The following is a 110,786-nucleotide window of genomic DNA, read 5'->3' on the forward strand; positions in this document are numbered from 1 at the left end:
GTCGATGATCGCGCCATCCGCGTTCCACAGTTTGAGCCGGCCCTTCTTTTCGGTGATCAGCGCCTGGCCGGTGCCCGGAATGAAGGTCATCGCCCATGGTTCGTCGAACTTGGCGATCTCCTGCACGGTGAACGGATTGCCAGTTGCCGTCTGGGTCGGGGCGCTGCTGTTGCCGCTGGCGACGCCCTCGGACGGACTGCAGCCGCTCGCGAGCAACAAGGGAAGCGTGGCGAGGAGGAGAGGGCGCATGGGCAGGGGCTCCGCTGTCGGGTTTCGTAAGCGAACCTTTCAGCCTCTGCGGAGTTGCGTCAATAGTCAGGGGCCCTCTGTGCGGAGCTGGTATGAGTCGGAAGCATGGCCCTCCGGTGGCGCTGCTCTCGCTGGCGACGGCGGTGCCGCCGACGATCCTCACCCAGCCCGAGGCCAAGGCGCTGGCGCGGAGCCTGTTCGGCGCGCGGATGCGCCTGTTCGAGCAGATGGAGCCGGTGTTCGACAATGCCGGCATCGCGCAGCGCCACGTCGTCCGGCCCGAGCCCTGGTATCATGGCGATCATGGCTGGAAGGCGCGCAACGCCGTCTATCTCGAGGCGGCGGAAGCGCTCTATACCGAAGCGGCGGAAACGGCGCTCGACCGGGCCGGCCTCTCGCCCGACGCCATCGACACGCTCGTCACCGTCTCCACCACCGGCATCGCCACGCCGAGCCTCGAGGCGCGGGTCGCCGGGCGGATGGGTTTCCGCGCCAATGTCGAACGGGTGCCGGTGTTCGGCCTGGGCTGCGCCGGCGGCGTCAGCGGGCTGGCCCTCGCCGCGCGGCTGGCGGCGGGCGGCCGGACGGTGCTGTTTGTGACGGTCGAACTGTGCTCCACCTCGATCCGGCTCGATAAGCTGTCCAAGGCCAATGTCGTCGCCACCGCCTTGTTCGGCGACGGCGCAGCCGCCGCCGTGGTGCGCGGCGGCGACGGCGGCATCGCCCGGATCGAGGGCGGCGGGGAGATACTCTGGCCGGACACGCTCGGCATCATGGGCTGGGACGTCGAGGATCCGGGGCTCGGCGTGATCTTCGACCGGGCGATCCCGCCCTTCATCGAGGAGAATATGGCGGCGGGCGTGACGCAGATCCTGGATGATGCCGGGCTTGAACGCGACGAGGTCGATCGCTTCACCTGCCATCCCGGCGGCGCCAAGGTGATCGCCGCGCTCGAGCTCAGCCTGCACCTCGACCAGGGATCGCTCGATCACGAGCGCGCGGTGCTGCGCGATTATGGCAACATGTCCGCGCCGACCGTCCTGTTCGTCCTCGATCGCCTGCTCGCAGCCGGCATGCCCGAGCGGACGATGCTGCTTGCGCTCGGGCCGGGCTTCACGACCAGCGGTCTCTCGCTCGCCCGCGCATGAATGCGGCGGTCGCGATCCTCGCTCTGGTCACGGCGCAGCGCCTCGCCGAACTGGCCGTGTCGCGTCGCCACACGCGCGGCCTGCTCGCGCGCGGCGCCTACGAGGTCGGCGCTCGCCATTATCCGCTGATCGTCGCGATCCACGCCGCCTGGCTCGCCGCCTTGTGGTGGCTGGCGCCCGGCCGGCCGGTGCTCTGGCCGTTGATCGGCCTGTTCGTGCTGCTGCAGGGCGCGCGATTGTGGGTGCTGGCCACATTGGGCGAGCGCTGGACCACGCGCATCATCGTCCTGCCCGGCGCGCCCTTGATCGCACGCGGGCCGTTCCGCTTCGTCCGCCATCCCAATTACCTGGTCGTCGTCGCCGAGATCGCGTTGCTGCCGCTCGCCTTCGGCCTGTGGCCAGTCGCGCTGCTTTTCTCCCTGCTCAATGCGGCGGTGCTGACGGTCCGGATTCGGGCCGAGGAAAAGGCGCTCGAAAGTGCCGCCGGACCGCGCTAACCCTCGTCCATGAACAGGATTCTGCCGCTCTTCGCCCTGCTGGCGCTCTCCGCCTGCGCCACCACAAGCGGCGGCGACGCTGATGCGGACGCCTTCTTCGCCAATCTCCAGAGCCTGTGCGGCAAGGCCTATGAGGGCCGGCTGGTCAGCAGCGACGCGCAGGACCAGGATATGGCCGGCCAGCAGCTCGTCATGCACGTCCGCGAATGCTCGGCCGACACGGTGCGCATTCCCTTCCATGTCGGCGCCGATCGTTCGCGCACCTGGGTCATCACCCGCACCGATGCCGGCCTGCGGCTGAAGCACGACCACCGCCACGAGGACGGCAGCGAGGACGATCTCACCCAATATGGCGGCGACGGCAGCGGCGGCACGGCGACGCGCCAGCACTTCCCGACCGATGCCTTCACCAAGAAGCTCTTCCGCCACGCCGGCATAACCGCCTCGCTCGACAATGTTTGGGCGGTCGAAGCGAATCCCGGCCGCGCCTTCGCCTACGAGCTGCGCCGCCCGAACCGCTTCTTCCGCGTCGAGTTCGATCTCTCCAGGCCGGTCACCCCGCCGCCGGCGCCATGGGGCGGCGACTGATGCCGTGACGAATCGCGCCGGGCTTCGCGGGAAGATCGGCGCTGCGCTCGTCACCATTCCCGATCGCGCCGCGCTTCGGCGTGCGCTGGCCGAACTGGCGTGGTCGCTGCCGCTGATCGTCGCCCTCGGCTATGCCGGCGGCCTGATGGAATGGGGCTGGGCCGAGGATTCGGCCTTGCTCGCGCGGCTTGCGCTCGTCGCGCTGGTCGCCCCCGCCTTCGGCGAGGAGCTGCTGTTCCGCGTGATAGCGCTGCCGACCCCCGGCCAACCCGCTCCCGCCTGGCGCTACATCCTGCCAGTCCTGCTGTTCGTCGCATGGCATCCGCCGCAGGCGCTGCTGTTCGGGCCCAGCTGGGGCGAGGTGGTATTGAACCCCTGGTTTCTCGCATGCGTGGCGGTTTTCGGCACCGCGGCGAGCCGGCTGTATCTAGCGACGGGCTCGATATGGCCTTCCGTCGCGCTGCATTGGCTGGTCGTCGTCGGCTGGAAAGCCTGGTTCGGCGCGCCCTCGCCGTGGATGGCCAGCTAATCTCTTGCTCACGCGACTAGACCGGCTTATATAGCTGCTGACTTTCTCGACATCGGTAACTTTGTTGAGGCTGGTCCCCCCGGGGGCCGGCGCGGCTGGCCTTTATCTTTTTTGGCCTTTATCTTTTTGGAGCGTGCATGGCGGACATCGCCGAACTGACCCGGCTGATCGAGCCCCAGGCGAAGGCCGAGGGGCTGGAGCTGGTGCGCGTGAAGATGACCGGCGGCACGTCCGATCCGACCTTGCAGGTCATGGCCGAGCGCCCCGACACGCGCCAGCTCACACTCGAGGATTGCGCCCGACTGTCGCGGCGGCTCTCGGAGCTGCTCGACGAGACGGACCCGATCGAGCATGCCTACCGGCTCGAAGTGAGCTCGCCGGGCATCGACCGGCCGCTGACCCGCCTCAAGGATTTCGACGACTGGAAGGGCCACGAGGCCCGCTTGGTCCTCGCCGAGAAGCTGGACGGCCGCAAAGTGTTTGCGGGCGACCTGATCGGCTCCGACGGCGACCAAATCGTGGTCGACGTTCAGGGCCTCGGCGAGACCCGGCTGCCGTTCGCGGCGCTCCAGTCCGCCAAGCTCGTCATGACCGACAGACTCATTGAAGCGACCGCTCCGCTCGACGCGGAAGGCGCGGACTCCATCCAGGTAGAAGGACAGGACTGAACCTATGGCCACCGCCGTTTCCGCCAATAAGGCCGAGCTGCTCGCCATCGCCGACGCTGTCGCGCGCGAGAAGCTGATCGACAAGGCGATCGTGATCGAGGCGATGGAGGACGCGATCCAGCGCGCCGCCCGTGCCCGCTACGGCGCCGAGAACGACATCCGCGCCAAGCTCGATCCCGTCTCGGGCGACCTGCGCCTGTGGCGCGTCGTCGAGGTGACCGAGGAGGTCGACGATTACTTCAAGCAGGTCAGCCTCGCCGACGCGCAGAAGCTGCAGCCGGGCGCCGAGATCGGCGACTTCATCGTCGATCCGCTGCCGCCGATCGAATTCGGCCGCATTGCCGCCCAGGCCGCCAAGCAGGTCATCTTCCAGAAGGTGCGCGACGCCGAGCGCGAGCGCCAGTTCGAGGAATTCAAGGACCGCGCCGGCGAGATCATCACCGGCGTCGTCAAGCGCGTCGAATTCGGCCACGTCGTCGTCGATCTCGGCCGCGCCGAGGGCGTCATCCGCCGCGACCAGCAGATCCCGCGCGAAGTCGTTCGCGTCGGCGACCGCGTCCGCTCGCTGATCCTCAACGTCCGTCGCGAGAATCGCGGGCCGCAGATCTTCCTGTCGCGCGCGCACCCCGATTTCATGAAAAAGCTGTTCGCGCAGGAAGTCCCCGAAATCTACGACGGCATCATCGAGATCAAGGCCGCCGCCCGCGATCCGGGCTCGCGCGCCAAGATCGGCGTGATCAGCCATGACAGCTCGATCGATCCGGTCGGCGCCTGCGTCGGCATGAAGGGCTCGCGCGTCCAGGCCGTGGTCCAGGAGATGCAGGGCGAGAAGATCGACATCATCCCGTGGTCCGAGGACCTCGCCACATTCGTCGTCAACGCGCTGCAGCCGGCGACCGTCGCCCGCGTCGTGATCGACGAGGAAGAGAGCCGCATCGAGGTGGTCGTCCCCGACGATCAGCTCAGCCTTGCGATCGGCCGCCGCGGCCAAAACGTGCGGCTCGCGTCGCAGCTCACCGGCTCGGCGATCGACATCATGACCGAGGCGGATTCGAGCGAGAAGCGCCAGCGCGAGTTCATCGAGCGCTCGGAGATGTTCCAGACCGAGCTCGACGTCGACGAGACGCTGGCCCAGTTGCTCGTCGCCGAAGGCTTCGGCGCGCTCGAGGAAGTGGCCTATGTCGAGGTCGACGAGATCGCCTCAATCGAAGGTTTCGACGAGGAGCTCGCCGCCGAGCTGCAGAGCCGCGCCCAGGAAGCGCTCGATCGCCGCGAGGAGGCCTCGCGCCAGGAGCGCCGCGCGCTCGGCGTGGAGGATGCGCTGGCCGAGATGCCCTACCTCAACGAGGCGATGCTGGTCACGCTCGGCAAGGCCGGCATCAAGACGCTCGACGACCTCGCCGATCTCGCGACCGACGAACTGGTCCAGAAGAAGCGTCCGGAGCAGCGCCGCCAGCGCGAGAGCAACCGCACCGAGGACAAGGGCGGCATTCTCGCCGAATATGGCCTGAGCGACGATCAGGGCAACGAGATCATCATGGCCGCGCGCGCCCACTGGTTCGAGGATGAAGGGGAGGACGCTGTTGCGGCAGACTCCCAATGAGACCCTAAGCGAAGCCAGTGACGTAGGGGGGCGCAAGCCCTCCCACACGCCGGAACGCAAGTGCATCCTGAGCGGCGAGCATGCCGCGCGGGATGCGCTCGTGCGCCTTGCCATCGGCCCCGACGGAACGGTGCTGCCCGACGTTCGCGCCAAGGCGCCCGGCCGCGGCGCCTGGATCGGCGTGGATCGCGCGACACTCGAAGCGGCCCAGGCCAAGGGCCGGCTGCGGGGCGCCTTGCTGCGCTCCTTCAAGGGCGCGGACCTGAAGATTCCCGAGGATCTGGGCGCGCGCATCGCGGACGCGCTGCGTCAGGCCGCGCTCGACCGGCTCGGCCTCGAGGCGCGATCGGGCACCCTGCTGACCGGCAGCGAAAAGATCGAAACCGCGGCCCGCCGGGGCGATGTGCATCTGCTGATCCACGCCGCCGACGCCAGCGAGGACGGCAACCGCAAGCTCGACCAGGCCTGGCGGGTCGGCGGCGGCGGCGAGGAAACGGGTGGCCAAGGACTGGTTTTTCCAGCGGAAAGGTCCATATTGTCGTTAGCGCTTGGTCGCCAGAATGTGGTACATGTCGCATTGATCGACCGAGCCGCCGCAGCGCGTGTGAGTCACGCGCTCGCCCGGTGGCGCGCTTTTATCGGAGTTGAAGGTCAGCTAAACCCCTGCGGAGATGACGCAGCGGCGCGGTCGGCATTGAGTGAGAACGAAGGGTTTAAATGAGCGACACGACAGACAAGCCGAAACTGGGAGCGCGCGCACCGCTGGGTCTCAAGCGGACCGTGGAGACCGGCAAGGTGAAGCAGAGCTTCAGCCATGGCCGCTCGAACACGGTCGTGGTCGAGGTCAAGAAGCGCCGCATCCTCGGCAAGCCGGGTGAGGCAGAGGCGCCGCGCGTCGAGGAAGCCGCACCCGCGCCGGCCCCGGCCGCTCCGGCCCCCGCCGCCAAGGCTCCCGCGCCGCAGCCCGCTCCGCAGCGCCCAGCGCCGCAGCGGCCGATGGACGCCGCCGCCCGCCGCGAACTGCAGGAGCGTCTGCTGCGCGAAGCCGAGGAAGCGCGCCTGACGACGCTCGAGGAAGCGCGCCGCCGCGAGGACCGCCAAGCCCAGCAGGCGACCGAGGAAGAGAAGCGCCGCGCCGAAGACAACCGCAAGGCCGAGGAAGCCGCCGTTGCAGAACGTGCGCGCGAGGCAGAGGAAACCGCCAAGCGCGCCGCCGAGGAGCCCGAGCAGGCCGCCCAGCAGCCTGCCGCTCCGGCCGCCGCCGAGGAAGAGGAGCGCCGTCCGGCGCACCCGCGCCCGAAGGGCTTCGTCAACGTCGCCAAGCGGCCCGAGCCGGCGCGTCCGGCGCGCGGCGCCCGCGGCGGCGACGACCGCCGCCAGTCCGGCAAGCTCACCGTCACCCGTGCCCTCAATGATGGCGACGGCGGTGCCCGCGCCCGCTCGCTGGCCGCGCTGAAGCGCGCCCGCGAGAAGGAAAAGCGCCATCATCAGATGGGTGGCCCGCAGGCCAAGCAGATCCGCGACGTCGTCGTGCCCGACACCATCACGGTCGGCGAGCTCGCCAACCGCATGGCCGAGAAGGGCGCCGACCTCGTCAAGTCGCTCTTCAAGATGGGCATGGTCGTCACCGTCAACCAGGCGATCGACCAGGACACGGCCGAGCTGCTCGTCACGGAATTCGGCCATAACATCAAGCGCGTCAGCGACGCGGACGTCGAGATCGGCGTCGGCGGCGAGGAAGATGCGCCCGAGACGCTGAAGCCGCGTTCGCCGGTCGTGACCATCATGGGCCACGTCGATCACGGCAAGACGTCCTTGCTCGATGCGATCCGCGGCGGCGACGTCGTGTCCGGCGAGGCCGGCGGCATCACCCAGCATATCGGCGCCTACCAGGTGGCGATGCCGGACAAGTCGAAGATCACCTTCCTCGACACGCCGGGCCACGAGGCCTTCACGGAGATGCGCCAGCGCGGCGCCAACGTCACCGACATCGTCATCCTGGTGGTGGCGGCGGACGACGGCCTGCGCCCGCAGACGATCGAGGCGATCAACCACACCAAGGCGGCCGGCGTGCCGATGATCGTGGCGATCAACAAGATCGACAAGCACGAGGCCAATCCGCAGAAGGTCCGCGAGGAACTGCTGCAGCACGAGATCGTCGTCGAGGCGATGTCCGGCGACGTCCAGGACGTCGAGGTGTCGGCACTGAAGAAGACCAACCTCGACAAATTGCTCGAGGCGATCCAGCTCCAGGCCGAACTGCTCGAACTGAAGGCCAATCCCGATCGCCCGGCCGAGGCCGCGGTGATCGAGGCCAAGCTCGACAAGGGCCGCGGCCCGCTCGCGACCGTGCTCGTCCAGCGCGGCACGCTGCGCGTGGGCGACACGTTCGTGGTCGGCGCCGCCAGCGGCAAGGTCCGCGCGATGATCGACGACAAGGGTCGCCAGGTGAAGGAAGCCGGACCCTCGGTCCCGGTCGAAGTGCTCGGCCTCTCCGCCGTCCCGTCGGCGGGCGATCCCTTCTCGGTGGTCGAGAACGACGCTCGCGCCCGCGAAGTCGCCGCTTATCGCCAGGGCTTGCTCGATCGCAAGCGGACCACCTCCGCGCCGGTCAGCCTTGAGAACATGTTCGTCTCCAAGGCGAACATGGCCATCGAATTCCCGATGGTCATCAAGGCCGACGTGCAGGGCTCGGTCGAGGCGATCGTCAACGCCGTCAACCGCATCTCGACCGACGAGATCCGCGTCCGCGTGCTCCATTCGGGCGTCGGCGCGATCACCGAGAGCGACGTGACCCTGGCCAGTGCCTCGAACGCGCCGATCATCGGCTTCAACGTCCGTCCGAACGCCAAGGCGCGCGAGATCGGCGAGCGCAACAAGGTCGAGTTCCGCTATTACGACGTCATCTACCACCTCACCGACTGGGTGAAGCAGGCGATGGCCGGCGAGCTCGGACCCGAGATCGTCGAGACCGTCGTCGGCCGCGCCGAGGTCAAGGAGGTCTTCCCGGCCGGCAAGAAGGACAAGGCGGCCGGCTTGCTCGTGCTCGAAGGCGTCATCCGCAAGGGCCTACATGCGCGCCTCACCCGCTCCGACGTCATCGTCTCCAAGACGACGATCGCTTCGCTGCGGCGCTTCAAGGACGACGTTGCCGAAGTGCGCGCCGGCCTCGAATGCGGCGTGCTCCTCGCCGACACGAACGACATCAAGGCGGGCGACCACCTGGAGGTCTTCGAGGTCGAGGAACGGGCACGGACGCTCTAAGCATTTCCCTCCCCCGTTCGCGGGGGAGGGGATGGAGCTGTTGATCTATGCGTCACAATGAATCCCAGGAAGGGCGCTCGGTCCGCCTGTTGCGCGTCGGCGAGCAGGTGCGCCATGCGCTGAGCGACGTGCTGGCCCGCGGCGACGTGCATGACGACGTGCTGGCGAGCCATCCGGTCTCGGTCACGGAGGTGCGGATGTCGCCGGACCTGCGCCATGCCACCGTCTTCGTGAAGCCGCTGCTCGGCGCCGACGAGGCGCAGGTGATCGCGGCGTTGAAGAAGAACGTGCGCTATCTGCGCGGCGAGGTGTCGCGGCGGGTGAATACCAAATATGCGGCGATGCTGAAGTTCCTGCCCGACGAGAGCTTCGACGAGGGCAGCCACATCGACAAGATCCTGCGCTCGCCCAAGGTTGCGGCGGACCTCGGCGGCGACGAGGAAGAGTGAGCCTCGGCGCGCCGATGGCGGACGGCGCGCTCCGCCTCGAACCGCTGGCCGAGCCGCACCGCGACGCGCTGCGCGAGGCCTGCGCCGAGGACCGCGAGATCTGGGCGATCTACGCCATTCCCTATGGGCCCGAACATTTCGATGCGAGCTTCGACGCCCTCGTCGCGCGGCCCAACGGCTGCGCCTTCGCGATCTTGCTGGACGAACGCGTGGTCGGCATGAGCGCCTATATTGGCATCGAGCCGGAACGCGGCGTGCTCGAGATCGGCAATACCTATTATGTGCCCACGCTGCGCGGCAGCGGCATCAACCGCCGGGTCAAGGATCTGATGATCGCGCGGGCGATCGCGTGCGGCTTCCGCCGCATCGAGTTCCGCGTAGATGCCCGCAACAAGCGGTCCCAGGCGGCGATGGCGAAGCTCGGCAGCGTGCGCGAAGGCGTGATCCGGCAGGAACGGATCACGTGGACCGGCCATGTCCGCGACACAATCCTCTTCTCGATCCTGGCGGACGAATGGCCCTCCACGGCTGGCTGATCGTCGACAAGCCGCTCGGGCCCGGCTCGACCCAGATCGTGTCGGCGGTGAAGCGCGCGCTGAAGGCGGGCGGCTATCCCAAGATGAAGGTCGGCCATGGCGGCACGCTCGATCCGCTGGCGAGTGGCGTGCTGCCGGTCGCGCTCGGCGAGGCGACCAAGCTGTCGGGCCGCATGCTCGACGCCGACAAGATCTACGAATTCACGATCGGCTTCGGCGCCGAGACTTCGACGCTCGACGGGGAAGGGGAGGTGGTCGCCACCTCCGACGTTCGCCCCACTCTGGCGGCGCTGGAGGCGGCGCTGCCGCTCTTCACCGGCCCGATCGAGCAGGTGCCGCCGGCTTATTCGGCGCTGATGGTCGACGGCAAACGCGCCTACGACCGCGCCCGCGCCGGCGAGCAGGTCGAAATGAAGACCCGCGCGGTGACGGTGCACGAACTATCTCTCCGTCATCCCCGCGAAAGCGGGGATGACGGAGAGGAGCTGGACTCCGTCACGCTCATCGCACGTGTCTCCAAGGGCACCTACATCCGCTCGCTCGCCCGCGACATCGCCCGCGCGGTCGGAACGCTCGGTTCGGTGACCATGCTGCGGCGGACGAAGGCCGGCCCGTTCACTCTGGAGGGAGCGATTTCGCTGGACAAATTGGCCGATCTCGGCCATGCGCGCCAGCTAGAACAGGCACTCTTGCCGTTGACGGCAGGGCTGGACGACATCCCGGCTCTACCCGTCGCCCCCGATCAGGCAAGGCTGCTCCGCCAGGGGCAGAAAGTGATCGGGATTGCCGCACAGCCAGGGCACTACCTTGCGACCGACCAGTCTGTTCCGGTTGCGCTGGTGGAGCTTTCCGAGGGCGAACTTCGGGTGGTGCGCGGCTTCAACCTCTAGTTTGAAAGGAAGACGATGTCGGTTAGCATCGAGCGCAAGCAGGAAATCATCAACGACAACGCCCGCAAGTCGGGCGACACCGGATCCCCCGAGGTCCAGGTCGCGATCCTCACGGAGCGCATCACCAATCTCACCGAGCACTTCAAGACCCACGCCAAGGACAATCATAGCCGGCGCGGTCTGCTGATGCTGGTCAACAAGCGCCGCTCGCTTCTGGATTATCTCCGGAAGACCGATGGGGAGCGCTACCTCGCGCTCATCGGGAAGCTCGGCCTTCGCAAATAATACGGGACGGCCCCCTCGCGGGGCCGTTTCTCATTTTCGGGGACCGCAATCCGGCGATCCCTGGAATGGACCGTTCGGGTCCACCAAGGCGGGCCAAACTGCCCGCACGCAGGCCACCGGCCGCATCTGGCCGCCGGTGATGTAAGGAAAAACAGATGTTTGACATGAAGAAAGTGGAAATCGAGTGGGGCGGCAAGACGCTCACCCTCGAAACGGGCCGCGTGGCCCGTCAGGCGGACGGCGCTGTGCTGGCCACCCTGGGCGAAACCGTCGTCCTTTGCGCCGTCACCGCGGCCAAGAATGTGAAGCCGGGGCAGGATTTCTTCCCGCTGACCGTCCACTATCAGGAAAAGTTCTCGGCCGCCGGCCGCATCCCGGGCGGCTTCTTCAAGCGCGAGCGCGGCGCCACCGAAAAGGAAACGCTGACCAGCCGCCTGATCGACCGTCCGATCCGTCCGCTCTTCCCGGAAGGCTTCTACAACGAAGTCCTCGTGATCGCGCAGGTTCTCTCCTATGACGGCGAGAACGAGCCCGATGTCGTCGCGATGGTCGCGGCCTCGGCGGCGCTCACCCTTTCGGGCATCCCGTTCATGGGCCCGATCGCCGGCGCCCGCATCGGCTATGTCGACGGCGAGTATGTCCTCAACCCGACCAGCGAGCAGATCAAGCAGGGCGATCTCGACCTCGTCATGGCCGGCACCTACGACGCCGTGCTGATGGTCGAATCGGAGGCCAAGGAGCTCTCCGAGGAGGTCATGCTCGGCGCCGTCATGTACGGCCACAAGCAGAGCCAGAAGGTCATCGAGGCGATCATCAAGCTCGCCGAGCAGGCCGCTAAGGAGCCTTGGGAGCTCGCCGAGGCCGCCGACACGTCCGAGGTCAAGCAGAAGCTGCGCGACCTGGTCGGCGCCGACATCGCCGCCGCCTACAAGACGACGCAGAAGTCCGAGCGTTCGGCCATGCTCAACGCCGCCCGCGACAAGGCCAAGGCGGCATTCGCCGAAGCCGAGCCGCAGGCCCAGCTCGCCGCCGCCAAGCTCGTCAAGAAGCTCGAGGCGGAAATCGTCCGCGGCGCGATCCTGAAGGACGGCCGCCGCATCGACGGCCGCGACACGAAGACGGTCCGCCCGATCGAGTCGATGGTCGGCTTCCTGCCGCGCACCCACGGTTCGGCGCTGTTCACCCGCGGCGAGACGCAGGCGATCTGCACCACCACGCTCGGCACCAAGGACGCCGAGCAGATGATCGACGGCCTGGAGGGTCTCTCCTACCAGCGCTTCATGCTGCACTATAACTTCCCGCCTTATTCGGTCGGCGAAGTCGGCCGCTTCGGCGCCCCGGGCCGTCGCGAAGTCGGCCACGGCAAGCTCGCCTGGCGCGCGCTGCACCCGGTGCTGCCGAGCACGGAGGAGTTCCCGTACACGATCCGCGTCCTTTCCGACATCACCGAGTCGAACGGCTCGTCGTCGATGGCGACGGTGTGCGGCGGCAGCCTCGCGATGATGGATGCGGGCGTTCCGCTGAAGCGTCCGGTCTCGGGCATCGCCATGGGCCTCATCCTGGAAGGCAAGGACTTCGCGGTCCTTTCCGACATCCTGGGTGACGAGGACCATCTCGGCGACATGGACTTCAAGGTCGCCGGCACGTCCGAGGGCATCACCTCGCTGCAGATGGACATCAAGATCGCCGGTATCACCGAGGAGATCATGAAGGTCGCGCTCGAGCAGGCGAATGCCGGTCGCGCCCACATCCTGAACGAGATGGCCAAGGCGCTGGGCGAAGTCCGCACCGAGCTTTCGGCGCACGCTCCGCGTATCGAGACGATGCAGATCGACAAGGCGAAGATCCGCGAAGTCATCGGCACCGGCGGCAAGGTGATCCGCGAGATCGTTGCCGAGACCGGCGCCAAGGTCGACATTGACGACGAGGGCGTGATCAAGATCAGCTCGTCCGACGTCAACCAGATCGAAGCGGCCCGTAAGTGGATCCTCGGCATCGTCGAGGAGGCTGAGGTCGGCAAGGTCTACAGCGGCAAGGTCGTCAACATCGTCGATTTCGGCGCCTTCGTGAACTTCATGGGCGGCAAGGACGGTCTCGTCCACGTCTCCGAGATGAGGAACGAGCGCGTCGAGAAGCCGACCGACGTCGTTTCCGAGGGCCAGGAAGTGAAGGTCAAGGTTCTCGAGGTCGATCCGCGCGGCAAGGTTCGCCTGTCGATGCGCGTCGTCGACCAGGAAACCGGCGCCGAGCTGGAGGATACCCGTCCGCCGCGCGAAGCGCGCGAGCGTGGTGAGCGCAGCGACCGCGGTGACCGCGGCGGCCGTGATCGCGGTCCCCGTCGCGACGGCGAAGGCCGCGGCGACCGTGGCGGCCGGGGCCGTGGCGGCGAGCGCGGCGAAGGCCGTGGCGACCGTGGTCCCCGCCGTGAAGGCGGCGAGCCCGCCCCGCGCGAGGAAGGCGGCGAGCCCGAATTCGCCCCCGCATTCCTGACCCGCGACGACGACTGAGGTCTCCAACCTCGGTTCTGACAGGAAGGGCCCCGCGAGCGATCGCGGGGCCTTTTCTCTGGGAGGCCGACGATGCGTACGAAGCTGAGCGTCTGCCTGAGGAAGGCGAGTTACGCCTCCAGGGACGAGGCGCGCCGCGCTGCCGCCTGCGCTGATCTCCCGCTGCGCCCCTATCGCTGCGACCGCTGCCGCCTTTTCCACCTGACGAGCCGGACCAAGGGCAAGTGGCAGCCGCGCCTTGCCGATTGAACCGGGCAAGGGACCTGACGGTTAGAAACTGCTAGAAGAGCGCCGGAACGGGAGCATCGCCATGTCGCTGGACGACGAGATTATCGAGACGCCGGATGGGCCCATGACCTGGGCCCAGTGGAAGAAGAAGAACCCGGTCCAGATTCCGTCGCGCCGCACCAAGGGCAAGGATCTGCCCGTCAAGGTGAAGCGCTTCACGGAAAAATAGGGCGCAGCGCCCTGGCTCCGTCCGGGCCGCTCCGGCTCAGGCCGTCTGTAGGATCGCGCGGAAAGTGGGATCCTCGAGCGCGCGGCCGGTGCCTATCGCCACGCAGGTCAGAGGGTCGTCGGCGACGGTCACGGGCAGGCCGGTCGCCTCGCTAAGCCGCTCGTCCATGCGCTGGAGGAGCGCGCCGCCGCCGGTCAGCATGATGCCCTGATCGACGATGTCGGCGGCCAGTTCCGGCGCGGTATTCTCGAGCGCGATCCGCACGGCCTCGACGATCGCGGCGACCGGGTCGGCCAGCGCGTCGGCGATCTGCGCCTGGGTCATGACGATCTGCTTGGGCACGCCGTTGACGAGGTCGCGGCCGCTGACGTGAACTTTGGAGCCTATGCCGTCGGCCGGAATCTTGGCGGTGCCCACTTCGTGCTTGATTCGCTCCGCCGTAGCTTCGCCGATCAGCAAACTGTGGTGGCGGCGGACGTAGGAGGTGATCGCTTCGTCCATCTTGTCGCCGCCGACGCGCACCGACGTGGTATAGGCAAGGCCGCGCAGCGAGAGGATGGCGACTTCGGTGGTGCCTCCGCCGATGTCGACGACCATCGAACCGATCGGCTCGGTCACCGGCATGCCGGCGCCGATCGCGGCCGCCATCGGCTCGTCGATCAGCCAGACCTGCGAGGCGCCTGCGTTGGAGGCGGCGTCGCGGATTGCGCGGCGTTCGACGGAGGTGGAACCGGACGGCACGCAGATCACGATCTCCGGCCAGCGCGGCAGGCGGCTGTTGCCGTGCACCTTGGTGATGAAATGCTTGATCATCTGCTCGGCGACGTCGACGTCGGCGATGACGCCGTCGCGCATCGGGCGGATGGCTTGAATCTGGTCGGGGGTCTTGCCCATCATCAGCTTGGCGTCGTTGCCGATCGCCCTGACGCGGCGGACGCCGTGGATCGTCTCGATCGCCACCACCGACGGCTCGTTGAGCACGATGCCGCGGCCGGGCACGTACACGACCGTGTTGGCGGTGCCGAGATCGACCGCCATGTCGAATGATTTGTAGTTGAACCAGCGTGTCAGAAACATCGATCCGCGCGTCTTTCCCCTGTGAGCGGTGTCGGCCGCATCCGATGGGACTGCGGCCGGCGGATCGATCAGGCCTGCCTTTCGGCTTTCAACTCGGCCCGCTCAAGGGCTTTCTCGGCGATGAGCTTGGTGCGCATCTTCTCGCCGCGCTCGCTGCGGGCGGCCATTTCGGTCCAGGTCGCTTCGGAGCGTAGCCAGCGGTCGCGCACATTGTCGAGCGTCGCCGCACCGGCGCCGGCGCGAGCCTCGGCCGCGCGTTCCAGGTAGAATTCGTGCTGTGCAGACATGCCGTGACCTCCGATTTGCAAGAAAGGGGCGGGTGCCGAGGCACCCGCCCGCTCATTCATCCCCCGCCGGAGCGGGGGCGGCAGCTCAGACCGCCTGCAGGTTGACTGCGCTGGTCTTGCCGCGCTTGTCGTTCTCGAGGTCGTAGGAAATGCGCTGCTCCTTCTCGAGCGTGCGCATGCCGGCCGCCTCGACGGCGGTCATGTGGACGAACGCGTCGTTGCCGCCGGCTTCGTTGGTGATGAAGCCGTAGCCCTTGGCGTTGTCGAAAAATTTCACGGTGCCGATCGGCATAACTAATTCCTTCTTGATAAAGAGACCGGAAGTCGGTCCCCTGGCGCTTGAAAGAGGCGAGAGAGAAGGAAAAAGGAGCCGCAAAAGCACCGAAGACCGTCAATTTTGCGACTGAAGCCTCTCCTATATAGGCGCTCCCGCGCGAAATGTTAGGCCTAATCGGTTTCCCGCCCGGCGCCGGTCCGATATTTCGGACGGGTCACCTCGGAGACGCCCGGAATCCCGCAGCTCATTTTGCCTGTTAGTCGCCATCGATCCGCCGGCAGCGCGCGTCAGGAACCCATTTCACCGGGCGGCATCAAATGGGCAGCGGCGGGCTATCGGCCGGCGCAGTGTCGGCGCGGGGGGATGGAGACGATGATGAATATCGAACAGGAAGCGTGTCCGCCCGAGCAGTCGTCCGGCGTGGTCACCCGGCGGCGACTGGTCGAGATTGCCGGGGTGACGCTCGTCGGCACCGCCTTTCTCGGCACCACCGGCTGCGCGTCGGCCCTCGCGCGCTCGGGCGCGGCGCAATTCCCGCACGTCGGTCCGGGTCCGCTCGCTCCGGAGAGTGTCGCCGGCGTGCAGGTCGGAACGCTCGGCGGCGGTACCAAGCCGATCTACGTCACCCGGCCCGGCAGCATGGACCCGGTCGAGCATTCGGTCGCCGACACCTTGTTCTGGGGCGACATCATGATGGAGCATGCGATGTTCTTCGCCATGCTCATGCCCGGCCCCGAAAACGCGAAGCCCCGCGCCGAGGCGGAGCAGTTCCAGCGCCGCTTCGGCGATCATCTCTCGCGCCTGCGCAAGAGCCGGCTGACCCGGTCCGACCTGCCGGGCTTCAACCGCTCGACGGTCGACCTCGCGCGCTCGTTCGGTGGCTACAAGACGGCGATGCAGCGCGCACAGGAGACCGGCCAGTACCGGACCTTGGTCTGGCCGAGTTTCTTCGATCACACGCGCAAGGAGGCGGACCGCTTCGTCCGCCGCATTGAGCAGATCGGTCGCGGCGACGTCTCCTATGCGCGCGCCGAGGTCGTGCCCTTCTGGGCGGACAAGATGGAGGAGCATTCGCAGTTCATCGCCCAGTTGCTCGATCCCGACGAACAGGCGCTCATCCGGACGGCCGACGCGGCGAGCGACACGTTTGGCAAGCTCGAGGCTGATCCCGGCGCCGGCGGCTCCCCCGACCCGGCGATGAAGGCGGTGGAATCGATCATCGATTTCAAGACGGCGGCGGAGAAAGGCATCCGGACGAGCCAGATCCAGAGCATCATCCACCCGGCGCTGGCCGACCATGTCCGGCGCGAGGCGGTGCGGTTCAGGGACGAGCTCCAGCGCGCGGCCTGACCGAAAGTCGATCCGGCATGGCGGGATGCTCTCCCGTCCCGTCATGCTAGGGCCGGCCGACGCCATCGCGATATCGCCCAAACCGTCGCGACATAAGGCCGTGCCTCTAATCGATTTTCCTGTTCGTCTTGATAAGCTTTAGTCGTTTCTTGTCGACGCGAAGCCGTGCCTAACTCTCGTCTCCCTGCTGACGAGGAGAGTCGGTACGATGGACGCGAAGACTGGCGGCAGCCCGCTCGATTGCCCGGCGAAGGAACCGGCCGCGCTGCGGGCGCTGCTCGGGCGGACCAACCGCGACTGGTGGCCGAACCAATTGTCGCTCGAAATCCTCCACCAGAATGGCGCGATCGCCAATCCGTTGGGCGAGGCATTCGATTATGCCAAGGAATTCGAGGCGCTCGATTACGCCGCGATGAAGCGCGACCTCACCGCTTTGATGACCGACAGCCAGCCCTGGTGGCCGGCCGATTACGGCCATTACGGCCCGTTCTTCATCCGCATGGCCTGGCACAGCGCCGGCACCTACCGCACCGGCGACGGCCGCGGCGGCTCGTCCTCGGGCGGCCAGCGTTTCGCGCCGCTCAACAGCTGGCCCGACAATGCAAATCTCGACAAGGCGCGGCGCTTGCTGTGGCCGATCAAGAAGAAATACGGGCGGCAATTGTCGTGGGCCGATCTCATGATCCTGGCTGGCAACGTCGCGATCGAATCGATGGGCGGGCCGACCTTCGGCTTCGGCGGCGGCCGCGAGGACGTCTGGGAGCCGCAGAAGGACATCTATTGGGGCACCGAGGAGGAATGGCTGGGCGAGACCCGCATCCATCCCGAGCAGGAGAAGGTGCTGGAGAGCCCGCTCGCCGCGATCCAGATGGGCCTCATCTACGTCAATCCGGAAGGGCCGGGCGGCAATCCCGATCCGCTGCAGTCAGCGCGCGACATCCGCGAGACCTTCGCCCGGATGGCGATGAACGACGAGGAGACGCTCGCGCTCACCGCTGGCGGCCACACGTTCGGAAAGTGCCACGGCGCCGGCGACGCCTCGAAGGTCGGCGCTGAGCCGGAAGGCTCCGACATCGCCCAGCAGGGCCTCGGCTGGCAGAGCGGGCACGAGAGCGGCATCGGCGACCATACCATTACCAGCGGCCTCGAGGGCGCGTGGACGCCGACGCCCATCCAGTGGGACATGAGCTTTTTTCACATGCTGCTCGATTACGAGTATGAGCTGGTGCGCAGCCCCGCCGGCGCCAAGCAGTGGCAGCCGGTCAGCCCGCGGCCCGAGGACATGGCGCCGGGCGCGCACAGCCCGCACCGGCGCCTGCCGACGATGATGACCACCGCCGACATGGCGTTCAAGGCGGACCCCAAATATCGCGCGATCGCCGAGCGTTTCCGCAACGATCCCGACGCCTTCGCCGACGCCTTCGCCCGCGCCTGGTTCAAGCTCACTCATCGCGACATGGGGCCCAAGGTCCGCTATCTCGGTCCGGAAGTGCCGGGCGAGGATCTGATCTGGCAGGACCCCATCCCGGCCGGGCGGACGCTCGACGACGCCGACGTGGCGATCCTCAAGGGCAAGATCGTCGCTTCCGGGCTCACCGTCGCCCAGCTGGTGAAGACCGCCTGGGCCTCGGCCTCGACCTTCCGCGGCTCCGATAAGAGGGGCGGCGTCAATGGCGCGCGCATCCGGCTCGCGCCGCAGCGTGACTGGGAGGTCAACGAGCCCGCCGAGCTGGCCAGGGTCCTCGGCGTCTATGAGGGGATCAAGGCCGATTTCGGGGGCAGCGTCTCGATCGCCGACCTGATCGTGCTCGGCGGCAATGTCGGCATCGAGCAGGCGGCGCGGGCTGCGGGGTACGACGTGGCGGTTCCGTTCACTTCGGGCCGCGGCGACGCGACCGAGGCGCAGACCGACGTGGAGAGTTTCGAGCCGCTCGAGCCGAAGGCGGACGGCTTCCGCAACTATCTGCAGGTCTCGTTCAACGTGCCGACCGAGGAATTGCTGATCGACCGCTCGCAACTGCTCGGCCTCAGCGCGCCGCAGATGACGGTGCTGGTCGGCGGGCTGCGCGTGCTCGGCGCCAATCATGGCGGGTCGAAGCACGGCGTCTTCACCGACCGGCCGGGCCAGCTCACCAACGACTATTTCGTCAACCTCCTCGACATGGGCACCGCCTGGAAACAGGTCGACGACAGCGCGGACGAGGTGTTCGTCGGCACCTGCCGCCGGACGGACGAAGAGAAATGGACGGCGACGCGCACCGACCTGGTGTTCGGCGCCAACGCGCAGTTGCGCGCCTTGTGCGAAGTCTATGCGGCCGACGATGGCGGGCAGAAGTTCGTCGACGACTTCGTGCACGCCTGGACCAAAGTCATGGATGCCGATCGTTTCGATCTGCGCCGGTCCTAGCGACGCGAAGCGGGCATGAAAAAGGGCTGACGGCGCGGTGCCGGCAGCCCTTCATGATTCGAGCGCCTCTTACTGGGCGTTTTCCTCGATCGCGTCGGCCCGGTTCTCGCCGGCCTCGCGGGTCGCGTCGGCCTGGTTTTCGAGCGCATTGGCCTGGTTCTCGAGGCTGTTCTCGGCGGCGCCCGTCGTGTTGTCGGCCATCTCGGTCAGATTGTCCGCCTGCATCTCAAGCGCGTCGGCCTGGTTCTCGGCAGCCGCCTCGACATTCTCGGCCGCTTCGTTGCCGCCGCAGGCGGCGAGCATGGCGAACGCCGACAGGGCGATCGCTTTGGACAGAATCTTCATAGTCACTCCCCTTGTAAGAGAGCCGTAATAATCCCCGGTTCCGCCTTCGGGTTCCAGAGGGATTCGACGAACCGAGTGGGACGGCGCGCGCCGACACCGGGAAATCGTGACCAACTATCTGGAAAATGGGGAGCTTCTCTCGTCCGGCGCTCCGCCTTTCGGAATAGGTCCGGGAGGTTCTGTTGCCCGGCCCTCCCGGAGGCCGCTGGTTTCCACTTCTGTTGCCCGGCGTGGTCCCTGCCGCGCTTAAGCTTTGTAACTTTTCCCGTGAGGGATCAGTTACGCAGCGATCGCGAGTGCTTCGTTATCGTTGGCACTTGTGGTTTTGAGCCTTTAACGGCTTACTCAGGCCGGGCGAAAGCACCGCTTTTCAACACACGTCGATCCTAGTTCAGCCCCGTCAGAAGCCGCCTTATCGGCGGATTTTGGTGGAGCTGCCGGGTACCGCCCCCGGGTCCGCTGCGTCTATTGTACGACACGATTTATCGCCATAGCCGGGCGAACCCGGCAATTCCCATATAGGCGCTTCGCGGCGGGATGTGAAGGGGCGGGGCTCAGCCGCGCTTGCGAAGCTCGTCGCGTATCTCGCGCAGCAGCAGCTGGACCTCGGCCGGATCGGCGGGCGCTTCCTCCTCCTTGCTGCGCGTCATCCGGTTGGCGGAGCGGATGATCAGGAAGATGATAAACGCCAAGATCAGGAAGTCGATCAGTTCGGTGATGAACTGACCGTAGGCCAGCACCGGCGCGCCGGCCGCCCTGAGCGCCGCATAATCAGCGGGCGATCCGGCATAGCCCTCGGGGATCGGGCCCAGCAGCAGAAAATAGCTGGAGAAATCGAGCCCGCCGAACAGCGCACCGACGACCGGCATGATGATATCTTCGGTGAGCGACGCGGTGATCGTGGCGAAGGCGGCGCCGATGATGACCGCCACCGCGAGGTCGAGCACGTTCCCGCGCGCGATGAAGTCGCGAAACTCGTGGAGCATGATGCCGACCCTCCCCGATTGAATAGACGCCCGTTCTTATCTACCTAGTCCGCACGCTATCTTAAAAGGGAAGGATGCCCATGCTCCGCGGAAGAACCTCGCTGGCCCTGTTGGCGCCGCTTGCGGCCGTTTCGCTCGCCGGCTGCGGCATCAATTCGATCCCGACGGCCGAGGAAGAGGCCAAGGCGCGCTGGGCTGACGTCCAGAACCAATATCAGCGCCGCGCCGATTTGATCCCGAACCTCGTCGCGAGCGTGCAGGGCGCCGCCGCCCAGGAGCGCAACGTGCTGCGCGAGGTGACCGAGGCGCGCGCCAACGCGACGCGGATCCAGGTCAGTCCCGAGCAGTTGAGCGACCCGGCAGCGATGCGCGCATTCAGCGAGGCCCAGGCGCGCCTCTCGACCGCGATCATTCCGCTGCAGCGGCTGCAGGAGGCCTATCCGGACCTAAAGTCCAACCAGAACTTCCTAGCGCTGCAATCGCAGCTCGAGGGTACCGAGAACCGCATCGCGATCGCGCGCACCGACTACAACCAGGCGGTGCAGGCCTATAACACCCGCATTCGCACCTTCCCCGATGTGATCGGCGCCAAGGTCTTCTACGGCGCTGAGCCAATGGTGCCGTTCCAGGCGACCACGCCGGGCGCGGAGACGGCGCCTGAGGTGAAATTCGACACCAACACCAGTCGCTAGACGGGATCGTGAAGGCACTTTTCCTAGGGTTCCTGCTGCTCTTCGCAGCGCCCGTCGCGGCGCAGGATTTTCCGAAGCTCAGCGGGCGCGTCGTCGACGCCGCCAATCTGCTGTCGCCGCAGGACGAAGCGGAGTTGACGCAGAAACTGGAAGGACTCGAAACCGCGAGCTCGCGCCAGCTCGTCATCGCGACAGTGCCCGATCTGCAGGGCAATGCGATCGAGGATTACGGTTACAAGCTGGGCCGCGCCTGGGGCATCGGCCAGGACGAGGCCAATAACGGCACGATTCTGCTGGTCGCCCCGGCCGAGCGCAAGGTTCGGATCGAGGTCGGCTACGGGCTCGAGCCGATCCTCACCGACGCCCTGTCGGCGCTGATCATCCACAACCAGATCCTGCCACGCTTTCGCGAGAACGACTATCCGGGCGGGATCAAGGCGGGCGCTGACGCGATCATCCAGCAATTGCAGGCGCCGCCCGAGCAGGCCGAGCAGCGCGCGCTCGCGGCGCAGCAGCAGCAGGCGACCGCCTCTGACGGGGGCGGCTCGATCTTTCCGCTGATTTTCTGGGGGATCGTTCTGCTCTTCATCATCCTGCCGATGCTGCGCGGCGGCAAGCGCGGCCGGCGCCATCGCCGCGGCCGCGGCGGCGTGTTCATCTGGGGCCCCGGCATGGGCGGCTTCGGCGGCGGCAGCAGCGGCTGGGGCGGCGGCGGCTTTGGCGGAGGCGGCGGCGGGTTCGGCGGCTTCTCGGGCGGCGGCGGCTCTTTCGGCGGCGGAGGCGCTTCGGGCGGATGGTAAGGTTCAGCCCGGAAGACCATGAGTTGGTCACGCGCGCCGTCGCCGAGGCCGAGTGCAAGAGCGATGGCGAGATCGTCACCGTCGTCGCCGCCAAGTCCGACGCTTATCACGATGTCGGCCTCCATTATGCGGTGCTGGCGATGCTCCTCGTGCCGGCGTTGATCGCCTTCGCGCCGCAAGGGGCGATCGATCGGCTAATGGCGTTATTCTTCGGTTGGAATGCCGGGCTGACGCGCGGCATGCTGATGCTGTTCCTTTTCGCCGCGCTGGCTGCCTTCTTCCTGATCGTCCGCTTCGCGTTGGCCTATATGCCGCTGCGCATGGCACTGACCCCGGCGCGCACGAAGACGCGCCGCGTGCGCCGCCGTGCGATCGAGCTGTTCCGGATCGGCGCCGAGCACCGCACAGCCGGGCGCACCGGAATCCTGCTCTATCTTTCGCTGGCCGAGCATCGCGCCGAGATCGTCGCCGACGAGGCGATCCATTCGAAGGTCGAGCCGGACGTTTGGGGCGATGCGATGGCGGTCCTGGTCGAGCATGTGAAGGCCGATCGCCCCGGCGAGGGCATGACCGCAGCGGTCGAAAAGATCGGCGAGGTGCTGGCCGGCTGCCTGCCCGCGCGCCACGAAAATCCCAATGAGCTGCCCGACCGTCTGATCGAATTATGAGCGAGCCAATCGAGACCGTCTGGGAAGGCCGCTTCATTGCCGCCAAGCGGATGGGGAAATGGGAGTTCGTCTCGCGCACGCGCGGCGTCTCCGCGGCGGTGATGATCGCCATCGACGAGGGACATATCCTCCTCGTCGAGCAATGGCGGGCGCCGCTCCAGGCGAAATGCCTCGAGCTGCCGGCCGGGTTGGTCGGCGACGAGCAGGAGGGCGAGAGCGTCGAAGCCGCGGCCATCCGCGAACTGGAGGAAGAGACCGGCTACCGCGCCGCGCGGATGGTGGATCTGGGGCGCTTCCATGCCTCGCCGGGGATGTCGTCGGAAGGCTTCACCCTGCTGCGCGCAGAGGGGCTGACCAAGGTCGGCGAGGGCGGCGGCGTCGACGGCGAGGACATCGTCGTCCACCGCGTGCCGCTGGCGGACGTGCCCGATTTCATCGCGCGCAAGCGGGCCGAAGGCCTCGCCATAGACGCGAAGCTTTTACTGCTGCTTGGGCCGGTCCTTCTTCAGCCATTCGGCGTCGCGGGCCATTGATTCGACCGTCGCCGGCTCGTCCGCGCCGCCGGTCATGCTGTGGCGCCAGCTGCGCACGCTGAGCTCCGAATCGAGGCAGCGATATTCGGTGATGAGGTGGCCATCGCCGTCGGACCGCACCATGTGGATGCGGACGTCCCCGACGCTGATCGCATAGGGGCCCCGGACCGCGACATAGTCATCGCCGCGCGCCTTGGCGACGCGCTGCTCGAGGTACATCCGGCACGCGCCGGCGTCGGCGAAGCGGTCGCCCTGGGGCTCGAACTTCGCCTCCTGCGCCAGCGCCGGCGCAGCGGCGAGGAGCAAAAAGGCGAAGGCGGGTTTCACCGGAAATTGTCGGCGTAGGATTGCAGCTTGAGCTTGCGCACGGTCGCCGGGATGATGTGATAGGACACGCCCTCGCGCTCGGCATAGGCCTTGGCCTCGTCGAGCGTGTCGAAGGTGAGCTGCACCTGAGTCTGGGTGTCGCTGCCGCCGGACCAGCCGGTCAGCGGGTCGGGCCGGCGCGGCGTCGTCGATTCGAAGGCGAGGACCCAGCGTCCCTCGCGGGCCTTGCCCGATTGCATCGCGTTCTTGGTTTCCTGGAAGATGCGGGCTGCCATTCTATTCCCTTGAAAATCGGATCCTTTGACGGGTCCTATATCGCTCACCCCGAACGGGCGGAAGCCTTCTTGGTGCGCAGCGTCGGATCGGCCGCAGCGGGATCGTCGGGCCAGGGGTGGCGGGGGTAGCGGCCGCGCATCTCCTTGGCGACGGCGGCCCAACTCCCGGCCCAGAATCCGGGCAGGTCGCGCGTGGTCTGGATCGGCCGCCCGGCCGGGGAGGTCAGCGAGAGGACGAGCGGGATGCGCCCGCCGGCGATGCTCGGATGCTCCGACAGGCCGAAAAAAGCCTGCGGGCGGGCCGTCACGGTCGGCCCGGCCTCGGCCTCATAGTCGATCGCATGGCTGCTTCCGGCCGGCGTCGTGAAGGCGTGCGGCGCGAGCCGGTCGACCGCCTTGCGGCCTTCCCAGCCCAAAGCCGTATCGAGCACGCCGCTCAATGCGCTCGGATCGATCTCGCTCAGTCGCCTCTTGCCCGCGACGAGCATCGGCAGCCATTCGTCGAGCGAGGCGAGCAGGGCGGCGTCGGACAGGTCGGGCAGCGATGGATCGTGGGCGGTGGCGGCAAAGGCGACGCGCCGGCGCAGCGACTGCGCCGCCTCGCTCCACGGCAGGAGGTGCAGCCCTTGGCTGCGCACGCCCTCGACCAGAGCGGCGGCGACAGCCTCGGGATCGGGGCGGCTGTCCTGGCCGCCCGAAAGCTGGATCGCGCCGAGCCGGCGGCCATGGGTGGCGCGGACGCCGCCGGTCGCCGCGTCGAACGTGACATGGCTGCCGCTCCCGATACGGTCGGCGAACAGGGATTCGATCGTCGCTTCCTCGATCGGCGCGGCGGAGAGGATGCGGGCGCCGGCCGCGCTGCCGCCGACTTCGGCCACCGCCAGCCAGGCTTCGCGCGCGAGCGGCGAGGCGGGATCGAGCCGGAAGCCGCGCCCGCCCGCCGAAATCCAGTGCTCGCCCGACGCGTCGCGCCGCTTCGACACGCGATCGGGAAAGGCGAGGGCGATGCAGGCGCCGACGTTCCCCGGCGGAAGCCGGGGCCCAGCGGAGAGGTCGTCCTGGACCCCGGCTTTCGGCGGGGAGTTTTCGCGAACGAGCCTGCGCCACCTTGTCGCGAGGCCCTTGGCGGCTTCGGCGCGCTGGCCCCTTTCGCTGCGCCAGCGGCGGAGGCGGAGCTCGAGGTCGGCGTCGCTGCCGCCCAGGCCGCGCTCGGAGAGCAAAACGGCCACCTCGGCCGCCGTCGCGCCCCAGCCGCGCGCATCGGCCTCCAGCATCATGTGGGCGAGACGCGGCGGCAGCGGCAGGGCGGCGATCGCTTTGCCATGCGCCGTCGGGCGGCCGTCTTCATCGAGCGCGCCGAGCGAGCGCAGCCGCTTGCGTGCCTCGTCGACCGCGGCTGCGGGCGGGGGGTCGATCCATTTGAGGTCGCGCGGATCGGCCGCGCCCCAGATGGCGCAATCGAGCAGGAGCGCGCTCAGATCCGCCTCCAATATCTCGGGCGGGTCGAAGCGCGGGAGGGCTGCGGTCGCAGCTTCCTCCCACAGGCGATAGACCGTGCCGGGCCCCTGGCGGCCGGCGCGGCCGGCGCGCTGGGTGACCGCGGCCTGGCTCGCCCGTTCGGTGACGAGCCTGGTGATGCCGGCACCGCGATCGGAGCGGGCGCGGCGCGCGAGGCCGGAATCGACGACGATGCGGACTCCGTCCAGGGTCAGGCTGGTCTCGGCGATCGAGGTGGCGAGCACGATCTTGCGCCGACCGGCGGGCCCGGCGGCGATGGCGGCGCGCTGGTCGCGCGGGTCGAGCGAGCCGTGCAGCCTGTGCACGTCCACGCCGGCCGGAAGGTTCTCGAGCCGCTCGGCGGTGCGCTCGATCTCGGCCACGCCGGGGAGGAAGGCGAGCAGGCTCCCTTCCGCTTCGGCCAGCGCACGGCGGATCGTGGCCGCCATCTCGTCCTCGATCCGCTTCTCGGCCGCGCGGCCGACATGGCGCAGGGCGATCGGATTGGAGCGGCCCTCGCTCTCGATCAAGGGCGCGCCGCCCATCAGTTCGGCGAAGCGGGTGCCGTCGAGCGTCGCCGACATGGCGACGAGGCGAAGGTCGGGCCGTAAGGCCGCCTGGGCGTCGAGCGCCAATGCGAGGCCGAAATCGCTGTCGAGGCTGCGCTCGTGGACCTCGTCGAACAGGACCGCCGAGACGCCGGCCAGTTCGGGATCGGCCTGGATGCGGTTGCGGAAAATGCCCTCGGTGATGACGAGAATGCGCGTCCGCGCCGACCGCTTGGCGTCGAGCCGGGTCGCGTAGCCGATCGTCTGGCCGACCGGTTCGCCGGCCAGTTCGGCCATGCGTTCGGCGGCGGCGCGGGCAGCGAGCCGGCGCGGCGACAGCAGCAGAATCTCGCCGCTGCACCAGGACTGATCGAGGAGGGCCGGGGCCACGGCGGTAGTCTTGCCCGCTCCGGGCGGCGCCACGAGGACGGCGCTGGACCCGGCGCGCAAGGCGGCGAGCAGGTCCGGGAGGACGGCATGGATGGGAAGCACCCCCCTCCCGCTTGCGGGAGGGGCCGGGGGAGGGGATGTCGCTTCACTGTGGGGCACGGTGTCTCTTGTCACCGACCGGCCCTCCCCTCAATCCCCTCCCGCTTGCGGGAGGGGAGGCTCAGTATGCGCGCGAGATCGCGAACTCGACGGCCTCGACCAAGGCCGATTTGGCCTTGCCGGCGGGGAAGGGGCCGAGCGCGTCGATCGCGCGCTGGCCGTAATGGCGGGCGCGGGCGATCGTGTCCTCGATCGCATTGTGCTTGCGCAGCAAGGTGATCGCGTAGGCCAGATCCTCGTCGGACGCGCGCCGGCCCTCGATCGCGTCGCGCCAGAAGGTGCGCTCCGCGTCGCTGCCGCGGGCATAAGCGAGGATCACCGGCAGGGTCACCTTGCCGTCGCGGAAATCGTCGCCGACGCCCTTGCCCATCGTCTCGGCGCTCGAGGCATAGTCGATCGCGTCGTCGATCAGCTGGAAGGCAATGCCGAGGTAGCGGCCGTAGGCGTCGAGCCCCTGCTCGACGGTCTCGTCGCGTTCGGCGACCATCGCCGCCACTTGGCAGGCCGCGGCGAACAGGACCGCCGTCTTGGCAGTGATGATGCCGAGATAATGGTCTTCGCTGGTCTCGATCCGGCGCTGCGCGGTGAGTTGGTCGACTTCGCCCTCGGCCATCACGGCGGAGACGTGCGAGAGCAGGCGCAGGACCTTGAGGCTGCCGTCCTCGACCATCAATTCGAAGCTGCGCGCGAACAGGAAGTCGCCCACAAGCACGCTCGCCGGATTGCCCCAGATGATGTTGGCGGTGCGCTTGCCGCGGCGCATGCCGGAGCCGTCGACGACATCGTCGTGCAGCAGGGTGGCGGTGTGAATGAACTCGACCGCGGCGGCGAGCTTGTGGTGGCGGGCGCCGCCATAATCGAGCAACTGCGCGCAGGCCAAGGTCAGCATCGGCCGCATGCGCTTGCCGCCGCTGGCGATCAGATGGCCGGCCAGTTCGGGGATTAGCGGGATCTGGCTCTGCATCCGATCGAGGATGACCGTGTTGACGTGGTTGAGGTCGCCGGCCACGAGCTGCAGCATCGCGTCGAGCGAAGGGGCGCGCGCGCCGCCGATCTGGTGGATGGTCGCGGTCATCGGCCGCAGCCTCTGCGCGCTGGAGCCGCCAAAGGCAAGACCGTGCAACCCACTATGGCGCCAGCGGCAGCTTGAGCCGGGCGAGCAGGCCGCCCAGATCCTCGCTTTCCTCCAGCGCCACTGAGCCTTCGTATATTTCCGCGACGTCGCGGACGATGGCGAGGCCGAGGCCGGTGCCGGGCTTCTCCAGATCGAGCCGGGCGCCGCGGTCGAAGGTGCTGGCGCGCTGCGCCTCGGGAATGCCGGGGCCGTCATCCTCGACCTCGATCTCGGCGCATTCGGGCGTGCGCCGGACGGTCACGAACACGCGGCCGCCGCCATATTTGGCGGCATTTTCGATGAGATTGCCGACCAATTCGTCCAAATCCTGGCGCTCGACCCGGACGGCCACGTCCTTGTCGCCGGCAAGGTCGATCGTGACATTTTCGTAGAGTCGGCTGACCGCGCGCTCGACCGCTTCCAGCGCCGGCCACACGTCGGCGCGCGCCTGGGCGCTTGACCGGCGGCCGATGGCGCGGGCGCGGGCGAGGTGGTGGTCGACCTGGCGGCGCATCGTCGTCACCTCGCGGCAGACCGTCTCGTCGAGGTCCGGGCTGTTCGCGGTGGCGGCGTTGGTGAGCACGGTGAGCGGGGTTTTGAGCGCATGGGCGAGGTTGCCGGCATGGCGCCGCGCTTCCTCGGCCTGCACCTCGTTATGGACGAGCAGGTCGTTGAGCTCCTGCGTCAGCGGCTCGATCTCGCGCGGGAATTTTTCCTCGATCCTCGCCTTCTCGCCCGAGCGGATCTGGGCGATGGCGCGGCGCACGCGGCGCAGCGGCCACAGGCCGTAAAAGGCCTGGATGGCCGCCATGATCAGCAGCCCGAGGCCGAGGACCCCGAACGAGCGCACCATCGTCTTGCGCAGGACGTTGATCTGTTCTTCCAGCCCCTCGCGGCTTTGCGCGACCTGAAAGCGCCAGCGGACGTCCGATCCGGGCAGCATCACGTCGCGCTCCAGCACGCGCAGCGGTTCGTCCCGAAATTCGCTGCTGTCGTAATCGTGCAGCTGGAAATCATTGTGCGACGTGTTGACGCGCAGCGCCCGGTCCCAGAGCGAGCGCGAGGCGAAACGCTCCACGCCCTTGCCGCTGATCTGGAAATAGAGGCCCGAATAGGGTTCGAGGAAGCGCTGGTCGGCGGGCGGCCGGTTGAAATAGACCTCGCCGTCCGGCCCGATCTCCGACGAGGCGATCAAGGCGGTCAGCACATAATCGAGCTGCGCATCGAAATTGCGCGTGATCGCCGAGGCGAGGACGCGGTCGAGCGCATAGCCGCCGACGCCGAGCAGCAAGGCGATCCAGAGCGTCGCGACGCCGATCATGCGCCACGCCAGCGAGCCCGTGGAGCCTCGCTGGCCGGTTTTGCGGCGGCGCGGGAAGGGAAGGCGGAAGGCGGACTTCATGGGCCGGTCCGCGGGGCGATCAAGCGCGCGGATCCTCCAGCGAGTAACCGAGGCCGCGGATGGTGGTGATCACGTCGGGGCCGAGCTTCTTGCGGATGCGCGTGACGAACACCTCGATCGTGTTCGAATCCCGATCGAAATCCTGGTCGTAAATGTGCTCGATCAGCTCGGTGCGCGAGACGACCTTGCCCTTGTGGTGCATCAGGTAGGAGAGGAGCTTATACTCCTGCGCGGTGAGCTTCACCGGCTCGCCGTCCAGCGTGACCTTGCCCGAGCGCGTGTCGAGGCGGACGTCGCCGGCAGTGAGCTCGGTCGAAGCATTGCCCGAGGCGCGGCGGATGAGCGCGCGCAGGCGGGCGATCAATTCCTCGGTCTGGAAGGGCTTGGCGAGATAATCGTCGGCGCCGGCATCGAGCCCGGCGACCTTGTCCGACCAGCTGTCGCGCGCCGTCAGCACCAGCACCGGGACCTTGATCCCTTCCTTGCGCCAGCGGTCGAGCACGGTGAGGCCGTCCACCTCGGGAAGGCCGAGGTCGAGGATGATCGCATCGTAGCTTTCGGTCGAGCCGAGATAATGGCCGTCCTCGCCGTCCGTGGCGAGATCGACGGCGTAGCCGGCGCCCTCGAGCGTCGCACGGAGCTGGCGCCCCAAATTGGGCTCGTCCTCGACGATGAGAACCCGCATCTTTATCCCCTCTGACTGGTCAATGGCACATAGTGTAGCCGCCCAACCAGTCCAAGGGCCAATGGTTTCACGCGCGGAAGGATGAAGTGTGCGGCTTAGTGGCCGGAGCGACCGAGGATCTGGCCGGTGCGCGCATCGACGTCGATCCAGATGACGCGGCCGCCGCGCATGAACTTCAGGCGGTAGACGCCGGCGCCGGGATCGAGCTCGGGACCGAGATAGTCGGCGCCGCCCATGCGCGGCACAACGCGCGATTCGATGGCGCGGAGCGGCAGGAAATGGCCGTCCCGCGTGCCCTTGTACGCCGCCTCCTGCTCGCGCTCGCGCGGGCGCGCATCGGCCGCCGGCGCCAGCGCCGAGGTGCCGATCACGAGCCCGAGGGCGGCGGCAATAAAGGTGGAACGCAGGACCATTTGAAATTCGCTTCTAGCTTGGTTTCAATGCCGGGATAGAGGCGCGGCATTGAATAAGCCATGAATGCTTCGGAAGGGTGACCTTAATGTTGCAGCCCTGCGCCGGACAAACCTTTGGATGCAAAGGCAAAGCAGCCGACCTGCCGCCGCCCGCCCAGGCCGGCGCGAGCCGGCGGTGCGCACCGGGGTGACGATCCCGATCGAAGCCCCTATGTCGCCCCCATGGCTGCACCAGTACTCGCTTATGAAAATCTCGGTCTCGTCCAGGGATCGGGCTGGCTCTTCCGCGGGCTCGACCTGTTCGTCGGGCCGCGCGACCGGCTGGCGCTGATCGGCCGCAACGGCGCCGGCAAGACCACTTTGCTCAAATGCCTCGCCGGGACGATCGAAACGGACGAGGGCCGGCGCACGATCCAGCCTGGCACCCGGGTCGTGCTGCTGGAGCAGGATCCGGACCTCACCAAGTTCGAGACTTTGCGCGATTACGCTTTGTCCGAGCCCGAAGCGCCGGCTCCGCACGCCGTCGACGCGATCGCCAGCCAGATCGGCATCGACCTCGATCGGCCGGCTTCAACCGCTTCGGGCGGCGAGCGCCGCCGCGCCGCCATCGCCCGCGCGCTCGCGCAGGAGCCCGACGTGCTGCTGCTCGACGAGCCGACCAACCATCTCGACCTCGCCGCGATCGAATGGCTCGAGGACTGGCTCGGCCGATTCAGCGGCGCCTTCGTCGCGATCAGCCACGACCGCACCTTCCTGAAGCGCCTCACCCGCTCCAGTCTGTGGCTTGACCGCGGCACGATCCGCCGCGCCGAGATCGGCTTCGGCGGCTTCGACGCCTGGACCGAGCAGGTCTATGCCGAGGAGGCGCGCAACGCCGAGCGGCTCGACGCCAAGCTCCGGCTCGAGGAGCATTGGCTGCTGCGCGGCGTCACCGCCCGGCGCAAGCGCAACCAGGGCCGGCTGGCCAAATTGCACGAGATGCGCGCCACCCGCGCCGCGATGCTCGGCCCGGCAGGCACCGCCAAGCTGGGCCTCGCCAATGACGACGTGAAGACCAAGGTCGTGATCGACGCCGAGAAGGTCGCCAAGCGCTTCGACGACCGAGTCATCATCAAGGACTTTACCTTCCGCGTGACGCGCGGCGACCGGATCGGCCTGGTCGGCGCCAACGGCACCGGCAAGACGACCCTCTTGAAGCTACTAACCGGCGAGATCGAGCCCGACGAAGGCAGGGTCAAGCGCGCCAAGACGCTCGACGGCGTGATCATCGACCAGCAGCGCAAGCTGATGGACCCGGCCAAGAATGTGCGCGACGTGCTCGCCGACGGCGGCGACTGGATCGACGTGCGCGGCACGCGCAAGCACATCCAGGGCTATCTCAAGGAATTCCTGTTCGCGCCCGAACTGGTCGACGCCAAGATCGGAACCCTGTCGGGCGGCGAGCGCTCGCGGCTCCTGCTGGCGCGCGAGTTCGCACGGCGCTCCAATCTGCTCGTGCTCGACGAGCCGACCAACGACCTTGACCTCGAGACGCTCGACCTCCTTCAGGAGGTAATCGCCGACTATGACGGCACTGTCCTGATCGTCAGCCACGACCGCGACTTCCTCGACCGCACGGTGACCGTGACGCTCGGCCTCGACGGGTCGGGCAAGGTCGACGTCGTTGCCGGAGGCTATGAGGACTGGGCCCGCAAAAGGGCGCCGCAGAAGGAGACGTCCAAGGCCGCGTCCCCATCCAAGGCGGCACCGCCGCCGCCGCGGCAGCAGACCAAGCTCAGCTACAAGGACCAGCGCGACTACGATCTGCTGCCCAAGCGGATCGAGGAGATCGAAGCGGCGATCGCGCGCGACGAGGAGACGCTGCACGATCCCGATCTCTATGCGAAGCACCCCGAGCGGTTCGCCGCGCTCACCGCCGCGATCGAGAAGGCGCGAGCCGAGCGCGACGCCGCCGAGGAGCGCTGGCTCGACCTGGCCGAGCAGGTCGAGGCGCTGGCGGGCTGAAGCCCGTCATTGCGAGCACAGCGAAGCAATCCAGGTCCGCGCGGTAGGATTGCTTCGTCGCTACGCTCCTCGCAATGACGGTGGGCGCTAGTAGCCGAAGCCGGCGACGGCGTGGCCGCCGAGGACATGGTCGCGCAATTCCCGTGCGCTCCAGGTGCGCTCGACGCCGGCTTCGGCCTGCTTGACCAGGGTGACGATGGCGGCATTCACCGGCGCCTTGCGGCTGAGCCGCTGGGCGAGCCGGACTACTTCGCCGTTCAGATAGTCGATCTCGGTCTGGCGCCCGGCGGCGAAGTCGTCCGACATCGACGAACGCGCCTTGGGATCGATCTTCTGGATGCGCAGGAAGAGGTTGCGGAACAGGAAGTCGGGCGATCCGATGACGTGCGGCAGCAGCTTCGGCGCAACCTGGCCGATCTTGGCCGGCACGATCCCGGCGGCGTCGAGCAGTTCCAGCGTCTCGACGATCGCGGCCGCCATGACGCGCCGGTAGTCGCGCTGGCCGAGCTCCTCGAGGATGGTCGTGCCCGACAAGGCGTTGATCGCATTGTTCAGGTTGAAGAGAAGCTTGCCCCAGAGCACCGAGCCCATGTCGTTTGACAGGAGCAGGCGGCCCGGACGGTCGCCGACCTTCGCCGCCAGCGCCGCGGTCACATCGGTGCGGGCGGCGGTGAGCTCGCCCCAGGTCGCGCGGTGCCAGCGGCCCGGCCCGAGCCGGACGACATTATAGGGCACCATGCCCTGCACGACCTCGTGCCTGGGGAGCAAAGCCCTCAGCGTGTCAGCATTGCTGATCCCGTTCTGGAAGCTGATCACCGTCGCGCCGGCCGGCACATGCCTGGCGATGTCCTTGGCTGCCGCCTCTGTGCCGATGCTCTTGACGCACAAGGCGACGATGTCGGCCTTCTTCAGCGCCGCGGGCTTGGCGGCAAAATCGATCAGATCGGGGGCGAGGTGGATGCGCCAGCCCTGCTGGTCGCTGAGGCCGACACCATGCTCGGCGATCTCGGCGCGGACGCGCTCCCGGCCGACGAAGGAGACCTGGCACCCCGCCGCCAGCCAGGCGCCGCCGACGAAGCAGCCGACCGAGCCGGCACCGAGAATAACGATGCGCGGCCCCCCTGCCATCGCTCAGCCGCGGCCGCGATAGGTCGGCACGTCCTGCCCTGGCACCCACAGGCCGGCCGGCGGCTCGCCCGATTGCCAGAAGACGTCGATCGGGATGCCGCCGCGCGGATACCAATAGCCGCCGATGCGCAGCCAGTGCGGCTTCATCTCGTCGAACAGGCGCTGGGCAATGCCGACCGTGCAATCCTCATGGAAGGCGGCGTGGTTGCGGAAGCTGCTGAGGAACAGCTTCAGCGACTTCGATTCGACGATCGTCTCGGCCGGCGCATAGTCTATCACGAGATGGGCGAAATCGGGCTGGCCGGTGACTGGGCACAGCGAGGTGAATTCGGGGGCGGTGAAGCGCACCAGATAGGGTTTGCCGGGCCGCGGATTGGGCACGTAGTCGAGTTCGGCTTCCTCCGGCGAAGCCGGAAGGGCGCTGCTCTGGCCGAGATGCTTTGGAGTCATGGCGCCTCCCTAAAGCCTTGCGGCGGCGCTGTCATTCCCCGGGGAAGTGCGGTCAGAAGCCGGCGCAGGTGGCCGAAGTCACATCGACGTCGAGTGGGGCGGCGCTGTCCGGGAAGCGGTAGCTCAGCCGGTAGGTGACGCCGAGATTGTCGAGATCCTCGCGAATGTCGCTGTCGCTGCAGGCGAAGGCGCGGACATAGGCGCGCACCATGTCGTCGCTGCCGGTACGCTGGGTGACCTGATGGTGCATCGTCAGGATGCGGCCGTCGGCGGTGACGCCGGTGCGGGTGGTGATCGCATCGACCTGCTGCGGCATCAGCGCGTTCAGCACCGCGGCCGTCGCCTTCACCTGGTCGGCGACCGGATCGGCGGTCGCCGAGGCCGGGGTGGGCACTGGTGCGGGCGGCCGCGACGTTCCGTCTTGCGCCGGCGAGCCGTTGCTGCCCGTCTGGCTCGCGGGCCCGGGGGAAGGGGCGGGGGCTGGCCGCGGCGCGGGAACGGGGTCGGGACCATTGCTCATGCCGCTCAGGAAAATGGCGGCCCCGGTCACCGAAGTGACCAATGCCGCGAGGCCGGTCAGCACGCCGGGGATGCTCGTCCAGAACCCGCCCTGATGTCCTTCGGCCATGGCTTCCTCCGCCGCGGCCGCAGGATAACCCAAAGCGGGTGCCGAGACCAGTTGCCGGCGGTCCGACCCCTGCGGGTCGACCGGCCTTCCGCTGGGCCTGCGCGCGTGCCATAGAATCGGCAAAAAACAGGAGATGGAACGCCCATGAAGTCGATTGTCCGTTATGCGTCGGTTGCGCTCGCCCTCGCGCTGAGCGCGGCGCCCGCCGCGGCGCAAAAGGCTGAGGACAAGGACGCCGCCGCCAAGGAGGCGCCGGCCGTCAAGGCGCCGACCGTCTCGGTCACGCGCCACAGCGGCACGTTCGGCGGCCAGCGCATCGCCTACACGGCCACCGCCGGCGAGACCTATTTGAAGGCCGAGGACGGCACGCCGCGCGCGGCGATCTTCTCCACCTCCTACGTGAAGGAGGGCAGGGACCACAACCGCCCGGTCACCTTCCTCTACAATGGCGGCCCCGGCTCCGGCTCGGTGTGGCTGCACATGGGCGCGTTCGGCCCCAAGCGGGTCGCGATCCCTTCCGACGGCACCGACGACGGCGCGCCGCCCTACCCGATCGTCGACAATGCGGATTCGCTGCTCGACGTGACCGACCTCGTGTTCATCGATCCGGTCGGCACCGGCTTCAGCCACGCGCTCGGCAAGACCGATCCCAAGGAATTCTGGGGCGTCACCAAGGATGCGGAATCGATCGCCCAGTTCATCCGGCTGTGGCTCAACGCCAACGGCCGCTGGAACGCGCCCAAATATATCGGCGGTGAGAGCTACGGCACGACCCGCTCGGCGGCGCTCGTGAACCAGCTCGAGGGCGCCTATAACGACGTCTCGCTCAATGGCATCATCCTCATCTCGACCGTGCTCGATTTCGGCGCCGGCGCCGACACGCCCGGCAACGAGATGACCCACATCCTCAACCTGCCGTCGATGGCCGCGACCGCGCTGTATCACGGCAAGGCGCAGGCGGGTTCGGTCGAGGGCTTCATTGAGGAAGCGCGGCAATTCGCCTCCGGGCCCTATGCCGCCGCTTTGCTCAAAGGGCAGAAGCTGGGCGCCGACGAGCGCGCGTCGGTGCGCCGCGAGCTGGCGCGCTTCACCGGGCTTTCCGAAACCTACCTCGACCAGGCCGATCTGCGCGTCGAGCCGGGCCGTTTCTATAAGGAGCTGCTGCGCGACCGCGGGCTCACCGTGGGCCGGCTCGACAGCCGCTATACCGGCCGCGACTTCGACAATGCCGGCGAGACGCCCGACAACGATCCCAGCTTTTATGGCATCGACGCCGGCTACACCGCGGCCGTGAACGCCCATCTGCGCGAGACTTTGAAGTTCCCGTCCGATCGCTCCTACGTGACGATCGGGCCGGTCGGGCCGTGGGACTGGCGCCTCGGCGGCGGCCGCGACAACGACGTCTACGTCAACGTCGCGCCCTATATCGGCAAGGCGCTGCGCGAGAATAAGGGCCTCAAGGTATTCGTCGGCCAGGGCTATTACGACTTCGCGACGCCCTTCTACGCGGCCGAATATTCGCTCAGCCGCACCGGCATGCCGCAGGACCGAATCCATTACGAATATTATGGATCGGGCCACATGATGTATGTCCGCGACGAGGACCGCGTGAAGCTCAGCCGCGACGTGCGGAATTTCATCCGCTCGCGTTAGGCGGGCAACGGGGAGGAATGGCTTATGGACGCGCTGGTATCGACCGAGTGGCTGGCCGCAGAGCTCGGCGCGCCGGATCTCAGGATCATCGACGCGTCCTATTTCCTCCCCGACGCGGGCCGCGACGCCCGCGCCGAATATGAGGCGGAGCATATTCCGGGCGCCGTCTTCTTCGACCTCGACGAAGTGTCGGACACGGGCAGCCCGCTGCCGCACATGCTGCCGTCCGAGCATAAGTTCGCCAGCCGCATGCAGTCGCTCGGCCTCGGCGACGGCAACCGTTTCGTCGTCTACGACAATTCGCCGCTGCACAGCGCCGCCCGCGCCTGGTGGATGCTGAAAGCCTTCGGCGCCCACTATGTCGCGATCCTCGATGGTGGCCTGCAGAAGTGGAAGGCCGAAGGGCGTCCGCTCGAAAGCGGCCGGCCGCATCCGCGCCACGCCCATTTCACCGCTTTTCTCGATCGCGACGCGGTGGCCGACAAGGCGTTCGTCCGCGCGGCGCTGGACGATGGCGCCTGCCAGATCGTCGACGCCCGGCCGGCCTCGCGCTTCGCCGGCGAGGATGCCGAGCCGCGCCCCGGAATGGCCGTCGGCCACATCCCGGGATCGCGCAACGCGCCCCAGAGCGCCTTCTTCAACGCGGACAATAGCTGGAAGCAGGGCGAGGCGCTGCGCGCCGAATTCGATCTGGCCGGCGTCGATCTCGACCGGCCGATGGTGACGACATGCGGGTCGGGCGTGACCGCGGCAGTGATTCTGTTCGGCGCGCATCTGCTCGGCAAGCAGGACGTGCGGCTCTATGACGGCAGCTGGTCCGAATGGGGCGCCGACCCAGACACACCCAAAGCGACAGGAAACGCGTGAGCGAAGGCATAGACACACGGATCGTCCAGGGCGGGCGGCGCAAGGATTATACCGGCAAGCTGGTCAACGTCCCGATCCATCGCGCGTCGACCATATTGTTCGACGACGTCGCCGACATGCGCGCCGCAAAGCCGGTCGACGGCACGCTCCAATATGGCCGCAACGGCACGCCGACCCAATGGTCGCTGGCCGAGGCGCTGACCGAGCTCGAGCCCGGCGCCGCCGGCACCAAGCTGTTCCCGTCGGGCGCTGCGGCGGTGGCCATGGCGCTGATGTCGGTGCTGCGGCCCGGCGACGAATTGCTGATGGTCGACAGCGTCTACGGCCCGACCCGCGCCTTCTGCGACGAAGTGCTGAAGCGGATGGGGATCACGACCCATTATTACGATCCCCTGGTCGGCACCGGCTTCGCCGATCTGATCGGACCCAAGACGCGGGCGGTCTTCATGGAGAGCCCCGGCTCGCTCACCTTCGAGGTGCAGGACGTGCCCGGCATCTGCACGGTGGCGAAGGAGAAGGGGCTCGTCACCCTGCTCGACAATACCTGGTCGACGCCGGTCTTCTTCCCGGCGATCGCGGCGGGCGTCGATATCAGCATCCTCGCCGCGACCAAATATGTGGTCGGCCATTCGGACGCGATGCTGGGCACGGTGACCGCGACCGAGCCCTGGTTCATGCGGCTGCACGAGACGAGCCGCGCCTTCGGCCAGCATGTCGGGCCGGACGATTCCTATCTTGCCGCGCGCGGGCTGCGGACGCTGGGCGTGCGGCTGCGGCAGCACCAGGAAAGTGCGCTCAAGGTCGCGCGCTGGCTCGCCGAGCAGCCGCAGGTGGACGCGGTCCTGCACCCGGCTTTCCCGCAATGCCCAGGACACGAATATTGGACGCGCGATTTCCGTGGCGCGTCGGGCCTCTTCTCATTCGTGCTGAAGGACGGCGACGATGCGGCGCGCACGCGGCTGGTCGACGGGCTCGAGCATTTCGGGATCGGCTACAGCTGGGGCGGCTTTGAAAGCCTGGCGCTGCCGATCGATCCGCATCTGCTGCGCACCGCCACGGAGACGCCGCGGGCCGGACCGATGGTCCGGCTTCATATCGGGCTCGAGGATCCGGACGATCTGATCGCAGACCTTGCCGCCGGCCTCACCCGCTACGGCGAGGCGGGATGACGCGCTGGATCGGGGAGATGGGGCTGGCCGTGCCCAGCTATCCCCATCTGGTCTCCGCCGCCGCGGCCCTGCTGATCTGTTTCGGCGCCTGGGCTCTGGCCTTGTTGGTCGCGCGCAAAGCGGGGCCTTTGCTTTCCGAACTCACCGCGCGGATCGCGGGCGCGCGCAACCAGAGCATCGCCGCGCGCATGTGCGACCTGACGCGCTACGCGACTGCGGCCGCGGTCCTTGCCATCGCGCTCCAGGCCGAGCCGTGGCCGAATCTTCCCGAGTTCATCCTCGGCTTCGCGCTGGCCACAGCCGCCGCCCTGCTGGTGCGCGGCATCATTCGCGGGCTGATGCTGCCGCGCTGGGTGGCATGGCTGCTGGCGATCGTGACTTGGGTCGCGGTCCTGGCCGACGCCATCGACGGTCTGGAGCCGGTCACCGACGTGCTCGACGCGGTCGGCTTCACGCTTGGCGATACGCGTTTCTCATTGCTGACCCTGCTGCAGATCGCGGTGGCTTTGCTCATCCTGCTGGCGGCGCTGCGGCTGGCCAGCCGGGTCATCAACCAGTCGATCGCGCGCTCGCCCGGCTTCGATCCAACCCAGCGGCTGCTGGCGCAGAAGCTCGCCGGAGTGGCCTTGCTGGTCGCGGCCTTCTTCGTCGGCATCGACATCGTCGGCATCGATCTTACCGCGCTGGCGGTCTTTTCGGGCGCGTTCGGCCTCGCCGTCGGCTTCGGCCTGCAGAAGACGTTCGGCAACCTGATCGCCGGGATCATCCTGCTGATGGACCGCTCGATCAAACCGGGCGACGTGATTGCGGTCGGCGAGACGTTCGGCTGGGTGAACAAGATCGGCGTGCGCGCCGTCTCCGTCGTCACGCGCGACGGCAAGGAGCATCTGATCCCGAACGAGATCCTGATGACCCAGGAGGTCGTCAACTGGTCCTATTCGAGCCCGGACGTCCGCATCCACATCCCGATCGGCGTCGCTTATGGCTGCGATCTGCCACTGGCGCAGAAGCTGATGATGGAGGCGGTGACGACGTCGCCGCGCATCCTCAACCAGCCCGAGCCCAAGGTGCTGCTGCGCGAATTCGGCGATCGCTGGATCGAGCACGACGTCCGCGTCTGGATCGCCGACCCGGCCGAGGGGGTAGGCAATATCCGTTCCGAAATCCTCAACCGGATCTGGGTGCTGTTCCGCGAAAACGGGATCGAGATTCCGGTACCGCAGCGCGATATCCGCATCCGCGAATGGCCGGGGCCGCCGCCGCAAGCCTAGAGGCGTAGCACCCGGCCGATATCGCGCAGGGCGCGGGCCAGTTCGTCGGCGAGCGCGGCAGCGGCTCCTTGCGACTGGCGATCGGGGCTGTTGGCGGCCAGCAACGCCTCGACGCCCGCCGCCGCCCAAAGCGCCGTCTCGGCAACCAACGCATCGAAGCGACGCTGCACGATCGGCACCGCATCGTCATAGGCGCCGCTGATCCGCGCGCTCTCGTCGAGCGCTGCGTCGCCGCCTTGGTCCCGGTCGGTCCGGCCCGCAATCAGCTCGACCAGGGTCAGCACGTGCCGGAGCTGCGCGACCTGGCGGCCGGCATCGTTCATGACCGGCATGGCAAAGGCGGGGGACTGGTGCGTCATGGCGCTTTTCTCTACCGCCCGGGCGCTAAGGAAGGGCTAACGCAGTGGCTGCGGCACGCCGCCGCCCCTAGGCATCGGCCCGGGTTCAACACGAGGATAAAGAATGAAATTGCTGTACGTGCTGCCGGTTCTGGCGGCATTGGCGTCCGCGCCCGCCGCCGCCCAATTGTCGGGCGGTGTGACGGTCAGCGGCGAAGCGAACCTGCTGTCCGATTATCGCTTTCGCGGCGTCTCGCGCTCGGACGAAGATCCGGCGCTGCAGGGCGCGCTGACGGTGCAGACCGACAGCGGCTTCTATGTCGGCGGTCGCGGGACGACGCTGAAGGGCGTCGATCGCGTCACCGCGGGCGATTTCGGCGATGTCGAGCTGGACCTCTACGCCGGTTACGGCATGGACCTGGGCCTTGGCACCTCGCTCGATGCCGGCATGATGGTCTACGTGTTCCCGGACGGGGAGGGGAAAACCGACTATTTCGAGCCCTACGCCTCGGTTTCGCACCAACTCGGGCCGGTGCTGGCGACGGCCGGCGCCAAATATGCCTGGGACCAGGCCGCGCTGGGCGGCGAGGACATGCTCTATCTGTTCGGCGAGGTCGAGGCGGGCATCCCGTTCACGCCGCTGACCTTCACTGCCTCGGCCGGCCGCCAGGATGCGGGCGCGTTCGGCGATTACTGGAACTGGTCGCTGGGCGCGCGCGCGGTCTTCGGGCCTGTGCAGGCGGGCCTGCGCTACGTCGACACCGATTTGCCGTCGCTGCCGAACCAAGACGCCGGCCTGGTCTTCTCGCTCGGCCTGCGCTTCTAGAACGTCGTCCCGGCGGAGGCCGGGACCCCGAGACGAGACCGCATACAGCTTTCCTGAGACCCCGGCCTGCGCCGGGGTGACGGCAGGATTACTGCGGCGTCGAGACGCTGGCTTCCTGGCCGTCGCCCTCGGGCACGGCGAGAATGGTCTGGGTGGTCTGGCCCTTGTCGACCACGACCGTGCCCGGATCGCCGGCGACCGAGCGCGCGCCCGGGGCAGCGCGGTCGGCCTCGGCCGCGCGGAGCATCGTCGTCTCGGCGGCGCTGCGCGGGGCGGGGCCGCCGAACAGGGCCTCGACGGCCTGGGTGCGGCTGTCGGTCGAGGCTGCGGCCGGTGCTCCGGCGGCGGGCGGGGTCAGCGCGAAATCGGGCGGAACCACCAAAGGCGCGGCGCGGGTCACGGCGAATTCGTCGGGGCGGACGCGGTTGCCGCCGAACAGGCCGCCGGTTGCGCCGCACGCGCTCAACATCAACGATGCGGCCGAAACCGCCAGAACGAGCTTCATGGTACGCATCGTCACTTTTCCTTCCGAGGGGCCTTGCCGTCGCGCGTCAGCAGCGCCCGGACAAGCAATAGCAATACACCGATGGTAATCGCTGCGTCGCCGACATTGAAGATCAAAAAGGGCCGCCACTCGCCGAAATGCAGGTCGGCGAAGTCGGCGACATAGCCGTAGCGGGCGCGATCGACGATATTGCCGAGCGCGCCGCCGAGCACCAGCGACAGCGCGATCGCGTCGGCCCGGTTCTTCTCGCGCCACAACCATACCGCTACCGCGGAGGCGATCGCAGCCGTCATCGCGACCAGCAGCCAGCGGCCGGTGTCGGAGCTGGCGGTGAGGAAGCCCATCGAGACGCCGTGATTCTCGACCCAGCGCAGGTCGAAGAAGGGCAGCAGGTCGACCACGCCCCGCTGCGGCAGCCGCAGCAGGTCTATCACGATCCACTTGGTGATCTGGTCGAGCGCGAAGACGAACGCGGCGATGACGAGCGCGAGCACGCGCTGGTTGCGCTCGGGCTTCGCCAGGCTGGGGGACACGCTAGCCATTCACAACTTCCTCGCAGCGGGTGCAGAGCGCGCCTTCTTCCGATACTTCCGGCAGGTGGCGCCAGCAGCGGCCGCATTTCTCATAGTCGGTGCGCGAGATCGCGACCTGGTCGGATTCGCCGGCAGTCGCATCGAGCTCGGAGACGATGCAGATCTCGTCGAAATCGACCGAGCGCACCGCCGCGGCAGCCACCGGGTCGCCGAGGCTCAAATCGACCTGCGCCTCGAGGCTCGAGCGCACGATCTTGTCGCGGCGGAGCGGCTCGATCGCTTCGGTGACGGTGGTGCGGACGGCGCGGATCGTCGCCCATTTGGCGCCCAGTTCCTCGTCGCGCCAGTGCGGGTCGATCTCGGGCCAGGTTTCGAGGTGGATCGATTCCCCGTCCGGATAACGGCTCGCCCATACTTCCTCGGCGGTGAACACGAGGATCGGCGAGATCCAGCGGATCAGGGCGTGGAAGACGTGATCGAGCACGGTCCGGTAGGCGCGCCGCTTCATCGACGACGGCGCGTCGCAATAGAGGCTGTCCTTGCGGATATCGAAGAACAAAGCCGACAAATCGTCGTTGGCGAAGGTGGTGAGCAGGCGCGAATAGCGATTGAACTCGTAGCCCTCGGCCGCTGCCTTCAGCTCGATGTCGAGTTCGGCGAGACGGTGCAGCACCCAGCGTTCGAGCTCGGGCATGCCGGCGGGCGGGACGCGCTCGCTCTCTTCGAAGTCGCTCAGCGCGCCGAGCAGGTAGCGGAAGGTGTTGCGGAGCTTGCGATAGGCGTCCGAGGTGCCCGCGAGCACTTCCTTGCCGATGCGGACGTCCTCGAAATAGTCGGTCGAGGCGACCCACAGGCGGAGGATGTCCGCGCCCGATTCGTCGATCACCTTCAGCGGATCGACCGTGTTGCCGACCGACTTGGACATCTTGCGGCCGTTCTGGTCGAGCGCGAAGCCGTGGGTGAGCACGCCTTCATAGGGCGCCCGCCCGCGCGTCCCCGCGCTTTCCAGCAAGGACGACTGGAACCAGCCGCGATGCTGGTCCGAACCCTCGATATAGAGGTCGGCGCGGACGCCTTCGCCATAGCGCGCTTCGATCACATAAGTGTGGGTCGATCCGGAATCGAACCACACGTCGAGGATGTCCATCTGCGGCTCGTAATCGTCGAGCCGGTAGCCGTTGCCCAGCAGGGCCTGGTGGTCGGCGGTGAACCAGGCGTCGGCGCCGCCGGCCTTGAACGCCTCGAGGATGCGGGCGTTGACGGCCTCGTCGCGCAGATAGTCGCCGCTCTCGCGGTGGACGTAGAGCGCGATCGGCACGCCCCAGGCGCGCTGGCGGCTGATCACCCAGTCGGGGCGGCCTTCGACCATCGAGCGGATGCGGTTCTTCGAGCGCGCCGGGACCCAGCGCGTCTGCTCGATCGCGTCCAGCGCCACATCGCGCAGGCTGGCGTCACCCTGATCCATCGGGATGAACCATTGCGGCGTGGCGCGGAAGATGACCTTCGCCTTGGAGCGCCAGCTGTGCGGATAGGAGTGCGCGAAGTCCGCCGAGGCGGCGAGCAGGGCGCCGGCCTCGCGTAGGTCCGAGCAGATCGGCCCGTCGGGCGCGTTGAACTTGGCGTTGATCACCGAGCCCTGGCCGCCGAGCCAGGCCCAGTCGGCGCGGTAGCGGCCGTCGCCCTCGACCGCGAACACGGTGTCGATGCCGTTCGCCTTGCAGAGCAGGAAATCGTCCTCGCCGTGGTCGGGCGCCATGTGGACGAGGCCGGTGCCGGCGTCGGTCGTGACGAACTCGCCGGGGAGGAACGGGCGCGGCTTGGCGAAGAAGCCGCCGTGCGCGTGCATCGGGTGGCGCGCGATCGTGAAGGCGAGCTCGCTGCCCTTGCCGCGCCACAGGATCGTCTCGAGCGGCAGGCCGGTGCGCTGGCGAACCGCCGGAAGCAGTTGCTCCGCGACCAGCAATTTCCGCTCGCCGCCGTCGGCGAGGACGTAGTCGATGTCCTCCCCGTAGGCGAGCGCCTGGTTGACCGGGATCGTCCAGGGCGTGGTCGTCCAGATGGCGGCATGAGCGCCGACCAGCGCGTCGATCGGGCTCTCGACGATCTCGAACGCGACGTCGATCTGGGTGGACGTGATGTCCTCATATTCGACCTCGGCCTCGGCCAGCGCGGTCTTCTCGACCGGCGACCACATGACCGGCTTGGCGCCGCGATAGAGCTGCCCGGACATCGCGAACTTCATCAGCTCGCCGACGATCGCGGCCTCACTCTCATATTTCATGGTGAGATAGGGATCGTCCCACTCGCCCATCACGCCGAGCCGCTTGAACTGCTCGCGCTGCACCTCGACCCATTTCTCGGCGTAAGCGCGGCATTCGGCGCGGAACTGCGCGGTCGGCACCTCGTCCTTGTCGAGCTTCTTCTTGCGATATTGCTCCTCGACCTTCCATTCGATCGGCAGGCCGTGGCAGTCCCAGCCCGGAATGTAGGGCGCGTCGAACCCGCGCAGGCTCGCCGAGCGGACGACGATGTCCTTCAGGATCTTGTTCATCGCGTGGCCCATATGGATATCGCCATTGGCGTAAGGCGGGCCGTCGTGGAGGATGAAGCGCTTCTGGCCTGCGCGGGCCTTGCGCAGGCGCTCGTAGAGCCCGGTCTCCGCCCAGCGGGCGAGGATGGCAGGCTCCTTGGCGGCGAGGCCGGCCTTCATCGGGAAATCGGTCTTCGGCAGGAAGACCGTGTCTTTATAATCGGTTTTCTCGGACATCGCGCGCGGCTTTAGCAGGAGGAAGGGGATTGGGAACAGCCTCTTTGCCGCGGCGACGGGACGCGCGCGTCGGGATCGCCCGAAACCGGGCCGGCGCGCCGCGGGGGGCGTGGGAGAAAAGCCTGGCTTGGCCGGCTGCTGCCGCCCACGCTCGCCTAAAGCGAGCTTCGGCCCGAGCCCGCTATGTCGTTCGCATGTTCGTAGCGTATGTCGGCTCCGCATTTCCCGCACCAGCCGTCGTTCAGCCGCAGCACGCGCGCCAGCGAATGGGAGGTGCGATGTCCGCTGGAGCAGACCAGATCGATCCGTTCATCGCTGTTCGCGGCCGGAAGCGGGATTCGCGCAACCGCTTTCACAGCGTGCCGGCCGTTCGCAGCTGCCATTGAAGCCCGGGCAGCTTGATCATGTCGACGCCGCAGGCGGTGCATCGGCTGACGAATCGGCCCTGGTCCCAGCGGCTGGCCTTCACGTCGGCCGTGTGCCTTCCGAACAAAGAGTGCAGGCTCATGATCGCTCGCCCGCGCCCGGAGCGTTCCGCGCCGTCGGGGCGTCTTCGCCGTCCTCCCATTCCGCGCTCGCGGCAGCCTGGCGCGCTTCGAAACTGTCATCGAGGCGCTGGATCAGCTCCGCGCGGCTCGTCCAGCTCGACGCGCTGGATTCGAGGCGCCGCCGGCCATTCGCAGTGTCCATGAGCGACGCCCGGGCAAGATCGGCCGCGGCGAGTTCGCGGCAGCCGACCGCCGTATCTTGGACCGCCTTCTGCGTCCGGCTGGGGATCTGCGAAAAGGTTCTGGCTGCGCGCTTCATCGATAGGACACCTGGCAGGGCAAGCGGGAGCACATAGTCTCTCTGTCACGGGATGCTTGCGGGAAGATCAGGTGATGATGGTCATATAGGGGTTCCCAGCCCCTAATGCGAGGAGCGGCCTGGAAACACCGCGGTGGGGGGCGATCGCCTGTTCGGCATTAGCGCTGCAGGGCGCGCCCGACGTTGTACATGTCCTCGACCCAGAGGTAGCCGCGATAGGCACGCGGCACGTCGGCGAGCTGCTCGGGGCGCTCGATTCCGGCGCCGATGCTGTCCTTGTAATCGCCCATCAGGATCACACGGCTGTTGGCTTCAGCCATGCGGGCGAGGAAGCGGTTGGGCCAGCCCCAGATCGCCCATTGGTAATTGAGCGGCACGAACACGGTGGTGTCGCGGCAGCTCTCGGGCATGAAGCCGGTCCAGCCGAGCTTCGCATAGTCGATGAGGCAGGCCTTGGCGCCTTCCTTGGTGAAGGTCCACGCGTCCGGCACGTGCTGCTTCATCCGCGCGACGACGGCCGGGTGGCCGTAGAAGGAATGGCGCTGATCGGGCTTCACGCCGGCGCGCGCGAACGCGGCGAGCAGCAAGTCCGCCTCTTTCGGGTCGCGGCTCTTGAAGTTGAACATAATCGGCGTGCGGCCCATTCCCTGCAGCACGTCCTCGACGGCGGGCATGGCCCCGACCCCGCGGCCGCGCAGCGGGAAGGTGCGGCCGCCGTCGGCGGTGTAGCCGTAGCCGATGTCGAGCTTCTTCAGGTCGGCGAGCGTCTGGTCGCGCACTTCCCCTTTGCCGTCGGTGCGGCAATCAAGCGTCCAGTCGTGAAACACGACCATCTGCCCGTCGGCGGTGGGCGCGACATCGAGCTCGATCACGTCGGCGCCGAGGCGGACCGCGTGCCGCATCGAGAAAAGCGTGTTCTCGATGAAATTATGCTCGGGCGGGCGGATCCGCGTAGCCGTGCAGGTCTGGTTGTCGATGCCGGTGCGGTCGAACTGCTGGGCGATGCCGCGATGGGCGACGAGGATCAGCTTGCCGCTCGGCGTCGGCGCGATCCACGAGGCGTTGAGCAGGGAGACGATCACCGCGAAGGCCGCAAGGGCGATGGCGGCGATCTTCCACCTGCTCACGCTTTCAGCCGCCGTTTCGCCTCGGCGCAATCCAGCTTCATGCGCGCGATCAGGTCGTCGATGATCTCGAACCTCGCCTCGGGGCGGATGAAGCTGATCAGCTCGACCTCTATGGTCTGGCCGTACAGATCTTCGCTGAAACTGAAGAAGTGGGGCTCGAGCAATTCCTTGGGCGGGGTGAAGCTCGGCCGGACGCCGATATTGGCGGCGCCGTCGAGCATGCGGCCGTCGGCCAGCCGGCCGCGCACCGCATAGATGCCGTAGCGCGGGCGGAGATAGTTGCCGATGTTGAGATTGGCGGTCGGGTAGCCGATCGCGCGGCCGCGCTTGTCGCCATGCTCGACCACGCCCTCGATCGCGAACGGCCGCGTCAGCAGCCGCGCCGCCGTCTCGCAGTCGCCCGCCTGCAGCGCCTCGCGGATGCGGCTGGAGGAGACCAGTTCATCGCCGGTGCGTACAAGCGCGACCGCATCGACCGACAGTCCGTGCTCGGCGCCGAGGCGGCGGAGCACCTCCGTGTTGCCGCCGCGGCCCTTGCCGAAGGTGAAGTCTTCGCCGGTCACGACGCCGGCCGCGCCGATGCGGCTGACCAGCCGGTCGGCGACGAAATCCTCGGCCGAGGTGGAGGCGAGTTCCGCGTCGAAATGGAAGACCAGCATCGCGTCGGCGCCGGCCGCGCCGAACAGGCGCTCGCGCTGGTCGAGCGTGGTCAGGCGAAAGGGCGGGACGTCGGGCTTGAAGAAGCGGACCGGATGCGGATCGAAGGTGGCGACGAGCGCCGGCCGTCCTTCGGCACGGGCGCGTTCGATCGCCCGGCCCACCACCGCCTGGTGGCCCGCGTGAAATCCGTCGAAATTGCCGAGCGCGACGATGCCGCCACGCAGATGGGCCGGAACCGCCGAGCCGCCGTCGAGCCGCTCCATCGGGCCTCTATAGAAAGGCGCCGGGGGCGTGCCTAGCCGCCATGCCGCTCCAGCCGGACGAAGCTGTAACCGGGGCGGCCATCCTCGGCCGGATGCGCCTCGCGGGAGACTTCGCGCCACAAGGCGGCGTCGGGCGGCGGAAGGCTTGTGTCGCCCGCGGCGTCGCAATGCACCTCGGTCAGCTCGAATGCGGTCGCGCGGGGCTGGAAAAGCGCGATGATCTCGGCGCCGCCGATCACGGTCACCGCGTCCGCGCCGGCCAGTGCCAGCGCTTCCTCCGCCGTGTGCGCCACCTCCGCGCCCTTCGCGGTCCAGGCCCGGTCGCGCGTCACCACGATGTGGCGGCGGCCGGGCAGCAGGCCGGGCAGGCTGTCGAAGGTCTTGCGGCCCATGATCATGGCCGAGCCGCTCGTCACCGCCTTGAAATGCTTGAGGTCGGCCGGGAGGTGCCAGGGAAGCGTGCCGTCCTTGCCGATAATCCCGTTATCGGCCCGCGCGACGACGATGGTGATGTCACTCACACTGCCACCGGCGCCTTGATGTGGGGGTGGGGATCGTAGTCGAGGATCTCGAAATCCTCATATTCGTAGCGGTCGATCGCGTCCGGGCGGCGCTTGATGACGAGCTTCGGCAGCGGGCGCGGCTCGCGGGTCAGCTGCAGCTGCGCCTGCTCGAGATGGTTGGAATAGAGGTGGCAGTCGCCGCCGGTCCAGACGAAGGTGCCCGGCTCCAGCCCGCATTGGTCGGCGAGCATGTGGGTGAGCAGGGCGTAGCTCGCGATGTTGAAGGGCACGCCGAGGAAGACGTCGGCGCTGCGCTGGTAGAGCTGGAGGTTCAATTTGCCGGCCGCCACCTGGGTCTGGAACAGGCAGTGGCACGGCGCCAGCGCCATGCGGTCAATCTCCCCCGGGTTCCAGGCCGAGACGATCTGGCGGCGTGACGCCGGGTTGTTGTTGATCTGGTCGATCAGCATCGCGATCTGGTCGATGTGGCGCCCGTCCGGCCCCACCCAGTCGCGCCATTGCTTGCCGTAGACAGGCCCAAGATCGCCATTCTCGTCGGCCCATTCGTCCCAGATGCTGACCTTGTTGTCCTGCAGGTAGCCGACATTGGTGTCGCCCTTCAGGAACCAGAGCAGTTCGACGATGATCGACCGCAGGTGCAGTTTCTTGGTCGTCACCAGGGGGAAGCCCTGACTAAGGTCGAAGCGCATCTGGTGTCCGAACACGCTCAAAGTGCCGACGCCGGTCCGGTCCTGCTGCTCGACGCCCTCGGAGAGAATCCGGGCGAGCAATTGCTGATAAGGCTGCATGGCACCGCTTATGGCGGGAGCGGCGCTGGTTTCCAAGCGTCGGCGAAGCCTCCGATACGGTCTCCGTTACGGAGCCGTCTCCGCGCCACCACGGCCGGGCGCGGTGGCACAAGCCTGGCATGGCCCCGCCGATCCTCCGCACCGTCCAGGACGCCGCGATCCTGCTCGGACCGCGCTTCGCGGGCTGCAGGGCCGAGCGGCTGGCGGCGGCTTATTGCGACCGGGGCCGCGCCTTGCTGGGCATCCTCGTCCGTGACGGGACCGACGCAGCGGTGGACTTGCCGGTGCGCGCCATCCTGGCCGAAGCATTGCGCCTAGACGCCGTCGGCCTAGTGCTGGCGCATTGCCATCCAAGCGGCGACCCGGAGCCGAGCGCCGCCGACATCGCCAGCACGCGGCGGCTGCACGCCGCGGCCTCAGCGCTGGAGATCAGATTGCACGACCATCTCGTCTTTGCAGACGACCTCTATCGCAGCTTCCGCGCGATGGGGCTGCTCTGACGCGCCTGCCTCAGGCAGGGCAGGTGCGGATGTCCTGCGGCGCGGGCTTGGAGCCACGCGCCTCGAACTGGGCGAAATAGGATTCCGAATCGCCGAGCCGCTCGAAGCGGGTGAGCTCGTAGCCGACCGCGGCGAATTCGCAGACGAGCAGTTTGGGCGGGGTGCCGTGGCGGTCGGTGGGGCGATCGGCATCGACGACCACGACCCGGCCTTCCTTCTTGAGGCCGTCGCGCAGGTGCCAGAGGAATTCGCTGGGCCGCTCGACCTCATGGTACATGTGGATGAGGAAGATGCGGTCGAACGAGGCCGGCGGCAGCTTGGGATCGGCGGGCTCGCCGAGCTTGACCGCGATATTCTCGAGATTCTCGCGATTGACGCGCTGGGCGAGCGCGTCGCGGGTGGCGGGCACGATGTCCTGGGCGAGGACGCGGCCTTCCTCGCCGACCAAAGGTGAGAGGCGGACGGTGTAGTAGCCTTCGCCGGCGCCGATGTCGGCCACCGACATTCCGGGACGGATCTCAGCCAGTTCCATCACGGTCTCGGCCTCGCCGGCCGCGTCGCGCGCATCCTCGTTCGAGTAACGCGGCGACACGATCGGCGCGACCGGCCGCTGCGGCGCCGGGAACGGCGACTGCTGGACCGGCTTCTCACAGCCGGCCGTCAGGAGCAGAATCGGGAGGAGGGCCGCCCTAGTCCACATCTTCGACTTCGACCTTCTCGCCCGTCACGCGCTGCGACAGAGCCGCGGCCATGAAGCGGTCGAGATCGCCGTCGAGCACGTCCGACGGGGCGGTGGAGGTGATGCCGGTGCGCAGATCCTTCACCAGCTGGTAGGGCTGCAGCACGTAGGAGCGGATCTGGTGGCCCCAGCCGATGTCGGTCTTGCTGGCGGCCGTCGCATTGGCCTCCGCCTCGCGCCTCTGCAGTTCGGCCTCGTAGAGGCGGGCGCGGAGCTGGTTGAACGCCTCGGCCTTGTTCTTGTGCTGCGATCGCTGGTTCTGGCACTGCACGACGATGCCACTCGGCAGGTGGGTGATGCGCACCGCCGAATCGGTCGTGTTGATGTGCTGGCCGCCGGCGCCCGAGGCGCGGTAGGTGTCGATCCTGAGCTCGGCCTCGTTGATCTCGATCTCGATATTCTCGTCGACGACCGGATAGACCCAGACCGAGGCGAAGCTGGTGTGGCGCCGCGCCGAGCTGTCATAGGGGCTGATGCGGACGAGGCGGTGCACGCCGCTCTCGGTCTTGGCGTAGCCGTAGGCATTCTCGCCCTTGACCAGCAAGGTGGCCGACTTGATCCCCGCCTGCTCGCCGGAATGGTAATCGATCAGCTCGACCTTCATGCCTCGCCGCTCGGCCCAGCGCTGGTACATGCGCAGCAGCATGCCGGCCCAGTCGTTGCTCTCGGTGCCGCCGGCGCCCGAGTTGATCTCGATATAGGTGTCGTTGGCGTCGGCTTCGCCGGCGAGCAGGGCCGTGACCTTGTCCTTCTCAGCGCGCTCGGCGAGCTCGGCGAGCGCGGTCACGGCATCGTCGACCAGGGCGCCGTCGCCCTCGGCCTCGGCCATGTCGGCAAGCTCGATCGTGTCGTCGAGTTCCTTCTCGATCGCCCTGGTCGCGGAGATTGCCTCGTCGAGCCGGCGACGCTCGCGCATCACCGACTGGGCGAGCTTGGCGTCGTTCCAGAGCGCCGGATCCTCGACCCGGTTGTTGAGCTCGTCGAGGCGGCGCAGCGCGCGATCCCAGTCGAGGAAGCGGCGCAGCAGCGCGAGGGCGGACCGAATCTGGTCGACATGGGCTTGCGCTTCGGCGCGCATCGGAGGTCTCCAAATGACTGTTCCCCGGCGAATGCCGGGGCCCAGACTTCATTTCTGGCTGGATTCAGGCTTTCGCCGGAATACGGGCCGTTTGTCTGCGGCCCTAGTAAATACCGCCCTGGTTTTGCAAGAAATCGCTGTCTTGCGGCTGCTCGGCGCGGCGCGGCGCGGCCGCCGCGGCCCGTCTTGACTTCAATGCGGCGGCGAGCGCCTCGCGATCAGGCAGTTCGTAGCGGCGCGCGGTCCGGCGCGGTTCGCTCTCGGGCTTGAATGCCTCCCAGATCACCGCCGCCTTCGGGTCGGCCGGCGGCCATTCGCCGAACACCTTGCGGCCCGAGCGCCGATCGATGCGCACCATGCGGATGCCCTCGGGCGCGCGGAACGGTACCACCGGCATGTCCTTGAACGCGGACAGCGCGAACTGCTTGAAGATCGGCGCGGCCAGCGTGCCGCCCTGGGCCCAGCCCCCCATCGGGCGCGGCTGATCGAAGCCCATATAGACGCCGGCGACGATGTCGGCCGAGCCGCCGACGAACCAGACGTCGGTCGGACCCGAGGTCGTCCCGGTCTTGCCGAAGAGCGGGCGGCCGAGGTCGCGCAGTCGCTGGGCGGTGCCGCGCTGGACGACGCCCTCGAGGATGTGGACCATCTGATAGGCCGTCATCGGGTCCATCACCTGCTTGGTGCGGAGCGGCGGGCGCGGCATCGGCTTGCCGTCCCAGTCGGGCGCGTCGCAGCCTTCGCACGGGCGCTTGTCGGTGCGGTAGATGACCTTGCCGTTGCGGTCCTGGATATAGTCGATCAGGGTCGGCGTCAGCGCCTTGCCGTTATTGGCCATGATCGCGAAGGCGTTGGTCATCTTCATGACCGTGGTGTCGCCGGCGCCGAGCGCGATCGAGAGATAATTGGGGTAATCGCCGACGCCCAAAGTCTTGGCGAGCTTGGTGACCTTCTCCATGCCGGTCTGGTTGGCGGCGCGGACCGTCATCAGGTTGCGCGACTGCTCGAGGCCCCAGCGCATGGTCTGCGGCCCGGCATTGCCGCCCGAGAAGTTGCGGAAGCATTTCTGGCCGAGCCCGGCACCCTGCCAGACGCAGAACGGACCGTCGACGATGATCGAGGCCGGAGTCATGCCGGCGTCGAGCGCGGCCGAATAGACGATAGGCTTGAACGTGGAGCCGGGCTGGCGCTGGGCCTGGGTGGCGCGGTTGAACGAGGAGCCGCGCACGTCCCAGCCGCCCTGCATCGCAAGGATGCGGCCGGTGGCGACTTCCTCGACGACCATGCCGCCGCCAACCTCGGGGACCGAGCGGAGCGCCCAGCTCCCGCCTTCCTGCTTGACCGCGATGACCATGCCGGGGCGGAGGTGGTTGAACGCCGCGCCGCCGCCGCCGCGCTTCTCCATCTGCGCGGCCGAGGCCGGCAGCGTGCCGGTCGAACCGTCTGCGAACCCGATCGTGGCGCTGCCGCCGCTCTTGTCGATCACGACCGCCGGGCGCCAGTCCTCGTAGCCGACGCCATAATCGGCGGCGGCGAGCTGGCGGCGCCAGTCCTGGGACATGTCGACGCTGAGGCCGGGGTCGCGCCAGCCCTTGCCGCGGTCGTAGCGCATCATGCCGTCGCGCAAGGCGGTCTCCGCCGCCTGTTGCTTGACGTGGTCGTAGGAGGTGCGGACCCAGAGGCCGCCCTGATAGACCCCGTTCGGGCTGTCCTCGGCATCCTCGCCATATTCCTCGACGAGCTGGCGGCGCACTTCCTCCATGAAATAGCCGCCGACATTGCGCACGCTGTTGCGGGCGCCGCGCACGGTGCCGAGCGGCTGGGCCTGCGCTTCGGCGCGCTGGGCGGCGGTGATGAAGCCGTTGCGCTCCATCTCGCCGAGCACCCAGTTGCGGCGGCCGAGCGCCCGCTCGGTGTGGCGCTCGGGGCTGTAGTTGCTGGGCGCCTTGGGCAGGATCGCAAGATAGGCCATCTCGTGCAGGGCAAGGTCCTGCACGTCCTTGTCGAAATAGGCGCGCGCCGCCGATTGGACGCCATAGGCGTTCCGGCCGAGGAAGATCTGGTTGAGGTAGAGCTCGAGGATCTGCTGCTTGGTCAGCACGCTCTCGATGCGCTTGGCGAGGAAGGCTTCCTTGATCTTGCGGGTGTAGCTCAGCTCGTTGGTCAGCAGCAGGTTCTTGGCCACCTGCTGCGTGATCGTCGACGCGCCGACCGGGCGGCCGCTGTTGCGCAGGTTCGAGATGACGGCGCCGACGATGCCGGGATAGTCGATGCCGCCGTGGCTGAAGAAGGTGCGGTCCTCGGCCGCGAGATAGGCCTGGATCAGCTGACGCGGAAATTCGTCATAGGAAAGCTGGACGCGGCGCTCGCGTGCGAAGGTCTGGACCGGCTCGCCGTCGATGCCGCGCACGTTGGTCGGCAGCGGCGGCTGGTAGGTCAGCAAGGTGTCGGCCGAGGGCAGCCCCCGCGCGAAAAGGAACCACAGCAGCACGAAGCCGACGATCGGCACGGCCGCAGCCGCGGTCAGCCAGCGGAACCAGCGTTTCGTCCAGAGTCGGCGCAGCGCGTCGCCGAAACGACCGGCATTTTCGCGATACAGGGTGAAGCGCGTCGAGCTTGTTTCTGCAGTCATCAGCGCCCGTCTCTAGACCAAGTGCAGCCGAGCGTGAAGCACAGTCCGTCTCATCGCGCCGCGCTGCGCACATTATGCTTGGCGAAATAGGTTTCGATCGCGCTGCGCATCCCGGTCGCGATCTGCTGCCGCCCTTCGGCCGAATGGATGTAGGCGACGTCCTCGCCGTTCGTGAGGTAGCCGGCCTCGAACAGGATCGACGGAATGTCCGGCGCCTTCAGCACGATCAGCGACGCGAAGCGGTGATATTGCTCGCGGAACGGGAAGAACGGACTCGCCTCGCGGTGCAGCAGCCGGGCGAAGTCGGCGGAGCGGTCCATGCTCTCCCGCAGCGCGAGGTCGATCAGGATCATGTTGACCCCCGGATCGGGGCTGAGCTCGGCGCCGCCGATCAGGCCGGCCTGGTTCTCGCGTGCGGCCAGCAACGCGGCTTCGCGGTCCGACGCGATCTCCGACAATGTGTAGATCGTGGCGCCGCGCGCCCCGTCATTGTTGGGAGCGGCGTCGGCATGGACCGAGACGAACAAAGAGGCACCGACGCGGCGCGCAATCTCGTAGCGGTCGCGCAGGTCGATATAGCGGTCGTCATCGCGGGTCAGCGCGACGCGGACGCGGCCGGACCGGACCAGTTCGTCGCGCATGGCGCGGGCCAGCGCCAGCGTAACGTCCTTCTCGTGCCGTCCGCCGAAGGGCGAGGTCGCGCCGGGGTCGCGGCCGCCATGGCCCGCGTCGATGACGACGATCGGCCGGTTGGGCCCGCGCGCCACCGACACGGGGGGCAAAGGCAGGGGCCTGGGATCCTCGGCCCCGTCCAGCGCGACCGTAACGCTGCCGGGCTCGTCCTTCGCCTCGGGCGCGACGCCGAACAGGCCGAGCAAAGTCGCCAGAAGCATTGAAAGCCATTCCATCCGCCCTATGTGCCGTGGCGGCTGCCCGGCGGTCCACTAAGAAAATGCAGTAGGAACCGCAGCGTTACCGGTTGCTGCTTTTCGCGGGCGATGCTAGCAGTTCGAAATCGGTTCGAAAGAAAACGGAAATTGCTTTCCAGATCGTCGAGCCGAGCGAGTTACGCCGGCGTTTCAGCCGGCCACCTAGGTTGACGCTGCATGAGGCATTTTTCCCCGCAATTCGAACGCCCCCTTTTGGGTTCTGGCGTGGCGGGGACGTTTCGGCCGGCATTAGTGACCGGCCTGCTCCAGGCAGCAGACACACTTTTCTGTACAACCCGGACATCGACGCGCGCCCTTCCGGCGGCGCCTAAGTCCCTATTCGAACGCGTGAGCCGCTTGCTCGCAAGCAAGCCGGCGCGCGCGTGGAGTGATTTCAATGACAATGCGCATGTTGATCGACGCGCGCCACCAGGAAGAAACCCGGGTGGCGGTCGTCAAGGGAAACCGGATCGAGGAATTTGATTTCGAATCGGCCGAGCACAAGCAGCTCAAGGGGAATATCTATCTCGCCAAGGTAACCAGGGTCGAACCGTCGCTGCAGGCGGCGTTCGTCGATTATGGCGGCAACCGCCACGGCTTCCTGGCCTTTTCGGAGATTCACCCCGATTACTATCAGATCCCCAAGGAGGATCGCGAGGCCCTGCTCCGCGAGGAGGCCGAGCATGCCGCCGAGGAAGAGCGCCTGCGCGCCGCCGAGGACGCACATTATGACGATCACGACGACGACGTGATCGAGGGTGAGGTCGTCGAGACCGATTCCGAGGAGGAAGGCGACGAAGGCGAGGAGGGCGAAGAGTCAGACGGCACGCCGCGCGCCAAGCCGGAACAGGCCAGCGGCTCGGAAGAGAATGCCGCCGACGAGCTGCGCCGCAAGCGCCAGAATCTGCGTCGCCGCTACAAGATCCAGGACGTCATCCGGCGCCGGCAGGTGCTGCTCGTCCAGGTCGTCAAGGAAGAGCGCGGCAACAAAGGCGCGGCGCTTACCACCTATCTGAGCCTCGCCGGCCGCTATTGCGTGCTGATGCCCAACACGTCGCACGGCGGCGGCATCAGCCGGAAGATCTCCAACGGCGCTGACCGCAAGCGCCTGAAGGCGATCATGGCCGATCTGAACCTGCCCAAGACGATGGGCTGCATCGTTCGCACGGCCGGCCTTTCGCGCACCAAGACCGAGATCAAGCGCGACTTCGATTATCTCGCCCGCCTGTGGGACGAGATTCGCGAGAACACGCTGAAGTCGGCCGCTCCGGCGCTGATCTACGGCGACAGCGATCTCATCAAGCGCGCCATCCGCGACATCTACAATCGCGAGATCGACGAGGTGATCGTCGAGGGCGAGGAGGGCTATCGCGCCGCGCGCTCGTTCATGAAGCTGCTGATGCCGAGCCACGTCCGGCGCGTGCAGCATTATGCCGACCCGGTGCCACTGTTCCAGCGCTACGGCGTCGAGGACCAGCTTTCGGGCATGTACCATCCGCTCGTCCAGCTGAAGTCCGGCGGCTATCTGGTTATCAATCCGACCGAGGCCCTGGTCTCGATCGACATCAACTCGGGCCGGTCGACGCGCGAGCACAATATCGAGCAGACGGCCTACGCGACCAACATCGAGGCCGCGCACGAGATCGCGCGCCAGCTTCGCCTGCGCGACATGGCGGGCCTGGTCGTGATCGACTTCATCGACATGGAATCGAACGGCCACATCCGTAAGGTCGAAAAGGCCATGAAGGATGCGCTCAAGAACGATCGCGCCCGCATCCAGGTCGGCCGCATCTCGTCCTTCGGCCTGATGGAGATGAGCCGCCAGCGACTGCGCACGGGCGTGCTCGAAGCCTCGACCAAGCCGTGCCCGCATTGCGAGGGCACCGGCCTGATGCGCACCGCCTCTTCGGCGGGCCTGTCGGCGCTGCGCATGCTCGAGGAGGAAGCTGCGCGCGGACGCGGCAGCCGCATCATCCTGCGCGCCGGCCGCGAGGCCGCCGTCTACGTGCTCAACAAGAAGCGTCACGAGATCGCCGAAGTCGAGGCGCGCTACGGCGTGATCGTCGAAGTCCATATCGACGAGAGCCTGGAAGGCGCGAAGATGAGCGTCGAATCGGTCGGGCCGCGCCCGGTCGAGCGGCCGCGTTTCGAGCCCAAGCCGATCGTCGAGGAAGATTTCGACGACGAGATCCTCGAGGAAGAAGAGGACGAGGAAGAGGAAGAGGCGCCCGCCGAGGAAGTGCGCGAAGAGCGCCGCCCGCGCGAAGGCCAGCGTTCCGAGGAGGGCGAGGGCGACCGCGGTCGCAAGCGCCGTCGCCGTCGCGGCCGCCGTGGCGGTCGTCGCCGGGAGGGCGAGCCGCACGAGGGCGAGGACTCCGAGCAGGTCGTCGGCGAGGAGGGTGCAGCCGAGGCCGAAGGCCAGGCCGCGCCCGTCGAAGCCGAAGCCGAAGCGCCCGCCACTGCCGCTGAGCAGGATGATGAGAAGCCGCGCCGCGGCCGCCGCCGTCCCCGTGCCCGCAAGCAGGGCGACGAAGGCACCGAGGCCGTGGAAAGCGTCGTCGACGCAGCTCCGGTCGCAGTAGAGCCTGCCGCCGAGGTTTCGGTCGACGAGCCCGCGGCAGAGGCGGCCGCCAAGCCCAAGCGCAGCCGCCGCAAGAAGGCTGAGCCCGCGGCAGAAACGGCAGAAGCAGCCGAGCCCGTCGAGGCCGCGCCGGCTCCCGCCGCAGCCAACGACGCAGCCGAAGCGCCCGCCGAAAAGCCGAAGCGCCGGAGCCGCGCCAAGAAAGTCGTCGCCGAAGCTCCGGCCGAGGCGCCCGCCGCCGAAACGCCGGCCGTGGCGCCGGTGCCGGCTTCCGCACCGGAAGCGCCGGTGCTCGAACGTCAGGTGGCAGCCGAAGGAAATGGCGCCGATGCGTCCGCCGAGGCCGAGGATGGCGGCCCGCCGCGGCGCGGCTGGTGGCAGCGCACATTCGGCGGCTGACCCACCGCTTCAGTCAAAAGGTGCCGGGGGATCGACGAGGTCCTCCGGCATCGCACTTTCATCTAGGGTTCAGGCGCCGAAACGGATATGCCTTGGCCATGGCTGAGGCTCCCCCGACACGCCGCCGCCCGGGCCATTTCCTGGCCCGGCTGATCCTGTTCCTGACGCTGAGCTTCGCGCTCACGGTCCAGCCCGCCGCGGCCCAATCGGTGCTGCGCGACGCCGAAACCGAGGCCTTCTTCCGCGATATGTCGCGGCCGATCATCGAGGCCGCGGGGCTCCGGCCCGAAAACGTCCAGGTCGTCCTGCTCAACAGCCCCGAGATCAACGCCTTCGTCGCCGGCGGCCAGATCGTCTATTTCTATTCGGGCACGCTGACCGCCGCCGAGAGCGCCAACGAGATCCAGGGGGTGTTCGCCCACGAGCTCGGCCACATCACCGGCGGCCACATCATTCGTATCGGCGAGGGCATGAAGGTCGCGACCGGCATCACCTTGCTGTCGCTTCTGCTCGGCGTCGCGGCGATGGCCGCGGGCGCTGGCGATGCGGGCGCGGGCATCATGGCCGCAGGCCAGCAGGCGGCGATGGGCAAGTTCCTCGCCTACAGCCGCACCCAGGAGGCGACGACCGACCAGGCCGGCGCCAAATATCTGTCCGGCGCGGGGATCACCGGCAAGGGCTCGATCGCCTTCTTCAAGAAGCTGCAGAATATGGAGTTCCGCTTGGCCATCCCGCAGGACAATGGCTATGCGCGCACCCATCCGCTCACCGGCGAGCGCATCACCGCGCTTCAGCATCTCTACGAAAAGGATCCGGCCTGGAACAAGCCGAGCGATCCCGAGCTCGAGAAGCGCTTCCAGCGGATCAAGGCCAAGCTGGCCGGCTTCGTCGGCGATCCCAAGCAGACGCTGATCAAATATCCCGAGAGCGACAAGAGCGTGCCCGGCCGCTACGCCCGCGCTTATGCCTGGCACAAGAGCGCCTGGCCCGACCGCGCCAATGCCGAGGTGGAAAGCCTGCTGCGCGACAGCCCGCGCGATCCCTTCTTCCTCGAGCTCAAGGGCCAGATCCTGCTCGAATCGGGCAAGCCCAAAGAGGCGCTGGAATCGCTGCGCCAGGCGGTCGCGATCGCACCCGATCAGCCGCTCATCTCGGCCCTGTTCGGCCATGCCCTGATCGCCACCGAGGACGAGAAGAATTTCCAGGAGGCGAAGTCCATCCTCCGCTCGGCGGTTGGGAGGGACAATTCCAATCCGTTCGCCTGGTACCAGCTCGGCATCGTCTACGACCGCGAGGGCGATACCGCCCGTGCCGCGCTGGCGACGGCGGAGCGCTACAATCTCGAAGGCTATTCGAAGCTTGCACTGGCCAATGCCGAGCAGGCGATGAAAGGCATCCCCACCGGCAGCCCCGACTGGATTCGCGCGCAGGACATCGCCATGGTGTCGCGGACCGACGTCGAGAAGAACAAGAAGAACCGCTGACCGGGCCGCAGGGCCCCGTTTTGCGGCCGGAGCGTATTTCATGAACAGGAGAAATATGGTGGGGGCAGGCCTCGTCGGCTTGGTGATCGGCGGTGCCGTAATGGCGCTCGCCGGGCAGGGCACGAAATTCTCGGCCGACCCGGATCGGGCGCGGATCGAGAAGATCGTGCGCGAATATATCCTCGCCAATCCCGAGATCATCCCCGAGGCGGTCGACCGGCTCCAGGGCAAGCAGATGGCCAAGGTCATCTCCGAGAACCGCGCCGCGATCGAGACGCCCTTCCACGGCGCCTGGGCGGGCGCGCCGAATGGCGACGTCGTCCTCGTCGAATTCTTCGATTATGCCTGTGGCTATTGCCGCAAGAGCAATCCCGACATCGAGCGCCTGCTCGCCGAGGACAAGAAGCTGAAGGTCGTGTGGCGCGAGCTGCCGGTGCTCGGCCCGGACAGCCAGGCCGCGGCCGAGGTCAGCCTCGCCGCCGCCAAGCAGGGCAAGTTCAAGCGCTTCCACGATCAACTGTTCGCGGCCGGCCGGCCCACCGCCTCGGCCGTCAAGGCGGCCCAGGTCGCGACCGGCATCGTCCCGGCGCCGGGCTCGCCCGAATTCCACGCCGAGATCGAGAAGAATTACGAGCTCGCCCGCGCCATCAACGCGACCGGCACGCCGACCTTCATCGTCGGCGACCAGGTGCTGCAGGGTGCGGTCGGCTACGAAGCGCTCAAGGAAGCGATTGCGAAGGCCCGCGCTTCCTGAACGTCGCCCCGGCACAGGCCGGGGCCTCAGGACGAGTTTAGCGCAATCTCGTCACGAGATCCCGGCCTCCGCCGGCATGACGTGCGGCAGCAGAACGACGCTCAGCTTTGCGCGGGGCCCTTGAAGCCTTGGGCCACGACATACCATTCCGACGAGCCCTTGCGGCTGGCCGGCGGCTTGGCGTGCTTCATCGTCGTGAAGTTGCGCTTCAATTCCGCGACGAGCTGCGAATCCGCGCCGCCGGCCAGCACTTTCGCGACGAACGCCCCGCCCGGCCGCAGCACTTCGGTCGCGAACAACAAGCCGGCCTCGACCAGCGCCATCGTGCGCAGATGGTCGGTCTGGGGATGGCCCACGGTGTTGGCCGCCATGTCGGAGAGGACCAAATCGGCGGGGCCGCCGAGCGCCTCCTTCAGCAGGTCCGGCGCCTTGTCGTCCATGAAATCCATCTCCAGGATGGTGACGCCGTCGAGCGGATCGGTCGGCAGCAGGTCGATGCCGACCACGATCGACTGCGGCAGGCGCTGGCGCACGACCTGGCTCCAGCCGCCGGGGGCGATGCCGAGGTCGATGACACGCTTGGCGCCCTTCAGGAACCCGAAACGCTCGTCGAGCTCGATCAATTTGTAGGACGCGCGCGAGCGATAGCCCTCCGCCTTGGCGCGTTTCACATAGGGGTCGTTCAATTGCCGCTCGAGCCAGCGGGTCGAGCCGGCCTTGCGCCCCTTGGCGGTCTTCACCCGGGTTCGGAGGCCTTTATCCTGTACCATCAGGAGCGCTTATATCGGATGGCCGTCGCGCGCCATGAGCGATCGCAGGATTCCTTCGCGGATGCCGCGGTCGGCGACGCCGAGCGTCTTGGCCGGCCAGATGTCCATGATCGCCTCCAGGATTGCGCAGCCGGCGACGACGAGGTCGGCGCGCTCGTGGCCGATGCAGGGCAGCTCGGACCGTTCGGCCAGCGACATGCGCGACAGCATCTGGCTGACCGCGCGCATCGATTCGGCCGGCACCATCAGCCCGTCGATCGCGCGCCGGTCGTAGCTCGGCAGCGCCAGGTGCACGCTGGCCAGGGTGGTCACCGTGCCGCTCGTGCCCATCAGCCGGATATTGTCCTGCGCCTCGGGCAGCATCAGGACGAAGCGGCTGAACGCGTTCTTCACCCGCTCGCGCATGCGGACATAGGCCGCCATCCGCTCCTCGGGCGTCTTGAAGTCGCGGCCTTCGCTCTCGGTCAGCGAGACGACGCCCCACGGCGCGCTCCACCAGCATTTGATCTTGGGATTGTGGCCGTCGGTGTCGATCAGCACCAGTTCGGTCGAGCCGCCGCCGATGTCGAAGATCAAAGCCGGGCCGTCGCCGGGCTCGAGCAGGCGGTGGCAGCCGAGCATGGCCAGCCGCGCTTCCTCCTCGGGCGAGATGATGTCCAGCGCGATCCCGGTCTCCTGGTAGACGCGCTCGACGAAATGGCGGCCGTTGACGGCGCGGCGGCAGGCCTCGGTCGCGACCGAGCGCGCCAGCGAGACGCGGCGCCGGCGGAGCTTGTCGCCGCAGACCGACAGCGCCGACAGCGCCCGGTCGATCGCCGCATCGCTGATCCGGCCGCTCGCGGCGAGCCCTTCGCCGAGGCGGACGACGCGCGAAAAGGCATCGACCACGACGAAGCCGCCGTCGACCGGACGCGCGATCAGCAGCCGGCAATTGTTGGTGCCGAGATCAAGCGCGCCATAGGTGTGTCTTGGGGAAGGCCGCCGCTCTGTCGGGCGGGCCGGGGCCGCACGGTCCGGGGCCGTACCCGATGCCTGCGGAGCGGTGGCGGCTAGCTGCGCCATGCTCGTACACTCTTATATTCTCGTTCAGGCGGCGGGGGCCGCCGCCTTTGACTTGCCAGCCAAGGTATAGCGAAAGCCGCCGTGCGGCAACCCGCACCCCCAGGCCCGTTGACAGCCCCGCCGCAGCCTCCTATTTCGCCGCCCACGCTGCCCCGTCGTCTAATGGTAAGACTACGGATTCTGATTCCGTCTATCGAGGTTCGAATCCTCGCGGGGCATCCATCTCCTTGCATCGATAAGCCGAAAGCTGCGTTGTCCGCGCAGGCCATGCCGCCGCCGTTCCAATCGGCGCGCCCTGCGGCTAGAGCTGCCGTTCGATCGGAGGAGAATGCGATGCGCACAGTGATTTTGGCTGCCCTGGCGGCGACGACCGCGGCCTGCACGACCGGCCAGGCGATCGAGCCGCCCTCCGCCATCGCCGCCCCGGCCGCGGCCAAGGATAGCTACTACCTCGCCGCCTCGCGCACCAAGATCGCGCGGATCGAGATGGCGCCGGACACGGCCTTCTTGAACGGCGAGGAGCGGCAGGTGGTGAACCTGCTCATCCAGGCGGCCGAGCTGATGAACCCGATCTATCTGCGCCAGCGCTCGGTCCGGAATCCGCAGACCCGGCAGGCGATCGAGCGTTCGCGCCGCGCCGACCAGCCGCTGCTGCTCGACATGTTCGACCTCCATTTCGGCCCGTGGGACACGCTCGCCGAAAACCATCCCTTCTGGGGCTCGCAGCCGATGCCGCCGGGCGCCGGCTTCTACCCGGAGGACCTGACCAAGGAAGCGTTCGAAGCCTATCTCGCCGCGCATCCGGCCGAGAAGGAAGCGCTGACCAGCGGCTATACGGTGGTGAAGCGGCAGGGCGATCGGCTCGTCGCCGTGCCCTATAATCAGGAATATAAGGAGTGGCTGGAGCCGGCCGCGCAACTGCTCGAGAAAGCGGCGGCGACGACCAGCAACGCCAGCCTGAAGAATTTCCTGAACCTCCGCGCCAAGGCCTTCCGCACCAACGATTATTACGAATCGGAGCTGGCCTGGATGGACGTCCAGGGCACGCCGATCGAGGTCGTGATCGGGCCCTATGAGGTCTACACCGACACGCTGATGGGCACCAAGACCGCGTTCGAGGCCTTCGTCACCGTCCAGGACCCGAAGGAAAGCGGCGCGCTCTCGCATTACAAGGAGTTGCTGCCCGACATGGAGCGCAATCTCCCGGTCGAGGCGCGCTACAAGAACTTCAACCGGCCGTTCAATTCGCCGATCCTGGTCGCCGACCAGGTCCATGGCGGCGGCGACAACGTGCCCGGCGTGCAGACGGTCGCCTTCAACCTGCCCAATGACGAGCGCGTGCGTGAGGCCAAGGGCGCCAAGAAGGTGATCCTCGCCAACGTGCTCGGCGCCAAATATGACCGCATCCTCGCGCCGATGGCGGGCTTCGTGCTCGTCCCCGAGCAGGCCAAACTGGTCAGCAAGAAGTATATGACCAACGAGACCTTGTTCCACGAGCTCTCGCACAGCCTCGGGCCCGGCACGATCACGCTCAACGGGCGCCAGACCACGGTCAACGCCGAACTGAAGGACCAATATTCGGCGATCGAGGAAGCCAAGGCCGACGTGATGGGGCTGTACAACATCCTCTACATGATGAAGCGCGGCGAGCTCCCCGCCGCCGAGCGCGAGGAGGCGCTTGCCACCTACTTTGCGGGGATCTTCCGGGCCGTCCGTTTCGGCATCGACGAGGCGCACGGCCGCGGCGCCGCGACCCAATATTCCTATCTGAAGGAGAAGGGCGCTTTCGCGTGGGACGGGCAGCAGCAGCGCTTCCGGATCGACTATGCGAAGATGGAGACCGGTCTGCGCGATCTCCTCGCCGATTACATCCGGCTCCAGGGCAATGGCGATTATGCCGGCACCAAGGCTTTCTTCGATCGCTACGCGCGGCTCGATGACGACGCGCGGACGGTGCTCGCCAACGCGGCGCACATCCCGACCGACATCCAGCCCGATTATCCGGAGCGCGTATGAGCGGCGCCGGCCCGATCGACCTGCAGGCCGTCGTCGACGAGGTCTTCGCTTATGTGGAGACCTATCGCGGCCACGGCCATGTCGCGTCCTACATTCCCGCTCTGGCGGAGGCCGACACGCGCAAGCTCGGCCTCGCGGTGGTGCTCAACGACGGCTCCAGCTTCACTGCCGGCGACGCCGACGAGGCCTTCCCGATCCAGAGCGTGGCGAACGTCTTCAGCCTGTCTCTGGCGCTGCAGCAGGTCGGCGCGATCCTCTGGAACCATGTCGGGCGGGAGGCCGCCGGCTCGCCCTATAACAGCCTGTTCCAGCTCGAGGCGCAGAAGGGCAAGCCGCGCAACCCGCTGATGAATGCCGGCGCGATCGTGGTGGGCGATCATCTGATCGGCACTGACAGCGCCGACGTGGCGGTGAGCGAGCTGCTCGATTTCCTGCGCGATGGCGCGGGCGACGAAAGCCTCGCGATCGACGAAAGCGTCGCCATGTCGGAATCGCAGGCCGGCCACTGGAACCGGAGCCTTGCCCATTTCATGGCCGCCGCTGGCAATCTCCACCATCCGGTCGAGGAGGCGCTGTCCATCTATTTCCGCCAGTGCGCGATCTCGATGAGCTGCACCCAAATGGCCCGGGCGGCGCTCTATCTCGCCAATGACGGGCAGCATCCGCTGACCGGAGAGGCGGTGCTGACCGCGTCCAAATGCCGGCGGATCCTTTCGCTGATGCTGAGCTGCGGTCATTATGACGTGTCCGGCGATTTCGCCTTCCGCGTCGGCCTGCCGGGCAAGAGCAGCACCAGCGGCGCGATTCTGGCCATCGTGCCGCGCGTCGGCGCGGTCGCGGTCTGGTCGCCGGGCCTCACGGAGTCCGGCATATCGCTGGCCGGCACGGTCGCGCTGGAGCGGCTGGTCGAGCGGACCGGCTGGTCGATCTTCGCCTGAGCGCTCGGCTGGCCGTCCGCGCCGCGATCGGCTAGGCCGCCGGCAGGTTAGAGCGAGAGGGTTTGCACGCGATGAGGAAGACGATCGGGCTGCTGGCGGCGGCGGCAAGCATGTTGGCGCTGGCGGCTCCGGCGGCTGCGGAGGACCTGGCGCTCGAGCGTACCTTCCAGAGCCCGTCGCTGAGCGGGCCCACGCCGCGCCTGCCCAAATTGTCGCCCGACGGCCGCCTCGCCACGCTGCTGCGCAACCGCGCCGACGACAAGGACCGCTACGATCTCTGGGCGGTCGACACCGCCACCGGCGTGTCGCGCATGCTCGTCGACAGCGCCAGGATCGGCAGCGGCGGCGAGATCTCCGAGGAAGAGAAGATGCGGCGCGAGCGCGCTCGCATCGCCGGCACCAAGGGGATCACCGCTTACGCCTGGGCGCCGGACGGCCGCTCGATCCTGGTGCCGCTCGACGGCGATCTTTATCTCGCCGCCCTCGACGGCAGTGTCCGACGCCTGACCGACACGAAGGAGACCGAGGTCGACTCCAAGGTCTCGGAGACCGGGCGCTTCCTTTCCTTCGTGCGTGACAAGAATCTGTTCGTGATCGACGTCGCCAGCGGCGCCGAGCGGCAGCTAACCCGCGATGGCGGCGGCACTCTGAGCTGGGGCTCGGCCGAATTCGTCTCCCAAGAGGAGATGGGCCGCAACACCGGCCATTGGTGGTCCCCGGACGACCGCATTCTTGCCGTCGCGCGCGTCGACGAGAGCGAGGTGAAGGTCGTCACCCGCGCCGCGATCGGCGCCGACGGCACCAACTTGTTCGAGCAGCGCTATCCCGTCGCCGGCAGCGCCAACGCGACGGTCGACCTCTATGTGATGGCGCCGGACGGCAGCGGCCAGGTCAAAGTCGATCTCGGCGCGGACCCGGACGTCTATCTCGCCCGCGTCGACTGGACGGCCGACGGCAAGGCCTTGCTCGTCCAGCGCCAGAGCCGCGACCAGAAAAGGCTCGACCTGCTCCGCGTCGATCCCGCCACCGGCCGCGCGAATTTGCTGTTCAGCGAGACTGCGAAAAGCTGGGTCAATCTCCACGACAATCTCAAGCCGCTGAAGGACGGCAGCCTGATCTGGTCGTCCGAGCGCTCGGGCTTCCAGCATCTCAATCGCTGGAACAAGGGCCGCTGGACGCAGCTCACCAAGGGCGCGTGGGAAGTGAACGAAGTGGCCGGCGTCGACGAGCAGGCGCGCCGCGTCTATTTCACCGGCGGCTTCGACAATCCGGACGAGCAGCATCTCTATTGGGTCGGCCTCGACCGTCCGGGCAAGCCGGTGCGCGTGACCGAAGCCGGCTGGAACAACAACGACGTCGAGATGGACGCGCGCGCCACCCGCGCGCTCGTCTTCCGCTCGAACCCCAACCATCCGAGCCAGGTCTATCTCGCCGACGCGGGCGGCCGCCGGCTCGCCTGGATCGAGGAGAACAGGCTCGATGCGGCGCATCCCTACGCCCCGTATCGCGACAGCCATGTCGCTGCCCAGTTCGGATCGCTTCCGGCCGCGGACGGCACGCCGATTCCGTACAAGATGCTGTCGCCGAAGCGCGAGCCCGGCCGGCGCTACCCGGTCTTCATCGACGTCTATGCCGGGCCCAGCGGCGGCCGCGTCGTGCGCGACTGGAACAGCCGCACCCCGCTCCACCAATATCTGGTCGACAAGGGCTGGATCGTCTTCTCGGTCGACGGGCGCGGCACGCCCCGCCGCGGCCGCGAGTTCGCCGACGCGTTGTACCTCAAACTCGGCAGCGTCGAGGTCGAGGACCAGCTCGCCGGCGTCGCCTGGCTGAAGCGCCAGGATTATGTCGATGCGGACAGGATCGCGGTCAACGGCTGGTCCTATGGCGGCTATATGGTGCTGAAGCTGCTGCAAGCGGCGCCGGGCACGTTCGCCGCCGGCATATCGGGCGCGCCGGTGACGCGCTGGGAGCTGTACGACACCCATTATACCGAGCGCTTCCTCGGAAACCCGTCCACCGATCCCAGGCCCTATCAGGCTGCCGACGCGCTCGCCGACGCGGCGAAGATGAGCGATCCGCTGTTGCTGATCCACGGGATGGCCGACGACAATGTCGTGTTCGAGAATTCGACCGCGCTCATGGCCAAGCTCCAGGAAGCGCAGAAGCCGTTCGAGCTGATGGTCTATCCCGGCGCGACCCATGCCGTCACGGGCGAGGGCCGCCAGACGCATCTGTGGAAGACGATCGAGGACTTCCTCGACCGACGGATGAAGGAGGCGCGCTAGCTCGGCCGGTCATTGCAAGGAGCGCAGCGATGAAGCAATCCAGGGGGCGTCGCGGTAGGCTGGATTGCTTCGCTTCGCTCGCAATGACGGCCTTCGGAGTGCGGATGCTTGTTCCCCGGCGCAAGCCGGGGTCCAGCCGTCCGTGCCCCCTGGGCCCCGGCTTTCGCCGGGGAGCAGGTCATGCACGGGGACAGGTTATGCGTTACTCGTTCCCCGCCGCCGGCGGCGGCGGCGGGGCCGCGTCCAGCACCGGGAACTTGATGCCGAGCTGGTCGAGATAGGTCGGGTATTTCGCCGGGTCGTAGTAATATTTCTGCAGCTCCGGCTTGTAGCGCGCCATGATCTCGCGGTTGATCTCGGTGGCCGGCTTGTCGCTGGCCGAAATCATCGGGACGTATTTCTGGTCCTTGGTCTGGACCTTGTCGAAATAGTCCTGCGCGGCCTGGACCAGCTTGGGCTTGGTGAGCAGGTCGAGCGTCGTCATGGCGATGACTTTCGCGCCTGCGACCACGCCCTTGTGCGCGATCGGCGTCGCCATCGCGATCGCGTTCGACCAATTGTGGCCGGGCAGCTCGGGGATGTTGGACGGATAGCCGAGGGTGATCGTCGGCACGACCCAGCTGACGTCGCCGATATCGTCCGATCCGCCGCTCTTGGGCTCCTCCAGCGGCGGCTCCAATTTGTCGAGCTTCACCGCGAGGCCCTCCTGCTTCTCGGCGCCGACATTCTTCTGCACGATCTTGGCGAAGGCCTGCTCGTCGGCGGTCCATTTGGGCAGCCCCACCGCCTGGATGTTGGCGTAGGCGGCTTCGGCGATCGGCTTGTTGAAATGGCGCGGCGCGGCGGTGCCGAGGATGCGGCGGGCGACCTTGGTGCCGGTCATCAGCGCGGCGCCGTCGGCGATCTGATTGCCGAGTTCGAAGCTCTTGCGGATGCGGTCGAAATCCTGCTCGCGGAAATAATACCAGACCGAGGCTTCGGACGGCACGACGTTGGGCTGGTCGCCGCCGTCGGTAATCACATAATGCGAGCGCTGCTCGGTGCGCAGATGCTCGCGCTTCATGTTCCAGCCCATGTTCATCAGCTCGACGGCGTCGAGCGCGGATTTGCCGCGCCATGGCGCGCCAGCCGAATGGGCGCTCTCGCCGCTGAACTTATATTCGACCGAGACGAGGCCGGTGCCGCTCGGCTGGCCCCAGCTCGTGCCGAGATTGTTGGAGACATGGGTGAAGAGGACGGCGTCGACATCCTTGAACACCCCCTCGCGGACCATGAAGGCCTTGCCGGCGACCAGCTCCTCGGCGACGCCCGGCCACAGGACGAGCGTGCCCGGGATATTCTCGCGCTGCATCAGTTCCTTCACCGCGAGCGCGGCGACGATGTTGACCGCCTGGCCGCTATTATGGCCCTCGCCATGGCCGGGGCCGCCCTCGACCATCGGCGCGCGATAGGGGATACCGGGCTTCTGCGAGGCCTTGGGAATGCCGTCTATGTCGCTGCCCAGCGCGATCACCGGACCGCCGCTGCCGTGGCTCCAGCGCGCGACCCAGCCGGTCGGCAGGCCGGCGGTGCCGCGCTCGACGGTGAAGCCGTTCTTCTCGAGCAGGTTGGTCAGATAGCGCGAGGTCTCGACTTCCTGGAAGCCGAGCTCGGCGAAGCTGAACACCGAATCGTTGATCTCCTGCGCGAGCTTCGCCCGCTGCTCGACTCCGGCCACGGCGCGCGCCTTGAGGCCGCTCGGCGCCGCTGCGGCTGGGCCTGCCAGCGCCGCAATCGCCGCGCCGACCATCATCGTCTTCCTGATCACATCCGTCCCCTTGCCTGTTCTTTTTTCTGGCCCTGGGACAGGAATGGAGCGGGAGAGGCGGGGGTGCAAGCCGGCTAAGGGAGAGCGTCCAAATTGCACGCGCATCGGCGGCGCGAACTTGCTAAGGGCAAGGCATGAGTGATGCGGAAACGGCATTGTTGCTCGCGCGGCTTCAGTTCGCCTTCACGATCTCGTTCCATTTCATCTTCCCCGCCTTCTCGATCGGGCTCGCCAGCTTCCTCGCGGTGCTCGAGGCGTTGTGGCTGAAGACGGGCAGGGAGATCTATCTCAACCTCTTCCGCTACTGGCTGAAGATCTTCGCGATGGCGTTCGCGATGGGCGTCGTCTCCGGGATCGTCATGTCCTATCAGTTCGGCACCAACTGGTCGGTCTTCTCGGACAAGGCCGGGCCGATCATCGGCCCGCTCATGGCTTATGAGGTGCTGACCGCCTTCTTCCTCGAAGCCGGCTTCCTCGGCGTCATGATGTTCGGAATGAACAAGGTCGGGAAGGGGCTCCATTTCGGCGCGACCCTGATGGTGGCGATCGGCACCTTCATCTCGGCCTTCTGGATCCTGTCGGTGAACAGCTGGATGCAGACCCCGACCGGCTGGGCGATGAACGATCAGGGCCAGTTCGTCCCCGGCGGGAGCTGGATCGACATCATCTTCAATCCGAGCTTCCCCTATCGCCTCGTCCATACCGTCATCGCCGCCTATCTTACCACCGCGCTGGTGGTGGGCGCGGTCGGGGCCTGGCACCTGCTTCGCGGCCGCGACCTGCCCGAAGTCCGCACGATGTTCTCGATGGCGATGTGGATGGCGGCCCTGGTCGCTCCGGTCCAGATCTTCGTGGGCGATCTCCACGGCCTCAACACGCTCGAGCATCAGCCCGCCAAAGTGATGGCGATGGAAGGCCATTTCGAAAGCCATCCCGACGGCGCGCCGCTGATCCTGTTCGGCCTGCCCGACGACGAGCGCGAGACGGTCCATGCCGCCGTGCAGATTCCCAAGCTCTCCTCGCTGATCCTGAAGCACGATCTCAATGCCCCGCTCGACGGGCTGAAGACCGTGCCCAAGGCGGACCGACCGTCGGTCGAGATCGTCTTCTGGTCGTTCCGCGTGATGGTCGGACTCGGCTTCCTGATGTTCGCGCTCGGTCTGTGGAGCCTCGTCGCGCGCGCGATGAAGCGCCTCTATTCCTGGCCGCTGCTGCACCGCTTCGCGCTGGTGATGGGGCCGTCGGGATTCGTCGCCGTGATCGCCGGGTGGATCACCACCGAGGTCGGCCGCCAGCCCTGGGTGGTGTACAATCTCCTGCGCACCGCCGATGCCGTCTCCCCGATCGCGGCGCCGGGAGTCAGCGGCTCGTTACTCGCCTTCGTCATCGTCTATTTCACGGTGTTCGCGGCGGGCACGGTCTACATCCTGAAGCTGATGCATCACGCGCCGCATCCGGGCGAGACCGGACCGGCCGAGGCGCCGATCCGCACGGCCGGCATCACGCCCTCGGCGGCGGTGCCGCACGGCGAACCCGATCCGCGGCCCGACCGGAGCGAGGAGGCGAAGTGACGCGATGAACATCGATCTCACCGTCGTCTGGGCCTTCGTGATCGCGTTCGCGGTCGCGGCCTATGTCGTGATGGACGGGTTCGATCTCGGCATCGGCATCTTGTTCAAGGGCTTCAAGGTCGGCCGCGAGCGCGACCAGGCGATGAACGCAATCGCGCCGCTGTGGGACGGCAACGAGACCTGGCTGGTGATGGGCGGCGGCGGCCTGATGGCGGCTTTCCCGCTCGCTTATTCGATCATCCTGCCGGCGCTTTACGTGCCGATCATCGTCATGCTGCTCGGCCTCGTCTTCCGCGGCGTCGCCTTCGAGTTCCGGTGGCGCGATCCGGGCCACCGCGTGTGGTGGGATGCCGGCTTCTCGGTGGGCTCGCTGGTCGCGACGTTCGCCCAGGGCGTGACGCTCGGCGCCCTGCTCCAGGGCATTGCCATAGAAGGCCGCCATTATGCCGGCGGCTGGTGGGACTGGCTGACGCCGTTCAGCCTCCTGACGGGCGCGAGCCTGTGCGTCGGCTACGCCCTGCTCGGCGCGACGTGGCTGATCTGGAAGACCGAGGGGGAGATTCAGCGCGACGCGACCCGCTTCGCGCGCTGGCTGTTGCCGGCGATGCTGGCGGCATTCGGGCTGGTCAGCCTGGCGACGCCGTTCCTCGAGGAGAAATATCACACGCGCTGGTTCGACGTGCCGGGCCTTTACGTCGCGATCCCGATGCCTTTGCTGGTGCTGGTGACCGCCTTCTTCCTGTGGCGCAGCCTGCGCCGTGGGGTCGACTATGTGCCGTTCCTGCTGACGCTCACCCTGTTCCTGCTGGCGATGGCCGGCCTTGCCGTCTCGATGTGGCCGGACGTCATCCCCGGCCGTCTCTCCATCTGGCAGGCGGCGGCCCCGGAAAGCAGCCAGATCTTCATGCTGGTCGGCGCCGCCGTGCTGATCCCGCTGATCCTCGGCTACACCGCCTGGTCCTACTGGGTCTTCCGCGGCAAGGTCGGCGAAGAAGGCTATCATTGAGCGCGGAGGCGCCGCGTCCGATATGGCGGCGCCTCGCCTGGTTCGTGGCGATCTGGGCGGCGAGCGTCGCCGCGCTCGGCATCGTGGCCTGGTTCCTGCGGCTCTGGATCGCCTGAGCTAGAGCAACAGCATCGTCGACAGCGACAGGAAGATGCCCATGCTCGCCACGTCGCTGGCGGTGGTGAGGAAGATGCTCGATGCGGTCGCGGGATCGGCGCCCAGTCGCTTCAGCGTCAGCGGGATGAGCGCGCCGGCGAGGCCGCTGATCACACAGCTCGCGACCATCGCCACCATCACGACCAACCCCATCAGCACCGGATTGGCCTCGCCCTGCATCCGCGCATAGATGAACATGCCGAGGCCGGCCGTGATGCCGACCAGCAGGCCGTTGAAGAACCCGAGCATGCCCTCCTTCATGACTAGCTTGCGTTCGAGGCCCGCCTTGACGTCGCCGAGCGTCATGCCGCGCAATGCGACCGCCAGCGCCTGGCAGCCGGTATTGCCCGATTGCCCCGCCATCACCGGCAGGAAGACGGCGAGGATCACGAGCTGCGCCAGCGTCTCTTCGAACACGCCGACCACGGCTGCCGCGACGAAGGCGGTGACGAGATTGACCTGGAGCCACGGGTGGCGGAGCAGGAGGCTCCGCTTCAGCGGGGTGGCGAGGCGCTCCTCCTTCTCGACGCCGACCATGGCGCCGGCCTGGGCGCTGATCTCGATCGCCTGCTCGGCGAACAGAGCGTCGCCGCGGATCAGGCCCTTCAGCACATGGTTGGCGTCGACCACCGGATAGACCGGGAAATGCTTGGTCAGTGCGGTCTTGAGCGCGTCGGCGAGCGGCATCGTGTCCCGGAAGGCGAACACATTGTGGAGCATGATCTCGTCGAGCCGCGTGTCGGGCTTGGCGAGCAGCATGTCGCGCATCACGACGAGGCCGAGCAGCCGGCCGCCTTCGTCGGTGACGTAGCAATAAGTGATGAAGGCGGCGCGGGTGAGGTCGCGCAGCTGCTCGACCGTTTCCCGGACGGTCATGTTCGGCCCGAACACGCCGACGGGCGGCGACATGAGATCGCCCGCGGTCATCCTCTCGGAAGCGGCGCGCCCCTTGAGATTCAGGCGCTTGGCGATCGTTTCCGGCGCGATCGTCTCTGCTTCGACTGGAGTGGTTGCTGCCGGCGGCTCGATTGTCATCGTGGCGGTTCCGTCAATCCCGGGGGTGGTCGTCATCAGATCACTCCGTCCTGCTGAGGCTCGTGTAAATTGGCTGAGAAAGTCCGTTAGGACAATCGATTTCGTTTGCAGGCCGGGACGGTGCGACGGCGCCGCGTTGATCGTGACAATTCGTGCGACGAACTTGCCGTTCGCGCGTCCGATCCCGGGAAAGACTCGGTTATTATTGGGATCTGGCCATGATCAACATGAACCGACAATCGAGCGTGGTTTTGTCGTCCTGTTCAAGCATTGCGACGGGCTGCCCTTGTTGCGCCGCAATATAAAGCGTATAGGCGCGCCACATTTCGCTCCATCGGGAATTTTGAATGAGTCTTCGCAACGTGGCGATCATCGCCCACGTGGATCACGGCAAGACGACTCTTGTCGACCAGCTTCTCCGCCAGTCCGGTACGTTCCGTGACAACCAGCGCGTCGACGAGCGCGCCATGGATTCGAACGATCTCGAGAAAGAGCGCGGGATCACGATTCTCGCCAAATGCACCTCGGTCGAGTGGAACGACACGCACATCAACATCGTCGACACGCCGGGCCACGCCGATTTCGGTGCGGAGGTGGAACGAATCCTCTCGATGGTCGATGGCGTCATCTTGCTGGTCGATTCGGCCGAAGGCCCGATGCCGCAGACCAAGTTCGTCACCGGCAAGGCCCTGGGCCTCGGCCTCAGGCCGATCGTCGTCGTCAACAAGATCGACCGCCCCGACGCGCGCCCGGCCGAAGTGCTCGACGAATGTTTCGAGCTGTTCCTGAGCCTCGACGCCAATGACGAGCAGCTCGATTTCCCGGTCCTCTACGCCTCGGGCCGCAACGGCTATGCTGGCGAGACCGACGACGTCCGCTCGGGCGACCTGCAGCCGCTCTTCCAGAAGATCGTCGACCACATCCCCGCGCCGGGCCTCGACACCGAGGGCGAGTTCAAGATGCTCGCGACCCTGCTCGACCGCGACCCGTTCCTGGGCCGCATGCTCACCGGCCGCATCGAGAGCGGCAAGCTCGACGTCAACATGCCGATCAAGGCGATCGACGTCGACGGCAAGCTCGTCGAGGACGGCCGCGCCAGCAAGGTGTTCGCCTTCCGCGGCCTCGAGCGCGTGCCGGTCGAGAGCGCGCAGGCGGGCGATATCGTCGCCATTGCCGGCCTCTCCAAGGCGACCGTTTCCAACACGATTGGCGCCGTGACCGTGTCGCAGCCCGTGCCCGCGCGTCCGATCGACCCGCCGACGCTGGCGATGAGCTTCGCCGTCAACGACAGCCCCTATGCCGGCCGCGACGGCGACAAGGTGCAGAGCCGCGTCATCCGCGACCGCCTCGAGCGCGAGGCCGAGACCAACGTCGCGATCCGCATCTCTGTGAGCCCGACCTCGGACGCGTTCGAGGTCGCCGGCCGCGGCGAGCTCCAGCTGGGCGTGCTCATCGAGACGATGCGCCGCGAAGGCTTCGAGCTGTCGATCAGCCGCCCGCGCGTCCTGTTCAAGGACGGCCCGAGCGGCCGCGAGGAGCCGTATGAGACGGTCGTCATCGACGTCGACGACGAGCATAGCGGCACGGTCGTCGAGAAGATGAGCCTGCGCAAGGCCGAGATGACCGACATGCGCCCCTCGGGCGGCGGCAAGACGCGCCTCACCTTCAGCGCGCCCTCGCGCGGCCTGATCGGCTATCATGGCGAATTCCTGTCCGACACGCGCGGCACCGGCATCATGAACCGCCTGTTCGAGAAATACGGCCCCTATAAGGGCGTCATCCAGGGCCGCCAGAACGGCGTCCTCATCTCGATGGAGCAGGGCGAGGCCGTGGCCTATGCGCTCAACATGCTCGAGGAGCGCGGCATCCTGTTCATCGCGCCCGGCGAGAAGCTCTACGAGGGCATGGTGATCGGCGAGAATGCCAAGCCGCAGGACCTCGAGGTCAATCCCTTGAAGTCCAAGCAGCTCACCAACTTCCGCGCCTCGGGCAAGGACGAGGGCATCCGCCTCACTCCGCCCAAAAGGATGACGCTCGAGCAGGCGATCGCCTACATCCAGGACGACGAGCTGGTCGAAGTCACGCCCAAGAGCATCCGCATCCGCAAGCGCTACCTCGATCCGCACGAGCGCAAGAAGCAGAGCCGCAAGTCGGAAGCGGCGTAAGCCGCAGCCGCCAAGCCTAAGGCCGCCGGCGCGCATGCGCCGCCGGGCTTGGGCGAGAGACGGCGGAGGCCGGCCGGCGGGGCGCCCCCGGCGAGCCCGTCCGACGTCACGGGATTTAGGCCCGTGACGGCCCGCGCCCGACGCGCACCCGTTTAGCCCCCTTGCGTCACCCCGGACCTGATCCGGGGTCCCGCTGCCTGTTGTGCGCGAAGGCGCGAAGGCGCGGAGAAGAAGCGGGATGCCGGATCAGGTCCGGCATGACGGGCAGGGCCCTCGCGCCGGAGCCGCACAACCTCGCCCATCGCCTCCGCATTGACTTGAAGCCTCTTTTCGTCGGATGTTCGGCCATTCGGGGGGAGACGGCGATGCGGCTGGTTTCATTCATGTTTCTGGGCGGGCTGCTGGGCGCCGCCGCTTCAAATTCCGCGTCGGCGCAGGCGCCCGATCCCGAGTTCGACGCCGCAGCGGGCCAGTACATTGCCTGCATGGTCATGACGGTACGCATGGGCATGACGGTGAAAATGGACCCAGGCACATTCAAGACGGGCTTCGACAAGGCCTGCAAGCCGCAGGAAGCGCGCTTCCGCGCGGCCGCCATCAAGCAGGCCATGGCGAGCGGCCGGAGCGAAGCCGAGGCCGAGGCGGAGATCGAGGGCAATATCGTCCGCGGCAAGGCGGCCTGGGCCGCCGACCAGGAGACCTACATCCGCACCGGCAAGGTGCCGCGTTAGGGCTGGTTGCTGGGGTCAAGGAAGGGATCGATGCGCCGAGAAGATCGGGGACACGGACGAAGTAAAGGTGCGGCTGGAGTCGCTTTTTGAGGGCGATTTTTGGCCGCTTTCCGACATCGGCTTGCTGAGTCGCCTGCCACGGGCGGGCGCGCTATGATGACGGCGTGGGCACGAACGAGCAGATTCTCGAGAGTATCGGTGTCAGCCCGATCGCAACGGTGATTACCAACCCCCGGCGATCGGACAACCCCGTCGAGGTCGCCAACGCTGCTTTCTGCGCGCTTACCGGATATCCTGAGCAGGAGATCGTTGGTCGCAATTGTCGCTTTCTTGCCGGAGCGGGAACGGAACCCTGGATTACAGAGCGGATCCGAGAGGCCGTGCGCGCGCGCCACTCGGTACTGGTCGACATCCTTAATTATCGCCGCGACGGCACGCCATTCCGCAATGGCGTCCTCGTTACACCTATGTTCGATGGCGAGGGGGATCTCGCCTGGTTTCTCGGCTCCCAGGTCGACCTCGGAGCGGACTCCGAGCCGCAATTCGCGGCCAGGCGTGCCCGCGCCTTTTCCCTCGTGAAGAGCCTGCCAGCACGGCGCAGGCAGGTCCTGGAGCTGATGGCGCGTGGGCTCCTGAACAAGCAGATCGCCTGGGAACTGAAGCTCAGCGAGAAGACGGTGAAGATGCACCGCCGCCTGCTTCTTGAGCAGCTTGGCGTGCCCACTTCCACCGATGCAATCCGGATTGCCGTCGAAGCCGGGCTGTAGATGCAGCCTAAAGGTCGTATGGCTGTGTGTGCGCCGTCATTCTAATTCTGCACCTGACGCCCACTGGGGCGGTTAGGAAAAGGATGACGACCATGAATCGACGCTTTGGATCTATCACGATCGGCCTCGCCGTCGCGTTTGCGGTGGCACCGTCGACGGCGTTCGCGGGTGGTCCCGCCAAGGCCAACATTGTCACCACGGCGGTGGCTTCGAAGGATCACCAGACACTCGTCGGCGCGCTGAAAGCGGCGGGCCTGGTCGATACCCTCGCCGGCAAGGGCCCATTCACGGTCTTCGCGCCCACTGACGCTGCTTTTGCCCGCCTACCGGCTGGCGCCGTCGACAAGCTTGTCGAGCCCGCCAGCCGCGACCAGCTCAGGGCCGTGCTGACTTATCATGTCGTACCTGGAAAGGTCACGTCGGCCGATCTCGTCAAGGCGATCAGGGACGGCGGAGGCAGGGCGGCCTTGAAGACTGTTCAAGGCGGAACCATCACCGCGAGCCTGTCTGGCCGCTCGGTCGTGCTTACCGATGCGGCTGGCGGCACGGCGACGGTCACCAAGGCTGACCTCGTTCAATCCAACGGTGTCATCCACGTAACGGACGCTGTGTCCTTGCCCATGTAGCCGCCTTGGCGCCGGCCGCTTCCAGCGGCCGGCGCAACGCTGTCTGAAAGGAATGAATCTATGCGCGCTATCAACGCACTGACGCTTGTCTTGCTGATCGTCGGCGGGCTCAATTGGGGCCTGGTCGGCCTGTTCGGATTCGACCTGGTCGCCGCCCTGTTCGGCGAAATGTCGATGCTGAGCCGGATCGTCTACACGCTCGTCGGCGCCTCGGCGCTTTGGCAGATCGTCCCGCTGTTCCAGGGCGAGAAGCGCCTGGCGACGGCATGAGCAAACGGGAGGCGGGATCCCGACCCCGCCTCCTGGCTTCGTCGATCGTTCTCCACGAAGCGCCTGTGCGGAATGCCGTCGGCGACCCTGCGGCCTATGAGTAGGGCGGGGCGGCGGCGGCCGACGCGGCCCAGCGCGATCCGGCGGAGAGCTTCTTCCGCTTCGACCTTTCCTATCGCGGCGAACTGGTGCCCGCGCTGCCGCTCGACGAGTTCGTGCCGTTCCGCGACGGCGAGCGGCCATGGACCGACGCCGGGGCGGACGTGGTCAATGAACAAGGGCAGCCGTCTTCGCGCGATTCCCGCCCCTGAAGTCGCACCCCTTTTTCTCGCCGCATGACGCCGGAGCAAATTGCCAAAACCGGCCCGTCTGCGCATGATGGTCCCGGGATCAGGGGAGATTTATGCGCGGACAGGTACTTGGGGTGGACACGCGGGCGGGCGAGGGCGTGATCGCGGGCGACGACGGCCGCCGCTACCGCTTCAAGCCCGCCGACTGGGCCGAGCGGGGCGAGCCGGCGATCGGCATGCTCGTCGACTTCGAGCCCGACGAGAGCCGTGCGCTGACCATCTTCCCGGTCCCCGGAACGGCGCCGGCGGCGGCCGTGCCCGTTGCCGTCCCGGCCGACCGCAACAAGTTCGTCGCCGCATTGCTCGCCTTCCTGCTCGGGCCGCTCGGCATCCACCGCTTCTATGTGGGGCGGACCGGCTCCGCGATCGCGATGCTGGTGCTGAGCCTGACCGTCGTCGGATTGCTGGTTTCCGTGCCGTGGGCGCTGATCGACATGCTGCGCTACCTCATGATGTCGCACGGCGAGTTCGAGACGCGCTACGCCCGCAAGACCTAGCGCCGGCGCGCACGCGGAGGAGACGGGGGATCGGGCGGCATTGAACTTAGTCAACATGCGGACTAAGCTCGGGACATGGCCATCGTCAGCGTCCACGAAGCGAAAACGCACCTTTCCCGCCTGATCGAGAAGGTCCTGGCCGGCGAGGAGATCGTGATCGCGCGCAACAAGGAGCCGGTGGTGCGCCTCGTCCGCGCCGCGCCGCCGGAGAAGAAGCCGCTGCTCGGGGCGCTCAAGGGCCAGGCCCTGATCGACGATCGCTTTTTCGAACCGCTGCCGGAGGACGAGCTGAAGGCCTGGTACGGCGAGTGAGGCTGCTCCTCGATACCCATGCGCTGCTTTGGGCGCTGGAGGCCAGTCCCAAGCTCTCGCCCAAAGCGACACAGGCCATTGCGGAAAGCGACGACGGGATATTGGTCAGCGCGGCGTCGATCATGGAAATCGCGCTGAAGCATCGGCTCGGCAAATTGCCCGACGCCGCCCGGCTGGTCGCCAACTGGCAGGTCGTGTTCGGAAACCTCGCCGCCGAGCCGCTCTCCGTGTCGGTCGAGCATGCGGCGCTCGCCGGCTCCCTCGACATTCCGCACAAGGACCCGTTCGACCGGCTGCTGATCGCCCAGGCGCGGATCGAAGGCGTGCCGATCGTCTCGAACGAAAAGCTGTTCGACGCCTTCGGAGTCGCGCGGATCTGGTAGCCGGACCGGACGGACGGCCCAATGTCGCGTCCGGCCTGGGAAGCGTGCCGGTTGCGCGCGGCCTGGGGTTGGAGCACCTTCCAGCCATGCCTCCGGCCGACGTCACCATCGTTCCTGTCGCCGCGCCGCTGCTCGCCTGGCATGCCGAGGGCTATGGCGACATGGCCTATGTCCGGATCGAGGGCGAGGCAGCCGAGGCGATCGGCGCACACGCCTTGGTCCGGCGCCTCGAAACCGGCCGCCGCCGCGGATTCGGGTCGGTCAAGGTCCATGCCGAACTGGGCGCCAGTCGCTGGTCGACTTCGGTCTTTCCGCAGAAGGGAGGCGGCTGGTTCCTGCCGGTCAAGAAAGCCATCTGCCGCGCCGAGGGGATCGCGGCCGGCGATCCGGTGACGGTGCGACTGGAGCTGCTTTGACGGTCCAGTCCCGTCGATACGCCTGCCATCCGGCCGTCCCCCACATGTTCGTGCGCTCGAACCCGACTGGCATGCCATTCAAATGACTACCCCGGCATAGGGCGTTGCCCGATCAGGCGACCGATCCAGCGCCTGCATAAGCGGCGGACAAACGGGCGTGCGCCCGTGTCAGGGCGCTAGGTCCGCTTTCGACCCAATTCGGACATTAGCGTTTCCTACTGGGGCTTCTTGGCCGCTGCCCATTCGGGCGCTCCGCTCTGCCGCCCCCCGACTGTCCTCGAACGTCACCTTGGTAGGCCACCGCCTGCTGATGAGGTCATAAAGCGCGCGGAAGTCTCGTCGCCATGTGTCCCCACCCTGTGGTTGATAGACCCCGAAGCTGACCTCGTTGAAGCTAGGCATGCCTTGCACGAAGATGTTCGTCCCTGTCTCGTTGCAGAGGCTAATCTGAAGCCACGGAAAGTCATCGTCGGTTCTCACGTCGCTTCTTACCGACCAGTCGCCGGAGCGCCGGAATCTCTGCATCTCGGCTTCAACGTTTCGCCATTGATCAACATCAACACGGAGGTCGAAACTGGCTGTCAGGGCGATCGACGTTCCACCACCGCGTAACGGGTTATGGCAGCTTTGGTCTGCACTGGCATGCGGGATGATGACTGCCGCCACGACAACGCCAGCCGCAGCAACCGATAGCAAGCTGGCTCGCAGCGGCGCCGAAGTTTCCTCGCCTTGTTCTTCCGTCGGCGCACTTCGCCGAACGATGAACCAGAACACCAACGCCGCAAAGACGCCGAGCAGGCCGAAGAACCCAATCAATGCGAGGCTTTGCATCCAACCAGCGAGGGTATAGCGGCCATCAATGACGGTCGCTGTGCCACCAACTGACGCTTGGTCAGGTGCGCTCGCGAGGACAAGAAGGGTAGGGATTACCGCACCAACGACAAAGCCCATGGCCGCTGCCACCATTGGGGTGTCGTTCCGAGCCGCGCGCGCAGCCAAATACACCGGCAATCCGAGAGAGACGGCTACGATCGCAACAATGACGAATGTTGGCGTGAAGACCCCGATGCCGCCGAGCATCAACGCGAAGACAGCGGCGGCAGCGCCGCTCGCAACGATCAGCCCAGCGGCGATGGTTACAGCGCGTTGATAATGCATCATGCTCCCCCGCTATGGCGCGGCTTGGCACGAAGCAATGTCCGCTTTCCACCCAATTCGGACATTGGCGGCCCGTTGAGCGATCGAAGCCCAGGAAAATCCGGAACAGGTGGAAAGACGCGTCTTGCTCGGCTGCCCCGGCGCGCCAGACTTCGTGTTGCCTAATCCCGTCTGTTGTTGAATGCGCCGCGATCGACCGCCTCTCCCAGTGCCTTGCTCGCAATTGACCGGCGCTCCTGCCACTCTCGGGCGGTTAGGCATGTTTTGATGGTTTTCGTTCTTGTGCCCAGTACGGGTGAGCTCCTGCATATGACCTTTTCTTCAGCGGGCGTACTGGCTTCCGGTACGACTTGAGTCTGTGCAGCAAGCAAAGCGAACATCATACCAATCATTAGCGTTCCTCATTGTAAGATCATTACTTCATGTCATGGTCATGATACTGGCACGTTGCATCCCAAGTGAACACATAAAAGACGCTTAACGTCGCCATGGGGTGAAGGAGGACAGCGTGGCGTCGGATTGGCAAACGTCTCGGAGGGGATTTCCCTCATGTTGAGCCGTTGGGGATAGGCGCAGCGGCCCAGACGGTTTGCGGCGGGCGTGCGGCGCCGCTAGCGTGGGCCGACACAGGGGGAAGAAATTATGCCGGTTCGGTTTGCTGCTTGGATGTTGGTGGCCGCTTCGCTGGGCGCCGGGCCGGCGCAAGCCGAAGAGCGTGCGTTCCGGACCGCGCTGGGCGAATTCCGTGCACTGCACCGGGCCGAGAAGCAGCAAGCGGGCATTGCCGGCAGCAGCTTCTATTTCGTGCGGGGCGGGCGGACGGTCGCCGCCGACCATCTCGGCGATCAGGACGCCGACGCCCGCGTGCCGGTCGACGCGCGGACCATCTACCACTGGGCCTCGATCACCAAGACCATGACCGGGATCGCGATCATGCAATTGCGCGACCGCGGACTGCTCTCGCTCGACGATCCGATCACGCGGCACGTGCCCGAGCTCGCGCGCGTCTACAATCCGTTCGGCGACAATAGCGCGATCACCGTGCGGCAGCTAATGAGCCACAGCGCCGGCTTCCGCAACGGCACCTGGCCGTGGCGCGACCAGGAATGGCAGCCGTTCGAACCACCGAGCTGGGCGCAGCTCGCGGCAATGCTGCCTTATACCGAGGTCCAGTTCCGCCCCGGCTCACGCTACAGCTACTCCAACCCCGGCATCGTCTATCTGGGGCAGGTTATCGAGCGACTCTCGGGTGAGGATTTCGAGGTCTATGTCGACAAGAACATCCTGCGGCCTTTGGGCATGCACGCGAGCTACTTCGACCGCACGCCGCCGCACCTGCTGAAGCACCGCTCGCATTCTTATTACATCCGCGACGGCAAGCGCGCGGCGGCGCCGTTCGACGTCGATACCGGCGTCACCGTCTCGAACGGCGGGCTCAACGCGCCGATGCCCGACATGGCGCGCTATGTCGCCTTCTTGATCGGCGATCCGGCGCGGCAGGCGGAGTATGACCTGATCCTCAAGCGCGCCTCGCTCGAGGAGATGTGGCGACCGCAGCTGCCAGCCGGCGACGACTTCACGCAGGGGCGGATGGCGGAGACCACCCAGGTCGGCCTGTCCTTCTTCGTCGATGCCGCCGGGCCGGTCCGCTTCGTCGGCCACAATGGCGACCAGAACGGCTTCCGCGCCTATCTCAGCCTCTGCCCCGACCAGCGCGCCGGCAGCCTGCTCGCCTTCAACACCGAGACGCGCGGCGTGCGCAACGACCCGTCCAACCGCGAGACTGCGGAATCGCGCGTCGCGCTGGCGACGGACCGACTGTGCGAAGCGCTGGCGCGCTAAGGCCGCCGATCTGTCGCCCCCTTTCGCGCGCGCCCGTCGCTCCACGCACCGTTCCCCTGAGCTCGTCGAAGGGCAATCCTTCTAACCGGAAGGAAGAGAGGGCTTCGACAGGCTCAGCCCGAACGGATGTCAGTCCAAAACGATTCGCCTCAGGGGCGCAGCAGCGTCCGAGCCGCCGCGCGCGCGTCGACGGCGGCGCGGCTGAACAGCATCGGCTGCATCTCGCCCTTGATCCAGGGCTCGTAGAGATCGCGATAATGAGGCGAGCGCGGGTCGTTCGAATTGCCCGGCAGGTTGAGCATCACCGACGCGTCCCAATTGCCGACGTCGATCACTTGCAGGTAGCTGGCGCCGCCGGCGACGTGCCAGGACGGCGCGCCGCGCACCCAGCGCGCCATGACGGTGTAGGAATCGCCGCCGGAACCGCCGCCCTCGATCGGCGGGAAGGCCTTGGCGATGGCGGGGATGCGGGAGAGCGGATGCCGGATCCGCACCTGGTGCAAACTGCCCCAGCGCCAGGCGGCGGGATCGGGACCGAGCTGCTCGCGCGCCTTGGCCCAGGCGGCGGCGAGCGCGGCATCGAGCATGGAATCACGCGCCGCCTCCGGTTCGGGCCCGAGCCGCGCGTCGGGCCTGGCGATCAGGCCGAGCAGCACCGACGGGGCGATCTCGTCGACCAGTTTGCGGGCCGGCGCCGGCACGATCGCGGCCAGCATGCGCTTGCCCAGCTCGCGCCACAGGATCTGGTAGAGCGCCGCCTGACCGCTGTCGGCCTCCAGCCGCCCGTCCCAGCCGCGCAGCATGGCGAGCGCGGGCTCCGTGGCCGCTGTTCCCTTGGCGGGCAGCAAGGCGATGAGCTGACGCGCCGGCGTCGACAAAGTGTCCTCCAGCAGAGCAAGGCTGTCGGTGATGCGGTGCTGGGGCTGCGCCGAGAGGACGTCGGCGATGCGATCGTAGCGATAGGGATCGCGGAACGAGAAAGCCGGGATGCGGTCGCGCGGCCAGCCTTCGGGCAGATTGTTCTGGTTGGCCGAGGCGAACCAGCCCTTGGCCGGATTATATTCGCTGGGCAAGGCGCGGAAATCGCGCACGCCGGTCCAGTCGTAGCGGCCGTCGCCGGGCACCGGCATCAGCCCGTCGCCCTTCTTGCGCACCGGCGCGAAGCCGATCACCTGCCAGCCGTGATTGCCGTCGACGTCGGCATAATGGAAATTGGTGGGGGATGGGTGGAAGCGGAACGCGGCCTCGCGCAGGCTCTCCCAGTCCCTGGCGAGGTTGATCGCGATCATCGCGAACGCGCCGCTCGCGCCCGGCTGCAGCTCGACCGCAGCCAAAGCAGTGGCGCGGCGGCGGGCCGGATCGTGCGAGACCACCGGCCCCTGCGCGGCATAGCGCAGGGTCGCGCGGTGCGGCGGGGCGCCCTTGACAGGGATCGAGACCTCAACCCGGTCGAAGCGCCGCCATGCGCCCTCGTGGCGGTAACGCTCGGCATCGTCCGGATGCATTTCGAGGACGAACAGATCCTCCTGGTCGATATGGAAATTGGTGCGGCCGAACGCGAAGCGGTCGGTATGGCCCTGCATGATCCCGGGCAGGCCCGGCGATCCGCCGCCGATCACGTCGAGCCCCGGCGCGGTGAGGTGGGCGACGTGGCGCGGGCCGAAGCCGCCGATGCCGAGATGCGGATCGTTGGCAAGGATCGGGCGGCCGGTAGCGCTGCGCTGCGGACCGATCGTCCAGGCGTTGCTGCCGGCCTGCGCGCGCTCGCTGGCGCTGATCGCCGCAAGCGAGGGCCCGGCGCCCTGGCCGGGATCGGGCTCGGGTTCGGGGACGAGCGCGCCGAACGGGAGGCCGCCGAGCCGCAGCACACCCAGATCGGCTTCGGACACCGCGGCCGCGTCGAGCCCCTCGGGCACGCGCAGCGGCCAGACCGGGCGCAGCGGCGCCACCACCGCGTCGAGCTCGAGCAGGCCCATGCCGGCGAGGCGGGCGCGGCGGATCTCGTCGCGGACGCTGCCGAACGATCCGCGCGCCAGCACGAGATCGCGTATGTCCCATTTCAGCGGGCGGACGCCCAGGATCCCATATTCGAGCGGCAGCAAGGCGGGGTCGCCCGCGACCTCGTCGATGCGGGCGTTGATCCCGGCGACATAGGCGCGCGCGCAGGCGAGAATGTTTTCCGGCACCCGCGCCAGCTCGGCGTCGAGGTCGCCGCGGAACAGGAACAGGCGGGCGGCCGCGTCGTGGACGGCGAATTCGGGGCCGAACGCCTCGGCCATCCGCCCCAGCTCGCGGCGGTGCGAAAGGTCGATCTGGAACAGGCGGTCGCGCGCGACGACATAGCCCTGCCCGAAAAAGGCGTCGGGGATCGATTGCGCGCGGATGTGCGGGACGCCCCAGGGATCGTCGACGATCTCGATCGGCGCGGCCAGGCCGGCGCTGGCCAGCTGCCGGGTCCGCGACACCGGCGCCGCGGCGCGCAGGTCGGCGGAGAGGAGGGCCATGGTCGCGGCCGAGCCGAGCAGGAACGAGCGGCGGTTGAGCATCGACTATCTTCCCCTTCGTGACGCCCCAGCCTAGCGGCGCCCGCGACACCGCGTCACATCACAAGCGCTGGGGCAACCATAAGAGAAGGTTATGGCCAGTTCGCCGTGTCGATCGGTGCATCGGCGAACATCAACGGCTTGTGGGCGCAACGATAACCCAGCCCAAGTAAGAGACACGACTAAATCTGGGGATGAGGCCGAAAGGTCACACCAGACGCGTTCATCCGGCCGATAAGTTGACGGCGCAGCTTCGCACGGTAAGGAACAACGCATCTCAGGGGGGGCTCTAATCAATGCGTATCATGTTTGCGCCGATCGTATCGGCGGCGATGCTTGGCCTCGCCGCATGCGGAGGCGGAGGAACCACAGGCGGCGTCGGGACCACGCCGGCTCCGCCGCCTGCCACGCCTTCCGGCAACACGACGTTGACGAACCTGCAAGTCAATCAGAGCTTCACGAACGATGCAGCCCGAAACGAGGTAACCTGGGATCTGGCGACGAAGACGGGGATCAGTGGTCGAGCTGCACCCAGCGCCGTCACGATCAGCTATGATGCGGCCGCCAAGACTTATACCGTCGCTGCGGCCGGAAACAGCCGGACGTTCGGCCAGGGCGACATCGCTACCAACGACCGGCATGAAACGGCCTTCCGAAAGGAAGGCGGTGCCGTGCGCGAGTATCTGACGCTTATCAAAACGCCGTACACCAGTCAGACCGCGACGCAATTTGTCGGGACCGGCTATTGGCAGCGCAACTCCGTTTCCGGAACGCTGCAAGACACCGAGTTCACGATCTTCACCTATGGCCTTCCAACCGCTTCGGCCGCGGTGCCGAGGAGCGGCACTGCCCGGTTCGACGTGAACGCTTTCGGTATGGTGTCGGCGCCCGGCGAGGAGCCGCGTTCGTTCGACGGCAGCGGCGCGTTCAGCGTGGACTTCGCCGCCGGCATCTTCTCGAGCCAAGCCTATCTGACCGAGACACAACTCGTCAGCGGGGGCGGCGTCAGCGGAGGCGGAATCGAATTGATTTCCGCAGGCCGGTTGTCAGCAAGCGCAGGCAGCTTTTCGGGGAATGTCCGCTACGGCGGGTGGTTCGGCGAGGCGTTTGGATCGCTCAATGGGCGTTTCTACGGTCCAACCGGGCAAGAACTGGGAGCCTCCTTCGCCGGCTCTAATCCCAACGGAATGACTGTGGCCGGAGCCTTCACCGGACAACGCAACGACAGCGTGCCAGCCGCGAACCTCACTCTGACGAACATGAGGTCGGAGCACCTTTTCTATACGCGCTACACCAACAATCACGTCGGTCAGCTGAACTGGAAGAATTCGGAGACTTTCACCTTTGCTCCTCCGACGTCCGACCTGATGGGCGGACTGTTCGCCATCAACGACAAGGTTGCGAGCGGAGACCCGAATTTCACGACCTACCGCAAGTCGTTCAGCAACAGCTATGAAACGCAGGATGTCACCCTGAAGCTCTATCGCCCGGGGGACGGCAACCGGGAGCTGGCACTCACCTATGCCAGTTTCGGACACTGGTCGACAAATGTTGCGTTCGCGGGCGCGCAACGTCCGGTCAATCAGTATTTCGCGTACGGGCTGGAGACTCCCGCCCGGCTTCTCAGGGGCAGGACCGGCACCGGCCGTTATCAAGGCGTCGTCTACGGCAGCGGATCCGACGCTCAGGCGGGGACGACCTTCGACGTAAGGGGGAGCTCGATCTTCAACGTGGATTTCGGCGCTCAGACAATTGCCGGTGCGCTCACCATGGCAGGCACGCCGACCACTGGCGCCGCAGCTACCGACTTTGGCAGCTTCGAATTCTCGGGAAGATTGCCCGGGTGGCTTGCGGGCACTGAGCTTTTCCTCACGCGCGGTGGCCAGACCGTCGGGGCCTTGAATACCTATTTCTACGGTCCTGACGGCGAGGAGATCGCGGGACCGTTTTACCTCAACATCCTGCGCGACCAGACGGGTGCGATGACCTCGATCAGCGGCGTTACGGCAGCACGCCGACAGTGATCTCGATCATCCCGGTGGCGGCGGCGCTGGCGGTGGCCGGGCCGCCCGAAGCCGTGCCCGCGCCGCCCGAGGAAGGTGTCGTCCGGCTCGAAAATCTGTCTGCGGTCGATCTGTTCGCCTTGGCCGATCGTGCCCGAGAAGCGGGGCGCGCGGACGAGGCGCTCGCCCTGTACGACGCGCTAGCGCAGGACGGAGATCCCGAAATCCGCGCCGAGGCCCGCTTCCGCAAGGGCATGGCGCTGGCGGACGCCCAACGCTACCGCGAAGCGGCCCTGGCCTTGCGCGCCCTTCTCGACGAACAGCCGCGCGCGGCGCGCGTGCGGCTTGAGCTGGCGCGCCTACTCACCCTTATCGGAGACGAGGCTGCAGCGCGGCGCGAGTTGCGACAAGCGCAGGCCGCGGGGTTGCCGCCCGAAGTCGCTGCGACCGTCGGCCAGTTCGATCAGGTGCTTCGGTCCATGAAAATATTCGGGGGCCATGTCGAAATCGCGCTGGCCCCGGATTCGAACGTCAATCGGGCGACCCAGGCCCGCACGCTCGACACAATCATCGCGCCGCTGACGCTGTCCGATGACGCGCGGGCACGATCGGGGGTCGGAGCGCACGTTTCGGGTCAAACTTATGCCCGGCTGGCGCTGGGCGAGAAGCTCAAGCTGATACCCCGAGCCTCCGGCGTCGCGAATCTCTATGGCGAAAGCCACTTCAACGACGTCTCCGCCTCGGCGCTCCTCGGATTGGAATGGCAGGGCGCGCGGGATCGTCTGACGCCCTCGATAGGCCGAACCTGGCGCTGGTACGGTGGAAGCCTCCACGCGCGCACCGACGCTCTGTCGCTTTCCTGGATTCATGCGCTTGGCCGGCAAGCACAATTGATCGTGGGCGGCAGTACCAGCAGAGCAACCTACGAGCGCAACGATTTCCAGAACGGGTACATATTCGACATCCATGCTTCATATGAGCGAGCCATGTCCGCGCGGACGGGGATAGGGATCACACTCTCGGCCACGCGTCAGACCGCGCAGGACCCCGGCTATGCCACTGCCGGAGGCGGCGTCACATTACTGGCCTGGCGCGAAGCGGGACGAACGACGCTTTTCGGCTCGGTAGGGCTGCGCCGCACGGAGGGGGATGCCGCTTTGTTTCTGTTCGGCGTGAGGCGTCAGGAGTGGCTGGCGACGGCTCGGGCCGGCGCGACCTTCCGAAACCTCCAGGTAAAAGGCTTCGCGCCTTTTGCTCGCATCGGTTTCGAGAGAAATACCTCCAGCGTCGGGATTTATGATTATCGCCGGGTGGCGACCGAAGTCGGCCTTACCCGCGCTTTCTGACCGGAAGCGGGCCGTTGCCGAGGTGCGAGCGCTGCAGCGGTGATCGCGCAGCTTTGCGTGGGCCTCACGCCCCCGCCATTTCCAGGATGCGCGCCCATTCATCCTCGCGCACGGGACTTACCGACAGGCGCGACTGGCGGACCAGTTCCATCCGGGCCAGCGCCGGTTCGGCCTTGATCGCCTGCAGGGTGACCGGGCCGATCGGCCGGACGGGCTCGACCGGCACCTTGACCCAGGCGCCGTCGGCGCCGTCGGGCCGGCCCGCGCCGGCGATGCGCAGGATGCCGACCACGGCCTTGTCCTTGCCGCTATGGTAGAAGAAGGCCTCGTCGCCGGGCTGCATCGCGCGCAAATGGAGCCGCGCGGCATTGTTGCGGACGCCGTCCCAGTCGGTCGCGCCGTCGCGGACGAGGTCGTCCCAACCATAGGTCTCCGGTTCCGATTTCATCAGCCAGAACGCCATCCCGCTCTCCCCGCGTCGTTGCGCCGCCACTCTAGGACGGTCGCGGCCGGCGCGGAAGACTGGGGCGTTTGCGCACGGCGCGTCTGGCTTTCCGATGCGCGGCGCGCCACATAGCAGGGATGAAATTGCACTTTGCCCTGTTGCCCCTCCTCGCTTTGGCCGCCTGCGGCGAGGGCGTGAAGGACGATCATTTCGCCAATGCGATCGATACGACCCGGCCGGAAAGCCCGGCGGTGAACATCGAGGCGGTGCCGGTGCGGATCGGCGAGCAGGGCTCCAGCTTCGCGGCCTGCGGCGCCTTCGGCACGACCCGGCATCTGAAGGCCGGCCAGGCGCTGCCGGTACGCGTGGCCCCGTTCGACGGCGCCGACGAAGTCGGCGAGATCGCGGCCGCCGGGCGCTTCTTCGTCTGCACGCGATCGCACGACCAGCGCTGGATGGGCGTCGTCTACGATAAGAGCGGCACGCTCGACGAACGCTGCGGCGTGTCGTCGCCGGTTTCGGCCCGCCGCGCCTATGACGGGCCGTGCGGCTCGGGCTGGGTGTCGAGCGCATTCGTGAAGCTCGTCGCCGGTTGAGGCTCGGCTGGCGCATCGCCGGCCTGACCGCGCTCGCTTTGGGCGCGATCGGCGCGTTCCTGCCTTTGCTGCCGACCGTGCCGTTCGTCCTGCTCGCCGCTTTCTGCTTTGCGCGCAGCAATCCGGAATGGGAGCAGAGATTGCTCGACCATCCCCGTTTCGGGCGGCACATCCACGCGTGGCGGACTAGCGGCAGCATCAGCCGCAAGGGCAAGACGGCGGCCGTCCTGGCCTTCGCCGCGAGCGCGGCGCTGGGCCTGGCGACGCTGCAATGGCCATGGGGGGCGGTGCCATTGACGGTCGCCCTGGTCGGATCGAGCTGGATTCTCTCTCGCCCAACCTATTGATCCGGCGCGATATTAGGCTTTGTTCCTCGCTCCAACCCGGCTCGACAACGACTCGCCGACGTTTCGGCGATGGTTCGTTGACTCATCCGGGTGCTGCCCGCATTTGCCGCCTCGCACTAACGCATTGAGCGGGGGCGCGGCCCGGTGGGTCGGCGTCATGCCAGTCGGGGGGTGGGGATCCGGATGCCATTCTGGCGTCTGCGGGGTCAGCCGAACCGCACACGATAGAGACCATATTGATCAACTTCGTTCGAGCCGGCGGCATCGCCGCGGCTACTGTTGCGCTTATCGCCACCGCAGCCTTCGCTTCGCCTTCCCAGGCCGAGCAATCCGCCAATGCCGCACCAGCGGTCCACTATCTCACCCACGCCTCGGCGAGCCTCGATGCCGCCCAGGTTGCCGGCAGCCCGGCCATTGCGGCCTCGCCGGCCGCGCCGCAGGGCGCCCCGGGGACCCAGCCTGCGGCTCCCGCCGCGGCCCCGGCGCAAAATCCGTTCGCCAAGATCGGCGAAGTCTTCAAATCGACCTTCGGCGGCGCCCCGGCGCAGCCGGCCGTCGCGACGGTCCAGACCCAGCCACGCTCGCTGCATGAGCTGGTCGCGGCGCATGCCGGCACCGCGGTCGGCGACGCCGAGCAGGAATGCCTCGCCAATGCGGTCTATTTCGAAGCGCGCGGCGAGCCGATCGAGGGCCAGCTTGCGGTCGCCGAAGTGGTGCTGAACCGCACGCGCTCGGGCAAATATCCCGCCGGCATCTGCGACGTCGTCGTCCAGCCCTGGCAATTCTCCTTCATCCGCAAGGGCCGCTTCCCGCAGGCCGACCGCAGCTCGGATTCGTGGCGCAAGGCCGTCGCCATCTCGCGCATCGCGCTCGACAAGTTGAGCGCACAGGTCCCGCAGGATGTGCTCTGGTATCACGCCACCTACGTTTCGCCCTCGTGGGGCAAGCGCCTGAAGCGCGAGACGCAGATCGGCCTCCACATCTTCTACAGCTGAGCCGCGATCGCGGCGTTTGCTTAAGGCAATCTTCACCCAAAACTGCTCAATTGCCGGGCGATGCTCGGGGCGCTTAAATTACTGGAACGAGTCTTCGCGCGCGGCGAGAGCGAGGTCGCGCCGACCGCCGAGGAGCGCGAACGGCGGCTCGACGAGCGCCACGATTTCACCGGCCACGTGTCGAGCCTGTTCTTCGGAATCATCCAGTACGAGCTTCACCTGAAGGACGTGTCCTGCAAGGGCGCGTCCGGCCTCACCGACGCGCCGTTGAAGCGCGGTCAACTGATCGGCGTCGAAATCAGCCGCAAGCATTTCGTCACCGCCGAAGTGCGCTGGACGCGCAACTCCAAGGCCGGCCTCGCCTTCCTCGAGCCGCTCGAATATGAATATGTGACCGCGCTGCACGCGCGCCACCGGCGGCGGCGGGCCAAGCCGGACTGGCGCCGCTGATCTAGGGCGCGGCGCCCTCCCTGAAATTGCGGAACGTGATCGAGTAACGCAGCGCCTCCACGCCGGGGATGCTGTGCTCCCACTCGGTGCGGGCTTCGCCGCTCAGCAGATAAGCGGAGCGCGGCTCGGCGGTCAGCGACAGTCGCTCCCAGCTCTCGCCGCGCCGGCGGCGGAAGCGCAATCGCGCCGGCGCCAGCAGCGACAGGCCGACGACCTCGCCGAAGACGGAGCGGTCCTTGTGCCAGCCGATGCCGGCGCCGGGCGCATATTCGGTGACGAGGACATGCTGCATCTGCTCGGCCGGCAAGCCGGCCAAGGCGGCGGCGCGGGCGCGGGCGGGGAGAAGGAAAGCGGGAATGTCTTTGGTCCGTTTCAGACCGCTGCCGTCGAACACATATTGCCAACCGAACGAGACGATTCGCCGCTTGCCGAGGAAACCGTGAAAGGCGAACGGCTCGAACGGCAGTCCGGCGATCCGCCGCGCCAGTTCCTGCTCTTCGGCGGCCTCCAGGAAGTCCGCCCTATAGGCAAAGCCACGCGGCCACTGGGATTCCCCGGCGACCAAGTCGAGCTGCGGAGCCATTGCCGTCCAGCGCTCCTGCGTGGACGCAGTTCCGCGCTTTGCCGATTCGCTTTCCCGCCTCCGTATTTTCTTGAGGTTGGCAGTTAACCAACTAATAATAACTGCGCTGCATTGTGCCGCCATCGAATGATGCGCGCTTGCACGCTTGCAGCACGAGGGGGATGGCGATGGAATCGAACCAGCGTTACTACGCGCGGCGCGCCGCGCAGGAAGCTTTTGCCGCAGCCCGGGCGATGACGCCTGCGGCCCGCGAATGGCACCGCGAACTGGCCGAAGGCTTCAGCCGCAAGGCCCAGCAGGTCGGAGAACTCGCTTACTGATGACGCTGCCCCGCCGGTGAACGGTGGATGAATGGTGCGTTTTCAGAGAGTTCATCGCAGACGTGGAGACTGGACGCTTCGCAGGCCCGCGCGTTGGTGCGCGAGTCGCTGATGCGAGGAGTTCGGTCATGAACGGATTCGTCAAAAAGGGCATTCTTGCTTTGACGGCAGGCGCGACGATCGCCGGTCTTGCCGCGCCCGCCGAGGCGCAACGGTGGCGCCGCCATCACAGAGGCGATGGCGACGAAGCCGCAGCCGCCATCGTCGGCGGCATTATCGGATTGGGACTGGGCGCCGCGATCGCCTCGTCCAGCCGCAGCCGCTATTACGATCCCTATTACGACCGGGGTTATTACGACCGCGGTTATTATGGCGGCGGCTATTACGACCGCGATTATTATCGCGGCCATCGCGGCTATTATCGCGAACGCTGCTATACGCGCCGCGTCTGGGACCCCTATTGGGGCCGCCGCGTCCGCGTTCGCTACTGCCGCTAGCGCGATGCCCTAGGCCGGCCTCCCCCAAGAGGCCGGCCGTGAGCTTCAGCGGCTGATCTTCTCGCCCGCCTCGGCCTTGCCGACGAGCAGGTTCGACAGGGTGAAGCCCTCGCCGAGCCGCTCCTGCTGGCGCTTCAGCCCTTCGACGATCTTGGCGAGGCCTTCCGTGTCAGCCCAGAACATCGGGCCGCCGCGATAGACCGGCCAGCCATAGCCATAGACCCAGACTACATCGATGTCGGACGCGCGCTGGGCCATGCCCTCCTCGAGAATCTTCGCGCCCTCGTTGACCATCGTGTAGAGCGTGCGCTCGACGATCTCCTGGTCGCTGATCTCGCGTGGCGTCACGCCGGCACGGCCACGGAAGTCCTCGATGATCTCCTGCACCTTGGGGCTGGGCGAGGGGCGGCGCTTGTCGTCATAATCATAGAAGCCGGCGCCCTTCTTCTGGCCCCAGCGGTCGATCGCGCAGAGCGCGTCGCGGATATTCTCGATGCGGGTCGGGTCGCGGTGCCAGCCGATGTCGACGCCGGCCAGATCGGCCATCTGGAACGGGCCCATCGGCATGCCGAATTCGACGTGGACGCGGTCGACCTGCTCGGGGGTGGCGCCTTCGAGCAGCAATTGCTGCGCCTGCATCTGGCGCGGGATCAGCATGCGGTTGCCGATGAATCCGTAGCAGACGCCGGCCACGACCGCGACCTTGCGGATCTTCTTGGCGAGCTGCATCGCGGTGACGAGCACGTCCGGCGCGGTCTTGGCGCCGCGCACGACCTCGAGCAGCTTCATGATGTTGGCCGGCGAGAAGAAGTGGAGGCCGAGCACGTCCTGCGGCCGCGACGTCGCTGCGGCGATCTCGTCGATGTTGAGATAGGAGGTGTTGGACGCCAGGATCGCGCCTGGCTTTGCGATCGCGTCGAGCTTGCCGAAAATGTCCTTCTTCACGTCCATATTCTCGAACACGGCCTCGATGATGAGGTCGCAGTCGGCGAGATCTTCCATCCTGAGCGTCGGCTTGAGCAGCCCCATCGCGCCCTCGACCTGTTCAGCGCTCATCTTGCCCTTGGCGGCGGTCGCTTCGTAATTCTTGCGCATCACGCCGGTGCCGCGGTCGAGCGCGTCCTGCGCCATTTCGACGATCGTCACCGGTATGCCCGCGCTGAGGAAATTCATCGAGATGCCGCCGCCCATCGTGCCGGCGCCGATCACGCCGACCCGCTTGATGTCGCGGGCGCGCGTGTCCTCGGGCAGGCCCTCGATCTTCGAGGCCTTCCGCTCGGCGAAGAAGAAATATTGCTGGGCGCGGGCCTGGGTGCCGCTCATCAACTCCATGAACAGGCGGCGCTCGTCGAGCACGCCCTCGGCATAGGGCTTGGCGACCGCGGCCTCGACCGCCTTGATATTGGCTTCGGGCGCGTCGAAGCCCTTCATCTTGCGCGCGTTGGCCTTGCGGAACTCGTCGAAGATGCCGGGATTGGCGCGCGCCTCGGCGAGCTTGTCGTCGCGCTCGCTGCTCTTCGGGATCGGGCTGACGGCTTTGACCTCGTCGGCATAGGCCACGGCGTGCTGCTCGAGATCGCCTTCGATCAGGCGGTCGACCAGGCCGAGATCATGCGCCTCCTTGGCGCCGATCGGCGTGCCGCCGGTGGTCATCTCCAGCGCCTTGGCGACGCCGACCACGCGCGGCAGCCGCTGAGTGCCGCCGGCGCCGGGCAGCAGGCCGAGCTTGACCTCGGGAACGCCGAGCTTCGCCGACGGCACGGCGACGCGATAGTGGCACGCCAAGGCGACCTCGAGCCCGCCGCCCAAGGCCGTGCCGTGGATCGCGGCGACGACCGGCTTGGTGCAGGCCTCGATGCGGTCGACTACCATCGGCAGCATCGGCATCTGCATCGGCTTGCCGAACTCGGAAATGTCGGCCCCGGCGAAGAAGGTCTGGCCTTCGCAGCGGATCACGACCGCCTTGACCGCGTCGTCGGCATCGGCCTCCTCGATCGCCTTCACCAGTCCTTCGCGCACCGCATGGCCGAGCGCGTTGACCGGCGGGTTGTTCGAGGTGACGATCAGGACGTCGCCGTGGCGCTGGGTGGTGATGGGGCTCATTTCGAAAGTCTCCGGATGAAACGATTGGCCTCGCGATAGGCCCGACCTTACGTGAACGTCAACTGGTGAGGGCGCTCACGTACGGCCCCCGAGGCGCGCAACCCTTTCTCAATGGCGGGGGGTTAGTGTCGGGCGGTCCCGTCAGCCGAGGAAGCCGCCATTTCTTTTCTTTCGCGCAACGCCGCCTTGCTGGCGCCGGCCGCCCTGTTCGGGGCGACGCTGGCGCTGGAGGTGGCGCTGGTCGAGCGGAAATATGGCGTGTTCGGGGGCGGGTTCGGCGCCTCGCACGTGATCCATGGAGCGGGGGAATGGGGGCTGCTGCTGGCCGGGCTGCTCCTCGCGCACGGCCTGCTGATCGGGCTGCTGTTCCTGTCCATACGCGCGCTCCATGGCGGCAGGCGGGACACGCCCTTGTTCCTGCTCAATGCAAGCTTCGTCATCCTCGCGGCCGGCGCGGCCGTGCTGGCGGTGAAATATGAAGTGCTGAGCTATTTCAGCGACGCGATCGGATTCGGGCTGATCCGCGATCTGGGCGGCGGCAGCCTGTTCGACGCGATGCTGTTCGTGATGGACGAGGCCGGGCTGCTCGCCGCCGCGGCCGCCGGCACGGCCGGGGCCTATTGGATGTGCCGGCGCCTCGTCCGCCGTTACGCGCCGGCGGGAATTGCTCCGTCGGGGCTGCGCTGGCGGCACCTGCTGTGGCTGGCCGTGCCGCTGCCGCTGGTGGCGATGGCGGCGAACCGCGTGCCGGACGTGCGCTACGCCCTAACCCGCTTTAACGCCTTTGCGGTCGCCAATACCGCGCTGGCCCAGGCGAGCGACTTCGATCGCGACGGCTTCAGCGGGTTCACCGCCCAGGCCGACGCCCATCCGTTCGACGCGGCGCGCCATCCGTTCGCGCTCGACGTGCCCAACAACGGCATCGACGAGGACGGGCTTGGCGGCGATTTCCGCTTCGACGACGCGGTGGCCGAGGCGGTAGTACCGCGCTTCCCCGGCAAGCCCCAGCATGTGGTGCTGATCGTCTTGGAGAGCGTCCGCGGCGATGCGCTCGGGCGTCGGGTCGGCGGCCGCGAAGTCACTCCGAACTTGAATGCGCTGGCGCGGCAGGGGACGGCCTTCGCCGAGGCCTACAGCCATGTCGGCTTCACGACCGCGTCGCTCAAGAGCCTGTTCGGCGGCGCGCTCGATCCCGCGCCCGGCGATCCCTCGCTGTTCCGCGACTTCAAGGCGGCCGGATACCGGATCGGCGTCTATTCGGGGCAGCCCGAGAGCTTCGGCGACATTGCCGGCGTGGTCGGCATGAAGGAAAATGCCGATGTCTTCGTCGACGCCGAGACGCTGAAGGACGAGCGGGCGTTCGGCTTTGCCGCCAAGGGCTCGCTGCTGGTCGACGGGCGCAAGCTGTTGCGCGAGTTCGACCGCTCCTACGGCCGGCCGGCCGATTGGGCGCGGCCCAATTTCCTCTATTTCAACTTCCAGGAAGCGCATTTCCCCTATCACCATCCGGGCACGATGCGACTGCTGCCGGGGGAGCCGATCGCCCGCGCCGACATTGCTCTCGCCAACAAGGACCGGGTGGCGCGCACCTATTGGAACGCGGTCGCCTATGACGACTGGCTGATCGGCGAGGTCGTGGCGCGGCTGAAGCGGCTCGGCGCCTGGGAAGACAGCGTGCTGGTCGTCACCGCCGACCACGGCGAGTCCCTGTTCGACGACGCGTTCCTCGGCCACGGCCACGTCATCAACCGCCAGCAGACGCAGATTCCCTTGGTGGTGAGCGCGGCCGGCATCCCCAGCGGCCGCCCGGTCGGCCTTGCCGATTTCCGCGCGATCATTTTGCGCGCAGCGGGGGCCGAGGGCGTACCCGAGATGCGGGCGCGCACCGTCTTCCAGCATATCGGCGGCCTCGACTGGCCGACCGCGATCGGCATGGTCGAGCCGGGCGGCGTGTGGACGGTGATGCAGATCGAGACCGAGCAGGTCCGGTTCAGCGAGACGGGGCGCACGGCGCGTTATGCGGACCTGACGGGTGCGGAGAAGGCGCGCGCCGACCGCCTGATCGACGAATGGGCGCGCCAGCGCTGGCTGGCGCATCTGAGGCGGCAGTAAGCAGGCCCAGCGTCGCCGATCCTGGGCCCCGGCTTTCGCCGGGGAGCGGCTAGGGGCGACGCTACAGCGCCGTGCGGCCGTAGACCTGCATATTGTAGGGGAGGGAAGAGGAGAGGCCGCCGTCGGCGACGAGCGCGTGGCCGTTGACGTAGCTCGACTCGTTCGAGGCCAGGAACAGGGCCACGGCGGCAATCTCGTCGGGTGCGCCGCCGCGCTTCAGCGGATTGAGATGGCCGAGCTTGTCCTGGTGGCCGCGCTCTCGCGCGCGCTCGTAGATCGGCTGGGTCATGCCGGTCTCGATCAGGCCGGGGCAGATGGCGTTGACGCGGACGCCCGAGCCGGTGAGCTGTTGCGCGGCCGTTTTGACGAGGCTGATCACGCCGGCCTTGGAGGCCGAATAAGCCGGGCTGCCGGCACCCGAGCGAAGCCCGGCCACGCTCGCCGTGCAGATGATCGAGCCGCCGCCGCGCAGCTTGATCAAAGGCGCGGCGTGGCGGATCGCCAGGGCCGGACCGATCAAATTGACGCGCAAGATCTCGGCCCAATCGTCCGGCGTCTGCTCGAACAGGTTGGCGAGGCCGCCGGAGATGCCGGCATTGGCGAAGACGATGTCGAGCCCACCGAAGCGCGCCGCGGCGCTGCGCACGAGATGGGCGACATCCTCGTCTGAACCGGCGTCGCCGCGCACCGGCACCGCGGCCGGGCCGATCAGGGCCGCGGTCTCGTCGACGCTCTCGTTGATGTCGGAGACGACCAGGAACGCGCCCTCGCGCGCGAAAGCCTGGGCGGTGGCGCGGCCGATGCCCGAGCCGGCGCCGGTGACGATCGCGATCTTGCCTTCGAGCTTCACAACCCCACTCCCGTGGTCGAGCCGCCGTCGACGACGATCGCCTGGCCGGTGACGAAGGTCGAGGCGGGCGCGGCAAGGAAAACGGCCGCGCCGGCGATCTCGTGCGGCTCGCCGATCCGCTGCAGCGGAGTATGGGCGGTGACGGCCTTGAGCGTCTCGGGATTCTCCCAGAGCGCCTTGGCGAAATCGGTGCGGATCAGGCCGGGCGCGATGCAGTTGACGCGGACCTGGTACGGCCCGAACTCGGCGGCGAGGTTGCGGGCGAGCTGGAAGTCGGCGGCCTTGGAGACATTGTAGGCGCCGATCACCGTCGAGGCCTTGAGCCCGCCGATCGAGGAGACGATGATGATCGACCCTTCCTTGCGCTCGATCATCTCGGGCGCGACCATTTGGATCAGCCAGTGATTGGCGAGAACATTGTTCTCCAGGATCTTGCGGAACTGGTCGTCGCTGATCCCGCCCATCGGCCCGTAATAGGGATTGGAGGCGGCGTTGCAGACGAGTATGTCAATCCGGCCCAATTGCCGACGGGTCTCGTCCACGAGGCGTTGGAGCTCGTCCTTGGACGAGATGTTGGCCGGGACGACGATCGCGGTGCCGGCGCCGTGCCGGGCGTTGATCGCGTCGGCCGCCTCGGCGCAGGCATCGGCCTTGCGGCTGGAGATGACGACCTTGGCGCCCTGGTCGGCCATCGCCTCGGCGATCGCCCGGCCGATGCCCCGCGAGGAGCCGGTAATGATCGCGACCTTGCCGGTGAGATCGAACAGATTCATGCGGCCTCCTTCGTCATCCCGGCGCAGGTCGGGATCTCCGAACCAGTACAATGCGATGTCGTCCTGAGGCCCCGGCCTTCGCCGGGGTGACGATTATACCGCATGTCTGGCGAACTCGATCCGCGCGATGGCGCGGTTGTGGACTTCGTCGGGGCCGTCGGCGAGGCGCAGGGTGCGGATGCCGGCCCAGCTCGCGGCGAGGCCGAAATCCTGGCTGACGCCGGCGCCGCCATGGGCCTGGACGGCGTCGTCGATGATCCGCAGCGCCATTTGCGGCGCCTGCACCTTGATCATCGCGATCTCGGCCTGGGCGGCCTTGTTGCCGGCCCTGTCCATCATGTCGGCGGCCTTGAGGCACAGCAGGCGCGACATCTCGATGTCGATGCGGGCGCGGGCGACGCGCTCCTCCCAGACGCTGTGCTCCATCAGCTTCTTGCCGAACGCGACGCGGCTCTGCAGCCGGCGCGCCATCGCTTCGAGCGCCGCCTCGGCCGCGCCGATCGTGCGCATGCAATGGTGGATGCGGCCGGGGCCAAGGCGGCCCTGCGCGATCTCGAAGCCGCGACCCTCGCCCAGCAGCATGGCCGAGGCGGGGATGCGGACGTCCTTCAATTCGACCTCCATGTGCCCGTGCGGCGCGTCGTCATAGCCATAGACGGTGAGCGCGCGCTCGACGGTGACGCCCGGCGCGTCGAGCGGCATCAGCACCATCGACTGCTGCTGGTGGCGGGGATTGCTGGGATTGGTCTTCCCCATCACGATCGCGACCTTGCAGCGCGGGTCGCCGGCGCCGGACGACCACCATTTGCGGCCGTTCAGCACATAATCGTCGCCGTCGCGGCGGATCTCGCACTGGATGTTGGTCGCGTCGGAGGAGGCGACGGCCGGCTCGGTCATCAGGAAGGCGGAGCGGATCTCGCCGTTCATCAGCGGCTTCAGCCACTGGTCCTTCTGCTCGCGCGTGCCGTAGCGATGCAGCACCTCCATATTGCCGGTGTCGGGCGCCGAGCAGTTGAACACTTCGGAGGCCCAGGGGATGCGGCCCATCTCCTCGGCGCAGAGCGCATATTCGAGGTTGGTGAGCTGGGTGCCCTCGAATGCGAAGCTGTCGTCGACATGCGGCAGCGCCGGCGCCGGCGGCATGAACAGGTTCCAGAGGCCGGCGTCCCTCGCGAGCGGCTTCAGCTCCTCGATGACCGGGATCGGCTGCCAGCGGTCCCCTTGGCCAAGCTGGCTTTTATAGTCGCCGATCCGGGGACGGACATGAGTCTCGACGAATGCGCGCACCCGGCCGCGGTAGAAAGCCTCGCGTTCCGTAAGGGTAAAGTCCATCGCGCCGTGCATCCTTCTTTCTTGCGTGGCGCCAACCTGTCAGAAACGGGACTTTGGCGCCATAGGCCGCGACGCGCGCCGGCCTTGCGCGGCAGGCGCAAGCAAGGGCATGCTGGCCGCACCTGTCGGGAGACGAATGTCGATGCGTCCGCTGTTGCTGCTGCCCCTGGGATTTCTCGCCGCGTGCTCGGGCGGCTATATGGCCGACAAGATCGGACCGCGCGAAGGCATCGTCGCGCCGCAGCTCAGCCGCTACGGCCTCGATCCGGCCCAGACGCAATGCGTCGGCGGCCACCTCGCCGCGCGGCTGACCGCGCAGCAGTTGCGGCGCTTCGAGCAGACCGCGCGTTCGGTCCAGAAGGGCTATTTCCGCGCCGACCAGCTGACGCTGCGCGATCTTTCCTACGTCGCCACCCAGGTCGATGCGACCGTCGCGACCGAGTTCGACACGGCGCTGGAGACGTGCGGGGCGGCGCGGACGACGGCCGCGCCCGAAGCTTCCGCGCTGGGCGCCGCGGCGGGTGCGCCGCCGGCCTGGCTCAACCTCGGCAAGGCGCCGACCGGGCAGGGCATTTCGGTCGACGCCGCCTCGATCGAGCGCAGCGACACCGTCCGCAAGGGCTGGTTCCGCCTGACCGACCCGGGCTCGGCGCCGAGCGACGCTGCTTTCCTGCTTTCGATCGACTGCACCGCCAAGACGATCAACGCGCTGGCGCGGCGCAAGCAGGACGCGGCCGGCGCCGTCACGGAGTTTCGCGAATATTCGGATAGCCCAGGCCCGATCGAGAGCGGGACGGTGATGGAGATCGCCTATCTCTCGCTCTGCACCTGAGCGCCGCGTGAGCCTGCGCAGGAGCCGGGAATGACCGACGGCGGCGGGCCGACCCATGTCGACGTCCTGATCGTCGGCGCCGGCATTTCCGGGATCGACGCCGCCTACCACCTCGAGACGCGCTGCAAGGGCAAGAGCTACGCGATCCTCGAGGCGCGCCACGCCATCGGCGGAACCTGGGACCTGTTCCGCTATCCGGGCATCCGCTCGGATTCCGACATGTACACGCTCGGCTTCCCGTTTCGGCCGTGGCGCGGCGACCGCTCGATCGTCGACGGCCCGTCGATCCGGACCTATGTCGAAGAAACGGCGCGCGCTTTCGGCATCGACCGCCACATCCGCTTCGGCCACAAGGTCACGCGCGCTTCCTGGTCCTCGCCCGACGCGCTCTGGGCAGTCGAGGTCGAAAGTGAAAGCGGCTCGCGCAGCTTCACCTGCCGCTTCCTGTTCCTGTGCAGCGGCTATTATGATTATGCGAAAGGGTATCGGCCCGAATGGCCGGGCGAGCAGGACTATCGCGGCCGCATCGTCCACCCGCAATTCTGGCCCGAGGACCTGGATTATGCCGGCAAGCGCGTGGTCGTGATCGGCAGCGGCGCGACCGCGGTGACGCTCGTGCCGACGCTCGCCGAAAAGGCCGCGCATGTGACGATGCTGCAGCGCTCGCCGAGCTACATCGTCGCGCGGCCGTCGCGCGATCGCCTCGCCGGGCCGCTCGGCCCGCGCCTGACGCGGCTCAAAAACGTGCTGCTCGGCATCTATTTCTTCAATCGCGCGCGGCGAAAGCCCGCGCGGGTGCGGCGCTGGATCAAGCGCATGGCGGCCAAGGCCCTGCCCAGCGGCTTCGACGTCGAGCGGCACCTCTCGCCGCGTTACGATCCGTGGGACCAGCGCCTCTGCCTCGTTCCCGACGGCGACCTGTTCGCCGCGGTCAAGGCGGACAGGGTCTCGATCGCTACCGACAGCATCGCGCGCTTCACCGGCGACGGCCTGCAGCTGCAATCCGGCGAGACGCTGAACGCAGACATCGTCGTCACCGCCACCGGCCTCGTCATCAAGCTACTCGGCGGCATCGCACTGGTCGTGGACGGCGCGCCGGTGACCGTCGCCGACCGGCTCACCTACAAGGGCATGATGCTGAGCGACGTCCCCAATCTCGCTTTGTCGTTCGGCTACACCAATGCGTCCTGGACGCTGAAATGCGATTTGACGTCGCGCTACGTATGCCGCCTTCTCAACCATATGGACCGGCACGGCTTCGCCCTCTGCGCGCCGCGCCTGCCGGCGGGGCCAGTCGAGCGCCGTCCTTTGCTCGACTTCACCTCAGGCTATGTGAAGCGCGCGGAGGCCGGCCTGCCCAAGCAGGGCGCGAGGCCGCCCTGGCGGCTCCATCAGAATTACATCCGCGACCTTGCCATGCTGCGCCTCAGCCCGGTGACGGACGAGGCGATGGAATTCGGCAAGGCCGGTTGACTCTCTTGGGCCCGCGCAGCAGTTGACGTAAGCGTAAAGGAGAGGACATGACCGACCTCGAGACCTTCCGGACCGAGACGCGCGCCTGGCTGGAGACGAATTGCCCGGCCGAGATGCGCGCGCCGGTGCGCGGCGAAAGCGACATGTGCTGGGGCGGGCGCAATCCCGCGTTCCAGAGCGAGGCGCAGAAGCTTTGGATGGAGCGGATGGCCGAGCGCGGCTGGACCGTTCCCGACTGGCCCAGGGATTATGGCGGCGGCGGGCTTTCAGCGGCCGAGACTAAGATATTGCGCCAGGAGATGGCGCGGATCGGCGCGCGCAACCCGCTGATGAGCTTCGGCATCTCGATGCTCGGCCCGGCTTTGCTCAAATATGGCAGCGAGGAGCAGAAGAAGCGCTTCCTGCCCGAGATTGCGCGCGGCGAGATCCGTTGGTGCCAGGGCTATTCGGAGCCCAATGCCGGCTCCGACCTGGCGAGCCTGCAGACCAAATGCGAGGACAAGGGCGACCATTGGCTGGTCAACGGCCAAAAGGTCTGGACCTCCTACGCTGACAAGGCCGACTGGATCTTCTGCCTGGTACGCACCGATAGCCAGGCGCCCAAGCACCAGGGCATCAGCTTTCTTCTGTTCGACATGGCGAGCCCGGGCGTTTCGACCCGGCCGATCCTGCTCATCTCCGGCTACTCGCCCTTCTGCGAGACCTTCTTCGACGACGTGAAGGTGCCGAAGGACCAGCTGGTCGGCGAGGTCAACAAAGGCTGGGACGTCGCCAAATATCTGCTCGGCCACGAGCGCGAGATGATCAGCGGCATGGGCCTCGGCGGCAACGGCGAGAGCCTCGGCGCGGCGCTCGCCGAGCGGCTGTCCGACGATCCGTTGCTGCGCGCCGAGGTCGCACGTTTCGACGTCGACGCGATGGCGTTCCGGGCGATGTCCGAGCGCTTCATCGACCAGTTGAAGGCCGGCCAGGCGCACCCGGCGCAGCCCTCGATGATGAAATATGCCGGGACCGAGCTCAACAAGGCGCGGCACGAGCTGGTCATGGCCGCCGGCGGCGCCGACGCGCTCGAATGGGAAAGCGAGCGTTCCAAGGGCGGCAAGGCGGCGCGCGAATGGCTCCGGACCAAGGCCAATTCGATCGAGGGCGGCACCAGCGAGATCCAGCTCGGCATCATCGCCAAGCACATATTGCGCCTGCCGGGGACGTGAGAATGGCACGTCATCCCGGCGACGGGCGGGATCCCGGCGAGATCACGCGCGGGCTCCTTTCACGCGCTGAGACCCCGGCCTTTGCCGGGGTGACGGAGTAAGTAATGCCCCTCTATCTGACCGACGACCAGGCGATGCTGCGCGATACGGCGCGGAGCTTCATGGCCGGGGAAGGCGCGATCGCGAGCCAGTATCGCAAGTTTCGCGACATGAACTGCAAGGACGGGTTCGGCCATGCGTTGTGGCGGCATTTCGGCGAGATGGGGTTTACCGGCATCCTCGTCGACGAGGCGGACGGCGGGCTCGGGCTCGGCCATGTCGAGGCCGGCATCGTGCTCGAGGAGATCGGCCGGAACCTGACGCCGTCGCCCTTCCTGATCACGGCGGTGACCGTCGTCGAGGCGCTGCGCGGGACGCCGCTCAGGGAGCGCTGGCTGCCCGGAATCCTCGCCGGCGAGACCGTCGGCGCGCTGGCGGTCGACGAGGGCGCCAGGCACCGGCCCGAGGCGATCGCGATGCAGGCGGAGCGCTCGGGCAACGGCTTCGCGCTCAGCGGCCGCAAGCAGTTCGTCGTGCAGGGGGCTTCCGCGGACTTTTTCGTGGTCGCGGCGCAGGCGGCCGAGGGCCTGACCCTGTTCGCGGTCGAGAAGGGCGCCAACGGCCTTGACGTCGAGGGCGTGCGCCTGGCCGACGCCAGCATCGGCGCGCGGCTGGAATTCGAGCGCGTCGAGGTCGATGCCGATGCGGTGATCGGCGAGGTCGGGCAGGGGGAGGCCATTCTCTCCCGGGTGCTCAACGCAGGCCGCGCCGGTGCGGCGTCCGAGATGGTCGGCGTCGCCTCGGGCGCGATGGACATGACCGTCGACTATCTCCGCCAGCGCAAGCAGTTCGGCAAGCTGATCGGTGAGTTCCAGACGCTGCAGCACCGCGCCGCCCACCTCTATGCGGAGCTGGAGATCGCGCGGGCGGCGGCGCTCAAGGCGCAGCAATTGCTCGACGAGGGCGGCAGCGAGGCCGAGGCGATGGTGTCGGTCGCCAACGCCAAGGCGGGCCGCGTCTCGACGCTGGCGGTGCAGGAGGGCGTGCAGATGCACGGCGGCATCGGCATGACCGACGAGCACGATATCGGCCTCTACATGAAGCGCGATCGCGTGCTGAACGCGCTGTTCGGCGACGCTTACTACCACGCGGATAGATTGGCGCGGCTCAAGGGTTACTGAGCGAACCCACCCCTCCCTGGAAGGGAGGGGAGCAGGAAGGAAACGCCCTCCGCGGATGGGGAGGAAGAGGAGAAAAGATGCCCCTCGATCCCGAGACTTCCGACGCGCTGATCGAGACCGTGCAGCGCTATGTCGCCGAGCGGCTTCGGCCGCTCGAGGCCCAGGTCGAGGAAGCGGATGCCATTCCCGACGCGGTCGTAGCCGAGATGCGCGAGATGGGGCTGTTCGGCCTGTCGATCCCGGAGGAATATGGCGGGCTCGGCCTGACCATGGCCGAAGAAGTGCGGATCGCGCTCGAATTCGGGCGGACGACACCGGCCTTCCGCTCGGTGTTCGGCACCAATGTCGGCATCGGCAGCCAGGGCCTGGTGATGGCCGGCAACGACGCGCAGAAGGCGGCATGGCTGCCCCGGATCGCGAGCGGCGAGATCGTCACCAGCTTCGCGCTGACCGAGCCGGGCGCCGGCTCCGACAGCGCCGCGGTCCAGACCAGGGCGGTGCGCGACGGTGACGTCTATCGCCTCTCGGGCTCGAAGCGCTTCATCACCAATGCCGACAAGGCCTCCCTGTTCACGGTCATGGCGCGGACCGGCGGGCCTGGCGCGAACGGCGTCTCGGCCTTCCTGGTGCCGGCCGACCTGCCGGGGCTGAGCATCGGGGCTCCGGAAAAGAAGATGGGCCAGCAGGGCGCCCATGTCTGCGATGTCCATTTCGACGACGTGCCCGTTCCCGTCGCCAACCGGCTCGGCGCGGAAGGCGAGGGCTTCAAGGTGGCGATGCGCGTGCTCGACCGCGGCCGGCTGCACATCGCCGCGGTCTGCGTCGGCATTGCCGAGCGGCTGATCGCCGACGCGGTCGCCTACGCCGCCGAGCGCCACCAGTTCGGCAAGCCGATAGCCGAGTTCCAGCTGATCCAGGCGCTGATCGCCGACAGCAAGACCGAGACGCTGGCGGCGCGGGCGCTGATGCTGGAGGTCGCGGCGCAGAAGGACAGAGGCGAGGCGATCACGATGGAGGCGGCGGCCGCCAAATATTTCGCGAGCGAGACCGTCGGCCGCGTTGCCGACCGCGCCGTCCAGATTTTCGGCGGCGCCGGCTATATCGCCGATTACGGCATCGAACGGCTCTATCGCGACGTCCGCCTGTTCCGGATCTACGAAGGCACCAGCCAGGTCCAGCAACTCGTCATTGCACGCGAGACGATGAAAAGGGGCGGGTGAGTTCGCAAGCGTCATCCCGGCGAAGGCCGGGATCCCAGCAAGAATAGTCACCGTGCCTTTTCCATCCTGAGATCCCGACCTTCGCCGGGATGACGGGCGGGGCATGATCCGTTCCCACCTCTCCGTCATTGCGAGCGCAGCGAAGCAATCCAGGACGGTGCCGCTGGATTGCTTCGTCGCTTACGCTCCTCGCAATGACGGTTAGTGCCGCCGCAGCAGTAGGTTCATCTTGGCGGCCGCGATCGGCTTGGTGCGGTCCTGCTGCCAGGCGTGGGCCTCGACATTGGCGACGCGCTTGCCGAGGCGGGTGATCACGGCCGCGGCAAAAGTGTCGTGGTCGGTGCCGCCGCGCATGAAATCGACGGTGACGTTGATCGGCTTCACGCTGACCCCCTCGGCCGAACCCAGCGCCTCGAAGAGCGTGCCGAGCGCGGCGAATTCGAGCAGACCGGCGATCGCGCCGCCGTGGAGATAGCCGGGGCGGCCGACCACGCTTTCGCCGAACGGCATCAACCACAGCAATTCGCCGTCCTCGGCGCGGATGGTGCTGAGGCCGAGAAGCTGGGCGTAGGGCGGAAGCGTGTCCATCGCCGCCGACTAGCCGACCGACGCTTTGGGTGGAAGCAGATAGGGCGGCAGGTGGGCGAGATCGGCCGGCTCGTCGATGTCGCGCAGCGTCTCGCCGATGTGGAGCGACCAGCCGAGCGCGGCGATGCGGGCGATCGTCTCGCCGGCGACGGTGCCGGTGCTCCAGGGCATGGCGGCGAAGAGCGAGCGATCGAGCCTGTTCAGTCCCAGCAGCGCGTAGCCGCCATCGGCCGCCGGATGGAGCACGGCGTCATGGTCGCGCAGCCGTTGCGCGGCGTGGCGGAGCCGGTGGCGGTCGAGAGCGGGGCAATCGGTGCCGATCAGGAGCAGCGGCGGCCCGGCGCGCTGCGCCGCCCGCCACAGCCGGTCGCCGAGATCGCCTTCGCCCTGGTCGGTAACCTCGACGCCCTCGGGGAGGTCGCCGGCCCATTCAGGGTGGCGGGCCAGGCAGAGCTCGACGGGGCCGATGCCGGCGGCGAGCGCCTCGCGACAAGTGGCGTGGAGCATCGCGGCGGCGAGATCGGCCGCGCCTTCCGCGCCCAGCGCCGGGATGAGCCGCGTCTTCACCCGGCCTGCTACCGGGGCCTTGGCGAAGATGACGATCCGGGTCACCCGCGCCGCCAGCGGTGGTAGCGCTCGGCCCAGCGCAGCAGGCGCTCGGGCTTATGCGCCTTCTTCCATTCGCCGGCCGCATATTTCGCCGATTCCGCCATGGTCGGGTAAGCGTGGATCGTGCCGAGGATCTTGTTGAGCCCGATGCGGTGCTTCATCGCCAGCACATATTCGGCGAGCAGTTCGCCGGCATTGGCTGCGACAATCGTGGCGCCGAGGATGCGGTCCTTGCCGGGCGCGACCAGCAGTTTGACGAAGCCGCGATTGGCGCCTTCGGTCAACGCGCGGTCGAGATGGCCAAGATCGTAGCGGATGACTTCGTAGGCTAGGCCCGCTTCCCGTGCCGAAATCTCGTTATGGCCGACATGCGCGACCTCGGGATCTGTATAGGTGACCCAGGGCAGCACCGAATAATCGGTGCGGAATTTGCGGACCCCGCCGAACAGGGCATTGACCGCGGCATACCAGGCCTGGTGGGCCGCGAAGTGGGTGAACTGGTACGGCCCGGCGACGTCGCCGGCCGCGAAGATGTTGGGGTAGAGCGTCTCGAGATAGTCATTGGTGGCGACCGTGCGGCCGGTCTCGATGCCGAGCTCTTCGAGGCCGTAGCCGGCGAGCCGGGCCTTGCGGCCGACGGCGACGATCAGCGCGTTGAACGGGATTGTCGTGCCTTCCGAGGACGCGACCAGCGTCCCGTCGCGAACCTCCGAAACATCGAAATCGGTGCGGATGTCGACGCCTTCTTCCGCCAGCGTCTCGGCGACGAACGCCGCGACCTCCTCGTCCTCCTTCGGAAGGATGCGCGCGCCTTTCTGGACCAGGGTCACATGAGCCCCGAGCCGCGCCAGCGCCTGGGCGAGCTCGACGCCGATCGGTCCGCCGCCCAGGATCGCCACCCGTTCCGGCATCGTCTCGCGATGCGCGAAGGCCTCCCACATCGTGTCGCTGGTGAGATAGCCGCTTTCGGCGAGGCCCGGAATTTCGGGAATGGCCGGCGCGCCGCCGGTGGCGATGACGATCGCGCGCGCGGTCAGCCGTTCGGCGCCGTCTATCTCGACCGTCCAGGGATCGAGGATGCGGGCATAGCCCATGCGCACATCGACGCCGAGCGCCGTGTAGCGCTCGATGCTGTCGGCCGGCGCGATGGCCGCGATGATCGTGCGGATCCGTTGCATCACGGCGGGAAAGTCGTCCGCAGGCTCGCGCGCCCCGAGCCCGTAGAAATCGGCGTTGCGGATTTCGTGGGCGAGCCGGGCGCTGCGGATCAGCGCCTTCGAGGGCACGCAGCCGGTGTTGAGGCAGTCGCCACCCATGCGGTTGGCCTCGATCAGGGTGACCTTCGCCCGCACCGTGGCGGCGATATAGCTGGTGACCAGTCCGCCGGCGCCGGCGCCGATTACGATCAGGTTGCGGTCAAAACGCTTCGGGCGGCGCCACCCCTTGTAGATGCGCCGCCGCCGCAGCCGACCGACCACGAATTTGGCGAGCAGGGGGAATAGCCCGAGCAGCGCGAACGAGCCGATCAAGGCGGGGGAGAGGATGTCGCCTGTGGTCTCGATCCGCGCGATCTGGGTGCCGGCGTTCACATAGACGATCGTTCCCGGCAGCATGCCGATCCAGCTCGCCAGCGCGTAGGGCGCGAGCCGCATCGCCGTCAGCCCCATCGCCAGATTGACCAGGAAGAAGGGGAATACGGGGATCAGCCGCAGGCTGAGCAGGTAGAAGGCGCCGTCGCGGCGGATGCCTTCGTCGATCGCCGCGATGCGCTTCCCGAACCGCGCCGCCACCCAGTCGCGCAACAGATAGCGCGACGACAGGAAGGCGAGGCAGGCGCCGAGCGTCGAGGCGACCGAGACGACCGCCGTGCCGGCCCACAGGCCGAAGATCGCCCCCGCCGCCAGGGTCAGGATCGCGGCGCCGGGCAGCGACAAAGCGGTCGCGGCGACATAGATCAGGAAGAAGCCCCCGATCGCGAACCACGGCCGTTCGCGCAGCAAAGCGGCCAGGTCCGCTTGCCGCGCCTTCAGCATGTCGAGGGTCAGATAGCGGTCGAGGTCGAGCAGGAAGAAAGCGGCGATCGCCGCGGCGACGACCAGGAGGAGGAGAATCTTGCCGGAGCTGCCCTTCATCGTCCGCCTTTCCCGTCCTGACTAACCGAGCCGGAGCAGAGGGGAAAGGCGCGTGATGCTGGCGGGCCGCGGCGTCGTGGCTTATGATGCGCGGCGAGGGAGAGACCCTATCGCCACCGCCTTGTTCCCCGTGCGCTCGCCTTTCGCCGATCCGGCGGCGCGGCCGCTCGATCCGGCCAAGTTCCGTGACCCGATGATCACGGCCAAGGGCAAGCCGCGGGCGTCGGTGACGCTCGAGCGGCTCGATACGCTCTGGATCAACACCGGCACGCTCTGCAACCTGGCGTGCCAGACCTGCTATATCGAAAGCTCCCCGACCAACGACGCGCTTGTCTATCTGAGCCTTGCCGAAGCCGAGGCCTATTTCGAGGAAGCGGCGGCGATCGGCGTGCGCGAGATCGGCTTCACCGGCGGCGAGCCCTTCATGAACCGCGACATGGTGGCGATGCTGCGCGCTGCGCTCGGCCGCGGCTTCGAGGTGCTGGTGCTGACCAATGCGATGCGGCCGATGCGCCGGTTCGAGGACGCGCTGAAGGCGGTCGTGCTGGAGCATGGAGACCGGCTGACGATGCGGGTCAGCCTCGATCATCACAGCCGCGCCGTCCACGAGGCGGAGCGCGGGACGGGGACGTGGGACAAGGCGGTGGGCGGCCTGCAATGGCTGTCGGACGACGGCTTCCGGCTGGCCGTCGCCGGGCGGCTGCTCGCCGGCGAAAGCGAGGCCGAGGCGCGCGCCGGCTATGCCGGTCTTTTCGCCGAGCTCGGCGTCCGCGTCGATGCGGGCCTCGTCCTCTTCCCCGAGATGGACGCGGCCGCCGACGTGCCGGAGATCAGCGAGGGCTGCTGGGACCTCCTCCATGTCGCGCCTTCGGCGATGATGTGCGCGTCCAGCCGGATGGTGGTGAAGGCTAAGGGCGCGGCGCGGCCGCACGTCGTCGCCTGCACCTTGCTCCCTTACGATCCGCGCTTCGCGCTCGGCGAGACGCTGGCCGAGGCGGACCGGCGGGTGATGCTCAACCACCCGCATTGCGCGCGTTTCTGCGTGCTCGGCGGAGCCAGTTGCTCGGTCTGATGCTGTCGATCGTTATCCCGACGCTAAACGCGGCCGCAAGCCTGCCGGCCGGCCTCGAACGCCTCGCCGGCGTCGATGAGATACTGGTCGTCGACGGCGGCTCGGGCGACGCCACCGTCGCAGTGGCGCGCGCGGCGGGAGCGCGGGTGATCGTGGCGCCGCGCGGGCGGGGGCCGCAGCTCCAGGCCGGCGGCGAAGCGGCGCGGGGCGACTGGCTGTTGTTCCTCCACGCCGACACCCTGCTTGGCGCCGGGTGGCGCGCGGCGGTGGAGGCGCACCAGGCGCAGCGGCCGCGCGGCGCGGCCTGCTTCCGCTTCAGGCTCGACGATCCGGCCTGGCAGGCGCGGCTGATCGAGCGCGGCGTGGCGGCGCGGGTGCGGCTGCTCGGTCTCCCTTATGGCGATCAGGGCCTGCTCGTGCCGCGGCTGCTCTACGAAAGGGTCGGCGGCTTCCGGCCGCTGCCGCTGATGGAAGATGTCGATCTCGTGCGCCGGCTCGGGCGGGTGCGGGTGCTGGCCGCGGACGCCGTCACCGGCGCCGAGCGCTGGCGGCGCGACGGCTGGCTGCGCCGTTCGGCCACTAACCTTCTTTGCCTGTTGCTCTACCGATTGGGCGTGCCCGCCGAACGCGTGGCCCTGCTCTACCGCTGAGCGGCGAACACCCGGCCGCAAATCGCATCGAGCTTCGCCGCCATCGCCGGGTCGCGGGCGGATGGCGCGGTGATGAGCGCGCTGTCGAGATGGGTATCGATCGGCGAGGGCGTGCGCTTGGCCGGGAGGCTGGCGGCCAGTTCAGTGACGAGGCGTCTGGCGATGCCGGCATTGGCGCCGAGCTGCGCGATGATCGCCGAAACCTCCACCGCATCCTCGCCGGCGCGCCAGCAGTCATAATCGGTGACCATGCCGACCAAAGCGTAAGGCAGCTCCGCCTCGCGGGCGAGCTTGGCCTCGGGCATGGCGGTCATGCCGATCACATCGCAGCCCCAGAGGCGATACATCTCGCTCTCGGCGCGGGTCGAGAATTGCGGGCCTTCCATGGCAAGATAGGTGCCGCCCATCACCACCTCCGCACCCGCCGCATCGGCCGCCGCCGCTGCGAAATCGGACAGGCGCGGGCAGACCGGATCGGCCATCGAGACATGGGCGACCATGCCCGGCCCGAAGAAGCTCTTTTCGCGCGCGAAGGTGCGATCGACGAACTGGTCGACGATCACGAACCGCCCGGGCGCCAGCTCCTCGCGCAGCGATCCGATCGCCGAGATGGCGATGATATCGGTACAGCCCGCCCGCTTCAACGCGTCGATATTGGCGCGCGCATTGACGTCGGTCGGGGCCAGCCGGTGGCCGCGGCCATGACGGGGCAGGAAGACGAACTTCACGCCGTGGATGCGCCCCACCAGCAGGGCATCCGAGGGTGCGCCCCAGGGGGTATCCACTTCGATCCATTGCGCATCTGCCAGCGCGTCGATGTCGTAGAGGCCGGAGCCGCCGATGATGCCGATCGTCCATTCGCTCATCGCTCTCCCTTAGCAGCGGCGGCGGGTTTGGAAATGGGCGGCGCTCGGCTCAGGGATCGACCAGGATGATACGGATGTCGTTGACGTTGGTGCCGGTCGCGCCGGTCACGAGCGCGTCGCCAAGCGCCGCGAAGAATGGCCCCGAG

General features: G+C 67.5%; 111 protein-coding genes, 1 tRNA gene and 1 other RNA gene (2 of these 113 running past the window's edge). 65 read left to right on the top strand and 48 right to left on the bottom strand.

Translation table 11 applies throughout. The features are described from left to right. Positions 1–249: the 5' portion of a PQQ-dependent sugar dehydrogenase gene (locus tag SH591_RS11865; RefSeq protein WP_324749290.1), read on the bottom strand. Its footprint begins 903 nt before the window's first position; 249 of the gene's 1,152 nt are visible here — the first part of the coding sequence; the start codon lies at positions 247–249; its stop codon lies beyond the left edge, outside the window. Positions 250–341: 92 nt separating this feature from the next. Between SH591_RS11865 and SH591_RS11870 the strand changes: the two genes are divergently transcribed. From SH591_RS11870 to SH591_RS11940, 15 genes are all read left to right on the top strand, one after another. Further along, complete coding sequence (locus tag SH591_RS11870; RefSeq protein ID WP_324749291.1) at positions 342–1,397, top strand: type III polyketide synthase; 1,056 nt, start codon at positions 342–344, stop codon at positions 1,395–1,397. Continuing rightward, positions 1,394–1,894 carry an isoprenylcysteine carboxyl methyltransferase family protein gene (locus SH591_RS11875; RefSeq protein WP_324749292.1) on the top strand — a complete coding sequence of 167 codons (501 nt, stop codon included), beginning with the start codon at positions 1,394–1,396 and terminating at the stop codon, positions 1,892–1,894. Before SH591_RS11870 ends, SH591_RS11875 begins: the two co-directional genes overlap by 4 nt. A 9-nt stretch (positions 1,895–1,903) precedes the next feature. Continuing rightward, positions 1,904–2,482: a hypothetical protein gene (locus tag SH591_RS11880; RefSeq protein ID WP_324749293.1), complete on the top strand. Its 579-nt coding sequence runs from the start codon at positions 1,904–1,906 to the stop codon at positions 2,480–2,482. A 4-nt stretch (positions 2,483–2,486) separates the two neighbouring features. Beyond that, a complete protein-coding gene (locus SH591_RS11885; protein WP_324749294.1) occupies positions 2,487–3,011 on the top strand; it encodes a CPBP family glutamic-type intramembrane protease in 525 nt (174 codons plus the stop codon). 137 nt (positions 3,012–3,148) lie between these two features. Then, a complete protein-coding gene (gene rimP / locus SH591_RS11890; protein ID WP_322832214.1) occupies positions 3,149–3,679 on the top strand; it encodes a ribosome maturation protein RimP in 531 nt (176 codons plus the stop codon). Between the two features lie 4 nt (positions 3,680–3,683). Further along, positions 3,684–5,282: a transcription termination factor NusA gene (gene nusA / locus SH591_RS11895; RefSeq protein WP_322832213.1), complete on the top strand. Its 1,599-nt coding sequence runs from the start codon at positions 3,684–3,686 to the stop codon at positions 5,280–5,282. Further along, complete coding sequence (locus SH591_RS11900) at positions 5,263–6,003, top strand: DUF448 domain-containing protein (protein WP_416385185.1); 741 nt, start codon at positions 5,263–5,265, stop codon at positions 6,001–6,003. The genes nusA and SH591_RS11900 overlap by 20 nt, the downstream gene beginning before the upstream one ends. Beyond that, a complete protein-coding gene (infB, locus tag SH591_RS11905) occupies positions 6,000–8,546 on the top strand; it encodes a translation initiation factor IF-2 (RefSeq protein WP_324749295.1) in 2,547 nt (848 codons plus the stop codon). The genes SH591_RS11900 and infB overlap by 4 nt, the downstream gene beginning before the upstream one ends. Before the next feature lie 47 nt (positions 8,547–8,593). Further along, entirely contained in the window at positions 8,594–8,995 is a 402-nt protein-coding gene (gene rbfA, locus SH591_RS11910) for a 30S ribosome-binding factor RbfA (protein WP_324749296.1), read from the top strand. Next, complete coding sequence (locus SH591_RS11915; RefSeq protein WP_324749297.1) at positions 8,992–9,531, top strand: GNAT family N-acetyltransferase; 540 nt, start codon at positions 8,992–8,994, stop codon at positions 9,529–9,531. Before rbfA ends, SH591_RS11915 begins: the two co-directional genes overlap by 4 nt. Further along, entirely contained in the window at positions 9,510–10,421 is a 912-nt protein-coding gene (gene truB / locus SH591_RS11920; RefSeq protein ID WP_324749298.1) for a tRNA pseudouridine(55) synthase TruB, read from the top strand. The genes SH591_RS11915 and truB overlap by 22 nt, the downstream gene beginning before the upstream one ends. A gap of 15 nt (positions 10,422–10,436) precedes the next feature. Next, positions 10,437–10,706: a 30S ribosomal protein S15 gene (rpsO, locus tag SH591_RS11925; RefSeq protein ID WP_322832208.1), complete on the top strand. Its 270-nt coding sequence runs from the start codon at positions 10,437–10,439 to the stop codon at positions 10,704–10,706. A gap of 155 nt (positions 10,707–10,861) precedes the next feature. Next, on the top strand, positions 10,862–13,213 hold the full coding sequence (gene pnp / locus SH591_RS11930) for a polyribonucleotide nucleotidyltransferase (protein ID WP_324749299.1): 2,352 nt from the start codon (positions 10,862–10,864) through the stop codon (positions 13,211–13,213). A gap of 72 nt (positions 13,214–13,285) precedes the next feature. Then, positions 13,286–13,462: a hypothetical protein gene (locus tag SH591_RS11935; protein ID WP_324749300.1), complete on the top strand. Its 177-nt coding sequence runs from the start codon at positions 13,286–13,288 to the stop codon at positions 13,460–13,462. A 61-nt stretch (positions 13,463–13,523) separates the two neighbouring features. Then, a complete protein-coding gene (locus tag SH591_RS11940; RefSeq protein WP_322832205.1) occupies positions 13,524–13,670 on the top strand; it encodes a hypothetical protein in 147 nt (48 codons plus the stop codon). A 36-nt stretch (positions 13,671–13,706) separates the two neighbouring features. Here the strand turns inward: SH591_RS11940 and SH591_RS11945 are convergent, their stop codons facing one another. The 3 genes from SH591_RS11945 to SH591_RS11955 all read right to left on the bottom strand — a co-directional run bounded on the left by SH591_RS11945 (position 13,707) and on the right by SH591_RS11955 (position 15,326). Further along, on the bottom strand, positions 13,707–14,747 hold the full coding sequence (locus tag SH591_RS11945) for a rod shape-determining protein (RefSeq protein WP_324749301.1): 1,041 nt from the start codon (positions 14,745–14,747) through the stop codon (positions 13,707–13,709). Positions 14,748–14,815: 68 nt separating this feature from the next. Next, positions 14,816–15,034 (bottom strand): hypothetical protein, encoded by a 219-nt coding sequence (locus tag SH591_RS11950; protein WP_322832203.1) that lies wholly within the window; start codon positions 15,032–15,034, stop codon positions 14,816–14,818. Positions 15,035–15,119: 85 nt separating this feature from the next. Next, entirely contained in the window at positions 15,120–15,326 is a 207-nt protein-coding gene (locus SH591_RS11955) for a cold-shock protein (RefSeq protein WP_322832202.1), read from the bottom strand. Positions 15,327–15,683: 357 nt separating this feature from the next. On the opposite strand from SH591_RS11955, the gene SH591_RS11960 reads away from it, so the two are divergent. Beyond that, complete coding sequence (locus tag SH591_RS11960) at positions 15,684–16,661, top strand: DUF2935 domain-containing protein (protein WP_324749302.1); 978 nt, start codon at positions 15,684–15,686, stop codon at positions 16,659–16,661. Positions 16,662–16,869: 208 nt separating this feature from the next. Then, positions 16,870–19,068 carry a catalase/peroxidase HPI gene (gene katG, locus SH591_RS11965; protein ID WP_324749303.1) on the top strand — a complete coding sequence of 733 codons (2,199 nt, stop codon included), beginning with the start codon at positions 16,870–16,872 and terminating at the stop codon, positions 19,066–19,068. 69 nt (positions 19,069–19,137) lie between these two features. On the opposite strand, the gene SH591_RS11970 is transcribed toward katG, so the two are convergent. The 3 genes from SH591_RS11970 to mscL form a co-directional block, all read right to left on the bottom strand. After that, complete coding sequence (locus tag SH591_RS11970) at positions 19,138–19,413, bottom strand: hypothetical protein (RefSeq protein ID WP_322832446.1); 276 nt, start codon at positions 19,411–19,413, stop codon at positions 19,138–19,140. A 207-nt stretch (positions 19,414–19,620) separates the two neighbouring features. Further along, positions 19,621–19,961, bottom strand: a transfer-messenger RNA (tmRNA) gene (ssrA, locus tag SH591_RS11975). Between the two features lie 6 nt (positions 19,962–19,967). Continuing rightward, positions 19,968–20,399, bottom strand: coding sequence for a large conductance mechanosensitive channel protein MscL (mscL, locus tag SH591_RS11980; protein ID WP_324749304.1), 432 nt, complete (start codon positions 20,397–20,399; stop codon positions 19,968–19,970). A gap of 74 nt (positions 20,400–20,473) precedes the next feature. Between mscL and SH591_RS11985 the strand changes: the two genes are divergently transcribed. From SH591_RS11985 to SH591_RS12000, 4 genes are read left to right on the top strand one after another with little or no spacing between them, the layout of a single operon-like run. Beyond that, on the top strand, positions 20,474–21,091 hold the full coding sequence (locus SH591_RS11985; RefSeq protein ID WP_322832448.1) for a LemA family protein: 618 nt from the start codon (positions 20,474–20,476) through the stop codon (positions 21,089–21,091). 5 nt (positions 21,092–21,096) lie between these two features. Beyond that, positions 21,097–21,891, top strand: coding sequence for a TPM domain-containing protein (locus SH591_RS11990; protein WP_416385238.1), 795 nt, complete (start codon positions 21,097–21,099; stop codon positions 21,889–21,891). Further along, the gene (locus tag SH591_RS11995) at positions 21,885–22,559 is read left to right on the top strand and encodes a TPM domain-containing protein (RefSeq protein ID WP_324749306.1); all 675 of its coding nucleotides are present in this window, start codon (positions 21,885–21,887) and stop codon (positions 22,557–22,559) included. Before SH591_RS11990 ends, SH591_RS11995 begins: the two co-directional genes overlap by 7 nt. After that, on the top strand, positions 22,556–23,092 hold the full coding sequence (locus SH591_RS12000; RefSeq protein ID WP_324749307.1) for an NUDIX hydrolase: 537 nt from the start codon (positions 22,556–22,558) through the stop codon (positions 23,090–23,092). Before SH591_RS11995 ends, SH591_RS12000 begins: the two co-directional genes overlap by 4 nt. On the opposite strand, the gene SH591_RS12005 is transcribed toward SH591_RS12000, so the two are convergent. The 7 genes from SH591_RS12005 to SH591_RS12035 form a co-directional block, all read right to left on the bottom strand. After that, the gene (locus SH591_RS12005) at positions 23,039–23,419 is read right to left on the bottom strand and encodes a hypothetical protein (protein ID WP_324749308.1); all 381 of its coding nucleotides are present in this window, start codon (positions 23,417–23,419) and stop codon (positions 23,039–23,041) included. The genes SH591_RS12000 and SH591_RS12005 overlap by 54 nt on opposite strands. Beyond that, positions 23,416–23,694: an ETC complex I subunit gene (locus SH591_RS12010; RefSeq protein ID WP_324749309.1), complete on the bottom strand. Its 279-nt coding sequence runs from the start codon at positions 23,692–23,694 to the stop codon at positions 23,416–23,418. The genes SH591_RS12005 and SH591_RS12010 overlap by 4 nt, the downstream gene beginning before the upstream one ends. Before the next feature lie 44 nt (positions 23,695–23,738). Beyond that, complete coding sequence (hrpB, locus tag SH591_RS12015) at positions 23,739–26,231, bottom strand: ATP-dependent helicase HrpB (RefSeq protein ID WP_324749310.1); 2,493 nt, start codon at positions 26,229–26,231, stop codon at positions 23,739–23,741. A gap of 118 nt (positions 26,232–26,349) precedes the next feature. After that, entirely contained in the window at positions 26,350–27,363 is a 1,014-nt protein-coding gene (locus SH591_RS12020; RefSeq protein ID WP_322832455.1) for a polyprenyl synthetase family protein, read from the bottom strand. 52 nt (positions 27,364–27,415) lie between these two features. Continuing rightward, complete coding sequence (locus tag SH591_RS12025) at positions 27,416–28,723, bottom strand: sensor histidine kinase (protein WP_416385239.1); 1,308 nt, start codon at positions 28,721–28,723, stop codon at positions 27,416–27,418. A 100-nt stretch (positions 28,724–28,823) separates the two neighbouring features. Next, the gene (locus SH591_RS12030; protein ID WP_322832457.1) at positions 28,824–29,489 is read right to left on the bottom strand and encodes a response regulator transcription factor; all 666 of its coding nucleotides are present in this window, start codon (positions 29,487–29,489) and stop codon (positions 28,824–28,826) included. A gap of 95 nt (positions 29,490–29,584) precedes the next feature. Then, positions 29,585–29,902: a PepSY domain-containing protein gene (locus SH591_RS12035; RefSeq protein WP_324749312.1), complete on the bottom strand. Its 318-nt coding sequence runs from the start codon at positions 29,900–29,902 to the stop codon at positions 29,585–29,587. Positions 29,903–30,124: 222 nt separating this feature from the next. Between SH591_RS12035 and SH591_RS12040 the strand changes: the two genes are divergently transcribed. Then, a complete protein-coding gene (locus SH591_RS12040; protein ID WP_324749313.1) occupies positions 30,125–31,906 on the top strand; it encodes an ABC-F family ATP-binding cassette domain-containing protein in 1,782 nt (593 codons plus the stop codon). Between the two features lie 87 nt (positions 31,907–31,993). Here the strand turns inward: SH591_RS12040 and SH591_RS12045 are convergent, their stop codons facing one another. From SH591_RS12045 to SH591_RS12055, 3 genes are read right to left on the bottom strand one after another with little or no spacing between them, the layout of a single operon-like run. Next, entirely contained in the window at positions 31,994–33,034 is a 1,041-nt protein-coding gene (locus tag SH591_RS12045) for a 2-dehydropantoate 2-reductase (protein ID WP_324749314.1), read from the bottom strand. Between the two features lie 3 nt (positions 33,035–33,037). Beyond that, a complete protein-coding gene (gene queF / locus SH591_RS12050) occupies positions 33,038–33,484 on the bottom strand; it encodes a preQ(1) synthase (protein WP_324749315.1) in 447 nt (148 codons plus the stop codon). 52 nt (positions 33,485–33,536) lie between these two features. Beyond that, positions 33,537–34,112 (bottom strand): hypothetical protein, encoded by a 576-nt coding sequence (locus tag SH591_RS12055; RefSeq protein WP_324749316.1) that lies wholly within the window; start codon positions 34,110–34,112, stop codon positions 33,537–33,539. A gap of 144 nt (positions 34,113–34,256) precedes the next feature. Here SH591_RS12055 and SH591_RS12060 point away from each other — a divergent pair, with 144 nt between their 5' ends. Genes SH591_RS12060 through SH591_RS12075 form a run of 4 tightly spaced genes read left to right on the top strand, consistent with a single transcriptional unit; the run spans position 34,257 to position 39,072 of the window. Continuing rightward, positions 34,257–35,765, top strand: coding sequence for a S10 family peptidase (locus tag SH591_RS12060; protein ID WP_324749317.1), 1,509 nt, complete (start codon positions 34,257–34,259; stop codon positions 35,763–35,765). 24 nt (positions 35,766–35,789) lie between these two features. Next, positions 35,790–36,632, top strand: coding sequence for a 3-mercaptopyruvate sulfurtransferase (gene sseA, locus SH591_RS12065; RefSeq protein WP_324749318.1), 843 nt, complete (start codon positions 35,790–35,792; stop codon positions 36,630–36,632). Beyond that, a complete protein-coding gene (metC, locus tag SH591_RS12070) occupies positions 36,587–37,801 on the top strand; it encodes a cystathionine beta-lyase (protein ID WP_324749319.1) in 1,215 nt (404 codons plus the stop codon). The genes sseA and metC overlap by 46 nt, the downstream gene beginning before the upstream one ends. Then, complete coding sequence (locus SH591_RS12075; protein WP_324749320.1) at positions 37,798–39,072, top strand: mechanosensitive ion channel family protein; 1,275 nt, start codon at positions 37,798–37,800, stop codon at positions 39,070–39,072. Before metC ends, SH591_RS12075 begins: the two co-directional genes overlap by 4 nt. On the opposite strand, the gene SH591_RS12080 is transcribed toward SH591_RS12075, so the two are convergent. Further along, complete coding sequence (locus tag SH591_RS12080; RefSeq protein WP_324749321.1) at positions 39,069–39,431, bottom strand: hypothetical protein; 363 nt, start codon at positions 39,429–39,431, stop codon at positions 39,069–39,071. The genes SH591_RS12075 and SH591_RS12080 overlap by 4 nt on opposite strands. A gap of 103 nt (positions 39,432–39,534) precedes the next feature. Between SH591_RS12080 and SH591_RS12085 the strand changes: the two genes are divergently transcribed. Continuing rightward, a complete protein-coding gene (locus SH591_RS12085; RefSeq protein WP_324749322.1) occupies positions 39,535–40,236 on the top strand; it encodes a TorF family putative porin in 702 nt (233 codons plus the stop codon). Between the two features lie 88 nt (positions 40,237–40,324). On the opposite strand, the gene SH591_RS12090 is transcribed toward SH591_RS12085, so the two are convergent. The 9 genes from SH591_RS12090 to SH591_RS12130 all read right to left on the bottom strand — a co-directional run bounded on the left by SH591_RS12090 (position 40,325) and on the right by SH591_RS12130 (position 48,210). Next, complete coding sequence (locus SH591_RS12090) at positions 40,325–40,741, bottom strand: DUF3035 domain-containing protein (RefSeq protein ID WP_322833020.1); 417 nt, start codon at positions 40,739–40,741, stop codon at positions 40,325–40,327. A gap of 11 nt (positions 40,742–40,752) precedes the next feature. Next, complete coding sequence (lspA, locus tag SH591_RS12095; RefSeq protein ID WP_322832469.1) at positions 40,753–41,283, bottom strand: signal peptidase II; 531 nt, start codon at positions 41,281–41,283, stop codon at positions 40,753–40,755. Beyond that, complete coding sequence (gene ileS, locus SH591_RS12100) at positions 41,276–44,041, bottom strand: isoleucine--tRNA ligase (RefSeq protein ID WP_324749323.1); 2,766 nt, start codon at positions 44,039–44,041, stop codon at positions 41,276–41,278. Before ileS ends, lspA begins: the two co-directional genes overlap by 8 nt. Before the next feature lie 352 nt (positions 44,042–44,393). Beyond that, positions 44,394–44,549 (bottom strand): hypothetical protein, encoded by a 156-nt coding sequence (locus SH591_RS12105; RefSeq protein WP_324749324.1) that lies wholly within the window; start codon positions 44,547–44,549, stop codon positions 44,394–44,396. Beyond that, a complete protein-coding gene (locus SH591_RS12110; protein WP_322832472.1) occupies positions 44,546–44,848 on the bottom strand; it encodes a hypothetical protein in 303 nt (100 codons plus the stop codon). The genes SH591_RS12105 and SH591_RS12110 overlap by 4 nt, the downstream gene beginning before the upstream one ends. Positions 44,849–45,006: 158 nt before the next feature. After that, complete coding sequence (locus SH591_RS12115) at positions 45,007–45,975, bottom strand: glycerophosphodiester phosphodiesterase family protein (protein ID WP_324749325.1); 969 nt, start codon at positions 45,973–45,975, stop codon at positions 45,007–45,009. Then, positions 45,972–46,898: a bifunctional riboflavin kinase/FAD synthetase gene (locus SH591_RS12120; RefSeq protein WP_324749326.1), complete on the bottom strand. Its 927-nt coding sequence runs from the start codon at positions 46,896–46,898 to the stop codon at positions 45,972–45,974. Before SH591_RS12120 ends, SH591_RS12115 begins: the two co-directional genes overlap by 4 nt. 32 nt (positions 46,899–46,930) lie before the next feature. Then, positions 46,931–47,419: a dihydrofolate reductase gene (locus tag SH591_RS12125; protein ID WP_324749327.1), complete on the bottom strand. Its 489-nt coding sequence runs from the start codon at positions 47,417–47,419 to the stop codon at positions 46,931–46,933. Beyond that, positions 47,416–48,210, bottom strand: a complete 795-nt coding sequence (locus SH591_RS12130; RefSeq protein ID WP_324749328.1) for a thymidylate synthase — start codon at positions 48,208–48,210, stop codon at positions 47,416–47,418. The genes SH591_RS12125 and SH591_RS12130 overlap by 4 nt, the downstream gene beginning before the upstream one ends. Before the next feature lie 119 nt (positions 48,211–48,329). On the opposite strand from SH591_RS12130, the gene SH591_RS12135 reads away from it, so the two are divergent. Continuing rightward, positions 48,330–48,710 carry a JAB domain-containing protein gene (locus tag SH591_RS12135; protein ID WP_324749329.1) on the top strand — a complete coding sequence of 127 codons (381 nt, stop codon included), beginning with the start codon at positions 48,330–48,332 and terminating at the stop codon, positions 48,708–48,710. Between the two features lie 10 nt (positions 48,711–48,720). Here SH591_RS12135 and SH591_RS12140 read toward each other — a convergent pair whose 3' ends face one another. From SH591_RS12140 to SH591_RS12155, 4 genes are all read right to left on the bottom strand, one after another. After that, positions 48,721–49,410, bottom strand: coding sequence for a class I SAM-dependent methyltransferase (locus SH591_RS12140; RefSeq protein ID WP_324749330.1), 690 nt, complete (start codon positions 49,408–49,410; stop codon positions 48,721–48,723). Continuing rightward, positions 49,400–50,527, bottom strand: coding sequence for a peptide chain release factor 2 (gene prfB / locus SH591_RS12145; protein WP_324749331.1), 1,128 nt, complete (start codon positions 50,525–50,527; stop codon positions 49,400–49,402). The genes SH591_RS12140 and prfB overlap by 11 nt, the downstream gene beginning before the upstream one ends. A gap of 103 nt (positions 50,528–50,630) precedes the next feature. Then, a complete protein-coding gene (locus tag SH591_RS12150) occupies positions 50,631–53,159 on the bottom strand; it encodes a penicillin-binding protein 1A (protein ID WP_324749332.1) in 2,529 nt (842 codons plus the stop codon). Between the two features lie 50 nt (positions 53,160–53,209). Continuing rightward, positions 53,210–54,052, bottom strand: coding sequence for an N-acetylmuramoyl-L-alanine amidase family protein (locus SH591_RS12155; protein WP_324749333.1), 843 nt, complete (start codon positions 54,050–54,052; stop codon positions 53,210–53,212). Between the two features lie 433 nt (positions 54,053–54,485). On the opposite strand from SH591_RS12155, the gene SH591_RS12160 reads away from it, so the two are divergent. The 3 genes from SH591_RS12160 to SH591_RS12170 all read left to right on the top strand — a co-directional run bounded on the left by SH591_RS12160 (position 54,486) and on the right by SH591_RS12170 (position 59,306). Continuing rightward, positions 54,486–57,068 carry an Rne/Rng family ribonuclease gene (locus tag SH591_RS12160; RefSeq protein WP_324749334.1) on the top strand — a complete coding sequence of 861 codons (2,583 nt, stop codon included), beginning with the start codon at positions 54,486–54,488 and terminating at the stop codon, positions 57,066–57,068. A 98-nt stretch (positions 57,069–57,166) separates the two neighbouring features. Then, positions 57,167–58,552 (top strand): M48 family metalloprotease, encoded by a 1,386-nt coding sequence (locus SH591_RS12165; RefSeq protein ID WP_324749335.1) that lies wholly within the window; start codon positions 57,167–57,169, stop codon positions 58,550–58,552. Positions 58,553–58,592: 40 nt separating this feature from the next. Then, the gene (locus SH591_RS12170) at positions 58,593–59,306 is read left to right on the top strand and encodes a DsbA family protein (protein ID WP_322832485.1); all 714 of its coding nucleotides are present in this window, start codon (positions 58,593–58,595) and stop codon (positions 59,304–59,306) included. Positions 59,307–59,407: 101 nt separating this feature from the next. Here SH591_RS12170 and SH591_RS12175 read toward each other — a convergent pair whose 3' ends face one another. Together SH591_RS12175 and SH591_RS12180 are read right to left on the bottom strand one after the other, a co-directional pair. After that, entirely contained in the window at positions 59,408–60,076 is a 669-nt protein-coding gene (locus SH591_RS12175; protein WP_324749336.1) for an RlmE family RNA methyltransferase, read from the bottom strand. A gap of 9 nt (positions 60,077–60,085) precedes the next feature. Next, positions 60,086–61,138 (bottom strand): Ppx/GppA phosphatase family protein, encoded by a 1,053-nt coding sequence (locus tag SH591_RS12180; protein WP_324749337.1) that lies wholly within the window; start codon positions 61,136–61,138, stop codon positions 60,086–60,088. A 148-nt stretch (positions 61,139–61,286) separates the two neighbouring features. Between SH591_RS12180 and SH591_RS12185 the strand changes: the two genes are divergently transcribed. The 4 genes from SH591_RS12185 (at position 61,287) to SH591_RS12200 (ending at position 66,380) form a co-directional block, all read left to right on the top strand. Next, a tRNA-Gln gene (locus SH591_RS12185) sits at positions 61,287–61,360 on the top strand. A gap of 111 nt (positions 61,361–61,471) precedes the next feature. Continuing rightward, positions 61,472–63,154 carry a dipeptidyl-peptidase 3 family protein gene (locus SH591_RS12190; protein WP_324749338.1) on the top strand — a complete coding sequence of 561 codons (1,683 nt, stop codon included), beginning with the start codon at positions 61,472–61,474 and terminating at the stop codon, positions 63,152–63,154. Beyond that, entirely contained in the window at positions 63,151–64,092 is a 942-nt protein-coding gene (locus SH591_RS12195; RefSeq protein WP_322832489.1) for a glutaminase, read from the top strand. Before SH591_RS12190 ends, SH591_RS12195 begins: the two co-directional genes overlap by 4 nt. A 71-nt stretch (positions 64,093–64,163) precedes the next feature. Further along, positions 64,164–66,380 (top strand): S9 family peptidase, encoded by a 2,217-nt coding sequence (locus tag SH591_RS12200; protein WP_324749339.1) that lies wholly within the window; start codon positions 64,164–64,166, stop codon positions 66,378–66,380. A 202-nt stretch (positions 66,381–66,582) separates the two neighbouring features. On the opposite strand, the gene SH591_RS12205 is transcribed toward SH591_RS12200, so the two are convergent. Then, positions 66,583–68,169, bottom strand: coding sequence for an amidohydrolase (locus tag SH591_RS12205; protein WP_416385240.1), 1,587 nt, complete (start codon positions 68,167–68,169; stop codon positions 66,583–66,585). A gap of 152 nt (positions 68,170–68,321) precedes the next feature. Between SH591_RS12205 and SH591_RS12210 the strand changes: the two genes are divergently transcribed. The 3 genes from SH591_RS12210 to SH591_RS12220 are packed head-to-tail and all read left to right on the top strand — an operon-like array spanning position 68,322 to position 70,880. Then, complete coding sequence (locus SH591_RS12210) at positions 68,322–69,758, top strand: cytochrome ubiquinol oxidase subunit I (RefSeq protein ID WP_324749341.1); 1,437 nt, start codon at positions 68,322–68,324, stop codon at positions 69,756–69,758. Positions 69,759–69,762: 4 nt separating this feature from the next. After that, complete coding sequence (gene cydB, locus SH591_RS12215) at positions 69,763–70,764, top strand: cytochrome d ubiquinol oxidase subunit II (protein ID WP_324749342.1); 1,002 nt, start codon at positions 69,763–69,765, stop codon at positions 70,762–70,764. Beyond that, the gene (locus SH591_RS12220) at positions 70,761–70,880 is read left to right on the top strand and encodes a DUF2474 domain-containing protein (protein WP_322832494.1); all 120 of its coding nucleotides are present in this window, start codon (positions 70,761–70,763) and stop codon (positions 70,878–70,880) included. The genes cydB and SH591_RS12220 overlap by 4 nt, the downstream gene beginning before the upstream one ends. A gap of 1 nt (position 70,881) precedes the next feature. Here SH591_RS12220 and SH591_RS12225 read toward each other — a convergent pair whose 3' ends face one another. Further along, positions 70,882–71,991: a magnesium transporter gene (locus tag SH591_RS12225; RefSeq protein ID WP_324749343.1), complete on the bottom strand. Its 1,110-nt coding sequence runs from the start codon at positions 71,989–71,991 to the stop codon at positions 70,882–70,884. Between the two features lie 311 nt (positions 71,992–72,302). Here SH591_RS12225 and typA point away from each other — a divergent pair, with 311 nt between their 5' ends. The 10 genes from typA (at position 72,303) to SH591_RS12275 (ending at position 78,472) form a co-directional block, all read left to right on the top strand. Further along, on the top strand, positions 72,303–74,120 hold the full coding sequence (gene typA / locus SH591_RS12230) for a translational GTPase TypA (protein WP_322832496.1): 1,818 nt from the start codon (positions 72,303–72,305) through the stop codon (positions 74,118–74,120). 365 nt (positions 74,121–74,485) lie between these two features. Then, on the top strand, positions 74,486–74,851 hold the full coding sequence (locus SH591_RS12235; protein WP_324749344.1) for a hypothetical protein: 366 nt from the start codon (positions 74,486–74,488) through the stop codon (positions 74,849–74,851). A 164-nt stretch (positions 74,852–75,015) separates the two neighbouring features. After that, complete coding sequence (locus tag SH591_RS12240) at positions 75,016–75,618, top strand: LuxR C-terminal-related transcriptional regulator (protein WP_324749345.1); 603 nt, start codon at positions 75,016–75,018, stop codon at positions 75,616–75,618. Positions 75,619–75,710: 92 nt separating this feature from the next. Next, positions 75,711–76,244: a fasciclin domain-containing protein gene (locus SH591_RS12245; protein ID WP_324751377.1), complete on the top strand. Its 534-nt coding sequence runs from the start codon at positions 75,711–75,713 to the stop codon at positions 76,242–76,244. A gap of 60 nt (positions 76,245–76,304) precedes the next feature. Further along, on the top strand, positions 76,305–76,514 hold the full coding sequence (locus SH591_RS12250; RefSeq protein WP_324749346.1) for a DUF378 domain-containing protein: 210 nt from the start codon (positions 76,305–76,307) through the stop codon (positions 76,512–76,514). A gap of 188 nt (positions 76,515–76,702) precedes the next feature. Then, complete coding sequence (locus tag SH591_RS12255; protein WP_324749347.1) at positions 76,703–76,825, top strand: hypothetical protein; 123 nt, start codon at positions 76,703–76,705, stop codon at positions 76,823–76,825. 92 nt (positions 76,826–76,917) lie between these two features. Further along, complete coding sequence (locus SH591_RS12260) at positions 76,918–77,361, top strand: TM2 domain-containing protein (RefSeq protein WP_324749348.1); 444 nt, start codon at positions 76,918–76,920, stop codon at positions 77,359–77,361. A 75-nt stretch (positions 77,362–77,436) separates the two neighbouring features. Next, positions 77,437–77,673 carry a type II toxin-antitoxin system Phd/YefM family antitoxin gene (locus SH591_RS12265; RefSeq protein ID WP_324749349.1) on the top strand — a complete coding sequence of 79 codons (237 nt, stop codon included), beginning with the start codon at positions 77,437–77,439 and terminating at the stop codon, positions 77,671–77,673. After that, positions 77,670–78,056 (top strand): type II toxin-antitoxin system VapC family toxin, encoded by a 387-nt coding sequence (locus tag SH591_RS12270; RefSeq protein WP_324749350.1) that lies wholly within the window; start codon positions 77,670–77,672, stop codon positions 78,054–78,056. The genes SH591_RS12265 and SH591_RS12270 overlap by 4 nt, the downstream gene beginning before the upstream one ends. A gap of 86 nt (positions 78,057–78,142) precedes the next feature. After that, positions 78,143–78,472 (top strand): DUF1905 domain-containing protein, encoded by a 330-nt coding sequence (locus SH591_RS12275; protein WP_324749351.1) that lies wholly within the window; start codon positions 78,143–78,145, stop codon positions 78,470–78,472. A 168-nt stretch (positions 78,473–78,640) separates the two neighbouring features. Here SH591_RS12275 and SH591_RS12280 read toward each other — a convergent pair whose 3' ends face one another. After that, positions 78,641–79,633: a hypothetical protein gene (locus tag SH591_RS12280; protein WP_324749352.1), complete on the bottom strand. Its 993-nt coding sequence runs from the start codon at positions 79,631–79,633 to the stop codon at positions 78,641–78,643. 663 nt (positions 79,634–80,296) lie between these two features. On the opposite strand from SH591_RS12280, the gene SH591_RS12285 reads away from it, so the two are divergent. Further along, positions 80,297–81,472 carry a serine hydrolase domain-containing protein gene (locus SH591_RS12285; RefSeq protein ID WP_324749353.1) on the top strand — a complete coding sequence of 392 codons (1,176 nt, stop codon included), beginning with the start codon at positions 80,297–80,299 and terminating at the stop codon, positions 81,470–81,472. Positions 81,473–81,621: 149 nt separating this feature from the next. Here the strand turns inward: SH591_RS12285 and SH591_RS12290 are convergent, their stop codons facing one another. Then, positions 81,622–84,018, bottom strand: coding sequence for a penicillin acylase family protein (locus SH591_RS12290; RefSeq protein ID WP_324749354.1), 2,397 nt, complete (start codon positions 84,016–84,018; stop codon positions 81,622–81,624). Between the two features lie 302 nt (positions 84,019–84,320). On the opposite strand from SH591_RS12290, the gene SH591_RS12295 reads away from it, so the two are divergent. Continuing rightward, positions 84,321–86,039, top strand: coding sequence for a transferrin-binding protein-like solute binding protein (locus tag SH591_RS12295; protein ID WP_324749355.1), 1,719 nt, complete (start codon positions 84,321–84,323; stop codon positions 86,037–86,039). Then, complete coding sequence (locus tag SH591_RS12300) at positions 86,036–87,364, top strand: surface lipoprotein assembly modifier (RefSeq protein ID WP_324749356.1); 1,329 nt, start codon at positions 86,036–86,038, stop codon at positions 87,362–87,364. Before SH591_RS12295 ends, SH591_RS12300 begins: the two co-directional genes overlap by 4 nt. A 64-nt stretch (positions 87,365–87,428) precedes the next feature. On the opposite strand, the gene SH591_RS12305 is transcribed toward SH591_RS12300, so the two are convergent. After that, positions 87,429–87,827 carry an EVE domain-containing protein gene (locus tag SH591_RS12305; RefSeq protein ID WP_324749357.1) on the bottom strand — a complete coding sequence of 133 codons (399 nt, stop codon included), beginning with the start codon at positions 87,825–87,827 and terminating at the stop codon, positions 87,429–87,431. A 119-nt stretch (positions 87,828–87,946) separates the two neighbouring features. On the opposite strand from SH591_RS12305, the gene SH591_RS12310 reads away from it, so the two are divergent. From SH591_RS12310 to SH591_RS12325, 4 genes are all read left to right on the top strand, one after another. Further along, the gene (locus SH591_RS12310) at positions 87,947–88,405 is read left to right on the top strand and encodes a hypothetical protein (RefSeq protein WP_324749358.1); all 459 of its coding nucleotides are present in this window, start codon (positions 87,947–87,949) and stop codon (positions 88,403–88,405) included. After that, a complete protein-coding gene (locus tag SH591_RS12315) occupies positions 88,402–88,752 on the top strand; it encodes a YbaN family protein (RefSeq protein ID WP_324749359.1) in 351 nt (116 codons plus the stop codon). Before SH591_RS12310 ends, SH591_RS12315 begins: the two co-directional genes overlap by 4 nt. A 236-nt stretch (positions 88,753–88,988) precedes the next feature. Further along, a complete protein-coding gene (locus tag SH591_RS12320) occupies positions 88,989–89,747 on the top strand; it encodes a cell wall hydrolase (RefSeq protein ID WP_324749360.1) in 759 nt (252 codons plus the stop codon). 60 nt (positions 89,748–89,807) lie between these two features. Continuing rightward, a complete protein-coding gene (locus SH591_RS12325; protein ID WP_324749361.1) occupies positions 89,808–90,197 on the top strand; it encodes a PilZ domain-containing protein in 390 nt (129 codons plus the stop codon). A 1-nt stretch (position 90,198) separates the two neighbouring features. Here SH591_RS12325 and SH591_RS12330 read toward each other — a convergent pair whose 3' ends face one another. Continuing rightward, entirely contained in the window at positions 90,199–90,780 is a 582-nt protein-coding gene (locus SH591_RS12330) for an alpha-ketoglutarate-dependent dioxygenase AlkB (RefSeq protein ID WP_324749362.1), read from the bottom strand. A gap of 167 nt (positions 90,781–90,947) precedes the next feature. Between SH591_RS12330 and SH591_RS12335 the strand changes: the two genes are divergently transcribed. Beyond that, positions 90,948–91,100 (top strand): hypothetical protein, encoded by a 153-nt coding sequence (locus tag SH591_RS12335; protein ID WP_324749363.1) that lies wholly within the window; start codon positions 90,948–90,950, stop codon positions 91,098–91,100. A 128-nt stretch (positions 91,101–91,228) separates the two neighbouring features. Next, entirely contained in the window at positions 91,229–91,597 is a 369-nt protein-coding gene (locus tag SH591_RS12340) for a hypothetical protein (RefSeq protein ID WP_324749364.1), read from the top strand. A gap of 45 nt (positions 91,598–91,642) precedes the next feature. On the opposite strand, the gene SH591_RS12345 is transcribed toward SH591_RS12340, so the two are convergent. Further along, the gene (locus SH591_RS12345) at positions 91,643–93,700 is read right to left on the bottom strand and encodes a 3-hydroxyacyl-CoA dehydrogenase NAD-binding domain-containing protein (RefSeq protein ID WP_324749365.1); all 2,058 of its coding nucleotides are present in this window, start codon (positions 93,698–93,700) and stop codon (positions 91,643–91,645) included. Between the two features lie 186 nt (positions 93,701–93,886). Here SH591_RS12345 and SH591_RS12350 point away from each other — a divergent pair, with 186 nt between their 5' ends. Next, positions 93,887–95,812 carry a sulfatase-like hydrolase/transferase gene (locus tag SH591_RS12350; RefSeq protein WP_324749366.1) on the top strand — a complete coding sequence of 642 codons (1,926 nt, stop codon included), beginning with the start codon at positions 93,887–93,889 and terminating at the stop codon, positions 95,810–95,812. Positions 95,813–95,873: 61 nt separating this feature from the next. On the opposite strand, the gene SH591_RS12355 is transcribed toward SH591_RS12350, so the two are convergent. The 3 genes from SH591_RS12355 to SH591_RS12365 all read right to left on the bottom strand — a co-directional run bounded on the left by SH591_RS12355 (position 95,874) and on the right by SH591_RS12365 (position 98,767). After that, the gene (locus SH591_RS12355; RefSeq protein ID WP_324749367.1) at positions 95,874–96,662 is read right to left on the bottom strand and encodes an SDR family NAD(P)-dependent oxidoreductase; all 789 of its coding nucleotides are present in this window, start codon (positions 96,660–96,662) and stop codon (positions 95,874–95,876) included. Next, entirely contained in the window at positions 96,659–97,435 is a 777-nt protein-coding gene (locus tag SH591_RS12360) for an SDR family NAD(P)-dependent oxidoreductase (protein ID WP_324749368.1), read from the bottom strand. The genes SH591_RS12355 and SH591_RS12360 overlap by 4 nt, the downstream gene beginning before the upstream one ends. A 93-nt stretch (positions 97,436–97,528) precedes the next feature. Then, positions 97,529–98,767 carry an acyl-CoA dehydrogenase family protein gene (locus SH591_RS12365; protein ID WP_324749369.1) on the bottom strand — a complete coding sequence of 413 codons (1,239 nt, stop codon included), beginning with the start codon at positions 98,765–98,767 and terminating at the stop codon, positions 97,529–97,531. A 136-nt stretch (positions 98,768–98,903) separates the two neighbouring features. On the opposite strand from SH591_RS12365, the gene SH591_RS12370 reads away from it, so the two are divergent. The 5 genes from SH591_RS12370 (at position 98,904) to SH591_RS12390 (ending at position 104,723) form a co-directional block, all read left to right on the top strand. Continuing rightward, complete coding sequence (locus SH591_RS12370) at positions 98,904–99,599, top strand: hypothetical protein (RefSeq protein ID WP_324749370.1); 696 nt, start codon at positions 98,904–98,906, stop codon at positions 99,597–99,599. Between the two features lie 30 nt (positions 99,600–99,629). Then, complete coding sequence (locus tag SH591_RS12375; protein ID WP_324749371.1) at positions 99,630–101,072, top strand: flavin-containing monooxygenase; 1,443 nt, start codon at positions 99,630–99,632, stop codon at positions 101,070–101,072. A gap of 47 nt (positions 101,073–101,119) precedes the next feature. Beyond that, complete coding sequence (locus SH591_RS12380) at positions 101,120–102,283, top strand: acyl-CoA dehydrogenase family protein (RefSeq protein ID WP_324749372.1); 1,164 nt, start codon at positions 101,120–101,122, stop codon at positions 102,281–102,283. A gap of 104 nt (positions 102,284–102,387) precedes the next feature. Continuing rightward, complete coding sequence (locus SH591_RS12385; RefSeq protein WP_324749373.1) at positions 102,388–103,503, top strand: acyl-CoA dehydrogenase family protein; 1,116 nt, start codon at positions 102,388–102,390, stop codon at positions 103,501–103,503. Positions 103,504–103,580: 77 nt separating this feature from the next. Further along, on the top strand, positions 103,581–104,723 hold the full coding sequence (locus tag SH591_RS12390) for an acyl-CoA dehydrogenase family protein (RefSeq protein WP_324749374.1): 1,143 nt from the start codon (positions 103,581–103,583) through the stop codon (positions 104,721–104,723). Positions 104,724–104,924: 201 nt separating this feature from the next. Here the strand turns inward: SH591_RS12390 and SH591_RS12395 are convergent, their stop codons facing one another. Genes SH591_RS12395 through SH591_RS12405 form a run of 3 tightly spaced genes read right to left on the bottom strand, consistent with a single transcriptional unit; the run spans position 104,925 to position 108,052 of the window. Beyond that, complete coding sequence (locus tag SH591_RS12395) at positions 104,925–105,311, bottom strand: PaaI family thioesterase (RefSeq protein WP_324749375.1); 387 nt, start codon at positions 105,309–105,311, stop codon at positions 104,925–104,927. Positions 105,312–105,320: 9 nt separating this feature from the next. Beyond that, complete coding sequence (locus SH591_RS12400; protein ID WP_324749376.1) at positions 105,321–105,923, bottom strand: TIGR04282 family arsenosugar biosynthesis glycosyltransferase; 603 nt, start codon at positions 105,921–105,923, stop codon at positions 105,321–105,323. Continuing rightward, on the bottom strand, positions 105,920–108,052 hold the full coding sequence (locus SH591_RS12405) for an FAD-dependent oxidoreductase (protein ID WP_324749377.1): 2,133 nt from the start codon (positions 108,050–108,052) through the stop codon (positions 105,920–105,922). Before SH591_RS12405 ends, SH591_RS12400 begins: the two co-directional genes overlap by 4 nt. Before the next feature lie 55 nt (positions 108,053–108,107). Between SH591_RS12405 and SH591_RS12410 the strand changes: the two genes are divergently transcribed. Next, complete coding sequence (locus tag SH591_RS12410; protein WP_324751378.1) at positions 108,108–109,124, top strand: radical SAM protein; 1,017 nt, start codon at positions 108,108–108,110, stop codon at positions 109,122–109,124. Next, a complete protein-coding gene (locus SH591_RS12415; RefSeq protein WP_324749378.1) occupies positions 109,124–109,774 on the top strand; it encodes a TIGR04283 family arsenosugar biosynthesis glycosyltransferase in 651 nt (216 codons plus the stop codon). Before SH591_RS12410 ends, SH591_RS12415 begins: the two co-directional genes overlap by 1 nt. Here the strand turns inward: SH591_RS12415 and SH591_RS12420 are convergent. Next, a complete protein-coding gene (locus tag SH591_RS12420) occupies positions 109,765–110,640 on the bottom strand; it encodes an S-methyl-5'-thioadenosine phosphorylase (protein ID WP_324749379.1) in 876 nt (291 codons plus the stop codon). The genes SH591_RS12415 and SH591_RS12420 overlap by 10 nt on opposite strands. A 49-nt stretch (positions 110,641–110,689) precedes the next feature. Next, positions 110,690–110,786, bottom strand: the 3' portion of a protein-coding gene (locus tag SH591_RS12425; RefSeq protein ID WP_324749380.1) for a glycerate kinase type-2 family protein. The gene runs 1,127 nt beyond the window's last position; the window shows 97 of its 1,224 coding nt (coding positions 1,128–1,224); the start codon falls outside the window, past its right edge; the stop codon is at positions 110,690–110,692.

It is taken from the genome of Sphingomonas sp. LY54, assembly GCF_035594035.1.
In the GTDB taxonomy this organism is placed as follows: Bacteria; Pseudomonadota; Alphaproteobacteria; order Sphingomonadales; family Sphingomonadaceae; genus Allosphingosinicella.

What these genes read in the sequence shown, in the direction of transcription:
- SH591_RS12325 (WP_324749361.1), top strand. Translation starts at nt 89,808, where the DNA reads ATGCTCGGGGCGCTTAAATTACTGGAACGAGTCTTCGCGCGCGGCGAG.
- SH591_RS12360 (WP_324749368.1), bottom strand. Translation starts at nt 97,435, where the DNA reads ATGAATCTGTTCGATCTCACCGGCAAGGTCGCGATCATTACCGGCTCC.
- SH591_RS12110 (WP_322832472.1), bottom strand. Translation starts at nt 44,848, where the DNA reads ATGAAGCGCGCAGCCAGAACCTTTTCGCAGATCCCCAGCCGGACGCAG.
- rpsO (WP_322832208.1), top strand. Translation starts at nt 10,437, where the DNA reads ATGTCGGTTAGCATCGAGCGCAAGCAGGAAATCATCAACGACAACGCC.
- SH591_RS12310 (WP_324749358.1), top strand. Translation starts at nt 87,947, where the DNA reads ATGAAATTGCACTTTGCCCTGTTGCCCCTCCTCGCTTTGGCCGCCTGC.
- SH591_RS11875 (WP_324749292.1), top strand. Translation starts at nt 1,394, where the DNA reads ATGAATGCGGCGGTCGCGATCCTCGCTCTGGTCACGGCGCAGCGCCTC.
- SH591_RS12285 (WP_324749353.1), top strand. Translation starts at nt 80,297, where the DNA reads ATGTTGGTGGCCGCTTCGCTGGGCGCCGGGCCGGCGCAAGCCGAAGAG.
- SH591_RS12040 (WP_324749313.1), top strand. Translation starts at nt 30,125, where the DNA reads ATGGCTGCACCAGTACTCGCTTATGAAAATCTCGGTCTCGTCCAGGGA.
- SH591_RS12060 (WP_324749317.1), top strand. Translation starts at nt 34,257, where the DNA reads ATGAAGTCGATTGTCCGTTATGCGTCGGTTGCGCTCGCCCTCGCGCTG.
- SH591_RS12030 (WP_322832457.1), bottom strand. Translation starts at nt 29,489, where the DNA reads ATGCGGGTTCTCATCGTCGAGGACGAGCCCAATTTGGGGCGCCAGCTC.
- SH591_RS12105 (WP_324749324.1), bottom strand. Translation starts at nt 44,549, where the DNA reads ATGAGCCTGCACTCTTTGTTCGGAAGGCACACGGCCGACGTGAAGGCC.
- SH591_RS11880 (WP_324749293.1), top strand. Translation starts at nt 1,904, where the DNA reads ATGAACAGGATTCTGCCGCTCTTCGCCCTGCTGGCGCTCTCCGCCTGC.
- SH591_RS12250 (WP_324749346.1), top strand. Translation starts at nt 76,305, where the DNA reads ATGCGCGCTATCAACGCACTGACGCTTGTCTTGCTGATCGTCGGCGGG.
- SH591_RS11985 (WP_322832448.1), top strand. Translation starts at nt 20,474, where the DNA reads ATGCCCATGCTCCGCGGAAGAACCTCGCTGGCCCTGTTGGCGCCGCTT.
- SH591_RS12155 (WP_324749333.1), bottom strand. Translation starts at nt 54,052, where the DNA reads ATGCTTCTGGCGACTTTGCTCGGCCTGTTCGGCGTCGCGCCCGAGGCG.
- SH591_RS11950 (WP_322832203.1), bottom strand. Translation starts at nt 15,034, where the DNA reads ATGTCTGCACAGCACGAATTCTACCTGGAACGCGCGGCCGAGGCTCGC.
- SH591_RS12340 (WP_324749364.1), top strand. Translation starts at nt 91,229, where the DNA reads ATGAACGGATTCGTCAAAAAGGGCATTCTTGCTTTGACGGCAGGCGCG.
- ileS (WP_324749323.1), bottom strand. Translation starts at nt 44,041, where the DNA reads ATGTCCGAGAAAACCGATTATAAAGACACGGTCTTCCTGCCGAAGACC.
- SH591_RS12085 (WP_324749322.1), top strand. Translation starts at nt 39,535, where the DNA reads ATGAAATTGCTGTACGTGCTGCCGGTTCTGGCGGCATTGGCGTCCGCG.
- SH591_RS12210 (WP_324749341.1), top strand. Translation starts at nt 68,322, where the DNA reads ATGAGTGATGCGGAAACGGCATTGTTGCTCGCGCGGCTTCAGTTCGCC.
- SH591_RS12195 (WP_322832489.1), top strand. Translation starts at nt 63,151, where the DNA reads ATGAGCGGCGCCGGCCCGATCGACCTGCAGGCCGTCGTCGACGAGGTC.
- cydB (WP_324749342.1), top strand. Translation starts at nt 69,763, where the DNA reads ATGAACATCGATCTCACCGTCGTCTGGGCCTTCGTGATCGCGTTCGCG.
- SH591_RS12265 (WP_324749349.1), top strand. Translation starts at nt 77,437, where the DNA reads ATGGCCATCGTCAGCGTCCACGAAGCGAAAACGCACCTTTCCCGCCTG.
- pnp (WP_324749299.1), top strand. Translation starts at nt 10,862, where the DNA reads ATGTTTGACATGAAGAAAGTGGAAATCGAGTGGGGCGGCAAGACGCTC.
- truB (WP_324749298.1), top strand. Translation starts at nt 9,510, where the DNA reads ATGGCCCTCCACGGCTGGCTGATCGTCGACAAGCCGCTCGGGCCCGGC.
- SH591_RS12150 (WP_324749332.1), bottom strand. Translation starts at nt 53,159, where the DNA reads ATGACTGCAGAAACAAGCTCGACGCGCTTCACCCTGTATCGCGAAAAT.
- SH591_RS12190 (WP_324749338.1), top strand. Translation starts at nt 61,472, where the DNA reads ATGCGCACAGTGATTTTGGCTGCCCTGGCGGCGACGACCGCGGCCTGC.
- SH591_RS12090 (WP_322833020.1), bottom strand. Translation starts at nt 40,741, where the DNA reads ATGAAGCTCGTTCTGGCGGTTTCGGCCGCATCGTTGATGTTGAGCGCG.
- nusA (WP_322832213.1), top strand. Translation starts at nt 3,684, where the DNA reads ATGGCCACCGCCGTTTCCGCCAATAAGGCCGAGCTGCTCGCCATCGCC.
- SH591_RS12165 (WP_324749335.1), top strand. Translation starts at nt 57,167, where the DNA reads ATGGCTGAGGCTCCCCCGACACGCCGCCGCCCGGGCCATTTCCTGGCC.
- SH591_RS12010 (WP_324749309.1), bottom strand. Translation starts at nt 23,694, where the DNA reads ATGGCAGCCCGCATCTTCCAGGAAACCAAGAACGCGATGCAATCGGGC.
- SH591_RS11970 (WP_322832446.1), bottom strand. Translation starts at nt 19,413, where the DNA reads ATGAAGATTCTGTCCAAAGCGATCGCCCTGTCGGCGTTCGCCATGCTC.
- SH591_RS12135 (WP_324749329.1), top strand. Translation starts at nt 48,330, where the DNA reads ATGGCCCCGCCGATCCTCCGCACCGTCCAGGACGCCGCGATCCTGCTC.
- SH591_RS12385 (WP_324749373.1), top strand. Translation starts at nt 102,388, where the DNA reads ATGCCCCTCTATCTGACCGACGACCAGGCGATGCTGCGCGATACGGCG.
- SH591_RS12175 (WP_324749336.1), bottom strand. Translation starts at nt 60,076, where the DNA reads ATGGTACAGGATAAAGGCCTCCGAACCCGGGTGAAGACCGCCAAGGGG.
- SH591_RS12025 (WP_416385239.1), bottom strand. Translation starts at nt 28,723, where the DNA reads ATGATCGGCGTCGCGACGCTCTGGATCGCCTTGCTGCTCGGCGTCGGC.
- SH591_RS12260 (WP_324749348.1), top strand. Translation starts at nt 76,918, where the DNA reads ATGCGCGGACAGGTACTTGGGGTGGACACGCGGGCGGGCGAGGGCGTG.
- infB (WP_324749295.1), top strand. Translation starts at nt 6,000, where the DNA reads ATGAGCGACACGACAGACAAGCCGAAACTGGGAGCGCGCGCACCGCTG.
- SH591_RS11995 (WP_324749306.1), top strand. Translation starts at nt 21,885, where the DNA reads ATGGTAAGGTTCAGCCCGGAAGACCATGAGTTGGTCACGCGCGCCGTC.
- SH591_RS12000 (WP_324749307.1), top strand. Translation starts at nt 22,556, where the DNA reads ATGAGCGAGCCAATCGAGACCGTCTGGGAAGGCCGCTTCATTGCCGCC.
- SH591_RS12075 (WP_324749320.1), top strand. Translation starts at nt 37,798, where the DNA reads ATGACGCGCTGGATCGGGGAGATGGGGCTGGCCGTGCCCAGCTATCCC.
- SH591_RS12365 (WP_324749369.1), bottom strand. Translation starts at nt 98,767, where the DNA reads ATGGACTTTACCCTTACGGAACGCGAGGCTTTCTACCGCGGCCGGGTG.
- SH591_RS12335 (WP_324749363.1), top strand. Translation starts at nt 90,948, where the DNA reads ATGGAATCGAACCAGCGTTACTACGCGCGGCGCGCCGCGCAGGAAGCT.
- prfB (WP_324749331.1), bottom strand. Translation starts at nt 50,527, where the DNA reads ATGCGCGCCGAAGCGCAAGCCCATGTCGACCAGATTCGGTCCGCCCTC.
- SH591_RS11935 (WP_324749300.1), top strand. Translation starts at nt 13,286, where the DNA reads ATGCGTACGAAGCTGAGCGTCTGCCTGAGGAAGGCGAGTTACGCCTCC.
- SH591_RS12200 (WP_324749339.1), top strand. Translation starts at nt 64,164, where the DNA reads ATGAGGAAGACGATCGGGCTGCTGGCGGCGGCGGCAAGCATGTTGGCG.
- rimP (WP_322832214.1), top strand. Translation starts at nt 3,149, where the DNA reads ATGGCGGACATCGCCGAACTGACCCGGCTGATCGAGCCCCAGGCGAAG.
- SH591_RS12020 (WP_322832455.1), bottom strand. Translation starts at nt 27,363, where the DNA reads ATGACCGCGACCATCCACCAGATCGGCGGCGCGCGCGCCCCTTCGCTC.
- SH591_RS12410 (WP_324751378.1), top strand. Translation starts at nt 108,108, where the DNA reads ATGCTGGCGGGCCGCGGCGTCGTGGCTTATGATGCGCGGCGAGGGAGA.
- SH591_RS12305 (WP_324749357.1), bottom strand. Translation starts at nt 87,827, where the DNA reads ATGGCGTTCTGGCTGATGAAATCGGAACCGGAGACCTATGGTTGGGAC.
- SH591_RS12080 (WP_324749321.1), bottom strand. Translation starts at nt 39,431, where the DNA reads ATGACGCACCAGTCCCCCGCCTTTGCCATGCCGGTCATGAACGATGCC.
- queF (WP_324749315.1), bottom strand. Translation starts at nt 33,484, where the DNA reads ATGACTCCAAAGCATCTCGGCCAGAGCAGCGCCCTTCCGGCTTCGCCG.
- SH591_RS12280 (WP_324749352.1), bottom strand. Translation starts at nt 79,633, where the DNA reads ATGATGCATTATCAACGCGCTGTAACCATCGCCGCTGGGCTGATCGTT.
- SH591_RS11870 (WP_324749291.1), top strand. Translation starts at nt 342, where the DNA reads ATGAGTCGGAAGCATGGCCCTCCGGTGGCGCTGCTCTCGCTGGCGACG.
- lspA (WP_322832469.1), bottom strand. Translation starts at nt 41,283, where the DNA reads ATGGCTAGCGTGTCCCCCAGCCTGGCGAAGCCCGAGCGCAACCAGCGC.
- katG (WP_324749303.1), top strand. Translation starts at nt 16,870, where the DNA reads ATGGACGCGAAGACTGGCGGCAGCCCGCTCGATTGCCCGGCGAAGGAA.
- SH591_RS12035 (WP_324749312.1), bottom strand. Translation starts at nt 29,902, where the DNA reads ATGGTCCTGCGTTCCACCTTTATTGCCGCCGCCCTCGGGCTCGTGATC.
- SH591_RS12140 (WP_324749330.1), bottom strand. Translation starts at nt 49,410, where the DNA reads ATGTGGACTAGGGCGGCCCTCCTCCCGATTCTGCTCCTGACGGCCGGC.
- SH591_RS12160 (WP_324749334.1), top strand. Translation starts at nt 54,486, where the DNA reads ATGACAATGCGCATGTTGATCGACGCGCGCCACCAGGAAGAAACCCGG.
- SH591_RS12055 (WP_324749316.1), bottom strand. Translation starts at nt 34,112, where the DNA reads ATGGCCGAAGGACATCAGGGCGGGTTCTGGACGAGCATCCCCGGCGTG.
- SH591_RS12380 (WP_324749372.1), top strand. Translation starts at nt 101,120, where the DNA reads ATGACCGACCTCGAGACCTTCCGGACCGAGACGCGCGCCTGGCTGGAG.
- sseA (WP_324749318.1), top strand. Translation starts at nt 35,790, where the DNA reads ATGGACGCGCTGGTATCGACCGAGTGGCTGGCCGCAGAGCTCGGCGCG.
- SH591_RS11940 (WP_322832205.1), top strand. Translation starts at nt 13,524, where the DNA reads ATGTCGCTGGACGACGAGATTATCGAGACGCCGGATGGGCCCATGACC.
- SH591_RS11960 (WP_324749302.1), top strand. Translation starts at nt 15,684, where the DNA reads ATGATGAATATCGAACAGGAAGCGTGTCCGCCCGAGCAGTCGTCCGGC.
- SH591_RS12235 (WP_324749344.1), top strand. Translation starts at nt 74,486, where the DNA reads ATGCGGCTGGTTTCATTCATGTTTCTGGGCGGGCTGCTGGGCGCCGCC.
- SH591_RS12345 (WP_324749365.1), bottom strand. Translation starts at nt 93,700, where the DNA reads ATGAGCCCCATCACCACCCAGCGCCACGGCGACGTCCTGATCGTCACC.
- SH591_RS12120 (WP_324749326.1), bottom strand. Translation starts at nt 46,898, where the DNA reads ATGGAGCGGCTCGACGGCGGCTCGGCGGTTCCGGCCCATCTGCGTGGC.
- SH591_RS11945 (WP_324749301.1), bottom strand. Translation starts at nt 14,747, where the DNA reads ATGTTTCTGACACGCTGGTTCAACTACAAATCATTCGACATGGCGGTC.
- SH591_RS12275 (WP_324749351.1), top strand. Translation starts at nt 78,143, where the DNA reads ATGCCTCCGGCCGACGTCACCATCGTTCCTGTCGCCGCGCCGCTGCTC.
- SH591_RS12330 (WP_324749362.1), bottom strand. Translation starts at nt 90,780, where the DNA reads ATGGCTCCGCAGCTCGACTTGGTCGCCGGGGAATCCCAGTGGCCGCGT.
- typA (WP_322832496.1), top strand. Translation starts at nt 72,303, where the DNA reads ATGAGTCTTCGCAACGTGGCGATCATCGCCCACGTGGATCACGGCAAG.
- SH591_RS12390 (WP_324749374.1), top strand. Translation starts at nt 103,581, where the DNA reads ATGCCCCTCGATCCCGAGACTTCCGACGCGCTGATCGAGACCGTGCAG.
- SH591_RS12415 (WP_324749378.1), top strand. Translation starts at nt 109,124, where the DNA reads ATGCTGTCGATCGTTATCCCGACGCTAAACGCGGCCGCAAGCCTGCCG.
- SH591_RS12045 (WP_324749314.1), bottom strand. Translation starts at nt 33,034, where the DNA reads ATGGCAGGGGGGCCGCGCATCGTTATTCTCGGTGCCGGCTCGGTCGGC.
- SH591_RS12245 (WP_324751377.1), top strand. Translation starts at nt 75,711, where the DNA reads ATGAATCGACGCTTTGGATCTATCACGATCGGCCTCGCCGTCGCGTTT.
- SH591_RS11955 (WP_322832202.1), bottom strand. Translation starts at nt 15,326, where the DNA reads ATGCCGATCGGCACCGTGAAATTTTTCGACAACGCCAAGGGCTACGGC.
- SH591_RS12370 (WP_324749370.1), top strand. Translation starts at nt 98,904, where the DNA reads ATGTCGATGCGTCCGCTGTTGCTGCTGCCCCTGGGATTTCTCGCCGCG.
- metC (WP_324749319.1), top strand. Translation starts at nt 36,587, where the DNA reads ATGGGGCGCCGACCCAGACACACCCAAAGCGACAGGAAACGCGTGAGC.
- SH591_RS12170 (WP_322832485.1), top strand. Translation starts at nt 58,593, where the DNA reads ATGAACAGGAGAAATATGGTGGGGGCAGGCCTCGTCGGCTTGGTGATC.
- SH591_RS12225 (WP_324749343.1), bottom strand. Translation starts at nt 71,991, where the DNA reads ATGACGACCACCCCCGGGATTGACGGAACCGCCACGATGACAATCGAG.
- SH591_RS12405 (WP_324749377.1), bottom strand. Translation starts at nt 108,052, where the DNA reads ATGAAGGGCAGCTCCGGCAAGATTCTCCTCCTCCTGGTCGTCGCCGCG.
- SH591_RS12295 (WP_324749355.1), top strand. Translation starts at nt 84,321, where the DNA reads ATGTTTGCGCCGATCGTATCGGCGGCGATGCTTGGCCTCGCCGCATGC.
- SH591_RS12130 (WP_324749328.1), bottom strand. Translation starts at nt 48,210, where the DNA reads ATGCAGCCTTATCAGCAATTGCTCGCCCGGATTCTCTCCGAGGGCGTC.
- mscL (WP_324749304.1), bottom strand. Translation starts at nt 20,399, where the DNA reads ATGCTCCACGAGTTTCGCGACTTCATCGCGCGCGGGAACGTGCTCGAC.
- SH591_RS12205 (WP_416385240.1), bottom strand. Translation starts at nt 68,169, where the DNA reads ATGGTCGGCGCGGCGATTGCGGCGCTGGCAGGCCCAGCCGCAGCGGCG.
- SH591_RS12180 (WP_324749337.1), bottom strand. Translation starts at nt 61,138, where the DNA reads ATGGCGCAGCTAGCCGCCACCGCTCCGCAGGCATCGGGTACGGCCCCG.
- SH591_RS12375 (WP_324749371.1), top strand. Translation starts at nt 99,630, where the DNA reads ATGACCGACGGCGGCGGGCCGACCCATGTCGACGTCCTGATCGTCGGC.
- rbfA (WP_324749296.1), top strand. Translation starts at nt 8,594, where the DNA reads ATGCGTCACAATGAATCCCAGGAAGGGCGCTCGGTCCGCCTGTTGCGC.
- SH591_RS12395 (WP_324749375.1), bottom strand. Translation starts at nt 105,311, where the DNA reads ATGGACACGCTTCCGCCCTACGCCCAGCTTCTCGGCCTCAGCACCATC.
- SH591_RS12420 (WP_324749379.1), bottom strand. Translation starts at nt 110,640, where the DNA reads ATGAGCGAATGGACGATCGGCATCATCGGCGGCTCCGGCCTCTACGAC.
- SH591_RS12290 (WP_324749354.1), bottom strand. Translation starts at nt 84,018, where the DNA reads ATGCTCAACCGCCGCTCGTTCCTGCTCGGCTCGGCCGCGACCATGGCC.